General features: G+C 33.4%; 93 protein-coding genes and 2 other RNA genes (1 of these 95 running past the window's edge). 53 read left to right on the top strand and 42 right to left on the bottom strand.

The window, feature by feature from the left end:
* Positions 1–809, top strand: partial view of a response regulator gene (locus IR010_RS11245; RefSeq protein ID WP_228515144.1) — the end only. Its footprint begins 1,369 nt before the window's first position; only the last 809 of its 2,178 coding nucleotides appear in the window; its start codon lies beyond the left edge, outside the window; the stop codon is at positions 807–809.
* Here IR010_RS11245 and IR010_RS11240 read toward each other — a convergent pair.
* Together IR010_RS11240 and IR010_RS11235 are read right to left on the bottom strand one after the other, a co-directional pair.
* On the bottom strand, positions 806–2,056 hold the full coding sequence (locus IR010_RS11240; RefSeq protein WP_194603835.1) for a DEAD/DEAH box helicase: 1,251 nt from the start codon (positions 2,054–2,056) through the stop codon (positions 806–808). The two genes, IR010_RS11245 and IR010_RS11240, sit on opposite strands and share 4 nt — an antisense overlap.
* Before the next feature lie 135 nt (positions 2,057–2,191).
* Complete coding sequence (locus IR010_RS11235; RefSeq protein WP_194569017.1) at positions 2,192–3,229, bottom strand: formimidoylglutamase; 1,038 nt, start codon at positions 3,227–3,229, stop codon at positions 2,192–2,194.
* Between the two features lie 96 nt (positions 3,230–3,325).
* Between IR010_RS11235 and IR010_RS11230 the strand changes: the two genes are divergently transcribed.
* Positions 3,326–4,204 (top strand): hypothetical protein, encoded by an 879-nt coding sequence (locus IR010_RS11230; protein WP_029273126.1) that lies wholly within the window; start codon positions 3,326–3,328, stop codon positions 4,202–4,204.
* Between the two features lie 87 nt (positions 4,205–4,291).
* On the opposite strand, the gene hutI is transcribed toward IR010_RS11230, so the two are convergent.
* Together hutI and IR010_RS11220 are read right to left on the bottom strand one after the other, a co-directional pair.
* A complete protein-coding gene (hutI, locus tag IR010_RS11225) occupies positions 4,292–5,530 on the bottom strand; it encodes an imidazolonepropionase (protein ID WP_194603832.1) in 1,239 nt (412 codons plus the stop codon).
* A gap of 89 nt (positions 5,531–5,619) precedes the next feature.
* Positions 5,620–6,672, bottom strand: coding sequence for a glutaminyl-peptide cyclotransferase (locus IR010_RS11220; protein WP_029273128.1), 1,053 nt, complete (start codon positions 6,670–6,672; stop codon positions 5,620–5,622).
* A gap of 88 nt (positions 6,673–6,760) precedes the next feature.
* Here IR010_RS11220 and ffs point away from each other — a divergent pair.
* The 3 genes from ffs (at position 6,761) to IR010_RS11205 (ending at position 8,924) form a co-directional block, all read left to right on the top strand.
* Positions 6,761–6,858: signal recognition particle sRNA small type (gene ffs / locus IR010_RS11215), an RNA gene on the top strand.
* A 177-nt stretch (positions 6,859–7,035) separates the two neighbouring features.
* A complete protein-coding gene (locus IR010_RS11210) occupies positions 7,036–7,839 on the top strand; it encodes an SDR family oxidoreductase (RefSeq protein ID WP_194603829.1) in 804 nt (267 codons plus the stop codon).
* A gap of 8 nt (positions 7,840–7,847) precedes the next feature.
* Complete coding sequence (locus IR010_RS11205) at positions 7,848–8,924, top strand: hypothetical protein (protein WP_194603826.1); 1,077 nt, start codon at positions 7,848–7,850, stop codon at positions 8,922–8,924.
* A gap of 34 nt (positions 8,925–8,958) precedes the next feature.
* Here IR010_RS11205 and IR010_RS20250 read toward each other — a convergent pair whose 3' ends face one another.
* Complete coding sequence (locus tag IR010_RS20250; RefSeq protein WP_194603824.1) at positions 8,959–10,275, bottom strand: ATP-binding protein; 1,317 nt, start codon at positions 10,273–10,275, stop codon at positions 8,959–8,961.
* Between the two features lie 272 nt (positions 10,276–10,547).
* Here IR010_RS20250 and fsa point away from each other — a divergent pair, with 272 nt between their 5' ends.
* Positions 10,548–11,204 (top strand): fructose-6-phosphate aldolase, encoded by a 657-nt coding sequence (gene fsa / locus IR010_RS11195; protein ID WP_029273133.1) that lies wholly within the window; start codon positions 10,548–10,550, stop codon positions 11,202–11,204.
* A gap of 89 nt (positions 11,205–11,293) precedes the next feature.
* The gene (locus tag IR010_RS11190; RefSeq protein ID WP_194603821.1) at positions 11,294–11,788 is read left to right on the top strand and encodes a hypothetical protein; all 495 of its coding nucleotides are present in this window, start codon (positions 11,294–11,296) and stop codon (positions 11,786–11,788) included.
* 81 nt (positions 11,789–11,869) lie between these two features.
* On the opposite strand, the gene IR010_RS11185 is transcribed toward IR010_RS11190, so the two are convergent.
* The 3 genes from IR010_RS11185 to IR010_RS11175 form a co-directional block, all read right to left on the bottom strand.
* Positions 11,870–13,306, bottom strand: a complete 1,437-nt coding sequence (locus IR010_RS11185) for an MFS transporter (RefSeq protein WP_029273135.1) — start codon at positions 13,304–13,306, stop codon at positions 11,870–11,872.
* A 178-nt stretch (positions 13,307–13,484) separates the two neighbouring features.
* Positions 13,485–14,186, bottom strand: coding sequence for a LytR/AlgR family response regulator transcription factor (locus IR010_RS11180; RefSeq protein WP_029273136.1), 702 nt, complete (start codon positions 14,184–14,186; stop codon positions 13,485–13,487).
* On the bottom strand, positions 14,176–15,228 hold the full coding sequence (locus IR010_RS11175; protein WP_029273137.1) for a sensor histidine kinase: 1,053 nt from the start codon (positions 15,226–15,228) through the stop codon (positions 14,176–14,178). The genes IR010_RS11180 and IR010_RS11175 overlap by 11 nt, the downstream gene beginning before the upstream one ends.
* Positions 15,229–15,496: 268 nt before the next feature.
* Between IR010_RS11175 and IR010_RS11170 the strand changes: the two genes are divergently transcribed.
* The 5 genes from IR010_RS11170 to IR010_RS11150 all read left to right on the top strand — a co-directional run bounded on the left by IR010_RS11170 (position 15,497) and on the right by IR010_RS11150 (position 30,638).
* Positions 15,497–18,526, top strand: a complete 3,030-nt coding sequence (locus tag IR010_RS11170) for a SusC/RagA family TonB-linked outer membrane protein (RefSeq protein ID WP_194603818.1) — start codon at positions 15,497–15,499, stop codon at positions 18,524–18,526.
* Between the two features lie 10 nt (positions 18,527–18,536).
* Complete coding sequence (locus tag IR010_RS11165) at positions 18,537–20,120, top strand: RagB/SusD family nutrient uptake outer membrane protein (RefSeq protein ID WP_029273139.1); 1,584 nt, start codon at positions 18,537–18,539, stop codon at positions 20,118–20,120.
* A gap of 106 nt (positions 20,121–20,226) precedes the next feature.
* Complete coding sequence (gene nagB / locus IR010_RS11160; RefSeq protein WP_194603816.1) at positions 20,227–22,164, top strand: glucosamine-6-phosphate deaminase; 1,938 nt, start codon at positions 20,227–20,229, stop codon at positions 22,162–22,164.
* 155 nt (positions 22,165–22,319) lie between these two features.
* Positions 22,320–24,386, top strand: a complete 2,067-nt coding sequence (locus IR010_RS11155) for a beta-N-acetylhexosaminidase (RefSeq protein ID WP_194569002.1) — start codon at positions 22,320–22,322, stop codon at positions 24,384–24,386.
* Positions 24,387–24,875: 489 nt separating this feature from the next.
* A complete protein-coding gene (locus tag IR010_RS11150) occupies positions 24,876–30,638 on the top strand; it encodes a glycosyl hydrolase family 18 protein (RefSeq protein WP_194603814.1) in 5,763 nt (1,920 codons plus the stop codon).
* 181 nt (positions 30,639–30,819) lie between these two features.
* Here the strand turns inward: IR010_RS11150 and IR010_RS11145 are convergent, their stop codons facing one another.
* The 4 genes from IR010_RS11145 to IR010_RS11130 are packed head-to-tail and all read right to left on the bottom strand — an operon-like array spanning position 30,820 to position 33,408.
* Positions 30,820–31,017 (bottom strand): hypothetical protein, encoded by a 198-nt coding sequence (locus IR010_RS11145; RefSeq protein ID WP_194603812.1) that lies wholly within the window; start codon positions 31,015–31,017, stop codon positions 30,820–30,822.
* A 36-nt stretch (positions 31,018–31,053) separates the two neighbouring features.
* Positions 31,054–31,227: a hypothetical protein gene (locus IR010_RS11140; RefSeq protein WP_157848506.1), complete on the bottom strand. Its 174-nt coding sequence runs from the start codon at positions 31,225–31,227 to the stop codon at positions 31,054–31,056.
* A 20-nt stretch (positions 31,228–31,247) separates the two neighbouring features.
* A complete protein-coding gene (locus IR010_RS11135) occupies positions 31,248–32,636 on the bottom strand; it encodes a radical SAM protein (RefSeq protein ID WP_194603810.1) in 1,389 nt (462 codons plus the stop codon).
* Positions 32,637–32,667: 31 nt separating this feature from the next.
* Entirely contained in the window at positions 32,668–33,408 is a 741-nt protein-coding gene (locus IR010_RS11130; RefSeq protein WP_194568992.1) for a prolipoprotein diacylglyceryl transferase family protein, read from the bottom strand.
* Positions 33,409–33,627: 219 nt separating this feature from the next.
* Here IR010_RS11130 and IR010_RS11125 point away from each other — a divergent pair, with 219 nt between their 5' ends.
* Together IR010_RS11125 and IR010_RS11120 are read left to right on the top strand one after the other, a co-directional pair.
* On the top strand, positions 33,628–34,401 hold the full coding sequence (locus IR010_RS11125; RefSeq protein WP_194603808.1) for a TlpA family protein disulfide reductase: 774 nt from the start codon (positions 33,628–33,630) through the stop codon (positions 34,399–34,401).
* Between the two features lie 128 nt (positions 34,402–34,529).
* The gene (locus IR010_RS11120; RefSeq protein WP_029273662.1) at positions 34,530–36,149 is read left to right on the top strand and encodes an ABC-F family ATP-binding cassette domain-containing protein; all 1,620 of its coding nucleotides are present in this window, start codon (positions 34,530–34,532) and stop codon (positions 36,147–36,149) included.
* Positions 36,150–36,207: 58 nt separating this feature from the next.
* Here the strand turns inward: IR010_RS11120 and IR010_RS11115 are convergent, their stop codons facing one another.
* The 6 genes from IR010_RS11115 to IR010_RS11090 all read right to left on the bottom strand — a co-directional run bounded on the left by IR010_RS11115 (position 36,208) and on the right by IR010_RS11090 (position 39,557).
* Entirely contained in the window at positions 36,208–36,378 is a 171-nt protein-coding gene (locus IR010_RS11115) for a hypothetical protein (RefSeq protein ID WP_194568988.1), read from the bottom strand.
* A gap of 206 nt (positions 36,379–36,584) precedes the next feature.
* A complete protein-coding gene (locus IR010_RS11110) occupies positions 36,585–37,178 on the bottom strand; it encodes a dihydrofolate reductase family protein (protein WP_194603806.1) in 594 nt (197 codons plus the stop codon).
* 42 nt (positions 37,179–37,220) lie between these two features.
* Complete coding sequence (locus IR010_RS11105; RefSeq protein ID WP_194603804.1) at positions 37,221–37,616, bottom strand: VOC family protein; 396 nt, start codon at positions 37,614–37,616, stop codon at positions 37,221–37,223.
* A 12-nt stretch (positions 37,617–37,628) separates the two neighbouring features.
* Positions 37,629–38,054 carry a helix-turn-helix domain-containing protein gene (locus IR010_RS11100; protein ID WP_194603802.1) on the bottom strand — a complete coding sequence of 142 codons (426 nt, stop codon included), beginning with the start codon at positions 38,052–38,054 and terminating at the stop codon, positions 37,629–37,631.
* 136 nt (positions 38,055–38,190) lie between these two features.
* Positions 38,191–38,823, bottom strand: coding sequence for a class I SAM-dependent methyltransferase (locus tag IR010_RS11095; RefSeq protein ID WP_194603800.1), 633 nt, complete (start codon positions 38,821–38,823; stop codon positions 38,191–38,193).
* 140 nt (positions 38,824–38,963) lie between these two features.
* Positions 38,964–39,557 (bottom strand): hypothetical protein, encoded by a 594-nt coding sequence (locus tag IR010_RS11090; RefSeq protein WP_194568978.1) that lies wholly within the window; start codon positions 39,555–39,557, stop codon positions 38,964–38,966.
* A gap of 184 nt (positions 39,558–39,741) precedes the next feature.
* Here IR010_RS11090 and pyrR point away from each other — a divergent pair, with 184 nt between their 5' ends.
* The 6 genes from pyrR (at position 39,742) to IR010_RS11060 (ending at position 44,451) form a co-directional block, all read left to right on the top strand.
* Positions 39,742–40,281, top strand: a complete 540-nt coding sequence (gene pyrR, locus IR010_RS11085) for a bifunctional pyr operon transcriptional regulator/uracil phosphoribosyltransferase PyrR (protein WP_029273655.1) — start codon at positions 39,742–39,744, stop codon at positions 40,279–40,281.
* Positions 40,282–40,375: 94 nt separating this feature from the next.
* Positions 40,376–41,302 (top strand): aspartate carbamoyltransferase catalytic subunit, encoded by a 927-nt coding sequence (locus tag IR010_RS11080; protein WP_029273654.1) that lies wholly within the window; start codon positions 40,376–40,378, stop codon positions 41,300–41,302.
* Between the two features lie 102 nt (positions 41,303–41,404).
* Positions 41,405–41,737: a hypothetical protein gene (locus tag IR010_RS11075; RefSeq protein ID WP_029273653.1), complete on the top strand. Its 333-nt coding sequence runs from the start codon at positions 41,405–41,407 to the stop codon at positions 41,735–41,737.
* A 94-nt stretch (positions 41,738–41,831) separates the two neighbouring features.
* Positions 41,832–42,737, top strand: coding sequence for a ribonuclease Z (locus IR010_RS11070; protein ID WP_194568976.1), 906 nt, complete (start codon positions 41,832–41,834; stop codon positions 42,735–42,737).
* 393 nt (positions 42,738–43,130) lie between these two features.
* Positions 43,131–43,775: a pyridoxamine 5'-phosphate oxidase gene (gene pdxH / locus IR010_RS11065; protein WP_194568974.1), complete on the top strand. Its 645-nt coding sequence runs from the start codon at positions 43,131–43,133 to the stop codon at positions 43,773–43,775.
* Positions 43,776–43,947: 172 nt separating this feature from the next.
* Positions 43,948–44,451 (top strand): CAP domain-containing protein, encoded by a 504-nt coding sequence (locus tag IR010_RS11060; protein WP_029273650.1) that lies wholly within the window; start codon positions 43,948–43,950, stop codon positions 44,449–44,451.
* Between the two features lie 122 nt (positions 44,452–44,573).
* On the opposite strand, the gene IR010_RS11055 is transcribed toward IR010_RS11060, so the two are convergent.
* The 4 genes from IR010_RS11055 to IR010_RS11040 all read right to left on the bottom strand — a co-directional run bounded on the left by IR010_RS11055 (position 44,574) and on the right by IR010_RS11040 (position 54,367).
* Entirely contained in the window at positions 44,574–46,511 is a 1,938-nt protein-coding gene (locus IR010_RS11055; RefSeq protein WP_194568972.1) for an OmpA family protein, read from the bottom strand.
* 11 nt (positions 46,512–46,522) lie between these two features.
* Positions 46,523–47,440: a type IX secretion system membrane protein PorP/SprF gene (locus tag IR010_RS11050; protein WP_029273648.1), complete on the bottom strand. Its 918-nt coding sequence runs from the start codon at positions 47,438–47,440 to the stop codon at positions 46,523–46,525.
* Between the two features lie 154 nt (positions 47,441–47,594).
* Positions 47,595–53,780 (bottom strand): gliding motility-associated C-terminal domain-containing protein, encoded by a 6,186-nt coding sequence (locus tag IR010_RS11045; protein WP_194603798.1) that lies wholly within the window; start codon positions 53,778–53,780, stop codon positions 47,595–47,597.
* Positions 53,781–53,818: 38 nt separating this feature from the next.
* On the bottom strand, positions 53,819–54,367 hold the full coding sequence (locus IR010_RS11040) for a hypothetical protein (protein ID WP_194603796.1): 549 nt from the start codon (positions 54,365–54,367) through the stop codon (positions 53,819–53,821).
* Positions 54,368–54,864: 497 nt separating this feature from the next.
* Between IR010_RS11040 and IR010_RS11035 the strand changes: the two genes are divergently transcribed.
* The 4 genes from IR010_RS11035 to IR010_RS11020 are packed head-to-tail and all read left to right on the top strand — an operon-like array spanning position 54,865 to position 58,961.
* A complete protein-coding gene (locus IR010_RS11035; protein WP_029273645.1) occupies positions 54,865–55,350 on the top strand; it encodes a SixA phosphatase family protein in 486 nt (161 codons plus the stop codon).
* A gap of 5 nt (positions 55,351–55,355) precedes the next feature.
* Entirely contained in the window at positions 55,356–57,440 is a 2,085-nt protein-coding gene (ppk1, locus tag IR010_RS11030) for a polyphosphate kinase 1 (RefSeq protein ID WP_029273644.1), read from the top strand.
* 26 nt (positions 57,441–57,466) lie between these two features.
* Entirely contained in the window at positions 57,467–58,357 is an 891-nt protein-coding gene (locus IR010_RS11025) for a Ppx/GppA phosphatase family protein (protein WP_029273643.1), read from the top strand.
* A 25-nt stretch (positions 58,358–58,382) separates the two neighbouring features.
* Positions 58,383–58,961, top strand: a complete 579-nt coding sequence (locus IR010_RS11020) for a TMEM175 family protein (RefSeq protein ID WP_029273642.1) — start codon at positions 58,383–58,385, stop codon at positions 58,959–58,961.
* Positions 58,962–59,038: 77 nt separating this feature from the next.
* Here IR010_RS11020 and IR010_RS11015 read toward each other — a convergent pair whose 3' ends face one another.
* Positions 59,039–59,455 (bottom strand): hypothetical protein, encoded by a 417-nt coding sequence (locus IR010_RS11015; protein WP_029273641.1) that lies wholly within the window; start codon positions 59,453–59,455, stop codon positions 59,039–59,041.
* 260 nt (positions 59,456–59,715) lie between these two features.
* The gene (gene dnaX / locus IR010_RS11010) at positions 59,716–60,801 is read right to left on the bottom strand and encodes a DNA polymerase III subunit gamma/tau (RefSeq protein WP_029273640.1); all 1,086 of its coding nucleotides are present in this window, start codon (positions 60,799–60,801) and stop codon (positions 59,716–59,718) included.
* 312 nt (positions 60,802–61,113) lie between these two features.
* Here dnaX and IR010_RS11005 point away from each other — a divergent pair, with 312 nt between their 5' ends.
* The 4 genes from IR010_RS11005 to IR010_RS10990 all read left to right on the top strand — a co-directional run bounded on the left by IR010_RS11005 (position 61,114) and on the right by IR010_RS10990 (position 63,207).
* Positions 61,114–61,512 carry an NIPSNAP family protein gene (locus IR010_RS11005; protein ID WP_194603794.1) on the top strand — a complete coding sequence of 133 codons (399 nt, stop codon included), beginning with the start codon at positions 61,114–61,116 and terminating at the stop codon, positions 61,510–61,512.
* A 215-nt stretch (positions 61,513–61,727) separates the two neighbouring features.
* Positions 61,728–62,213: a cupin domain-containing protein gene (locus IR010_RS11000; RefSeq protein ID WP_194603792.1), complete on the top strand. Its 486-nt coding sequence runs from the start codon at positions 61,728–61,730 to the stop codon at positions 62,211–62,213.
* Positions 62,214–62,348: 135 nt separating this feature from the next.
* The gene (locus IR010_RS10995; protein WP_194603789.1) at positions 62,349–62,828 is read left to right on the top strand and encodes a BON domain-containing protein; all 480 of its coding nucleotides are present in this window, start codon (positions 62,349–62,351) and stop codon (positions 62,826–62,828) included.
* A gap of 7 nt (positions 62,829–62,835) precedes the next feature.
* Positions 62,836–63,207: a LysM peptidoglycan-binding domain-containing protein gene (locus IR010_RS10990; RefSeq protein WP_194603786.1), complete on the top strand. Its 372-nt coding sequence runs from the start codon at positions 62,836–62,838 to the stop codon at positions 63,205–63,207.
* Between the two features lie 130 nt (positions 63,208–63,337).
* Here the strand turns inward: IR010_RS10990 and IR010_RS10985 are convergent, their stop codons facing one another.
* The gene (locus tag IR010_RS10985; RefSeq protein WP_029273635.1) at positions 63,338–63,631 is read right to left on the bottom strand and encodes a hypothetical protein; all 294 of its coding nucleotides are present in this window, start codon (positions 63,629–63,631) and stop codon (positions 63,338–63,340) included.
* A 123-nt stretch (positions 63,632–63,754) separates the two neighbouring features.
* Here IR010_RS10985 and rnpB point away from each other — a divergent pair.
* The 3 genes from rnpB (at position 63,755) to IR010_RS10970 (ending at position 66,356) form a co-directional block, all read left to right on the top strand.
* Positions 63,755–64,072: RNase P RNA component class A (rnpB, locus tag IR010_RS10980), an RNA gene on the top strand.
* A 30-nt stretch (positions 64,073–64,102) separates the two neighbouring features.
* On the top strand, positions 64,103–65,353 hold the full coding sequence (locus IR010_RS10975) for a cation:dicarboxylate symporter family transporter (protein ID WP_194603783.1): 1,251 nt from the start codon (positions 64,103–64,105) through the stop codon (positions 65,351–65,353).
* Between the two features lie 88 nt (positions 65,354–65,441).
* Positions 65,442–66,356: a ketopantoate reductase family protein gene (locus IR010_RS10970; RefSeq protein ID WP_194603780.1), complete on the top strand. Its 915-nt coding sequence runs from the start codon at positions 65,442–65,444 to the stop codon at positions 66,354–66,356.
* A 4-nt stretch (positions 66,357–66,360) separates the two neighbouring features.
* Here the strand turns inward: IR010_RS10970 and IR010_RS10965 are convergent, their stop codons facing one another.
* A complete protein-coding gene (locus IR010_RS10965) occupies positions 66,361–66,555 on the bottom strand; it encodes a hypothetical protein (RefSeq protein WP_029273632.1) in 195 nt (64 codons plus the stop codon).
* Between the two features lie 222 nt (positions 66,556–66,777).
* On the opposite strand from IR010_RS10965, the gene IR010_RS20225 reads away from it, so the two are divergent.
* Both IR010_RS20225 and IR010_RS20120 read left to right on the top strand, forming a co-directional pair.
* A complete protein-coding gene (locus IR010_RS20225; protein WP_255526340.1) occupies positions 66,778–66,912 on the top strand; it encodes a hypothetical protein in 135 nt (44 codons plus the stop codon).
* Between the two features lie 252 nt (positions 66,913–67,164).
* The gene (locus tag IR010_RS20120; RefSeq protein ID WP_228515143.1) at positions 67,165–67,326 is read left to right on the top strand and encodes a hypothetical protein; all 162 of its coding nucleotides are present in this window, start codon (positions 67,165–67,167) and stop codon (positions 67,324–67,326) included.
* Between the two features lie 31 nt (positions 67,327–67,357).
* Here IR010_RS20120 and IR010_RS10955 read toward each other — a convergent pair whose 3' ends face one another.
* Together IR010_RS10955 and IR010_RS10950 are read right to left on the bottom strand one after the other, a co-directional pair.
* Complete coding sequence (locus tag IR010_RS10955; protein WP_194568954.1) at positions 67,358–68,047, bottom strand: response regulator transcription factor; 690 nt, start codon at positions 68,045–68,047, stop codon at positions 67,358–67,360.
* A 10-nt stretch (positions 68,048–68,057) separates the two neighbouring features.
* Positions 68,058–69,416: a sensor histidine kinase gene (locus IR010_RS10950; protein WP_194603777.1), complete on the bottom strand. Its 1,359-nt coding sequence runs from the start codon at positions 69,414–69,416 to the stop codon at positions 68,058–68,060.
* A gap of 294 nt (positions 69,417–69,710) precedes the next feature.
* Between IR010_RS10950 and IR010_RS10945 the strand changes: the two genes are divergently transcribed.
* Entirely contained in the window at positions 69,711–71,828 is a 2,118-nt protein-coding gene (locus tag IR010_RS10945) for an outer membrane beta-barrel family protein (RefSeq protein ID WP_194603774.1), read from the top strand.
* A 53-nt stretch (positions 71,829–71,881) separates the two neighbouring features.
* On the opposite strand, the gene IR010_RS10940 is transcribed toward IR010_RS10945, so the two are convergent.
* Positions 71,882–72,484: an RsmD family RNA methyltransferase gene (locus tag IR010_RS10940; RefSeq protein WP_029273627.1), complete on the bottom strand. Its 603-nt coding sequence runs from the start codon at positions 72,482–72,484 to the stop codon at positions 71,882–71,884.
* Positions 72,481–73,302, bottom strand: a complete 822-nt coding sequence (locus IR010_RS10935) for a DUF3822 family protein (protein ID WP_029273626.1) — start codon at positions 73,300–73,302, stop codon at positions 72,481–72,483. Before IR010_RS10935 ends, IR010_RS10940 begins: the two co-directional genes overlap by 4 nt.
* 283 nt (positions 73,303–73,585) lie before the next feature.
* Here IR010_RS10935 and IR010_RS10930 point away from each other — a divergent pair, with 283 nt between their 5' ends.
* The 3 genes from IR010_RS10930 to kdsB all read left to right on the top strand — a co-directional run bounded on the left by IR010_RS10930 (position 73,586) and on the right by kdsB (position 76,783).
* Positions 73,586–75,010, top strand: a complete 1,425-nt coding sequence (locus IR010_RS10930; protein WP_029273625.1) for an ATP-dependent RecD-like DNA helicase — start codon at positions 73,586–73,588, stop codon at positions 75,008–75,010.
* Positions 75,011–75,099: 89 nt separating this feature from the next.
* Positions 75,100–75,930, top strand: coding sequence for a 4,5-DOPA dioxygenase extradiol (ygiD, locus tag IR010_RS10925; protein ID WP_194603771.1), 831 nt, complete (start codon positions 75,100–75,102; stop codon positions 75,928–75,930).
* Between the two features lie 118 nt (positions 75,931–76,048).
* Positions 76,049–76,783 carry a 3-deoxy-manno-octulosonate cytidylyltransferase gene (gene kdsB / locus IR010_RS10920; protein WP_194603768.1) on the top strand — a complete coding sequence of 245 codons (735 nt, stop codon included), beginning with the start codon at positions 76,049–76,051 and terminating at the stop codon, positions 76,781–76,783.
* Positions 76,784–76,986: 203 nt separating this feature from the next.
* On the opposite strand, the gene IR010_RS10915 is transcribed toward kdsB, so the two are convergent.
* From IR010_RS10915 to IR010_RS10880, 8 genes are all read right to left on the bottom strand, one after another.
* A complete protein-coding gene (locus tag IR010_RS10915) occupies positions 76,987–79,398 on the bottom strand; it encodes a thiamine pyrophosphate-dependent enzyme (RefSeq protein WP_194603765.1) in 2,412 nt (803 codons plus the stop codon).
* A gap of 188 nt (positions 79,399–79,586) precedes the next feature.
* Complete coding sequence (locus tag IR010_RS10910; RefSeq protein WP_194604216.1) at positions 79,587–82,337, bottom strand: aminopeptidase; 2,751 nt, start codon at positions 82,335–82,337, stop codon at positions 79,587–79,589.
* A 279-nt stretch (positions 82,338–82,616) separates the two neighbouring features.
* Entirely contained in the window at positions 82,617–83,345 is a 729-nt protein-coding gene (locus IR010_RS10905; protein WP_029273620.1) for a TIGR00730 family Rossman fold protein, read from the bottom strand.
* A 198-nt stretch (positions 83,346–83,543) separates the two neighbouring features.
* Positions 83,544–83,903: a cupin domain-containing protein gene (locus IR010_RS10900; RefSeq protein ID WP_194603763.1), complete on the bottom strand. Its 360-nt coding sequence runs from the start codon at positions 83,901–83,903 to the stop codon at positions 83,544–83,546.
* Positions 83,904–84,151: 248 nt separating this feature from the next.
* Positions 84,152–86,983: an excinuclease ABC subunit UvrA gene (uvrA, locus tag IR010_RS10895; protein ID WP_194603760.1), complete on the bottom strand. Its 2,832-nt coding sequence runs from the start codon at positions 86,981–86,983 to the stop codon at positions 84,152–84,154.
* A 115-nt stretch (positions 86,984–87,098) separates the two neighbouring features.
* A complete protein-coding gene (locus tag IR010_RS10890; protein ID WP_029273617.1) occupies positions 87,099–88,883 on the bottom strand; it encodes a chloride channel protein in 1,785 nt (594 codons plus the stop codon).
* A gap of 84 nt (positions 88,884–88,967) precedes the next feature.
* On the bottom strand, positions 88,968–90,650 hold the full coding sequence (gene ggt, locus IR010_RS10885) for a gamma-glutamyltransferase (RefSeq protein ID WP_194603757.1): 1,683 nt from the start codon (positions 90,648–90,650) through the stop codon (positions 88,968–88,970).
* A 35-nt stretch (positions 90,651–90,685) separates the two neighbouring features.
* Positions 90,686–91,270: an ACP phosphodiesterase gene (locus IR010_RS10880; RefSeq protein ID WP_029273615.1), complete on the bottom strand. Its 585-nt coding sequence runs from the start codon at positions 91,268–91,270 to the stop codon at positions 90,686–90,688.
* Between the two features lie 263 nt (positions 91,271–91,533).
* Between IR010_RS10880 and glmM the strand changes: the two genes are divergently transcribed.
* Positions 91,534–92,922: a phosphoglucosamine mutase gene (gene glmM / locus IR010_RS10875; RefSeq protein WP_194603754.1), complete on the top strand. Its 1,389-nt coding sequence runs from the start codon at positions 91,534–91,536 to the stop codon at positions 92,920–92,922.
* A 78-nt stretch (positions 92,923–93,000) separates the two neighbouring features.
* Here the strand turns inward: glmM and IR010_RS10870 are convergent, their stop codons facing one another.
* Together IR010_RS10870 and IR010_RS10865 are read right to left on the bottom strand one after the other, a co-directional pair.
* Positions 93,001–94,485 carry a glycosyl hydrolase gene (locus tag IR010_RS10870; RefSeq protein WP_194603751.1) on the bottom strand — a complete coding sequence of 495 codons (1,485 nt, stop codon included), beginning with the start codon at positions 94,483–94,485 and terminating at the stop codon, positions 93,001–93,003.
* Between the two features lie 212 nt (positions 94,486–94,697).
* On the bottom strand, positions 94,698–95,570 hold the full coding sequence (locus IR010_RS10865) for a lysophospholipid acyltransferase family protein (RefSeq protein WP_029273612.1): 873 nt from the start codon (positions 95,568–95,570) through the stop codon (positions 94,698–94,700).
* 112 nt (positions 95,571–95,682) lie between these two features.
* On the opposite strand from IR010_RS10865, the gene IR010_RS10860 reads away from it, so the two are divergent.
* The 3 genes from IR010_RS10860 (at position 95,683) to msrA (ending at position 97,835) form a co-directional block, all read left to right on the top strand.
* The gene (locus IR010_RS10860; RefSeq protein ID WP_194603747.1) at positions 95,683–96,330 is read left to right on the top strand and encodes a rhomboid family intramembrane serine protease; all 648 of its coding nucleotides are present in this window, start codon (positions 95,683–95,685) and stop codon (positions 96,328–96,330) included.
* A 53-nt stretch (positions 96,331–96,383) separates the two neighbouring features.
* The gene (locus IR010_RS10855) at positions 96,384–97,073 is read left to right on the top strand and encodes an SIMPL domain-containing protein (protein WP_194568926.1); all 690 of its coding nucleotides are present in this window, start codon (positions 96,384–96,386) and stop codon (positions 97,071–97,073) included.
* A gap of 267 nt (positions 97,074–97,340) precedes the next feature.
* Complete coding sequence (gene msrA / locus IR010_RS10850; RefSeq protein WP_029273609.1) at positions 97,341–97,835, top strand: peptide-methionine (S)-S-oxide reductase MsrA; 495 nt, start codon at positions 97,341–97,343, stop codon at positions 97,833–97,835.
* Between the two features lie 263 nt (positions 97,836–98,098).
* On the opposite strand, the gene IR010_RS10845 is transcribed toward msrA, so the two are convergent.
* Entirely contained in the window at positions 98,099–99,073 is a 975-nt protein-coding gene (locus IR010_RS10845) for an NAD(P)H-quinone oxidoreductase (protein WP_194603744.1), read from the bottom strand.
* Positions 99,074–99,084: 11 nt separating this feature from the next.
* Entirely contained in the window at positions 99,085–99,642 is a 558-nt protein-coding gene (locus IR010_RS10840) for a hypothetical protein (protein ID WP_194603741.1), read from the bottom strand.
* 128 nt (positions 99,643–99,770) lie between these two features.
* Between IR010_RS10840 and IR010_RS10835 the strand changes: the two genes are divergently transcribed.
* From IR010_RS10835 to IR010_RS10780, 12 genes are all read left to right on the top strand, one after another.
* Positions 99,771–100,661, top strand: coding sequence for a LysR family transcriptional regulator (locus IR010_RS10835; RefSeq protein WP_194568920.1), 891 nt, complete (start codon positions 99,771–99,773; stop codon positions 100,659–100,661).
* A gap of 293 nt (positions 100,662–100,954) precedes the next feature.
* Positions 100,955–102,493 carry a sensor histidine kinase gene (locus tag IR010_RS10830; RefSeq protein ID WP_194603738.1) on the top strand — a complete coding sequence of 513 codons (1,539 nt, stop codon included), beginning with the start codon at positions 100,955–100,957 and terminating at the stop codon, positions 102,491–102,493.
* A gap of 14 nt (positions 102,494–102,507) precedes the next feature.
* Positions 102,508–104,457: a sigma 54-interacting response regulator gene (locus tag IR010_RS10825; RefSeq protein ID WP_194603735.1), complete on the top strand. Its 1,950-nt coding sequence runs from the start codon at positions 102,508–102,510 to the stop codon at positions 104,455–104,457.
* A gap of 395 nt (positions 104,458–104,852) precedes the next feature.
* On the top strand, positions 104,853–105,641 hold the full coding sequence (locus IR010_RS10820; RefSeq protein WP_194603732.1) for an alpha/beta hydrolase: 789 nt from the start codon (positions 104,853–104,855) through the stop codon (positions 105,639–105,641).
* 46 nt (positions 105,642–105,687) lie between these two features.
* Positions 105,688–106,707, top strand: a complete 1,020-nt coding sequence (locus IR010_RS10815; protein WP_194603729.1) for an alpha/beta fold hydrolase — start codon at positions 105,688–105,690, stop codon at positions 106,705–106,707.
* A gap of 33 nt (positions 106,708–106,740) precedes the next feature.
* Complete coding sequence (locus IR010_RS10810) at positions 106,741–108,510, top strand: amidohydrolase (protein WP_194603726.1); 1,770 nt, start codon at positions 106,741–106,743, stop codon at positions 108,508–108,510.
* Positions 108,511–108,698: 188 nt separating this feature from the next.
* Complete coding sequence (locus IR010_RS10805; RefSeq protein ID WP_194568908.1) at positions 108,699–109,718, top strand: MBL fold metallo-hydrolase; 1,020 nt, start codon at positions 108,699–108,701, stop codon at positions 109,716–109,718.
* 14 nt (positions 109,719–109,732) lie between these two features.
* Positions 109,733–111,106, top strand: a complete 1,374-nt coding sequence (locus IR010_RS10800; protein ID WP_194603723.1) for an alginate export family protein — start codon at positions 109,733–109,735, stop codon at positions 111,104–111,106.
* A 44-nt stretch (positions 111,107–111,150) separates the two neighbouring features.
* Positions 111,151–111,651: a nuclear transport factor 2 family protein gene (locus IR010_RS10795; RefSeq protein ID WP_194603720.1), complete on the top strand. Its 501-nt coding sequence runs from the start codon at positions 111,151–111,153 to the stop codon at positions 111,649–111,651.
* A gap of 37 nt (positions 111,652–111,688) precedes the next feature.
* Positions 111,689–112,645: a polysaccharide deacetylase family protein gene (locus IR010_RS10790; RefSeq protein WP_194603717.1), complete on the top strand. Its 957-nt coding sequence runs from the start codon at positions 111,689–111,691 to the stop codon at positions 112,643–112,645.
* Between the two features lie 74 nt (positions 112,646–112,719).
* Positions 112,720–113,826, top strand: coding sequence for an alkene reductase (locus IR010_RS10785; RefSeq protein ID WP_194603714.1), 1,107 nt, complete (start codon positions 112,720–112,722; stop codon positions 113,824–113,826).
* 452 nt (positions 113,827–114,278) lie between these two features.
* A complete protein-coding gene (locus IR010_RS10780; RefSeq protein WP_194568879.1) occupies positions 114,279–114,704 on the top strand; it encodes a hypothetical protein in 426 nt (141 codons plus the stop codon).
* The last annotated feature ends 639 nt before the right edge of the window (positions 114,705–115,343 follow it).

Here is a 115,343-nt window from a genome sequence, read left to right as displayed (position 1 = left end):
ATCCGGATATTCCGGAGTATTTGATAGGAGATAAACTTAGACTTGCTCAAATCTTAATGAATTTAGTCAGCAATGCGTTAAAATTCACGAAAAATGGTGAAGTTGAAATTAAAGTTAATCTACAGAAAATCGAGGGAAAATTATATTTCTTGGATTTTCTCATAAAAGATAATGGAGTTGGAATTGCAACTGTTGATCAAGGCAAAATTTTTGAAAAATTCGTTCAGGTAGGAAGAAAAGATGAAGATTATCAAGGAACTGGTTTAGGATTAAGTATTGTAAAACGACTATTAGGACTTTTTGGAAGTACAATTAGTTTAGAAAGTGATATAGGCGAAGGAACTGCTTTTTCGTTTATGATTTCTTTTGAGCACGATCCTCAGAAAACAAAAAGAATTATTGATGAAATTGAAGTAGACTTAACATCAAATGATGTGTATAAAATTTTAATTGTAGAAGACAATCGCATCAATCAATTGGTGACTAAAAAGATTATCGAGAAAAATAATTACATATGCAAAGTAGTTGATGACGGTCTAACTGCTCTAGAAATACTTGAAAAAGAAGAGTTTGATTTAATTTTAATGGATATTAATATGCCTATGATGAATGGGTTTGAAACCAGTAAAAGAATTCGCTTAAAGGAGATAAAAACACCTATTGTAGCTTTAACTGCATTTGATAAGGATGAAATTACTGATGAAGCGATTTCTTCAGGAATAAATGATATTATTGTTAAGCCGTTCGAGCCGATAAAGCTTTTTAAAATTATGAACTACTTAATACTTGAAGCAAAAAACGCTGGTTAATACCAGCGTTTTTTGTTTTGCTTAGAAGCATTAGATTTTCTCGATTTGTGAGCGCCACCGCTTCGGTTTGAATTTTTAGGTTTTTCAGCCGTTGCTTCTGGACTTCCCTCCTGCCATTGATACGGATGATCTGTAATCGTTTTTACATCGACTTTTATCAATTTTTGAATATCTTTCCAATATGGATGTTCGTCTTTGCTGCAAAATGAAATTGCAATGCCGCCATTTCCTGCACGGCCCGTTCTGCCAATTCGGTGAACATAAGTTTCAGGAATATTTGGCAAATCAAAATTGATTACAAATGGCAATTGGTCAATATCAATTCCTCTCGCTGCAATATCTGTCGCGACAAGAACACCAACTTCTTTGTTTTTGAAAGCATCAAGAACACGTTGTCTCGCATTTTGTGACTTATCTCCGTGAATCGCTTCTGCCGGAATATCTTTTTTACGCAATGCTTTTACAACATTATCTGCGCCATGCTTAGTTCTTGAAAAAACCAACACGTTAGATAAATCTTCATTTTTTATTAAATGATATAATAAATTTCTTTTTTCTGTTTTCTCTACAAAATAAACGCGCTGTTCTACATTTTCTGCCGTTGATGAAACAGGAGAAACTTCTACTTTTGCAGGATCTTGCAGGAACATTTCTGCCAATTCACGTATCGCAATTGGCATTGTAGCTGAGAATAATAAAGTCTGACGATTTTTAGGAGTAAGTTTTACGATCTTTTTTACATCGTTTATAAAACCCATATCCAGCATCTGATCAGCTTCGTCTAAAACCAAAGTGTGCAAGTGATCTAAATCAAGAAAACCTTGTTTTTGTAAATCTAATAATCTTCCTGGAGTTGCTACCAAAATGTCGACACCGCTTTTTAAGGCGTCAACTTGTGGATTTTGCGAAACGCCTCCAAAAATGGTTAGTTGCGTTAAGTTGGTGTATTTAGCATAAGTGTCAAAACTTTGCCCAATTTGTACTGCTAATTCACGTGTTGGAGTAACAATAAGGGCACGAATTACTTTGGCTTTTTTTGATGAGCCTACAATTCGGTGTAATTGATGTATGATTGGGATAGCAAATGCTGCTGTTTTTCCTGTACCAGTTTGTGCACAGCCAATTAAATCTCTTCCGGCCAAAACGATCGGGATAGATTGTTCTTGAATTGGAGTGGGATTAAGGTAGCCTTCTTCAAATACGGCTTTTTGTATACTTTTTGAAAGTGATAAATCTTCGAATAACATATCTTAGGTATTAAGAATTTAGTTTTAATTACTAAAATTCTGTGCAAAGATAGGTTTATTCGTCCAATCCTTTATTTGAATCTGCGTTTATTTGGCAAACAGGCTAATTTTCAAGAGTTAATCTTTTTATTTTGATTAAATTTTTTCGTTATTGGCTTTGATAAAATCAGTCACTAAATAACCTATTAATTTTCCAATTAAATTATTGTTTGGAGATTCAGCTAAATCTGGTGCACCTTCGCAGATATGTAAGTAAGCAGCATTTCTGTGCTGACCGAAAAACGATATAAACTGACGCAGTTCCTCTACAGAAAAACCGCTGATAGTCATGGCACTGCTTGCTATATTCGGTATTGCATCCAAATCGATTTCGATTCCAAAAGATTCCGTTTTTATAAATTCTAATGCGGCAAACATTTCTTTATTAAAGTCTTTTTCTTTACGAATATTTACGCTGTCGTAGGTGTTATAACGCACTCGGTCTTCTAATTTTTTGATAATGTCCAGAACACTTTTTGAAGTATAATTTTCGTGAAGTCCAAAAATGAAATATTTTTTAAGAAAACCTTCTTCATAAGCGTATGAAAAGCCATTTCCGCTATGACGGCCTTCAAGAATTCTAAAATCAGAATGGGCATCAAAATTAATAGCGTTTATTGGTTTTCCTTTGGCTAAAGCTGAACCTTTTATGTTGCCGTAAGCATTATTATGACCACCGCCTATAATAATAGGTGTTTTTCCGGCTTTTATAATATTGAAAATAATGTGAGAAACTTCTTTGTCTATTTTTTCAACCAGTTGGCTCAATTTTGATCTGTCGTCGACGTCGTTGAAATCGAGATTTTCGACATCGCGCATTTCTTCAGAAACATTAATTTGTCCTAAAACGATAATTTGGCTTCCTTTACAAAAACGGTTGTGCTGAATATTTGCAATACTTTTTATCGCACTTTCCCATGCCGATGCTGTTCCTGGCCTTCCGTAATTAGCGCGCACGCCAATATCTTCCGGAATACCCAAAAGAACATATTTGGCTTCGCTTTCTTTTAGAAAATCAATTTTGTCTGCTCCTTTTGGAATAACAATCATCTTTTCTCCAAACTTTATCTCGCCGCTTCGATGATTTGTGACTTTTGCTAAATCATTTATAGTAAAAGGAATTAATTTCTCCATAAAAAAAAATATTGTCCAAAAATAATATAATTGTAACAACTTACGTTATTAGGATATATTAATTCTTAAATTTGTTTTTAAAGAAAATTATTAAATATGGAAAACCCAAAGAACAACAACTCAAGTCTAAAAGCGGTAATCGCAGTTTTAGCAGTCCTACTGATCGGTAGCTTAGTGTATATTTTTAAATTATCTTCTGATACAGAAGTAGTTAAAACTGAACTTACATCAACGATGACAGAAAAAGAATCTGTTATGAAAGATTTGCAAGAATTGAAAGCAACTTATGATGCGGCAATTGCTGAAAATACTTCAATGTCTGATGAATTAATTCAGGAAAGAGATAAAGTAGTCGCTCTAATGGATGATTTAAATAAATCAAAAGGAGATGTGTCTAAATACAGATCTCAAGTTCAGGCAATGCAAGGTAAAATGAAAACTTTAGTTGCTGAAAATGACGAATTGAAAAAACAAAATGGTGTTCTAACAGTTCAAAGAGACAGTACAATTGTAGTTTTAGGAGAATCTAAAAAATACAATGAAGTATTAGTTGGTCAAAATGAAGAATTGGCTAAAACAGTTGAAAAAGGTGCTAAATTATCAGTTTTAAATACTAAAACAATTGCTTACAAAGTAAAAGGTTCTGGTAAACAAGTAGAAACAGATAAAGCTAGCCGTGCAGATGTTTTGAAAGTAAGTTTTACAATTGCTGAAAACCAAATTGCTAAATCTGGAGACAAAACGTATTATGTACAAGTTATCGATGCTAAAAACAATGTTTTAGGAGACAAAAAAACTGAAACTTTTGGAGATAACACATTAACATATAGTTTTAAAACTACAGTTAAGTATGAAAATAAAACTGTAAATGTTTCTGAAGATTTACTTGGTAAAGATTTCGTAAAAGGAGCTTACTTTATAAATATTTTCGATAACGATGAATTAGTTTCTAAAACTAGTTTCAACTTAAGATAATACGTCGAAGAGGACAATAATACCACTAAGATATTAAAGGTCTGTGATTTTTTCGCAGACCTTTTTTATTTGGAATACTTTATGGATTTATTCGAGTATTTTTCCTTCAAGAAAAATGGTTTCAATCAAATTGCTTCCAAACGCATAGGGAATTTGATAGTATGATGAAATAGGCTTTGTTAAGATAAGATTTGCCTTTTTTCCTTTTGTAATACTTCCATGAGTTTCTGAAAGTCCCATTGCATACGCACCATTTATGGTAGCCGCATTTATGGCTTCTTCAGGTGTCATTTTCATCTTTATGCAGGCTGTTGCCACAACAAAATTCATATTTCCAGATGGAGTAGAGCCAGGGTTAAAATCTGTTGCCAATGCTAACGGAAGTCCTGCTTTTATCATTTCGCGTGCTGGAGTATACGGAATGCTTAAAAAATAAGAACAAGACGGCAATGCAACAGGCATCGTTTCTGTGCCTTTTAAAGCTTCAACGTCTTCTGGGTTCATGATTTCAAGATGATCTACAGAAAGGGCTTTAAATTTAATTCCTGCCTGAATTCCTCCAATAGAATTAAACTGGTTGACGTGAATTTTTGGCTTTAAACCGAATTGAATTCCAGCCTCCATAATTTTCTCCATTTTTTCAACAGAAAAATAACCGGTTTCACAGAAAACATCAATATAATCAGCTAAATTGTTTTTAGCGATTTCTGGCAACATTTTAGTTATAATTTCATCAATATAACCGGCTTTGTTTTCTTTGTAATGAAGAGGGAAAGCATGTGCTCCTAAAAATGTAGCTTTAATTGAAATTGGATAGTTTTCGGCTAGTTTTTTAATAACACGGAGCATTTTCAATTCGCCTTCAATTGTTAATCCGTAACCGGATTTTATTTCGACCGCTCCAGTTCCTAAATGCATGACTTCTTCCAAGCGAAGTTTTGACTGCTCATATATTTCTTCTTCAGAAGTTTCATTGAGTTTTTTAGCCGAATTTAAAATACCGCCACCGCGATTCGCAATCTCTTCGTAAGTAAATCCATTTATGCGGTCTACAAATTCCTGTTCACGATTTCCAGCATATACAATGTGTGTGTGGCTGTCGCACCAAGAAGGTAAAACAACGCGTCCGGTTGCGTCAATCACTTTATCTGATTTGATTTCTGGAAGATTTTCCATCGATCCAAAATCTTCAATTAAATCATCTTTTAAAATTAAAAAAGCGTTTTTAATAGTGGGAAGTACTGCCATTTCATCACCTGAAACTTTAGAAATTGAAGTTTCACGAACTTGAAGGAGTTCTTGTATGTTGGTAATTAATGTTGTCATTGCTGGTGTTGTATAAACACAAATTTCACAAATTATCACGCACTAATTCGTGAAATCTGTGAAATTCGTGTTATTAATTTTTATTTGAATTATTCTGAAACTGTAATTTCAAACATTTTACTCCAGTTTTTTCCGGTTACAAAAATGGTTTTATTTTTAGGATTATAAGCAATTCCGTTTAGAACATCATCTTTCGTAATGTCACTCATGAACTTGCGCAAACCTGACATATCTAGAATTCCTTCAACAGCACCAGAATTAGGATTTACAACTGCAATAGCATCTTTCAGCCAAACATTAGTATATATTTTTCCGTTAATCCACTCTAACTCATTAATGGCTTTAATTTTTGAAGCACCAGAATAAACGTTAATGTAATCTACCATTTTTTGAGTTGCAGGGTCCATTTTCCAGATTTTTTCTGTTTTATCTGTCTGATAAATGAATTTTCCGTCATTTGTCATTCCCCAGCCTTCAATATCTTTGTCGTAAGCAAAAGTTTTTTCTAGTTTTAAAGTATTTGCATTATAAATAAAACCTGTTTTTTCCTGCCAGGTTAATTGATATAATTTACCATTTATAAACGTAATTCCTTCTCCGAAATATTTTTTGTCAAGATCAATTTGTTTGAAAACTTTTCCGGTTTTATAATCGTATTTTCTTAGAAATGAAGTTCCGTTTTGTCCCGTACTTTCATATAAAGTGTCTTTGTAAAATTCTAACCCTTCAGTAAAAGATCCTTTATCATGAGGATAAGTATTTACCACCTTATATTTTAATAATTTAGGCTCAACGTCTGAAATTAATTCAATTCGTTTGGTTGCATCAGATGAATCAGATCCAAAATAAACGGTAGCTTTCAAGTATTGATAACCTAATTTTTGATCTTTTAATTCAAATTTAAATTTTTCAGCACCTTTTGTGCTTCCTGCTTTTTTATCATTAATAAAGTAAACAATACTGTCAACTTCTTTCGAATTGGGATTTAAAATACCAATTGAAACTGCTTCTTTTTGTGAAAAATGAGCCGGAAATGCCGAATCATCAATAGTAAATAAAGAATTTTCACCTTTTTTTGTATCTCCACATCCAATTAATGTGATTCCTAATAAAATGACAGTTAGGAAGTTATATTTTTTCATAGTTAAAAATTTGAATAAGCCAATATACGACGATATTTTTATAGCAACAAAGCTCTTGCAAAAATATAAAAAGATTGTATATTTGCACCGGCAAGTCCTACACGACCAGCTCCTGCAGACTCCCCCAGGATGGGAACATAGCAAGGGTACGTGGTTGAGCGGTGCGATGTAGGTCGCTTGCCATTTTTTTTATTTTTTAGATTTAATACAAAAGTAGTCTTCCTTCGGGAGGATTTTTTTATTTTTGGACCTTTCGTAAGCTACAATTTATATGTGACAGGTTAGAAGTTTTTACCTAAAACATCAAATTCTGCAGATACGGGATCACATTCAACCTATAACATTTAACATCTAAACTAACAAATGAGTAAAGTCGTTTTAATTACTGGAGGATCCTCAGGGATTGGAAAATCAATTGGAGAATTTTTACATAAAAGAGGTTTTGTGGTTTACGGAACCAGCAGAAATCCTGAAAAAGTATTGAATTCTCTTTTTCCGCTCGTGGCTTTAGATGTTCGCGATGCTGCGTCTATAAGATCGGCTGTTGCAAAAATTATTGAAATTTCAGGACGATTAGATGTTGTTATCAATAACGCAGGAGTTGGAATAACGGGACCATTAGAAGAAATTCCGATGGAAGAAATCAAAAATAATTTTGAAACCAATTTTTTTGGACCAATCGAAGTCATGAAAACGGTTTTGCCTCAAATGCGCGAACAAAAATCAGGTTTGATTATTAATATTACTTCAATTGCCGCTTATATGGGACTGCCGTATAGAAGCGTTTATTCTGCTTCTAAAGGAGCTTTAGAATTAATTACTGAAGCTTTAAGAATGGAAGTGAAATCATTTGGAATTGAAATTACAAATGTAGCACCTGGTGATTTTGCAACTAATATTGCATCAGGACGTTATCACGCTCCAGTTATTAAAGGTTCAGCTTACGAAAAAGTTTATGGTGATACGCTTGCAACGATGAACGAACATGTTGATGCAGGAAGTAATCCAAATGAAATGGCAGAAGCTATTTTTAAAATCATGCAAGAAAAAAAACCGAAAGTGCATTATAAAGTTGGTGTTTTCATGCAGAAATTCTCTATTGTACTAAAACGTGCGCTACCGGACAAAATGTATGAGAAAATGTTAATGAATCATTATAAATTATAACCCTAAATATGAAATACTTTTTACTTTTTATCTCTCTTGCATTTTTTTCCTGCTCTCCAAAAATTAAAACTTCTGTTTCAGAAAAACATGAAAAATTAGAAGATACTTATAAAGTTATTGTTTTTAATTCGGCATCTGAACTGCCTTCAAATTTTAAGAAAATTGGCACTACTAAAATTGGAGATACTGGTTTTACGACCAATTGTGATTTTTATACAGTACTTGAAAAGGCGAAAATTGAAGCACGTAATACTGGAGCAAATGCATTATTAATTACAGAACATTTGTATCCACATGACTTAGGAAGTACTTGTCATCGAATAAATGCAGATTTATTGAGAATTGAAGACAGTGAATATAATAAATCTATAATTGCTAAAGATTCTGTTCTGTCAGTAAACAAATTTAATACCGCTTCAAATGAAGTAGTAAGCAACAATTTTGGTAATACTGTTGCTTCAAAACCCTCAGGTTTTCTATTAGCTGCAAATATTGCGCAAAGTTTTAGAGTTGCTTCATCACCAGATGGGTTAAATTCTGAACAAAAAGAATATTTAAAAAAATTAAAATCGGGAGTGAGTTATGATATAAGTGCTTATTATCTTAAAGAAGGAAAAACTGGATTTGGTTTGAAATATAATGTTTATAAGTCATCTGGAACTATTGACAATCAAATCATTACTGAGGATGATGGCACCGAATATAATGGAAGTTTTACTGATGATATAACTATTTCATTTATTGGACCTTCATTTATTATGACAGAAGATGAACGTGCTAGAGTTGGTGAAGCTAATTTAGAGTTAGCACTTGGATATCTTTCGTATCAAAACAAATCTACCGTCTTTGGCAGTCCAGTAAAAATAACAGGTTCTAATTTGGGTGTGATTGGTGGAATGGGATATCATTTTAGAATAACTCCTCATTTTTTAGTAGGGCCACAGGTTAATTTTGTTGGAGGAGTTTTGAAAAAATTAAAGTATAAATATGAAGATGGCAGCACAGAAACGATTAAACTTGGTGATGATGATTTTGAAAATTTATGGAGAATTGATTTAGCTATTAGTGCAAAATTTAGATTCTAAGTTGTAATTAATTGATTTGGACCAAAATTTGAAATTATTCTACTGGAATAAAAATTTCAAATTTTGCTCCTTCATTTAAAACTCCTTCTGCTTTAATAAATCCGTGGTGATTTTCTACAATTCTTTTTACAATTGTAAGTCCAATTCCAGTACTTTTTAAAGGTTTTGTATGCAATGCCTGAAAAAGACCAAATATTTTATCGCTGTATTCTGGATCAAAACCAATACCGTTGTCAGAAACGGTTAAGTGAAAATATTTTACATCTGGAGAAAGTCTGTCGTATACTGATTGGGCATTTTCTATAATTTCAGATGTAACGGTAATGGTTAATTTTCTTTCTGGATGAGCGAATTTCAATGAATTTCCGATCAAATTATATAATAATTGCCTGAATTGAAATTCAATAACGGAAAGCTTTCCTAATTCATTAATTTTAAATATTACATTTTTGTTTTGTGACTCTTCTTTAAGGTCTTCAATAACATCATTAGTGATTATGTTTAAATCTTTCAATTCAAACTTTCTTTCGTCAAATTTTGTTTTAGAATAAGATAGAAGATCATTTATCAAATGCTGCATTCGAAATGCTGAAGTCTTTATTTTCTGAAATGCCATTTTGCTTTTTTCAGATAAGTTTTGAGTTTCGTCACGTTCGATAACATCAGTAAAAAGCTGAATTTTTCGTAAAGGTTCCTGAAGATCATGACTTGAAATATAGTTGAATGCTTCGAGTTCGCTATTCATTTTTTCAAGAGAAATGTTTTTTTCAATAAGCTTTTTTTCCGCGTCTGATTTTAATTTTTCTACTTCTTTCTTTTCACCTTGTGTTTTTTCAAGAAGACTAGTTTTTTCGTTTAAAACGATTTCATTTTCAGCTTCTTTTTCAATTGCTGTTAAATGAAAAGAAATAAGCTCAGCAAAAAGATTGAACATTTCACCTACTTTAAATTCTTTTAGCTGGTTTGGTTTTGGGTCAATAGCACATAATGTTCCAAAAAAACTTCCGTCTCTGCGTATTATCGGTACCGAAATATAACTCTGAAATTTGTATATTTCAGGTGTATGATGATCGTGGTACTGTGCATCTTCACTTACGTTGTCGATTATTATAGATTTTGGATTTTTTCTAATATCATCGCAAAGGGTTGTTTTTAACTCCAGTTCATCTCCTGTTTTTAAGCCAAATTGTAAATTATCAAGAACTGTACAAGTTATCCATCGCTCGTCTGTAACCCTTGCTACTGCAGCGAATCCCATTCCTGTAGTTTGGCAAATTACATTAAGTAAAGTAGGAACAATTGAAATGTTCTCAATATTTATAATATCTTTTTTGAAATTTTCTTCTAGCACTTTATTGGGGTAATAATATTTTTTAAAATTACGTTTTTTTTACCCATTTCAGGCAAACTATTTTTAGAGATTATTATAGCGCGTTAGAATTATTTGTGAGATTTTAATATTTGGAAAATTATTAATTGTAATTTTGCTGCGAAATTTGCGTGAGGGATAGAGGAGTTATCCTTTTATGAAGTGAAACGGATTAGAAAATATAGCTGATTCAAAACTCAGGACGACTCTTGTGGTCACGCCCTAAATATCAACACAATTAAATAGATATAATTATGAAATTTTTTATTGACACAGCTAATTTAGCTCAGATTAAAGAAGCACAAGCTTTAGGCGTTTTAGATGGTGTAACAACAAATCCATCTTTGATGGCAAAAGAAGGAATCACAGGAAAAAACAACATCTTAAAGCATTATGTTGACATTTGCAATCTTGTTGAAGGCGATGTAAGTGCAGAAGTAAATGCGTTGGATTATGATGGAATGATCAAAGAAGGTGAAGAATTAGCTGAATTGCATGACCAAATCGTAGTAAAATTGCCTATGACAAAAGAAGGTGTAATGGCTGCAAAATATTTTTCTGATAAGGGAATTAAAACGAATGTAACTCTTGTGTTTTCTGCTGGGCAAGCTTTATTGGCTGCAAAAGCTGGAGCTACTTATGTTTCTCCTTTCATCGGACGTTTGGATGATATTTCGACAGATGGTTTAAATTTAATTGAAGAAATCAGATTGATTTACGATAACTACGGTTACGAAACTCAAATTTTAGCGGCTTCTGTACGTCACACAATGCACATTGTAAACTGTGCTAAAATTGGAGCTGATGTTATGACTGGACCACTTTCTGCAATTGCGGGATTATTAAAACACCCTTTAACTGATATTGGATTGGCACAATTTGTAGCTGATTTTGAAAAAGGTAACAAATAAATAAGAATTAAACATATTTTAAAGCGCTGCCTTTTCTTGTAAAAGCTGGCGCTTTTTTTATTATTTTTATTCATCAAATAAAGCTGCGTATGAAAAAAGTAATAGCAATGTTCGTGTTCTTAATGATTGGCTTGCAGGTACATGCGCAAGCTAGAGTTTTAAAAGAAGTAAATGAAGCTGGAGATGTCGCCACTTTTGAATTGGATTGTACGGTTAAGTTTCAAACCCTCGCAAAAGGTTTGAGATATAATATTACAAGGCATGAGTTTAAAGGTCCAGAGATGAAAAATTCATACCGACTTTTACTGGTTATGGACGGTTTTTATTCGAAAACATTAAATGACAGTATGACAATCTCAGCAGTTTTAAGTGATGGAAATATAATTGAAGCCAGAAAAATAATTGAAGATGATGGTTTTTTTGATGGAGCTTGTACGTTGAAAATTAAAGACCCAAAAGCACTTCTAGCAGCGAATATTGTTAAGGTTATTGTTCATGCTGATAAAGATGTTGTTTATACGTTGTCAGAACAAAACAAGGCTATTTTTAAGAAAAACTTGAATGCTATTTTGACTGCAAAATAAAATCAAAAGTAAGAAATAAAAAAATCCAAATTCCAATTGTTAAAATTGGAATTTGGATTTTTTATTTTTTCTAAGATTTTTTTAGTGACCTCCTGAAAGTTTTTTGTCGAAATTAATTCCTTGTTTTCTTAGAATACCGCTTACGCTCCAAGCATAAAATGCAAGGTAAGCAAAACATAAAATTCCAACAACATAACTGGCTTGGATACCAATGAATTCAGATACAAATCCTTGTAACCAGCTGATAACTCCGCCACCCATAATCATCATGATAAGGAAGCTGCTGCCTTGACTGGTATTTTTTCCTAATCCGCTTACAGCTAATGTAAAGATACATGGCCAAAGTGTACTGCAGAATAAACCAACACTAGTGAAAGCGTAAACACTCACAATACCGCTTGTTGAAATTCCGATAGCTAAGGCAACGATTCCTAATGCAGAAAATATAAGCAACATTCTTGCAGGGTTTCCTTTACTTGCAATATCAGCTGCAATTAAGACTAAAATGATTAATCCGTAAATGTAGAAAGGTGTTAAATCGTGTTTTGCAATTGCATTTACCGCTAAGAAAACTCCAAAAGCTAAGTAAGGTGCAACGAAACGTAATATTTGCTGTAAGCTTGCTTTATCAGTAAAAGCTTCGATAGCTCCTGTCCAACGGCCAATCATTAAACTCGCCCAATATAATGAGATGTATGGCGCAACGTCTTTTGTTAAAAAGCCTAATTTGCTTTCCATATATGCAGGTAAATTACTTGCTGTAGAAACTTCAACACCAACATAAAGGAAAATAGCAATCATTCCCATTACTAATTGCGGGTATTGTAGTGCAGATTTTTTTGCAGTTGATCCGTCGTGAGCAATTTCTTCTTCTATTAATGCTGGTCTGTCTGGCAAAGAAGAGAATTTCAATAAAATTGCAACTAATAAAAATGCTAGTCCTAATATTAAATAAGGAATTTTTACACTTTCGATGCTTAAAGTTGAAGATCCTGTACTAGATCCAAAAATAGCAAAACTCACAATAAGCGGTCCAATAGTAGTTCCTAAATTGTTGATTCCTCCAGCTAAAGTTAAACGCTGAGATCCTGTTGTAATAGGCCCAAGTGCAATTGCCAAAGGATTAGCAACTGTTTGCTGTAATGAGAAGCCTAAGGCCACAATAAATAAACCTGACAACATTAAAGGAAACGATCCTGTATTTGCTGCAGGGTAAAATAATAAAGTTCCTAATGCAGAGATAAGCAAACCTAATGAAAGACCATTTTTATATCCTATTTTGTTAACTAAATCTTCTTTGATTACAGCAGAAATTCCCATATAAATTAAGGATCCTACCGTATAAGCGATATAAAAAGCTAATGAAACTAATTGACTTTCTCCCTGTGATAAATTAAAAGCTGTTTTAAAAACAGGAATTAAGATGTCATTACTTGCAGCAACAAAGCCCCAAAAGAAGAATACGATAACTAGGGGAATAAACTGTCCCCATTTGGTTTGTACATTTTCTGAACTCATAATTGTAATAAGGTTAATTTTTTAATTTTATTGTTTTTTGAAGACCGTAAATATATTTGTTAAGACTATCAAAAAAAAATAAAAAGGCACAAATAATGTTAAAATTAAACCAACAGCATCATTTTTTCAACAATGTGTTAATTTTTACCGAGTTAGAAAACGAAATATGGAATTGAATTTATTCTAGAATTTTGTTTTTTACTTCTTTGCTGTAGTTTCTCCCAATCGGAATAGTATAAGATTGTATTTGAATTCGGTTTCCTTCAATAGATTTGACCTTGTTTAAGGCAATCACGTATGATTTGTGAATACGCAGAAAACGATCCGCGGGCAATTCTTCAGATAGAGATGTCAGTGATTTGTGGGTAATATAGGTTTTGTCTGGAGTTACTACCTTAATATATTCTTTCATTCCTTCGACAAATAAAATTTCTTCAATATTAATTTTCATCATCTTTTTATCTACTTTAATAAAAATATGAGAATCGCCTTTTGTAGTTTCGACTTTAATATTGTTTTTTAAATTGTATTCGGTTGTGATTTTGTTAATGCATTTTATAAATCTTGGAAGCGGAATTGGTTTTACTAAATAATCTAAAACATCAAGATCGTAGCTTTCGGCAGCAAATTCTCTAAAAGCAGTTGTAATAATAACTTTGGTTTTGGTTTCGATCAAACTAATCAATTCAAATCCTGTCATCATTGGCATATTGATGTCTAAAAAGACAGCGTCAACAGGCGTGCTGTTTATAAAATCAAGCGCTTCTAAAGAGTTATTGAATGTAGCAATAACTTCAAAATCTGTAAAATTGGCAAAGTAATTTTGCAGCACTTTGATAGCTAATGGTTCATCATCAATCAATACGCATTTAATCTTCATTATTGATAGGTATTTGCAAACGGATTATGTAGTAGTTTAGTTTAGTCTTATTTTTTAGACTGAAATTATTCTTGTAAATTAATTTCAATCTCTTTTTGGTATTGGCTAATCCAATTCCTCCTTTTGGATTTAGATTTTGTGAAATTACAAAATTATTTAGGATTTCAAAATCTAACAATTTATTGTCGATAACTTTACAGTTGATTTTAATTTTTAAGTTTCTATTATTTAATCCGCCGTGTTTAAAAGCGTTTTCGACTAATGAAATAAAAATTAACGGAGGTACAACAATGTCTTCAATTTCAGATTCTAGGTTTATTGTAACTTCAACATTTTCAAAGCGAAGTTTCTCAATTTCAACATAATTTTGAATATAATCTATTTCTTTTATTAACGGAACAAACTTGGTTCCTTTTACATCATATAAAACATATTCCATCAATTTTGATAACTTAATAATCACGTCCGGAACCTTGTCTGAAGATTCTAGTGATAAAGCGTATAAATTATTTAAGGTATTGAAGAAAAAATGCGGCTGAATTTGATTCTCCAAATATTTCAATTTTATTTTGAATTGATTTTCTCTCAAAGATCTGTTTCTTTCGCGTTCTCTCAGCCATGTTAATGTCAGATAAACTGAAGATGCCATTGCTAAAACATACAATTCTCCAATACAAACAGCTACAATATGATTGATTTCAAAAGGATGGTATTCTCGATTGGCTTCGGGCCAGATATTTTCAGATATAATATAATAGGTGAGTGCAGTTTTGATTAGATAAATAGCAAACAGACTTAACAGAAGTGAAAAAGTATAGGTTATATATTTCTGTTTCAGTACATAACGAGGGACTAAAACAAATAGATTAAAATAAACTAGAGGAATGTGCAATGAAAACTCAACTAGATTTGATTTGAATGAATAAGGATAATCATTAAAGTAGGCTCCCCATCTCAAAAAGTTAAGAGTAAAATAACCGCCCCAAAACCAAATATGATTTTGAAGTTTTATGTCAAATTTAAGTTTTTGAATTTCGTTCAACTTAATTAATAGGGGTTTAGTGAAATTTAGCTAAAGACTAAATTATTCTGCAACTTTAAACAATTAGTTGGTAAAACGCAATTCTTTTGAATAAAAAATCAAGAAAAACTTAAAAAGGAATAATATTTTCATGTGAAAACGTTTTCGAAAAACGTATTATTGATTGTTTTATGTCGTTCGTTTAAACTTTTCGGCAGTTTGTATAAATTATTTTTTTTAACAATACGTTAAGAATAAATTTACACCATAACTAACAAAATAAATAAACATGAAAAAAATTTTCTTAATCTTTATGATTGTTTTTACGGCGCAAGTTTCTCTTGCTCAAGTAAAAAATGTCAAGGGTGTGATTACAGATTCTGATGGGATGCCATTACCAGGGGCATCTGTTGCTGTACAAGGAGGTCAAAAAGGTTCTACTACCGATTTTGACGGTTTGTACTCAATTGAGGTACAAAAAGGACAAACTTTAGTTTTTAGCTATGTTGGTCTAGAAACACAAAGTATAGTTGTAGGTGATGCTGCTACAATTAACGTTAAAATGGTTACTGCATCTTCTAACGCATTAAGTGAAGTTGTTGTAACTTCATTAGGTATTAAGAAAACAAGAAAATCTTTAACATATGCTGCTCAAGAGCTTAAAGGAGAAGAGCTGACTCGTGTAAAAGATGCTAACGTTATTAATACTATCGCTGGTAAAATTGCCGGTGTAGCTGTAACAAAAAGTTCTGGAGGTACTGGAGGTTCTACAAAAGTTGTAATTCGTGGAAATTCATCAGTTTCTAATAGCCAACCTTTATATGTTATTGATGGTATTCCGATGTTGAACTCAGGTTCAGGACAGCCAAATGATACCTTTGGTAGCTTAGCTGGTGGTAACCGTGATGGTGGTGATGTTATCTCTTTAGTTAATCCTGATGATTATGAAGGAATGACAGTTCTTAAAGGTGCTGCCGCTTCTGTATTATATGGTTCTCAAGGTGCTAATGGTGTAATTTTGCTTTCATCTAAAAAAGCAAAAAGCGGTAAAGCAAATATTACAGCTTCTTCTGTAACAACTTTTGAAACGGCTGCTTACTTGCCAGATTTTCAAACAGATTATATCGCGGCTCCTGGAGCAGATGAATCTTGGGGTGCAGCTGGAAAATCTAAAGATCACGTAAAAGATTTCTTTAATACAGGAACTACTCAAATTACTTCATTAGGTTATTCAATGGCTTCTGACAATTCTACAACTGCGTTTTCATATGCTAATACTTCTGGTACAGGAATTACTCCAGGAAATAGTATTAAGAAAAATAACTTTGGAATCAGACAAACGGCTAAATTCTTTGGAGATAAGTTAACTTTTTCTGCAAATGCAAATTATACAAGTCAAAATATTGTTAATAAGCCAGTTAATGGGTTTTATTTCAATCCTTTAACAGGAGTTTATTTAATGCCAAGAGGTAATGACTTTGATTATTACAAAGATAATTATGAGGTTTTTGATCCTACTAGAAATTTAATGGCACAAAACTGGATGACTAATAGAGATATTATGCAAAATCCATACTGGGCAATTAACAGAAATAGATCTGAAGATAAAAATGATTTCTTTAATGGCGCTTTAGCATTATCTTACAAAGCAAATAATTGGTTAACTATAGCTTCTAGATACAGCTATAATAGAGTAACAAGTTCTTTTGATAAAAAAATCTACGCTACAACTCAAGGAACTCTTTCTAATGTAAACGGTAGATACTACAACGAAAATGCTTTAAGCACGCAACGTTATGCTGATTTAATTGCAACAATCAATACAAAAATTGGTGATGATTTTAGTTTTACTGCAAACGTTGGAACAAGTATCACTAATACTTTAACGAATCAAAAAACAATTTTAGATTCAGGAATCAGTGCAGGATTACAATATGCTAACTGGTTTACTTTGCATAATTTTAATAATAACTCAGGAAATTATCAAACTGTTGATTCTCAAAGAGAAGTTCAGTCTGTATTTGCTGCTACAACATTTGGTTATAAAGATATGTTGTTCTTAGATCTTACAGGAAGAAATGACTGGTCATCTACATTAGTAAATACTGGTACACCAAGTTATTTTTATCCTTCAGTTGGTTTAACTGCATTGATCAGCGAAATGACAACATTACCGGAATGGATTAATTTTGGAAAAGTTCGTGCTACCTATGCACAAGTTGGTAACGATATTTATCCTTTTATTACATCTCCAACTTATTACTATAATCCAGGTATCTCTGATCCAAAACCATCTGCTGGTCCTAAAGAAGGTACAACTTTAAAACCTGAATTAAAATCAGAATATGAGCTTGGTACAGAATGGAGAATGTTTAATAACAGATTACGATTTGAAGTTTCTTATTACAATTCTGAAACTAAAAACCAATATTTACAAATCTTAGCACCAGTTGGTAATAAAGAAGGTGTAACTTATTATGGTATTAACGCAGGTAGTATCGAAAATAAAGGTATTGAAGTTGTGTTAGGTGCTGATATCGTTAGAGGAGATAAATTCTCTTGGGACACATCTATCAATTTCTCGCAAAACAAAAATAAAGTTAAAGAAATACCTACTGAATTAGGAGGAAGAGTAAACTTGACTGATGCAGGTGTAAACAGTTACAGATATGCATTAATTGAAGGACAGCCTTACGGTGTAATCGAAGGAATCAACTTTAAAAAAGATACTCAGGGAAGAATTTTATTGAATGATGATGGAACTTTCCAAAAAACTGGTTTCGAAACAGTTGGTAACTCAAATCCTGATTTTATGTTAGGTTTTTCTAACTCTTTCAAATTTGGATCTTTCTTCGCAAATGTATTGCTTGACGGTCGTTTTGGCGGGGATGTTATGAGTTTGACTCAAGCTCAAAATGATTCATTTGGAGTTTCTAAAGTAACAGGAGATGCTAGAAATGCAGGTGGAGTTACAATCAATGCAGTTAAACCTGATGGAACAGCAGTAACAAAAATGGATGCACAATCTTATTACACTCAAGTTGGAGGTAGAGCAGGAATTACTGGTGAATATGTTTATTCTGCAACAAATGTAAGTGTTAGAGAGGTTTCTATCGGATATAGTTTCAATGCCAAAGCATTGCCTTTTATTCAAACAGCTAGTGTTTCGTTAATTGCTAGAAACTTATTCTTTATTTACAAAGATGCTCCTTTTGATCCAAATATTGCATTAAGTACTGGTCAAGGCTTACAAGGGGTAGATATTTATGGTTTGCCATCTACTAGAAGTATCGGTCTTAATTTAAATGTAACTTTCTAATACTAAAAACATGAAACTAAATACAAAAATAACAAAAGTAGCTATCTGCATGTCATTACTGGCTGCGGTAGGCTGTACAGATAATTTTGAGGAAATCAATACCAACCAAAATGGTATTACGCCTCAATTATTAGAGCAAGATTTTAATCATATCAAAGGTGGATTTGCACCTATGTTTAATAATATTCAGGTTTTAACTCCAGAATGGGTTTATCAATTACAGCAAGGATTAAGTTGTGATATCTGGTCTGGCTATATGGCAACTCCTACAGGTTTTGCAGGAGGAATAAACAATACAACCTATTCATTAGTTGATGGCTGGAACGGATTTATTTGGGATTATGCGTATCAAAATGTAATGTTTAATGCATATGATATTGCTAACAAATCTAAAGGTAAATATGATCAGTTTTATGCTTTATCATTGATTTTGAAAGTAGAAGGAATGCATAGAGTTACAGATACTTTTGGACCAATTATTTATTCTCAATTTGGTACATCAGGTGCAACTATTGCTTATGATTCTCAAGAAGAAGTTTATAACCAAATGTTTGCAGAGTTAGATACTGCTGTTGCTGAATTAACAAAAAGAGTTGATGCAGCGGAGCCTTCGACTTTTACCTCAACTGACTTGTCAGGTTACGGAGGAGATTATAAAGCTTGGGTTAAATTTGCTAACACGCTGCGTTTAAGATTGGCAATGCGAATTGTAAAAGTTAATCCAACTTTAGCTAAAACACAAGCTGAAAAAGCAATTGCACAAAAATTTGGAGTTATGACTACAAATGCTGATGCGTTTAAAATTGTATCTCCAGTTTATACAAACCCTATTGCAACAATTAGTAATTCTTGGTTAGATATTCGTATGTCTGCTGATATGGAGTCTATCTTAAAAGGATATAATGACCCTAGAATTGCTACCTTCTTTGATACTTCGACTCAATTTCCAGGGCAGTATAAAGGAGTTCGTACAGGTATTGCAATTGCAGCAAAATCAGATCACCAAGATTTTTCAGGAATTGGAGCTGTTGTAAGATCAAAAGAAATTTACTTATTTACAACTGCTGAAGCTTATTTCTTAAGAGCAGAAGGTGCTTTAAGAGGCTGGAATATGGGCGGAGATGCTAAATCATTATATGAGTTAGGTATTTCAAGTTCATTCGAGCAAAGAGGAGCTTCAGGAGCAGCTGCCTATATTGCGGATAATACAAAAACTGCTGTTGCATATGTAGATCCAAATTTCCCTGAAAATAATTCACCAGCATTAAACAATGTTACTATTGCTTGGGATGATGCGGCAACTAACGAAGTGAAGCTGCAAAAAATCATTACTCAAAAATGGATTGCTGGTTTCCCAGAAGGACAAGAAGCATGGTCTGATTACAGAAGAACAGGATATCCTAAACTTTTCCCTGTACTTAAAAACTATAGTGGTGGAACAATCACTACTGAGTTTGGTGTAAGAAGAGTCAATTTTGTTAACTCTGAGAAAGCTGGAAATGCTGGTGGTGTTGCGACCGGAGTTTCTAAACTTGGCGGAGCAGACAATGGAGGCACAAGAGTTTGGTGGGATGTTAACAAAGCAAATTTCTAAGAATAAAAGAATAAAGAATTTAAGTTTGGTTAGCAAATGGTATAAGCAGTGCAAATTGCTTATACCATTTCAAAAACCAAAATTGTACATACAAAAAAAGAAAAAAATGAAAAGTGCTTTAGAAATAAAACCTGATATCAGCTATAAAAGCGCAGGAAAATTTGAAGAAACAAGATTCGAAAAAATTCACAACGAAATCTTCAAAAGTTCTGCTGAAGCGTCAATAATTGTAGCGCAGGAAATCGCTCAGTTAATTAGATCTAAACAAGAAAAAAACAAATCTTGCGTATTAGGTTTGGCAACAGGTTCTTCTCCTATAAAAGTATATGAGGAATTAGTTAGAATGCACAGAGAAGAAGGCTTAAGTTTTAGCAATGTAATCACTTTTAATCTGGATGAATATTATCCGATGACAAAAGAAAACAATCAGAGCTATCACTATTTTATGCATCAGCACCTTTTTAATCATATTGATATTAATCCACAAAATGTTAATATTCCAGATGGTACAGTTTCTATTGATGAATTAAATCAATATTGCATCGATTACGAAATGAATATTAAAAATGCAGGAGGTCTTGATTTTCAACTATTAGGTATCGGGCGTACAGGTCACGTAGGTTTTAATGAACCGGGATCTCACATCAACTCTGGTACTCGTATTATTACACTGGATCACATTACAAGAGTCGATGCTTCATCTGACTTTAATGGTATTGATAATGTTCCAAAAAGAGCGATCACAATGGGAGTTTCTACCATCATGAGATCAAAAAGAATTGTATTAATGGCTTGGGGACAAAACAAAGCCGATATCATCAAAAGGACTATTCAGGGTGATATCAGTTCAGAAGTTCCTGCTACATTTTTGCAAAATCATTCTAATGCAACATTTGTATTGGATCAGTCTGCAGCTTCAGAATTAACACGTTTTAAAACACCTTGGCTGGTTGGAGAATGCATCTGGACGCATGAATTAAAAAGCAAAGCGATTGTTTGGTTATGCCAAAAAACAAAACAGTCTATTTTAAAATTAACAGACCGTGATTACAACAATAACGGAATGTCTGATCTTTTGGCACAGGAAGGTTCTGCTTATGATTTAAATATTAATATGTTTAATGTATTGCAGCATACCATTACAGGATGGCCAGGCGGAAAGCCAAATACTGACGATTCACATCGTCCGGAAAGAGCAAATCCTGCAAAAAAACGAGTGATTCTTTTCAGTCCGCATCCAGATGATGATGTGATTTCTATGGGAGGAACTTTTTCAAAATTGATAAAACAAGGCCACGATGTACATGTTGTATATCAAACCTCTGGAAATATAGCTGTTACAGATGATGAAGCATTGAAATTTGCTGAAGTTGCGAAAGATTTTGTTGGTAAAAATGCAAGTGCAATAAACTTCAAATCTGTAATTGAATTTTTAAATAATAAATCTGAAAACCAAATTGATTCTCTTGAAGTTCGAAAATTGAAAGGACTTATCAGAAGAAGGGAGTCTTATGCAGCAACAAGATACATCGGATTAAAAGATGAAAATACACATTTCTTAGATCTTCCTTTTTATGAAACAGGGCAGGTTAAGAAAAATCCGTTAGGGCCAGAAGATATTGCTATTGTAAAAGATATTATTGCCAAAATCAAACCGCATCAGGTATTTGCTGCAGGAGATCTTGCTGATCCGCATGGAACACATGAGGTTTGTTTGAACGCTATCTTTGCAGCAATGAAACAATTAAAGCCAGAAAAATATATGGATGACTGCTGGTTATGGCTTTACAGAGGAGCTTGGCACGAATGGGATATTCATGAAATTGACATGGCTGTTCCGCTTTCTCCATCAGAAGTACTGCTGAAACGCCACGCCATTTTGTATCACCAGTCTCAAAAAGACAGAGTGATGTTCCAAGGAAATGATTCAAGAGAATTCTGGGTTAGGGCAGAAGACCGTAATAAAAATACCGCCATTCTTTATGATGAATTAGGTTTGGCAGAATACGAAGCAATCGAAGCTTTCAAACGTTTTGATTACTAAAATAATTTTTTAAGGTTCGGTTAGAGCGAATCAAATTCAAAATTCAGATTGATTTATAATGATGAGTGAGGTTCACTAAAAGTCATTCTGAGTTTTGTTTCTTTTAGCCATTTATTAATGTTATCTGTGGGTAACATCTTTTCAAACATTATAAAATGAAATATTTATTAGTCCTACTGCTAGCGGGTATAACATCTAGTGCTCAAATTCAAAAAGAGCAATTAAATCTTATGCCATGGCCTCAAAGTGTTGTGTTAAACGATGGGATTTTTGCTTTAACTAAAAGTTTTAAAGTAAATATTACCGGAAACCCAAATCAAAGAATTTTTGGCGGGGTTACTCGTTTTTTGCGACGCTTAGATGGTAGAACTGGTATTTTTTTCGAGCAGGGTTTTATTGGTAAATTAAATGAAGTTCCAACAGCAGAACTTCAAATCAATTGTACCAAAAGCGGCAAGATTGGTTTATATGAAGATGAAAGTTATCATCTAGACATCAAGCAAAACAAAATTACGCTTAATGCTTCGAGCGATTTAGGAGCATTGCACGGTTTAGAAACGTTACTGCAATTGCTGCAAAACAATAGTAATTCATTTTATTTTCCGAATTCGCAGATTTCAGATTTTCCAAGATTTACTTGGAGAGGTTTAATGATTGATGCCTCAAGACATTTTCAGCCGGTTGATGTTATCAAAAGAAATATTGATGGATTGGCAGCAATGAAAATGAATGTTTTTCATTGGCATCTAGTAGATGATCAAGGCTGGAGAATAGAAATGAAAAAACATCCAAAATTAATTGAATTAGCTTCGGATGGTTTGTATTACACACAAGAGGAAATTAAAAATATCGTAAAGTATGCTGATGAACGCGGTATTTTGATTGTTCCAGAAATAGATGTTCCGGGTCACGGATCGGCTATATTAACAGCTTATCCAGAAATTGGAAGCAAAGTGATTACGCTGACAGGCGGAACTTCTGAAAAAAATATTCAAGGTACAGCAATTGCTACCTATGGAATTGAAAGAAATGCTGGAATTTTTTCTCCAACATTAGATCCTTCAAATCCTAAAACATATCAAATATTAAGTGAACTTTTTGATGAGGTGTGTCCATTATTTCCAGGAGATTATTTTCATATTGGGGGAGATGAAAACGAAGGGAAAGATTGGGATGCCAATCCGAAAATTCAAGAGTTTAAAAAGAAAAACAAGCTGGCTACAAATCATGAATTGCAGACTTATTTTACTATGCAGTTAGTGCCAATGCTTAAAAAACATGGAAAACAATTAATGGGATGGGAAGAAATTTTGACTAAAAACATGTCAAAAGAAGCTATCATCCATTCTTGGAGAGGTCCAAATGAAGGCGTTGTTGCCGGACAATCTTTAGTTGATGCAGTTAAAAAAGGATATAAAACAGTTTTATCAAACGGCTATTATATTGATTTAATGTATCCGGTTGAAAGTCATTATCTGAATGATCCAATGCCAAAAGGAGCTGATTTATCAGCAGAAGAAAAAGCCAGAATACTGGGCGGTGAAGCTACAATGTGGACAGAACTTGTATCGCCAACAACTATCGATTCTAGACTTTGGCCGAGAACTGCTGCAATTGCGGAAAGACTTTGGTCTGCTGAAGATATTACAGATTTAGCTAGTATGAGAAGACGTCTTGACGTGGTTTCTTTCAGATTAGAAGATTTAGGATTGACACATATTCGTAATAAAGCAGTGATTTTAAGAAATATCGCAAACAATCAAAATATAAAATCAATAAACGAATTCTCGAATGTATGCGAACCTCTAAAAGGATATACAAGAAATAAAGGAGGAATTGAATATCAAATGTATTCTCCTCTGACACTTTTTGCAGATGCATGTACGCCAGATGCAAAAGATGCAGTAGCTTTTGATGAAACTGTTACACAATACTTAGCAAATAAATCGCCCGAGAATAAAGCAAAATTAGCAGCGTTTTTCTCCAAATGGATCGCTGTAAACAAAGGATTAATTGAATTAAGTGCCAATGCACCGCTAATACAGCCAGTTTTGCCTTTGTCTAAAAAATTAAATGATGCATCGCAGGAACTATTGCTTGTTTTAGATAATAAATCAACTCTAAAAGGAGAAGATCTGAAAAATTTAATAGAACAATGCAACTCGAAAGACCATGCAGATGTTGAGCTTGGAGTTTACAAAAGTTTGAAAAAATTATTATAAAAGAGTTTGGTTTGAATTAGTGTTTAGTATGTTTTGTTACCATGAGCTTTTTTATCTCTACCAGCAATTTCTGGTAGAGATAAAATATGGTAAACTGCTGAAATTTTAAACCTTATTGATAAAAATTAATACCAAAAAAATAACCAAATAGTAACAACTTTAAAACCAAATAAAAAGAATAGAAACAAAAACATGACAAACAAAAGTATTTAAGATTGATGAGTTGTCCCCAAATTTATCTGCCTGTATTTAATACTAATTTTTTTTAAAAATTAAATAAATATCAATCACTGCTATTCGCTACTGAATTATGGATGAAATCGGTAATAGTAATATTTATTTTTAGAAGTAATGAATTAATTTCCAATTGACTGCAATTTTCCAACCTGCAGTCGACTGAAACCCCAGTTGTTGTTTTAAGTGCTGCATTTTCGCATTTAGTATATCGTACTGGAATATTTATTTTCTATTAACCAATATTAATTAATTATGAAACATTATTACAGATTGCTTTTTTTGTTACTGTTTCCCTTACTCGCGTTAGCCCAACCAGCTCACGGTAAAAAAGTAGTAGGGTATTATGCGCAATGGTCTATTTATGCCAGGGATTTTAATATCCCGAAGATAGATGGAAGTAAATTGACGCATTTGAATTATTCTTTTTATGGGACAACTTATGATCCAGCCCATCCGGAGAATACAAAGTTATTATGTTTAGATTCATATGCTGATTTTGAGCATATGGAAGGTGGAATTCCGTGGGATGCCCCAGTAAAAGGAAACTTCTATGACTTGATGAAGCTCAAGCAAAAGTATCCGCATTTAAAAATTTTAATTTCTGTTGGAGGATGGACAAAAGGTCAGGATCTTTCTCCAATTGCAGCAAGCCCAGTTGCAAGGGCCGCTTTGGCCGCAGACATGGCAAACTTTATTGTGACTTATCCTTTTATTGATGGATTTGACATTGACTGGGAGTATCCTCTTTCTGGAGGAACAGACGGTACTGAAGTAATTAACGGAGCTCCAATTCCTCCACAAAAGTACAGCCCGGACGACAACAAAAATTTAGTGTATTTGTTAAAAGCAATGCGTCAGGCAATGCCAAATAAGTTAATTTCTATTGCTGCCGGAAACAACGTTAGAAATGTTGCCAAACAATATTTAGGACCAGGAAATAGAGCACAATACGGAATGACAGAAGACATTTCTACTTATTGTGATTATATCACTTATTTTGGATATGATTTTGGAGGTAACTGGTATGACAAAACATGCTACAATGCACCTTTATACGCGAGTGGCAATACCAATGATCCGCTATATGGAGCAACTCAATCTGAATCTCTTGATGAATTAACCAATCAATATTTGAATGTTGTCGGTTTTCCTGCAAATAAATTAATCATGGGATTGCCTTTCTACGGAAAGAAATTTGATCATGTTGCCAATAATGGAACAAATCCAAATTTACCTGGATTATTCGTTTCAGCACCAAGAGATATCGTTTCAGGATGTACAAATCCGCAAAATCCAATCGGAACTTGGGACGGACCTGCCGCATGCGAACGTTCAGGAAGTATCGAAATCTGTGATTTGGTTGGAAATCCAGTTACAAACTCACATGCTTATCTAGATCCTACTACAATGTTAGTAACGCCAACTGCCGCTTCGGCCGGATGGATCCGCTATTTTGATAATACAACTAAAGTTCCTTATTTATACAATGCTGCTTTAAAACAGTTTATCTCTTATGAAGATAAACAATCAATGGATTTAAAAGTACAATACATTAAATCTAGAAATTTAGCAGGAGGTATGGTTTGGGAATTATCTCAAGACACCAGAGGTTCTATTCCTAATGCTTTGCTAACGCAAGTGGATACTTCTTTTGGAAGTATTGTTGCAGGAACAGTAAGTATTTCGGGTTCTGTTAAAAACGGAACAGCTTTAGTTCCAGACGTTACAGTTGAATTACGCAACGCAAGTAATGCAGTATTGCAGACTGTAGTTTCTACAGCAGGTAATTTTACATTTAACAATTTAACTTCAGGACAAAATTATACACTAACAGCTTTAAAAGCTACTTATACTTTTACTCCTGTAACATTGACAAATGTAACAGTTAATCAAACGGCAGTTGTTATTAATGGAACGCAGCCAACATATACAGTTAGCGGAACAGTTTTAGACGGAACAACTCCAGTTTCTGGAGCTACAGTTTCTGCAACTTCTGGAGCTACAGTTTTAACAGCAGTTTCTAATGCAAGCGGTGTTTACAGCGTTGCAGGTTTGACTGCTGGACTTAATTTTACAGTTACAGCTGCAAAAACCGGATTTTCATATACGCCAGCTTCAACAGTTTATACTGCAATCGATGCAAATAAAACGTTGAATTTTACTCAAAGTGCCCCGATTGTTTATTATACCGTAAGCGGTACTATTTTAAACAATACAACTCCGGTTTCAGGTGTAACCGTTACAGCAACTTCTACAGGAGGAACTTTTACTGCTGTTTCTAATGCAAGCGGTGTTTATTCACTTAGTTTGCCTTCTTCTGGAAATTATACAGTAACAGCTGCCTTGACAGGACAAACTTATACACCTGCTTCAACAGTTTATACTAATTTAATTGCCAACAAAACATTGAATTTTACGCAAGATGTCATTGTAGTTGGAGCCAGCAAAATTAGCGGAACAGTTAAAAATGGTACAGTTCCAGTTTCTGGTGCAAAAGTAGAATTGATCTTGCCTTGGACAGATAGTACTCATCAATATTTAAGTAAGCTTGCAGTTACAGATGCACAAGGAAAATACAGTTTTGATAATGCTATTCTAGCAGGTTATACTACTATTTCAAGCCTAAAATTAAATACTTGGGAGAATGGAGATATAACTTATCTGCCTTCTAATTTGGCAAATTTCCCTATTCCAGCTACAGCAACAGTTTACGATTTTAATACTGGTGCAGTTACAACAACTTATACAGTTAGCGGAACAGTTCTTAACGGAGCGACTCCAGTTTCAGGAGCAACGATTTCGGCAGTTTCAGGAGCAACAACTTTGACAGCAACTTCTGATGCTTCAGGAAATTATAGTATTGCTAATTTGGTTTCAGGATCAAATTATACTGTAACAATTGCAAAAATAGGTTTGACATTCACACCGGCTTCAACGGTTTACAGTGCGATAAGTTCAAATAAAACGTTGAATTTTACTCAGGTTGTAACTCCGGTTTATTACACAGTAAGCGGAACAGTTTTAAATGGAGCAACTCCGGTTTCTGGCGCAACAATTTCAGCAGTTACAGGAACTACAACTTTAACAGCAACTTCTGATGCTTCAGGAAATTATAGTATAGCTAATTTAGCAGCAGGTTCAGATTACACTGTAACTATTGCAAAAACTGGATTAACATTTACTCCGGCATCGACAGTTTACAGCGCTATAAGTTCAAACAAAACGTTGAATTTTACTCAGGTTGTAACTCCCGTTTATTATACAGTTAGCGGTACAGTTTTAAACGGAGCAACTCCGGTTTCTGGCGCAACGATTTCAGTAGTTACAGGAACAACTACTATAACAGCGACTTCAGATGCTTCAGGAAATTATAGTCTTGCTAATTTGGTTTCAGGATCAAATTATACTGTAACAATTGCAAAAACTGGATTAACATTTACGCCGGCTTCAACGGTTTACAATGCAATAAGTTCAAACAAAACATTGAATTTTACTCAGGTTGTAACACCAATTTATTATACAGTAAGCGGAACGACAAAAAATGGAACAACTGCCGTTTCTGGCGTTACAGTTTCTGCTACTTCTGGAACAACTACTTTAACAGCAACTTCAGATGCTTCTGGAAATTATACTGTTGCTAATTTAGTGGCAGGCTCAGATTATATTGTAACCGCTGCAAAAACCGGTTTAAGTTTTAGTCCGGCTTCCACAGTTTATAGTGCAATTAATGCAAATAAAACATTGAATTTTACTCAAAATGTTGCGAGTGGAAACTTAATAAGCGGAACAGTTAAAAATGGTTCGGCTCCAGTTTCTGGTGCAAAAGTAGAACTAATTTTACCTTGGACGGATAATACACACGGTTATGTAAGTATTATTGCAACTACAGATGCTTCAGGAAATTTTAGCTACAACAATTCAGCTTTAGCAGGATATTCAACTATATCAAGTTTAAAATTGAATTCATGGGAAAATGGTGAAGTGACTTATTATCCAAATAACTTAGCCAACTTTGCAGTTCCAACAACTCCAACGGTTTATAATTTTAATAGACAAACGGCGGTTGTAACGACCCCAGTAGTTGCCATTACAGCACCAACAGCTTCGGCGATTGCTATAAATTTAGGATCGGCAATTAATTTTGTTGCAAGTGTTGGATTAAGTGCTGTTGATGCCACTACAATCTCATCTGTAGTATTTAGTTTAGACGGACAAAGCTTGAGTGCGACTAACTCCGCAGGAACTTATACATCGACTTGGACACCAGCAGCAAATCAGTTTTCGCTTAATCACACTTTAACCGTAACGGCTACTGCATCAAACGGAACAACAGATTCAAAAACATATAGTTTTACATTAAATTGTTCAGGTGCAAACTGCCCAAATGCAGCGCCTGTAATTACATGGAATTCACCATCGAATACTACTGTAAACCAAAGTTCTTTTCAAGTTGTGCCAATTTCGGTGACAGCTGTTGATAATGATGGATCAGTTTCTGGTGTTACTATCACAATAAATGGTGGTACATTTAATATGACAGCAGGTACAAATAATACTTATACATATAATTTCACACCATCTGCTTATCAGGATTATCCAGTTGTAATCAAAGCAACAGATGATAAAGCTGCTGTGACTACATTAAACAATACAATTAAAATTGCCCCGGTAAGCACTAATAGATTTATTGCGCTTCCGTCTAAAGTTATTTTAGGATATGCACATTCTTGGGAAAATGCTTCAGCTCCATTTTTATATTTTTCTCAAATGGTGGGAAGTAAGTTTAACGTAGTTGATTATTCTTTCGTAGAAACCGTTAATCGTGATGGTTATACACCTGTATTAACCACAAATGATACTAGATATTTGACCAATGGTGTTTTCAATAAGCAATTGTTGAAAAATGATATAAAATCATTAAGAGATAGCGGCGTTCCTGTTATTGTCTCTATCGGTGGTCAAAATGGTCATGTTGTTTTGGACAATGTAACTCAAAAAAATATTTTTGTTAATGGTCTAAAAGCCATTATTGATGAGTATCAATTTGATGGAGTTGATTTGGATTTTGAAGGCGGATCGATGAATTTTAATGCAGGAGGTTTAAGAGATATTTCTTATACAGGTATTTCTGCTTATCCAAGATTAAAAAACATAGTAGATGCCTGCAAAGAATTAAAAGCTTACTATGGCCCTGGATTTTTATTAACTGCAGCTCCAGAAACACAATACGTACAAGGAGGCTATTCTACCTATACGGATACTTTTGGGTCCTTCCTGCCAATCATTCAAAACTTGCGTAATGAATTGGATTTGTTAGCTGTACAATTGTATAATACAGGAGGAGAAAACGGATTAGATGGCCAATATTATGGTTCAGCTAAGAGAGCAAATATGGTAACAGCCCTAACTGATATGGTGATAAAAGGGTATAATATTGGTACAACAGGAATGCATTTTGATGGTTTACCAGCCTCAAAAGTTCTTATTGCATTACCAGCTTGTCCAAGTGCCGCAGGAAGCGGTTATATAACTCCGGCAGAGGGGATTAGTGCTATGGATTATTTAAGAAACGGAACCACTTTTTCAGGAAGAACATACACTATGCAGCCAGGCGGACCATATCCTTCTTTAAGAGGTTTAATGACTTGGTCTGTAAACTGGGATGCATCTTCTTGTGGTAATTCATCTGAATTATCTAAAGCGTATGCCGCTTATTTCGCATCGCAGTTGGCAGCAAAAACATTAGCTCTAGGTGATATTTCTTCAAAAAGCAATGCAACGATAGCCTATTTTAAAAATGATGCCTTATCAGTTACAAATGACTCAGAAGATATTGCCCAAGTTGATGTATTCAACACAATCGGTCAATCATTAGTAAGTTATAAAAACGTTCAAAACAGTAGAGAAGTACTGCTGCATAACCAAAGTTTCACTACTAAACAATTGTTTATAGTTGTGGTAACAGACAAAGCAGGAAATAAAAAATCATTCAAAGTAATAAACTTTTTAAACTAAGTTATAATGAATGAAAAATTTAGAAATACAAAATTGGGGAGGTTAAAATTGAGTTTGGTTATTTATTTTTTAATCTGATTTTATATTTCGAATAAATGTATCGAGTTTGGGTGATTTGTTATTTGGTTTTCACCTAGACGAGAGCATTATGAACCTGGCAATTTTATTGCCAGGTTTTTTTTTAGTGCATTCCTCCCAATGAGAAATTTGCAGCACATGTACCAAAGCCAATTACAAAACCAACCACAGAATACAAGATGATTTTTAATGATGTATTTTTGTCATCTGATATAAATATCAAACGCAATAATCCGATAAAAAAAGCAAGTACACTTGCTAAGGCAGCTAGACCTCCTGCTAAAGCTAAAAAATCTCCCATATTTAGATCTTTTTCTAGGTGAGTTAAATTATAAAGTTACAGACCGCTTATTATTAATGCACATGTTCCAAATCCAATTACGGTAATGACAATAGGAATTAACATTAGGGTTAGATAAAATTTTTTGTCTTCTTTTCTAAAAATTAAACCAATTAGACCAATCAAGAACATTGCTGTAAAAATAACGCCAATAAGTATTAATGCTTCCATATTTCAGACTAATTTAATAACTAGACATTTAATTCTTGTCGGATTTTTTCAATTTTATTATCCCTGTAAAATAAATTCATGGTTTCGAAAGGAATAATTTTCATTTTATCGCTTACAATGTGAACACATGATTTTTTTACAGCTCTTACATCAAAATCATGGGCATCCATAAAATTCATAATTAAAATTCGAAATAAATTATTATAATTCAAGGTATCTGACTGAACTCTTGGCAGACAGCACATCAATTCATTAAATTCTCCTTCTGCACAATCCACAGAAATACCAGTACTAAATAAGTTAAGCATATGTGTTTTTAGTTTTTCATCATGCTCAAAAACAATTGTATTTTTTGAGTTGTTTAACAAATCTTCTGGGTTTATTAAATGAGTCATTGGAAAAACTTCGCCATCTATTTTAAGAGCATATGCCATACACAAAGCGTCTGGATTACAAGGAACAGGAATGAGATCCTGAGGTGTAAAAAGAGGATATTGCTCGTAAATTTTTCTTCGTACTTCTGTCAAGGTTATTCTTCCCGAAAAATCATCATAGTTGTCATTTCTGCCTGCAACCTGTGTAGGTTGAAAAGTGACACCACGAACACATTTCTGTTGTAATGCATACTCAATTATTTTTCCAATCTCATCGTCATTTTCTCCTTTTTGCAGTGTGATTACTAGTGTGGTTGAGATATTAAACTGATTTAAATTTTCTATTGCTTTTTTGCGTACTTCTGTTAGGTCTTCGCCTCGTAATTTTTCTAATACTTCTGGTTTAAAACTGTCAAACTGCAAATAAATTTCAAAGTCAGGCATATACGTAGCCAATGTTTCTACAAATTTGATGTCTTTTGCAATTCGAATACCATTTGTATTAAGCATTAAATGCTTGATTGGTTTGCTTTTGGCTATATCTAAAATTTTAAAAAATTCTGGATGTACTGTTGGTTCTCCTCCAGAAATCTGAACAACATCGGGTTCTCCTTCATTAGCCACAACAGCATCAAACATTTTTTCTATTTCTTCTAAAGTCCGGTGTCTTCCATAGTTTGGAGCTGAGTTTGCATAGCAAGTAGGACATGCTAAATTACATCGGTCTGTAACTTCTACAATCGTCAGACAAGAATGCTGTTCATGATCTGTACATAATCCGCAGTCGTAAGGACATCCATAATGCACTTTTGTATTGAATTTTAAGGGCATTTCAGACTTCTTGTTGTAATTACGTAATTGTTTATAATAATTTACATCATCCGCAATCATCGACTTTGATTCACCATGTGTTTTACAATGTTTGAGCATCCAAACTTTATCGTCCTGAAATACAATTTTTGTATCTACAAGTGCCAGACATTGATGACATAGACTCTTGGTGTAATCGTAAAATATATAGTCGCGAGTTTTCATTAAAATATTTTTATGTTATAAAGTACGTTTTTTATTTATAGCTAAAGGAAAATTCCTTGTAAAGAAATTTCCAATAGTAAACAAAAATTAAAATAGAGCTCCATTGTATACTGCTCAAATTAAGCAGCAAAGGCTCGTATGGTTTTAAAAATTCAATTAAAAAACGAAACAGAAAATATAAAATCATAAAGATTTTAAAACGGTCACCATTCAGCAGCGCTTTATTTTTTATACTTTGAAAAAAGATAAAAAGCAGAATCATGAAAAACATTTCATATAATGCAATAGGATGTCTTTTTAAACCGTCACCTAAATTAATTCCTGTAAAAAAGTTAGTTTCTATACCGTAAGTAGGTTCTGCCATTCCCATCGAAAAACATCCGATACGTCCAATAAACAGAGCTGTTATTATTGGAATTACGTATAAATCTCCCGACGAAGATTTTTCTCCAATCGCTTTTTTTATAAGCTCGACACCAAATAATCCTCCTAGAAAGCCGCCTGCAACCGTTTTATTTTGATATAAGGTTAAAAAAGTTTGATGGGTTATTTGAGATGGATTTTCTAATAAAGCAATAAATCGCGATCCGATCAACGCTCCAACCATTGCTCCGATCATAATAACTAAACGATTGGTGTCTGATATTGAATCTTGAGTTCTCTTTCTTAGAAAATAATAAATTCTTATTCCAACAAAAAAAGCTAACGTTTCAAATATAAAATGCCAGTAAAAAGTTTTTTCAAAAATTTCAAATTGAAAAGGAAACGTCATTTTTAGTCAGAATTTTTTGCGAATATAATGAAATCACATCAACATTTAAATAAACTTTCAAAAAAGAATGACAATCTGTCTAATTATATTTTTTACACAGTGAAATTATCAAAATTAGCCAAGCTGTCATTGTAGTTGTAAAAAAGTAAAAGTTTTGTTCTAAAAAAACTCCATAGATTTTTAAGTACTTTTGAATCTCATTATATCTGATTAAAATTCATGCATAAATTCATTTACATAAATACTTTTCTTTTAATTCTTAATTTCTGTTCGGCCCAAAACAAATTCGGAAATCCTGAAGTTGATCCCATTCAAATTCAGAAAAATTATACGGAATGGTCGGTTTATCAGAATAAAAAAATAATGCTTTCGCGAGATTTTACAGCTCTTGATTCTTCTTCTAAAGAAATTTCGAAAGAGGCTTTTTTGGATCAATTAGCAAATGGAAATTTTATTCCAATTCGGTTAAAAACAGATAACTCTACATACTATTATAAGTTGTTCAAAATTCTGCCAAAGACAGATACAAGCATCAAAGCAACAATTAACCAAATTGGTTTTGACGCTTACAAAAACTACAAAATGGAAGGAACAGCTTTTCCAAAATTCTCTTTTAAGGATTTAGAAGGCAATTTGGTGACCAACGAATCCATGAAAGGAAAAATCATAGTGATAAAATGCTGGTACATTCATTGTACGCCTTGTATAAGAGAATTTCCGCAAGTCAATAAATTAGTTGAAGAGTATAAAGATCGAAAAGATATTCTTTTTATAAGTTTAGCCGAGGATTCTGCAGAGCAATTAAAACTTTTTTTAGCCAGAAAACCATTATCATATGCGGTAATTCCTGACATGAAAGTGTATATGAATGAAGCCTTGCAGCTGAATTCATTTCCAACACATTTTATTTTAAATAAAGAAGGTTTGATTGCTAAAGTCCTTCCGAATTTTGAAAGTCTGGAAGTTGCGCTGTCGAAGGAAAGTAAATTGTAAAAGCTTAGAAGTTAGAAGTTTTTAGGGTAATCATTTCATATTTTACAATTTACATTTCACATCATGACACCTTTGCAACTCTGAACCTTTTTCACTACTTTTGCACGAAATTAATTAAAAAGACATTCATGTTAACAGTCAATAATTTATCAGTTCAATTTGGCAAACGAATTTTGTTTGACGAAGTAAATACCACATTCACTCACGGAAATATTTACGGCGTTATTGGAGCCAATGGTGCTGGAAAATCAACATTTCTAAAAATCATTTCAGGCGATATCGACCCAACTTCTGGACATATTCATTTAGAACCGGGAAAACGTATGTCGGTTTTGAATCAAAATCACAACATGTTTGATGAGCATACTGTCTTGGAAACGGTTTTGATGGGAAATAAAGTTTTGTATGCTGTTAAAAAAGAAATGGATGAGCTTTATTTAGACTACAACGATAAAAACGCAGACAGAATTGGAGAACTTCAAGTTCAGTTTGAAGAAATGAACGGTTGGAATGCAGATTCTGATGCCGCTGCAATGTTGTCTAACTTAGGAATCAATGAAGAACATCATTATACTTTAATGGGTGATTTGGAGGGAAAAATCAAAGTTCGTGTACTTTTGGCGCAGGCACTTTTTGGAAACCCAGATCTGCTTATTATGGATGAGCCTACCAACGATTTGGATTTTGAGACAATCGCTTGGTTAGAGAATTTCTTGGCAAATTATGAAAATACTGTAATAGTAGTATCTCACGACCGTCACTTTTTAGATGCGGTTTGTACACATATTTCGGATATCGATTTTGGAAAAATTAATCACTATTCAGGAAATTATACTTTCTGGTACGAGTCTAGCCAATTAGCGGCAAAACAACGTGCACAGCAAAACAAAAAAGCAGAAGAAAAGAAACAGGAACTTGAAGAATTTATTCGTCGTTTTAGTGCGAACGTTGCAAAATCTAAACAAGCAACTTCTCGTAAAAAAATGATTTCTAAATTGAATATTTCTGAAATCAAACCATCGAGCCGTCGTTATCCTGCGATTATTTTTGATCAAGATCGTGAAGCTGGAGATCAGATTTTAAACGTTGAAAATTTATCGGCTTCTATTGATGGTGATCTTTTGTTTAAAGATGTTGATTTAAATATGGCAAAAGGCGATAAAATCGTTCTTTTTTCTAAAGATTCACGTGCTACAACAGCTTTCTACGAAATTTTAAATAACAACCAAAAAGCAGATTCTGGAACTTTTGATTGGGGAATTACAACAAATCAAGCGTATTTGCCAGCTGAAAACCATTCGTTTTTTGAAAATGATTTAACACTAGTAGATTGGTTGCGCCAATATGCTAAAACAGAAGAAGAGCGTGATGAGGTTTTTATTAGAGGTTTCTTAGGGAAAATGATTTTCTCAGGAGAAGAAGCTTTAAAAACAAGCAGAGTGTTATCTGGAGGAGAAAAAGTACGTTGTATGCTTTCTAGAATGATGATGGAACGCGCTAACATCTTAATGCTTGACGAACCAACAAATCACTTAGATTTAGAGTCGATTACAGCTTTTAACAACTCTTTGAAAAACTTTAAAGGTTCTGTGATTTTTACCACGCATGACCACGAATTTGCTCAGACTGTTGGTAATAGAGTAGTGGAGTTAACGCCAAATGGAGTTATCGATCGCTATATGACGTTTGATGAGTACTTGGATGATGAAAAAATTCAGGAATTGAGAAAGAAGATGTACAATTTATAATATTGTAAGAGCGTATAAAAAAAATCCCGATCGTTTTGCGATCGGGATTTTTTTATGTTTATTTTTTGAAAAGTCTGGCGAAGATCCAGATAATGATCGCAACAATAAAGATTACGATAAATATCCCGAATCCCATTCCGGCTTTAAAAATGTCTCCAATAACTTCGCAACTTGTAAATGAAAATAGTATTACGAATACCATTAACAAACGTGTAATGTTCTTTTGCATGATTTTGCTGTTTTAATTGTTTTAAAAAGAATTTAGTATTCTAATTATCGTACAATAAAATTACTTTAATCAGCAAAAAAATGTCTTATATAATTTTTAGTAAAAGTTCTATGATTTGCCTTATACAATAAAAAGCCTTCTATCGAATTATATTAGAGTGCTGGATTTTAATTCAGTTTGAAATCATTAACACATAAATCTAGATTTTATTCTCCAATAATTCCAGTTTTAACTTCTCCATCCCGTTTATAACTTACAGCAATTACACCGCTTGGCGTTATAGTACTTTCTGTTAGTTTAAATCCGGATGGAAAAGCGCCATCGTCAAATAATTTTTTCCCTTTACCCAAAATTATAGGATGAATCTTTAGTCCAAGTTCGTCGACTAAATCATTTTTGAGTAACAGCTGCACAAGTGTTGCGCTTCCCCAAACTTTTATATCACCGCCTTCAGAATTTTTAAGTTTTTTGATGTCTTCTACAGTAGAAAGAAATTCGGAGTTTTCCCAATCAGAGTTTTTTCTGGTTGAGGACAAAACGTATTTTGTTACTTCATTAATTCCCGGCCAGCCTTCTGCGTGTTTTGGCCAATATTCTTCAAAAATATCGAATGTTTTTCTGCCTAAAAGAATATCTGCCGGTTCCATTTGTTTTTGCATAACCTTGCCATATTCTTCATCTCCAAAAGGCGCCACCCAGCCACCATATTCAAAACCGCCTGAGGTATCTTCTTCAGGTGCGCCCGGTGCTTGCATTACTCCGTCGATTGTAATCATCGATAAGACAATTATTTTTCTCATAGTCGTAGGTTTTTTGTTTCTCAAATATACTGAAATAAAATACTATAACATTTCAATAAGCTGAATATGGTTGCCGCAAGTATCGTTTAATACAGCAATTTTTACAGTTCCCATTTCAGTTGGCTTCATGCTGAATTCGACACCAAGATTGATCAATCGATCGTATTCTGCCTGAACATTATCTACGTTAAATTGTGTGTACGGAATTCCGGCTTCAAAAAGTGCTTTTTGATATACTTTTGCAGGTTCAAAATGGTTGGGTGATGGTTCTAATAACACTTCAGTTCCCTCTTGTTCGTCTTTTGCAACAACGGTCAGCCATCTGCTGGTTTCACTTAAAGGCACATCGTATTTTTTTACAAATCCCAATTTTTCGGTATAAAATTGCAATGCTTTTTCCTGGTCTTCAACGGGAATTCCCATAACTTTTACTCTCATCTTTTTTCTCTTTTAAAATTGACTAGTGCAAGTTTGTAAATCTAATTTTAAATTACTTTGCGAAAATTGCTTTTTTTGAAATTCAATAGGAGCGACTCCAATTTTACTTTTAAATAAAGTACTAAACGAACTCGGACTTTCAAATCCAACAGCAAAACAAGTTTCGGTTACGGTCATTCCGTTTTTTAGGTATTGCTTCGATTTTTCAATTCTTTTATCTATCAAATATTGTTTGGGTGTTACTCCATAATATTTTTTAAACAATCGTAATAAATGAAATTTTGAAGTAAATTGAGTATGAGAAAGCAAGTTCAAATCCAATTCTTTATCAAAATTGTGTTCAATAAACTTTCGCGTACGAATCACGGTTTTAATTTGTGCTTCGTTCGAATAACAAATGCTTTTAATGCGATTAAGTTCTTGCTGATAAAAGTTCATTTAATAATTCTTTTAATTTGAGATACTTTGCTGGCTCAGAAATATTTCTGATTTATCGTTGTGTAGATCTAGCGATTGGATTTTTCTTGTTCTATCAAATTTATGAAAAAGATTTTCAAATAAATTCAATACTATACTATTCGATTTTCTTTGCCATTATTATAGTGTGAATTTCAACATCATCAGCTTTTGGATATTGAACTTCGAATGACTTGATAATTTCAAAATGATTTTTAAAAAGTTGATTTTTTATATCTTCTAAAGTGTGATAATAAAAATAGGTGCGATCGCCAGTACTTCCGGAAATAAAACCTGATTGAGAAGGTTTTCCTTCAATAAAACTGATATACAAAATGCCTTTTGTAGTAAGTAATGTATTAGCGTCGTATATTAATTTTGAAGCATCTTCTTCTGAAAGATAAGGTAAACAAAAGCCACACATAACGGCATCAAATTTTTCATTGATTTCGTCTAATTTTCGTGTGTCCATAATTTCAAAACTAGCAGACGGATTATTTAATTTAGCCAATTCGAGCATTTTTGGTGCAATATCGATGCCTTTAATTTTTAAATCAGGATTTTTTGACAACAAATATTTGGTAATATTTCCTGGGCCACAGCCAATTTCAAAAATATTGAGTTGATCCCCTTTTAGAGTGTTAAGAAAAAAGTCATAAGTTTCATTATACAAACTTAAATTCATAAACTTATCTTCATAAAGACTTGCAATTTTATTCCAAGTCTCAAAAGTTTCTTTGTAAGGATCCATAAAATTTATTTGTTTTTTTGCTCGGACTTTGAATTATGTATTAATTATAATCTTATTTTTTTGGACTAATAACCGTTCTTTTTATTATAAAATATGGCGCAGCTATAGAGGAATTAGGTTTTAGCTTCTTTGGTCATTTTTTATTTTATATACTTTCCATTTACATATTTACACTCTGTTTTTACTCCTTCATCATTTATTGAAAATAAGATTCCATTTTTTTTATTATTCAAATATTCGCACCTATAAACTATTACGCCATCTTTAAAATCTTCTTCTAAAGTTTTTTCTTTTTTTGTGTTGTAATAGGTTATCCATTTAAAATCAATTGAATATTCATATCTAATTCTTTTTTCTTTAAAACCATTATCATCATAAAAGAATTCTTCAGCTACTTTTCTTGTTTTCCCATTAAAATATATTGTATATTTTTTTAATTGTCCATCGATGAAATTCTCTTCATAAACTAGATGTTTTTTATGCTTATAACTTTGTACTTTTCCGCTATAAAGTTGACCTGTTTCAACTTTATAACATAATCCCTTATCAAAATATACTTGTTTATATCTTAAGCTGTCTTGAGAATATATATTAAGAGAAAATAATAAAATTAAAAGTAATAGTTTTTTCATTTTAAATGTTTTAAAGTTCAATTTGAAGTTTGCCTTTTCAATGATTAATGCATCGGCTATTTTGGGGCTAACTTGCTCAGTTTTTTTTCTTGGTGTGGCCATTTATTATTTTTCAGTTTAAATATTAAATGCGAACTTTTAAAAGTAAGATTTTATTTTCTAAAATAACAAAATTCCAAATTCCAAATTTCCCACCCAAAACCAAAAAAAAATATTTCCCCACCCAACACCCCAACAAATAAATTCTGATTTCGTATATTTGCCCAACCAAACATTACACTTAATTATGAGCCAAAAAGTATTACTTAATTCAAAAGAAGTTACTATCATACTCCATCGTTTGGCTTGTCAGTTAATCGAAAAACATCTTGATTTCTCGGATACTATTTTAGTCGGAATCCAGCCAAGAGGCGTTTTTTTAGCTGAACGTTTAAAACAAATTTTAGAAAACGAATATAAGGTTCCCGAAATTTCTTTGGGATATCTAGACATCACTTTTTTTAGAGATGACTTTCGTCGTACAGATAAACCACTTGAAGCCAACAAAACACAAATCAATTTTATAGTCGAAGACAAAAAGGTCATTTTTATCGATGACGTTTTGTTTACTGGACGAAGCATTCGTTCTGCCTTAACCGCAATTCAGTCTTTTGGGCGACCATCAGAAATCGAATTGCTAGTGTTAATTGACAGGCGTTTTAGCCGAAACCTGCCAATTCAGCCCGATTACCGCGGCCGTCAGGTTGATGCTATTAATAATGAAAAAGTAAAAGTAAGCTGGAAAGAAAATGAAGGCGAAGATGTAGTTTACTTAGTGACAAATTAAGTTTAATCGGTTAACCGGTTAATTGTTTAATCGGGAGAAACGATTAAACGGTTTAACAAAAACGATTAGACAAATAAAATAATTAAACATAAAGATGAAAGAATTAAGCGTAAATCATTTATTAGGAATTAAATACATCAACGAGAATGATATTAACCTAATTTTTGAAACGGCAGATCATTTTAAAGAAGTCATTAACCGACCTATTAAAAAAGTTCCTTCATTACGAGATATTACTATTGCTAACATTTTCTTTGAAAACAGTACCAGAACAAAACTTTCGTTTGAGTTAGCCCAAAAAAGATTATCTGCAGATGTTATCAGTTTTTCTGCAGCACAGTCTTCGGTTAAAAAAGGAGAAACACTTATTGATACTGTAAACAATATCCTTTCTATGAAAGTGGATATGGTTGTAATGCGCCACTCTAATCCCGGAGCGGCTTATTTTTTGTCTAAAAATGTCAAAGCAAGTATCGTAAACGCTGGCGACGGGGCACACGAACATCCAACACAGGCTTTGTTAGACAGTTATTCTATCAGAGAAAAACTGGGCGATGTTGCCGGAAAAAAAGTAGTTATTGTAGGCGATATTCTGCATTCGAGAGTTGCCTTGTCTAATATATATGCTTTGCAGATGCAAGGTGCAGAAGTAAAAGTGTGCGGACCAAAAACCTTGATTCCGAGATACATCGAATCGCTAGGCGTTACGGTCGAGCCAAATTTGAGAAAAGCATTAGAATGGTGCGATGTTGCCAATATGCTTCGCGTACAAAACGAGCGTATGGATGTGAATTTTTTTCCTTCAACACGCGAATACGCACAACAATATGGAGTTGATAAACCGCTTTTAGATTCTCTTGGAAAAGAAATTGTTATTATGCACCCAGGACCAATCAATAGAGGAGTAGAGATAACTTCTGAAGTGGCAGATTCTGATCATTCAGTAATTTTGAATCAGGTGGAGAATGGTGTAGCAATCAGAATGGCGGTTATTTATCTTTTGGCGTCTAAAATACAATAAATTTAGTTTTTTTGTTTCAAGTTTCACGTTGTTTGACGTTCAGCTTGGTAAACTTGAAACTTGAAACTTGAAACAAAAATAAAAACTTTGTACCTTAGTAAAATGAAAGTAGATCAAAAAGGACATACCGTTACTATTAAAGACACTCAAGGAGATATTAATTCTTTTTTGGATAAAGTGACGCAACAGTTTAAAACCTTTGAAAAACATAATATTATAATCGATTTATCATCTGATCAAGCATTGTCAGAAAGTGATTTGAAACTTTTTTTACCGCTTTCGAAACAACAGAAAAAATCAAAAAAATCATTTGTAATTGTAGTTGCTGATCTTGATTTTAACGCAATTTCTGATAAATTAATTGTAGTTCCTTCTCTTTTAGAAGCACACGATATTATCGAAATGGAAGAAATCGAGAGAGACCTCGGGTTTTAATTGTAGATTTTAGATTTTAGAGTTCAGATTTTTAGATTTTGAATGTTGAAGTCTAAATCATCTTCAATCTAAAATCTAAAATCAATAATCTAAAATGAAATTAACTATACTTGGCTGTTACGCCGCAACTCCTAGAACACTCACAAACCCAACTTCGCAGGTTTTAGAAATTAAAAACAGAATGTTTTTAATTGACTGTGGAGAAGGAACTCAAGTTCAATTACGAAAAAATAAGATTAAATTCTCAAAAATTAATCACATTTTTATTTCGCATTTGCATGGAGATCACTTTTTTGGATTAATAGGAACCATATCAACTTTTGCACTTTTAGGACGAACAACTGATCTGCACATTTACGGTCCAAAAGGAGTGAAGGAAATTATTACGTTGCAATTAAAATTATCAAATTCTTGGACAACTTATGATTTGTTTTTTCATGAATTAGAATCAAAAGAAAGCGAAATTATTTTTGAAGATCAAAAAGTTGTGGTAAAAACGATTCCGCTGAAACACCGCGTTTACACGAACGGATTTTTGTTTCAAGAAAAGCCAGGCGAAAGAAAACTAAATGTTGATGCCGTACAGCAATATGAAATTCATACTGCTTATTATCAGAAAATAAAAAATGGAGGTGATGTTACCCTTGACAATGGAACTGTTATTAAAAACGAACAGTTATCTTTTGATCCAATTTTGCCTTTGAGTTATGCTTTTTGCTCAGACACTGCTTATAAGGAAGATATAATTCCGATAATTAAAAATGTAGATGTTCTGTATCATGAATCTACCTTTTTAGAATCAGAAGCTCCTTTGGCACAAAAAACCTTGCATTCTACAGCTAAAGAAGCAGCGAATATTGCACTTAAAGCAAATGCAAAACATTTAGTTTTAGGACATTATTCAACAAGATATGACGGCATAGAACGTTTTAAAGAAGAAGCAGAAACCATTTTTCCGAATGTGCTTTTAGGAGATGACGGGAGAAGTTTTGAATGGTAGAAATTAGAAATTAGTTATGGGTTTCTAATTAGGAACATTTAATATAAAATCTAACATCTAAGAAGTCCAACATCTAAGAAGTATAATATCTAAGAAGTATAATATCTAAGAAGTCCAACATCCAAGAAGTCTAACATCCAAGAAGTCTAACATCTAAGAAGTCTAACATCTAAGAAGCCAACATCTAAGAAGCCAACATCCAAGAAGTCCAACATCCAAGAAGTCTAATATCTAAGAAGTCCAACATCCAAGAAGTCTAATATCTAAGAAGTCTAACATCTAAGAAGTCTAATATAAGAAGTCTAATATAAGAAGTCTAATATAAGAAGTCTAACATCTAAGAAGTCTAATATCCAAAAATCTAAGAATCCAAAAATCTAATAATCTAAAAAAATGAATGATTTAAGCAATTATAGAAAGTCTTACGAGAAAAGCGAATTATTAGAAACTAATATTCCAGAAGATCCAATTAATTTATTTAATAGATGGTTTCATGAAGTTGAAGATTTCGGTGCAGGCGGAGAAGTCAATGCAATGACAGTTTCTACAATTGGTTTGGATGGATTTCCTAAATCTCGTGTTGTTTTATTGAAGAAATTTTCTGAAGAAGGTTTTATTTTTTATACCAACTATAATTCTGAAAAAGGAAAAGCAATAGCTGCGAATCCGCATGTTTGCTTGTCTTTTTTTTGGCAGGAAATGGAACGTCAGGTAATTATTAAAGGAATTGCGCAGCGAACTTCTGAAAATATATCAGATGGCTATTTTGATTCTCGCCCGGACGGAAGCAAGTTAGGCGCGATTGTATCAAATCAAAGTGAAGTGATTCCGTCACGCGCTTTTTTAGAGGAAAATTTAAAAAAACTGGAAGCTGCTTTTGAAGGAAAATCAATTCCGAGACCAGAAAATTGGGGAGGCTTTTTAGTGACTCCATTAGAAGTAGAATTTTGGCAAGGAAGACCAAATAGACTTCATGACAGAATTCGCTATTCAAGCCAATCTGATTTTTCATGGAAGATTGAAAGATTGTCTTCTTAGTTGTAAGAAAATTATTTTATATTTATTATTTTAAGTGTAGTTCATCGATTAATTTTGTAGTTTACCGATAATTTAAATATGTTTGGTCCAGAAAAAGAAAGTATTACCCAAATATAAAGATTTAAAGGATTTGCCCCAACATTTACTTTAATGCATTAACTACTGTTTGATTATGAAGAAGATTATGCGCGTCATGTTGTTCATTGCAATGCTAATTGCAATGAACTCATGCTCTGCTGATACAGCAGATGGAAATGATAATAGTACTCCAACAGAAGAGACTCTGATAACAAACTACACTTACAACGATTCAGAGTTAGAAACAATGCAATTAATAAACGAATATCGATTAAGTATTGGTTTGAATGCATTGCAAATAATTAATCACATTTCTGCTAAATGCCAAGAACACAATACTTATATGATCGCGAATAATGTGATGAATCATAACGATTTTGTCTTGCGATCTGATAATCTTGTAAAAGTGCTTGGAGCAAAAAAAGTAGGAGAGAATGTTGCCTACAATTACAAAACTTCAGAAGCAGTTGTAAAAGCTTGGTTAGAAAGCCCAGGACACAAAGAAAATATCGAAGGAGATTATACTCATTTTGGTCTGGCAGTAACTACTGATAAAACTGGAAAAAAATATTACACTAACATATTTGTTAAGATTTAAGATTAATTGAAAACTGGTTGGTTTTTTAGTGATCGTTGTAACTCCTAGAGTTGCAACGGTTTCTTTTTTTATAAAAAAAGCTGTCTTTGCAGACAGCTTAAGAAGTATGATAATCTAATTAACTAAAGTGCGGTAATAATAAATTCGCTTCGTCTGTTTTCCTGATGCTCAGCCTCGCTACATGCAACTCCATCTGCACATTTATTTACAAGCTGCGTTTCTCCATATCCTTTTCCAATCAATCTGTTGGCCGCTACACCATTTTTAATAAGCCATTGTATAGTAGATTTTGCTCTTCTGTCAGACAATGCTTCATTGTATTTGAATGTTGCACGGCTGTCTGTATGTGAGCGGATGTCAAGTTTCATTGTCGGATGGTCATTTAATACAGCTAATATTTTTTCTAAATCAAGAGCTGCTTCTGGTCTGATATTCGATTTATCCAAATCAAAGTAAATCATTTTAATGCCAAAACATTTTCCTAAATCATCACCAACCGTTACTTTGCATTTGCCATTTACCAACCCAATTGGCAGACTTGTTTTTCCGGTTACTTTTCCGATGGTTATATTTACTTCCTTGGTTTCATAGTCTTGTTTTTCAGCTCTTACGTTGTATGTTTTGCCACATTCAACAGGAAAACTGTAAAGACCAGCTGCGTCTGCAATAACTGTATTTTTGATTGCCATATTTTCATATAAAGTGACTTTTGATCCTGGCAAAATTGCATTTGTTTCGATGTCGGTAATAGTTCCGTTTAATTCTTGAATGCATTTTAGTTTTCGAGTTTCTAAAAATTTATAAATGTCGTCAGAACCTTGACCGCCATCTTTGTTAGAACTGAAATAACCTTGTCGTGTTACCGGATCTATTATATAAGCAAAATCATCTTTTGGAGAATTGACATCGGCTCCTACATTCTGAATACTGCTTATCGTTCCGTTACTTTCAATTTCTCCCACAAAAACATCTAAGCCTCCAAGTCCGGGATGCCCGTCTGATGAAAAGTAAATTTCATCTTCGCTGGTTACGTATGGGAATGTTTCTTTTCCTTCAGTATTAATGCTATTTCCTAAATTTTCTGGAGTACCATAGCTTCCGTCGTTATTTATCGTTACTTTATAAATATCAGACTGGCCAAGCGTTCCCGGCATGTCAGATGCAAAATACAGAGTTTTCTCATCAGGACTTAATGCAGGATGCGCCGTACTGTAGTTGTCACTGGTAAAAGGCAGTGCTGTTATATTTGTCCATTTATCATTATCAAGCGTAGCTTTGTATAATTTTACTAACGTAATTTTATTGTCGTCTTTTCCCTTCTTGCCATTAATAAAATTGTTTCTTGTAAAATAAACTGTTTTTCCATCTTTCGAAAAAACAGGTGTTGCTTCGTGAAACTTACTGTTTAATGATGTTTTGAATTTGTTTACTTTAGTTGTTGTGTTTGTTGACGGATCGATATCTGCATCATAAAGATTGGTGAAATATTCTCCAGTCCATTTGTGTTTTCTTTGAGAAAAATTACCCGTATCTCTGGCAGAAGCGAAATACAATTTGTTTTTATAAACGAATGATCCATAATCTGAATATTTGCTGTTAACTCCAGCATCTTCTATTTTGTAACGTCCAGAATTTGCTTTAATTTGCTCTAGATAATTGACATCTTCTTTATACAGTTTTGCTCTATTGTCTGTTTTGTTTTTGGAGTTAAATTCGTCGAAGATTTTGTTTGCTTTTTCTGTTTGTCCAATTGATTTTAATGATTGTCCGTATCTGTAATAATATTCAGGTTCTACTGCAGTATTCATGGCAAATAATTCTCCGTACCATTTTGCAGCGCCTTCAAAATCCGAATTAAAGTAATAGGAATTTCCAAGTTTTTTGAACATATCTTCAGACTTATATCCTTTTTCAGCTACTCTTTCGTAGGCCTTTATTGCATCAACATAAGCGTAGCTATCGTATTTTTTATCGGCTGCATTTATCTTTGATTGCTGCGAGTAACTGTCGAATGAAAAAATACAGACAAATGTTAAGCAAAGTAAAATAGAATTTTTCATAATTATTATTTTTAGAAGAAACGAGGAGTTGTCATTTTACTATTGTTTTTGAAGAATTCATAGCGCAGAAAAATTTCGTGCGATCCTGAATTGTAATTGTTTAAGTTAGTAGTTTCACGATCATAGCCATAACCTAAATAAAGACCGTCTGTGATTTGAAAACCAACCATTGCGCTTAATGAAGCACTCCATCTGTATGCTATACCAACTACGAATTTTTCGACAAACATAAAGTTAGCAGAAATGTCTACCTGCAGTGGTGCACCTTCTACCATTTTAGCCAGCGCTGCTGGTTTGAATTTTACATATTGATATTTATCCAAATCAAATACATAACCCGCCATCAAATAATAATTGATTTTATCTTTGTAAATGGCGACATCGTTGTCATCGTATCGATTGGTTTCAATGAAATTTGGTACAGACAGACCAACATAGGCTTTATCAGAATGCCAATAAACTCCAGCTCCTACATTTGGAGAAAATTTATTGTTTAAATCCTGAAATTGAGGATCGCCTTGGTCTTCTGGATTTAGCTTATTTACATCTAAATTGAATAAATTAGCCGTTCCCTTAATACCAAATGAAAGTTTAAAATTGGCGGATGTTTGAACAGTGTATGACAAATCTACAGAGAAATCATTTTGGTTTGTTGGACCAATTTTGTCATTTACTAATGAAAGACCAACTCCTAAATTACTGTTGTTAATTGGCGTGTTCACAGAAAAACTGCTTGTTTCTGGTGCTCCATCCAATCCGACCCATTGCGTTCGGTATAACCCAAATACACTTAAAGCTCCACGAGAACCTGCATAGGCAGGATTTATGTTTATTGTGTTGTACATATATTGCGTATATTGTGCATCTTGTTGCGCATTACTTGCAATGGTGACAAACAGAATGACGAAGTAAAATAGTTTTGTTCTCATAGTAGATATTTATTATGTCAATTATTACTATTGATTTATCAATTAAATCCTATTAAAAAATCCAAAATAATTTTAAGAACAAATTTAAGGAATTTTTTTATAAAATAATATAAATTAATGATATATAGCTTTAGTTATCAGGGTGTTATGATTTTTATTTAGAAAGATACAGGTAGCCGTCTTTCTTATTGTTTTGAATTGCATTATTTCCGTCTAAGGATTTATAAGTAACGATATAGAAATAAGTTCCGGTTGGCAAGCCATCTGATTCTTTCACTGTAGTTCTGCCTCTTGAAGTTCCGTCAAATACATTTGTGGTGTTGTTATAGTTAGATGTTTCAAATACTAATATTCCCCAGCGATTATAAATCTCGACTGTATTTTCAGGATAACATGCAATATCATCAATACTGTCAATTTTGAAAATATCATTTATTCCGTCCCCATTAGGTGAGAAAGCATTGTGTATAACAACATTGCCACAGGCTAATACTTGGCAGTCATCGTTTATTTCCATATTAACGACAATACTTCTTGGACAGCTTTGATCCGTTATTTTATATTCAAATACATAATTTCCAAGAGCGAGACCAAAGGGATTGAGGGTATTTCCGTTTAATGCATTAGTGTTGCTTGTGTCAATCCATGTTCCAGTTGCAGGAGTATTTGCAGGAAGCAAGGCACGCAGATCGACAAGCGTTGAATCATCGGCGCAAGCCTGACTAGAAATAGTAGTCACGCCAATTGGAAGAACAGTTACAGTAACAAGTCCACTATCGCAGTTCGATGGATTTAGCTTTTCACATATTTGATAGGTGTAAGTATAAGTTCCTGCTGGAGTCAAACTTCCGACATTAATATTGCCAGAAGTATCAATCGTAATGTTGGGATCTGTTTTTACTGCTGTATTGTTTGCAGTTGCCAAAGTAAAATTCACTACTTGCAATGTTGCAGGAGCTTGATATAACAGGTCATTGGTTAAAACATTTCCAACCAGTCCAAAGGTGTTGCAGCCAATATTGTTATAAGAATCGTCATTAGCAATAATTGCACCTGATGAAACTATTATAGTTACTGTTGCGGTGTCGCAGTTTCCAAAATTGGCATTTTCACAAATTTGGTAAGTTAAAATATAAGTTCCTGCCGGTGTATTTGGAGCAACATTTACTGACCCATCAGGATTTAAAGCCAAAGTTCCAGTAGGATCTGGTGTCACGGTTGTCAGCGTCACGTCGTTAGGATTTATTGGCAAATTGTTTAACGTATCATTAGTGTAAACATTTACCACATTGGTTCCTCCAGAAACTCCATTTATAGGCCCAGCTGTATCATCATTCGCTACTATTGCAAATGTTGGTCTGGCAATACAGTACGGATCTGCCGGCGGATAATTTACAATTATAGTTTCACTTGGATTGACAGATATCGTCAATTTCGCTGTTGCACGCAATGTTTCAAATCCGTCTGCGCCTTGAATCCATTTGTTGTTTTGAAACAGCCATCCTGGCCAATCGATTCCATTACCTGCCTGATCTACTACTGCCCCTGGCCATAATATTCTTCCGCTAAGCGGCAAATTAGTCATAGTGGTAATTATGTTATTGTTGTTGTCAGCCCAGACAATGGTTACACCATTTATCGGAATGAAATTTCCGGGAATTATGGCATAGTCAACATAGGGAACATCATTCACACAAATTGGAGTTGCAGTAACAGTCATTACAGGAGCTTCTATGGTAATACTTACCGTTGCAGTATCACAATTAGAAGTTTGATCAGCTTCGCAAATCTGATAAACTAAAGTTAAATTTCCAACGGGAGCATTTGGCAAAACATCTACAGAACCATCAGGATTTAATTGTAAAAACGCATTTGGTGTTACTGTAGTTATAATAACATCCGAAGCTTTTACAACAACGCCTTCAAGCGTATCATTTGGCAATACATTCAGCACATTTGTGGTGATGTGATTAACACCAGCTATTGGGCCAGCAGTATCATCATTGGCAACAATATCTAAGTATTCTCTACAATTCACACCAAAATCAGCATCTAAATGAACTAAATCTTCTGGTGTTACAGTTACAATTAATTCGGCATTAGTGGTAGTCTGACAAACAGTATGCAATTGCGATTTATTAGTTTTAGATGTTATTTTCTTTGCTGTATTTGATGGCAGTACTTTTACTAAACCTGTAGCTCCCAAAGCTGCGGCAACAGCATTTAAATTTCCATCTCTAACTAATTTTATATTATAGTCGCCAAACGGATTTGCACTTTCTGGTCTGTTTCTCCAAAAACCCTGAATCCCAATAATTACTTCATCGTGATATCCATTAGGTCCATCAATAATAATATTTGAGCTGTTTGCATTTCCAAAACCTCCTGCATTTAATTCGCCTGCATTTAACGGACCTGCAAAACTTCCGTCTCCATTCAAATCAAGCCATTCCCATTTGCTGTAGTCAATCGCGCCTTCGCTGTCCGGAATATTTTTAGTTACAATGCCGTCATTATTCGCATCATACCATTCATCTTGAAGCCCGTTTCCATTTGTATCATACCAAACGTAATCTCCTAAAACAGGAAGATCTGATTTTCCATATTTGAAATCATGTTCCTGAATTACACAATCCTCAAGAGCAGTAAAAAACAAACTTGAATCTACAGGATACAATTGGTAAGCACTATTTAAATTAGCATCCTGAACTTGAAGTAAGTAATTTCCTTTTGACATTCCAGAAAAACTGTAAAGACCATCTATATTGGTTATGCGTATTTGCGTAGAACCAGGAGTCGTGCCTTGCGGAATCAATGTCACTGGTACATTGGCAAGAGGCATATTTTTATCTCCATTTATTACATGTCCAAATATTTTGACAGTGTAAGTCGGCTGTTTTATAGTAACTGAAGCAGTTGCAGTACATGTTTGGTTACTATTTACTGCTGCTGCAGTAAGTGTGTAAGTTCCTGCGGGCAAATTAGAATTGCCAACAACCTCGTTATTTTCATTTGTAATAACTACAGTTGAACCCAAACTGTTCGTAACTAAAATAGAGCCGTCTTTTCCGCCAAAACAAGTAGTGTTTACAGCAACTCCAGATACAGCAACCTTATTTTCTACTGTGAAAGTTTGTACCAAATCCGTTTTATTGCCCGCACAATCTGTCAAAGTGTATGTTCTGGTTAAGATATAGGCATTTCCTTCACAACCGCTGGCTCCGTTGTCTGAATCACTAACAGTAATTTTTACATCTCCACTGCAATTGTCTCTAGCATTTGTTATTTCTTGTGGATTTGCCGCTGGAATGTCAGTGATGTTTTGTAAACCTGCAATATCTGCAGGAGCTGTTCCTGTTGGTGCAATACTGTCTTTTACAGTTATAATTTGAGTATATGTTGCCTGGTTTCCTGCACAATCACTCGTAGACCATTTTCGTGTTAAAGTATAGTTTGTAGCACAAGTGTTTTGAATATTGTTTTTAGTTTCTGAGAATACAATTGGTAAGCTTCCATTACAATTATCAGAAGCTTCAACATCCGCAGCTTTTGGAACAGCATCACAGGAAACTGTAATATCTGTTGGAAGATCGCCTGCAAATATTGGAGCCGTTGTGTCTTGAATTGTAATTACCTGCGTAAAAGTTTCAGAAGTATTCCCGCAATCGTCTTTTACAGTCCAAGTATTGGTATAAGTTCCAGCGTTGGAACATCCAGCAGACGGTACAAATGAACCGCTCATTTTTACAATATTGCTGACATCATTATCACATAAATCAGAAGCGACAGGAAATAACGCTTGCGCGGATGCCAAAGCAGTCTGGTCACTGCATTCGATTGTTTTGTTTAAAGAAGCAGTTTGAGTAATCCAAGTCGGAGCCATTGTGTCCTGAATTGTTATTACCTGTGTAAAAGTTTGAGAAGTATTCCCGCAATCGTCTTTTACAGTCCAAGTATTGGTATAAGTTCCAGCGTTGGAACATCCGGCAGACGGTACAAATGAACCGGTGATTTTTACAATATTGCTGACATCATTATCACATAAATCAGAAGCGACAGGAAATAACGCTTGCGCGGATGCCAAAGCAGTCTGGTCACTGCATTCGATTGTTTTGTTTAAAGAAGCATTTTGAGTAATCCAAGTCGGAGCCATTGTGTCCTGAATTGTAATTACCTGCGTAAAAGTTTTAGAAGTATTGCCGCAATCGTCTTTTACAGTCCAAGTATTGGTATAAGTTCCAGCGTTGGAACATCCAGCAGACGGTACAAATGAACCGGTGATTTTTACAATATTGCTGACATCATTATCACATAAATCAGAAGCCACAGGAAATAACGCTTGCGCGGATGCCAAAGCACTCTGGTCACTGCATTCGATTGTTTTGTTTAAAGAAGCAGTTTGAGTAATCCAAGTCGGTGCTGTTGTGTCCTGAATTGTAATTACCTGTGTAAAAGTTTCAGAAGTATTATTACAAATATCTTTTGCTATCCATGTATTGGTGTAAGTTCCTGCATTGGAACAAGATACAGAAGCTGTAAACGCTCCGCTTGTTTTGTTATAAGTGACTGTTCCTGTGCAGTTATCTGTTGCCAAAGGAGCTTTCGCTTGTTCAATTATCAGACCAGCCAAATCGCCGCACTGCAAATTCACATTCAAAGCTGTTGCAGCTGTTGTCCATGCTGGCGCCGTTGTGTCCTGAATTGTGATAGTTTGAGATTTTGTTATAGTACCGCAACTGGTAACAACTTTAAAAGTTCTAGTAACTATTGTCGGGCAAGTTCCAGTTGAGACATCACTGTAGGTCAAAGTATAATTTCCGATATTCGCACTATTCAAAATAGACCCTCCTGCATTTGTCAACTGAGCAAGCGTAATGGCAGTATCGATAGTTTTATATGGCAAACTTGTAATTGCACTAGTATCACATCCGGAAACAGTTTCATTTCCAGGAGCTATAAGCGCGGCGGCTGGACTAATTGTAAGTGTCGAAGCTGCTGAGGTTAATTCACAATTGGTTGAGCCATTTTTAACTTTTACTTTATAAACTCCACTAGAAGTCACAGCCAATGTTGATTTTGTTTCGCCATTAAGCACAATATTATCCTTGTACCAAACATATGTTGGTGAAGATGCATTTGTATTTGCGGTTAATGTAGTCGAACCGCATGCAGTCAGAACTCCCGTAATTGTTGGAATACATGGAACAAAATAAGTTGGAGTTGTTATTGTTTTTGAATCGTTCGCACAAGATGAATTTTTATAATTAAAAGTTGAACTGCTCACATTTTGAGTTCCACAAACACTGCCTGTTGGAGTCAATTGATAATTTAATGTAATTGTTTCAGAATTCAAAAAGTCTGTATTCCATGTAATTACCTGTCCAGATGCTGAAGCGGTTCCTTTTGTAGTCGTAATATCACTAATTGTAAAGCCTGCAATAACAGTTTCTTGTTGTACTAGAGTCTGAGCAACCCAAGATAGTTGTGAAGCAATCTGGTTGTAAATGGATGTTAAATTGGCACCGCTGTTTGTAATATATGCTGCACTTCCCTGTATTTGATCTAGCGTATATTTAGCCACATTTCGGTCACTTCCTTCGGTATTTATATTTCCGCTGATACCTCCAAAAAGACCAACAGCAAAAACTTGATTATTGTATACAACACTTGATTTTGTTGTGGTTTTTGCATTTGTAGAAGCGTTTATGGCATCGGTAACGCATTGAGACGTTTTGCTGACATTACAATCAGTAGATCCATTTACGCCTGTTTTATTTGTTACTCCATCTGTCAATAAAATGATACTTCTTGCCGTACTGCAGTCAAATCTGCCATTGGTTTCTAATTCAGTTTCAGATTTTAAAATACCCGCATTAATATTGGTAGAATTAGTTGCCTGTAAACTGTTAATTTGGTTTTTTACAGCAGTCACACCAGCCGCATTTAAGTACGTCAGCCCAATTTTTAAACTCGCAGTTGTACTGTATGCCACAATTGCAATTCTATTTTGAGGATTTATTTTAGCTTGATCAATAAATGCTATTGCTGCGCTTTTTGCATAATCCATAGATGTTTTTAAATCTCCGCTGATAGTATTTCCCATACTGCCAGAAATATCTATTGCCAATATTACATCAGAATTTCTCGTCGTAGGATCTGAACCTGTAATGTCTATTTTTACATTGACAATACCGCAATTTTCTGGATTCGCACTCACGGTTTTATTTGTTGTTACGTTTTGAGCGAAACCAAATGAAGATGACAGAATAAATAATACTGGAAAGTATATTTTTTTTATATCTAGTAAATTAGTTCTGAAAGAGAGTAATAGTTTTTCCATTTTAAATGATTTTAAGGGAATACCTGATATAGCGTTTTTTAATCATTAACTGGATTAATGACAAGAGTGTGCAAAACTGTAGACGCAACAACAGAACAGTTTTTAGATTTTGCAGAAACCTGATCACAGGACCATTTGTTTATTGCAGTTCCAGCAGGAACAGTTACATGAATGTAAAAATTTGAAGATTCTCCAGGACTTAGCGTAATCTCTGTAATGGTACTTTTTGCAGAGTCAATAAAAGAGCTGGTAATTGAAATGTTCGAAGCTGTTGAGCTTCCGTCTGTATTAGAACAAGTCGAGTTTATATTTAAAATCTCTAAAACATAAGTATCTGTTGAGGTTCCCGTATTGGTAAGAATCATTGAATAATAAGTTCCATCTAATGGCGTGCTTCTTGTATTTCCATTATTTTCAACAATCAAGTTTACATTACAAGAACCAGATTGTGCAAATGAAATAGTAGAGATTAAACAAAACAGTATAGAGAAAATGTTTTTTTGAAAAATGTTTTTTCTAAAGGAAAAAATAAACTTACAATTGTTAACAAACTTTACTGCTTTTTCAAGAGTAGATGTAGTTTTCATAATTTAAGATTTAGTTTGTGTTATTTATTATATTTTAACAGAATCAAAATTATATGAGAGTTTTTGGTTTTGATTTTTTTTGTCTGCAACTAACCTAAAAACTCGTTCAACTACTTCTTTTTAGATAATTATTGTCTCAAAAAAATGCTTTTTTGATCAATTTCATCAAATTCAGAAACTCGGTTTTGTTCTTTTTTTGATGAAAAACCATGTATTTCATGGGTTATAAAGTATTAATAATCAATTATTTAGTTAATTTTTTGCAAATACTAAAATATCGACCAACTGCCCGCTTTAAGGGATGAAGTGCACTTTTTGCAAAAAATTGAAAAAATGAGTAATAGAAAATCACGTAAGTTTTTTAGATGTTATTCTTGTTAAAATTTTCATTTCAATGTTAACAGAAATAAAAAATAAGAGACTATTGAGAATTCTTTTGTAAATTAGAACTTAGAAAATAGTTTTCGTCTACGCATTTTTATTAATAATCTCTTTTTATGAAAAACTTAATCTTAATACGACACGCAAAATCAAGTTGGGAAGCACCTTTAAAAGATTTTGACAGACCTTTAATGAAAAGAGGGATTTTAGATGCCCACGAAGTTTCTTCAAATATTTCAAAATATCTTCCTAAAACATATATTATATGGAGCAGTACTGCGGCGCGTGCCTCAGAGACTGCTCTTATTTTTGCTCAAAACATTTCTTACCCCATAGAAAGCATCGTTTACAAAGACGAACTTTACACATTCGACAGCAAACAGCTCGAAAAAGTTATTAAATCGTGTGATAATAGTTTCGAAAGCGTTATTCTTTTTGGACATAACGAGGCTATTACAAATTTTGTTAATAAATTTGGGGATGTTTTTATTGAAAACGTTCCTACTTCAGGCTTTGTATCCCTGCAGTTTGATACAGAGAGCTGGGATGCTCTAAATAAAGGCAAAACCCATAAAACAATTTTCCCCAAAGATTTAAAATAAATACAGTGTACGAACAGAAATATATCGATAGAGAAAAAAGTTGGTTAGCGTTTAATGCAAGAGTGCTTCAAGAAGCAGCAGACAACACAGTTCCACTTTTAGACAGGCTGCGTTTTGTTGGAATTTTTTCAAACAATTTAGATGAATTTTTTAGGGTTCGTTATGCTGCAATTCGAAGATTGAGTCTTTCTGGTATTTCCGGCGAAAAATATCTTGGCGGCGTTTCAGCGCATCAATTGGTAAAAGATATTACTGAAATCGTGATTCAGCAGCAGTCTGAAAGTTTGCGTATCCTTGGCAATATTGAAACAGAATTAGAAGCAGAAAATATCTTTATTATAAACGAAGATCAGATTAATTGTGATCAGGAAAAATTTCTAAAAGACTTCTTTACCCAGAGATTAAGTCCAGAATTGGTAACAATTATTTTGAATGACCTGGCTGAATTTCCTGTTCTTAAAGATACTTTAGGATATTTAGCGGTTCGTTTGGAGATGAATACAAATGATGAAGTTCGATACGCTGTGATCGAAATTCCAAAAACAATAAACAGATTTGTAGTCTTGCCTTCACCGGATGACAAACATTATGTTATTTTAATTGATGATGTTATTCGTTACAATCTGAAAAACATTTTTAATATTTTCGATTATAAAAGTGTTTCGGCACACATGATCAAAATTACACGTGATGCACAGCTGGATATTGACAGTGATTTGAGCAAAAGTATGCTCGAAAAAATTGCAACTTCGGTTAAAGATCGAAGAATTGGCGAACCAGTGCGTTTTATTTATGATAGTTTAATCGAAGAAGATACTTTGCGTTTCTTTCTTGATAAAATGAAAATTGTAGAGACAGACAGTATAATTCCTGGCGGAAGATATCACAATCGCCGCGATTACATGAGTTTCCCAAATTTAGGAAGATTCGATCTGCTTTATAAACCAAATGAGCCTCTACCAATCCCAGGTTTGAGCTTAGGAGGGAGTATTCTGGAGAAAATCAGCAAAAAAGATTATTTATTGCATGCTCCATATCAGTCATTTTCATATCTAACCAAGTTTTTGCGTGAAGCGGCTTTAGATCCAAAAGTGACCAGTATTAAAATTACTTTATATCGTTTGGCTAAGAATTCGCAGATTATCAGTTCATTGATAAACGCTGCAAAAAATGGTAAAAAAGTAACCGTTCAGATTGAACTTCAGGCGCGTTTTGATGAAGCCACGAATATATCGTACGCAGAACAAATGCAGACAGAAGGAATTGACCTTATTTTTGGAATAAAAGGCCTTAAAGTGCACAGTAAAATTTGTGTAATCGAAAGAGCTGAAGAAGGAAAAACACGCCGTTACGGATTTATTTCGACAGGAAATTTCAACGAGTCAACGGCTAAAATTTATACTGATGTTACACTTTTTACGTGTCATCAAGGGATTTTAAAAGACATTTCTAAAATATTTGAATTCTTTGACATCAATTATAGAGTTCACAGATACAAACATTTAATTGTGTCTCCACATTATACGCGAACCAAATTTATTAAGTTGATCGACCGTGAAATTTTGCACGCTTTAGCGGGCAGAAAAACGCATATAAAATTAAAAATGAATAGTTTATCTGATTTTAAAATGATCGATAAATTATACGAAGCCAGTAATGCCGGAGTTAAGATTCAGCTTCAAGTTAGAGGCATTTGTTCCCTGATCCCAGGAATTCCAGGAATGAGCGAAAACATTGAAGCGATAAGTATTGTAGATAATTATTTAGAACATTCGAGAGTTTACATTTTTGGAAATGCCGGTTTAACTGAAGTATATATTTCGTCTGCCGATTTTATGACCCGAAATCTTGATGGAAGAGTAGAAGTAACGTGCCCGATTTACGACCTTGAAATTAAAAAGGAACTGATCGATAATTTTAATATAGCATGGAAAGGGAATGTTAAAGTGAGATATCATTCCTATAAATTAGATAATAAATATAAGCCTAGAAATCATCATGCCCCATTTAGAGCCCAGTTTGAAACATATAAGTACTATCAAAATAAAATTGAAGCACTTGAACAGGCTCCGCAGAAAATAAATCAATAAAAACCAATTTCAAATCATAAGTGAGCATGATTAATATAAAGAAATTTGCAGCAATAGATATCGGTTCAAATGCCATGAGGCTTCTGATATCGAATGTTGTAGAACAAGACGGAAAAGAACCGCAATTTAATAAAAGTTCGCTTGTGCGTGTGCCAATCCGTTTGGGACAAGATGCCTTTACCGTTGGAGAAATTTCAGCAGAAAATATAGATCGAATGGTTGATGCTATGAAAGCATTTAATCTTTTGATGAAAGTACATAAAGTAGAACGTTATATGGCATTTGCTACTTCGGCCATGCGTGAAGCGTATAATGCTAAAGAAGTAGTGGCTTTGATTAAAAAGAAAGCCGACATTAAAATCGAAATAATTGATGGAAAAAAAGAAGCAGCAATTATCGCTTCTACAGATCTCCATCATTTATTAAAAACTGATGAAACCTATCTTTTTGTAGATGTTGGCGGCGGAAGTACCGAATTTACTTTATTCTCTGACGGAAAAATGATCAACTCAAGATCTTTTAAAGCAGGGACGGTACGTTTGTTAAATGGTATGGTTCACGATGTTGTTTGGGATGAAATCGAAAAATGGATCAAAACTAATACTGCAGATTACGATGAGGTTACCTTAATTGGTTCTGGAGGAAATATCAATAAATTATTTAAAATGTCTGGAAAACAGCAGGAAAAACCGCTTTCATACATTTATATCAATTCGCAATATGCATTTTTAAATTCGTTGACTTACGAACAAAGAATCGCAGAACTGGGTTTGAACTCTGACCGTGCCGACGTTATTATTCATGCGACCAGAATTTATCTGAATGCGATGAAATGGAGCGGAGCGCGACAAATTTACGTTCCAAAAATTGGACTTTCTGACGGAATCGTAAAAGCAATGTATTACGGTAAAATTTAAATAGCAAAGCTCAAATAAATTTAAAATGAATAAAACCAGGCTCGAAGCTTTTAGTGATGGTGTTTTAGCAATCATTATCACTATTATGATTTTAGAAATTAAAGTGCCTCACGGACACGAGTTTGCAGATCTAAAACCGCTTATACCTAAATTTTTGAGCTATATTTTAAGTTTTATTTATGTTGGAATTTACTGGAACAATCATCATTATCTAATTCATAGCCTAACTAAAATAAACGGAAAAATCCTTTGGGCAAATTTGCATTTGCTTTTTTGGCTATCATTAATTCCTATTGCAACTGGCTGGATGGGAGAAAATAATTTTGCAAAAGCATCTATGACTTTGTATGGAGTGGTATTGTTTTTATCCTCAATTGCTTATTTTATTTTACAGCGAATTATAATTAGCACTGAAGGAAAAGATTCAGTATTGGCAAAAGCAATAGGAAACGATTTAAAAGGAAAAGCTTCGTCAGTTTTATGTGTTGCCGGTGTTATTTTTTCTTTTTATAACGAATGGATTTCTGGCGCTGCTTATCTTACTTTAGCATTATTATGGCTGATTCCTGATAAAAGAATTGAACGAATTACTTCAAAAAATTAGGTACTGCATTCGATTTCAACAATCAAGAATTATATTTTGCTGTCAAAAAATAATTAATAAAATTGGTGTTTGAAAAATTAAGAATGTAAATCCAATCCAAAAGTAGAACGCAAAAGTTCAATGTTTGGATTTATTTCCAATAAACGATTGTATCGATCTTGATCGTTAAAGCTTCGTTTGCTTTCAATTTTTTCGTTTACAACAACTTCAATTGTAATATCGTGATTGTGCAAATGTCCTTTTAAATGTCCTAAAAGACCGTGAATCTGACTTTCAAAATCTAGTTTAGATCCTTCATTTGGCAATTCAAGCGTAATTACTGTTCCGTTCAAGGTTGGATCGTTAATTAGCAATAACGATTCCATGATTTTCAAACCTTTATCTCCTAAACGCTGTGCGTATTTATTCCATTCCACTAGCATATCAGTTTCGTTAAACTCTTCTGTTGGCAATACTGAAGAAGGCTTTACGTAAGATTTACTGCTAGCTTCCAACTCTTTTTTCTTGCGAATGCTAGATAAGGAAAACGCCGAAATTTTTGGTTCGCTGCTTGTTTGTAAATTTTGAGTTATGGGTTTTGAATTTTGAGTTTCAGTTGGGGCTTCAGGGATTTTAACTGTTTTATTCTCAATATTAGAATTGTCATTGTCATTTTGATTGACATTGCTGTTTTCTTTTTCGTTTGGAATTTGGGATTTAGTATTTGGAACTTCTACAATAGAATAACCGCCATTTTTAAAATAGGTAGGCGGAATTATGAATTGCTCAACTTTTTTTTTTCTCCATCAAAGTTGATAGAGGCTAATTGCATCAAACATAATTCGACCAAAAGTCGCTGATTTTGGCTTAGTTTGTATTTTAAATCGCAGTCGTTTGCAATGTCAATCCCTTTAAGTAAAAAATCTTGAGAGCATTTTTGAGCTTGAACGCCATACATTTGCTGTGCTTGTTCTCCAACTTCAAGTAATGAGATTGTTGCAGGAGTTTTGCTCACCAATAAATCTCTAAAATGTGAAGCCAATCCAGCAATAAAATGATGTCCGTCAAAACCTTTAGACAAAATATCATTATATGCTAATAAAAGATCCGGAATTTTATTTTCTAAAAGTAAATCGGTAATGCTGATATAGGTTTCGTAATCTAAAACGTTTAGGTTTTCAGTTACGGCCTGACGTGTTAAGTTTGTACCGCAGTATGAAACTACACGGTCAAAAATAGATAAAGCGTCACGCATTGCACCATCAGCCTTTTGTGCAATAATGTGCAAAGCATCGTCTTCAAAATTGATTCCTTGACTTGTGGCAACTTCTGCTAAATGTTCTTTAGCATCTTTTACGGTAATTCTTTTAAAATCAAATATCTGACAACGTGATAAAATCGTTGGAATAATCTTGTGTTTTTCCGTTGTTGCTAAAATAAAAATAGCATGTTTTGGCGGTTCTTCTAATGTTTTCAAAAAAGCATTAAAAGCAGCCGAAGACAACATATGAACCTCGTCAATAATATATACTTTGTATTGTCCAGTCTGAGGCGGGATTCTAACTTGATCAATCAAGCTTCGAATATCATCAACCGAGTTGTTTGAAGCGGCGTCTAACTCAAAAACGTTAAAAGCAAAATCTTCATTAGGATCATCATATCCAGGCTGATTTATTTTACGAGCCAAAATACGCGCACAGGTAGTTTTTCCAACTCCACGTGGTCCTGTAAATAAAAGGGCAGAAGCAAGGTGATTGCTTTCGATAGCATTCAACAACGTATTGGTAATGGCTTTTTGCCCCACAACATCCTTAAAGGTCTGCGGGCGATATTTACGAGCCGATACTACAAATTGTTCCATGTTCTTTTTTATTCGATAGCAAATATAGGCTGAAAATTACCAAATCACAAATCTGAAATTGATAAATGTTTGAGTTGTTTTGAGTGTTTTGAATGTGAGTGTTTAAGGTTTTGTAATTATTATATTGTATGTAATGAAATTTGAAAAAATAAGTTTTGAATCTTGATTTTTGTGTGTAATTAGTTAAATTGATCTATGTAAATTTTGTGAGAATTATTATTTTAATTTATATTTTTGTTTGAGTCAAATATTTAATATCAAGAAATTTGATTGCCAATTCTTAACTGAATATAAGCTGCTAAAATTACAGACATGAAACTATTTTTATTGACTTTATTATTTGTCACTTCTTCAATTGTAAAATCGCAAACCACAACACAAACAAGTCCTGTTTACCAATTGCGTATTTATGAAATTTTTGAAAATAACAAGAAAGAATTTCATCAGCGATTTCGGGATCATGCAATGCAAATAATGAAAAAATATAACTTCAATATCAAGTCTATTTATGAATCAAAATCAGATAAGAAAACAGAATTTGTTTATTTTTTAGAATGGCCAAATGAAGCCACAATGAAAAAAGCCTGGGCAGATTTTAAAGCCGATAAAGAATGGATCGAAATTAAAAAACAATACACAGCAAAATATGGCGATGTAGTTGGAAACGTTGAAGATCGGGTTTTGACAAAGGTTGATTATTCTCCGAATTAAGGTTAAAAAAGAATCGCGCAATCCCAATAATTGTCTGAATAAAGGCATAAAAGAATAAGAAATATGCTTGATCTGCTAAATCTGCGGGAAACAAAAAAATAAAGCTATTCGAGAAATTTATTGTAGAAGTATTAAAGATGTTTTTCTTAATTTAATGATTTTGGTTGCAAGCGCTCCTTTTAATGAAAGCAATCTAAATCAAAAAAATCTTAAAAATGAAAACTCCCAACCCAATCCTAACCATAAACCAATCTGAAGGCCAAAAACTAAAAATAGCCGGAGGAAATTACAGAATCATCATTTCAGGAAAACAGACAGATGGAGAATATGCTGTAATCGAAATGTCGGTTCCTCCGGGCGCGGGACCCAATCCGCACTCGCATGCTGATTTTACAGAAACTTTTTATGTGCTCGAAGGCGAAGTTACTTTTAAATCGGAATTAGGAACTTATATTGCAAAGAAAAGTTCTTTTGTTAATATTCCGAAAGGCGGTATTGTTCACGGTTTTAAAAATTTGAGCAATGAAACGGCTAAATTATTATGTACCGTAACGCCAGCCGGATTAGATAATTTATTTGAGGAAATGGCCGCATATCTTGAAACAGCTTCTACAGATACAGAAAAGGAAACTCAGGAAAAAATTAATGCCCTTTTTGGAAAATACGGACAAAAAATCTTTCCTGAAAATTATTTGGATTAGATTGTCAAATTGTTTCCTGCCATTCTAAAAGCTTTATCAGCTGTTAAAAATATAAAATTGTAAGATTATTATGTAATAATTGATATTTTAATTCGTTTTAAATTTAGTGTTTTAATCAAATAAAAAAATATCATTATGAAAATTAAATCTATCTTATCAGGAATGGGACTTGCTTTGCTTCTTGTGGCTTGTGGTCCTAAAGATGTCGATATCCAAAAGGATATTGATGCAAAAATAAGTGGTCTGCCAGGAGTAGAAGTAACAGTAGTAAAAGGCGTCGCAACTATTTCAGGTACTTGTAAAGATGAGGCCTTGAAACAAAATGCAGAAAGTATTGTAAAGGGAGTAAAGGGAGTTAAAACTGTAGTAAACAATTGCGAAATCGCAGCTCCAGAACCTGAAGTTACTGCCGTTCCTGTTGAAATTAATTCGGATAGTGTATTAACGACTTCAGTAAATGAGGTTGTAAAAACGTATAACGGCGTTACTGCAACTGTTGCAAATGGTGTTGTAACACTTACAGGAAATATCAAAAGAGACCAATTGCCTAATTTGATAAAAAGTGTTCAGGAATTGAAACCTAAAAAGGTTGAAAATAAGTTAACTATTAAATAGATCCATCATGAGTTTACAAGATAAATACAAAGAGTTAACAGATTTGGCTTCTAATTTAGGAATTTCGAATTTGCAAGTAAGAGAACAAGACAATGTATTATATATTGACGGAGCAGCAAAATCTGCGGATGATAAAGAAAAACTGTGGAGTGCTTACGGAAAAATAGATCCAGATTTTAGATCCGCAGATGTGGTAATGAATATTACTGTCGATGAGGGAGTTACAACAGAATACACTGTTAAAAGCGGTGATTCTTTGTCAAAAATCGGAAAGGAATATGGTATTTCGTGGCAAACAATATACGAAGCCAATAAAGATGTTATCAAAAACCCAGACCTGATTCAGCCAGGCTGGAAATTAAAAATACCAACTGCGTAATTTTTGTGCGTTGTTCTAAAGCCCATCAATGATGGGCTTTTTTTATGAATAATGTTTAAACGCAAAGCTTAAACTTATTTTACATCTTGCGTTCCTTTGCGGTTAAGTTTCTCTTTATTTTTGAAGTTAATTACCTTCCCTTAATACTCAAATCAAATAAAAATTTTGCTGTTTCTTGATCCGAGTCGGCGGAGAAACCAGCTACGTAAACTCCTTTTTTGCCTGATGTTGATTTAATTCCGTATACAACTGCCTCATCGCCTGGGTCTGATTCCCCTTCGTATCGATACACATGTACAATTTCAAATTTTTCAGGATTTTTTTTAATCATGTCTGAGTTTAGATTAAAATCACAAGTAAATCCTTTTTCATGCAATTGATCTAAAGCTTTTGAAACAGTTGCGTAATGATACATTCTTGTCATGATAATGAATTTTAAAATTATGGATTTTAAAGATAACTAATTTAAAATTAAAACGTTGCGAATTTTATACGAAAATCTAAAATTTAAAAGCGGCATTCTTAGCTGATAAATCGCTACTTTTGCCGCGCAGACCGCCTTATCGTCGTTCCGATTCATCGGGAGGGAGGAAAGTCCGGACACCAAAGAGAAGCATAGCGGGTAACACCCGTCGGCGTTAGAAATAGCGCAAGGACAAGTGCAACAGAAAGTATGTACAGGTAATGCTGTAGTGAAACCAGGTAAACTCTATGCGGTGAAATACCAAGTATATCAGCATTTAAGGGCTTCTCGTCCGTTGTTGAAGGGTAGGTAGCTCGAGTCCCGCAGTAATGTGGGATCTAGATAAATGATAAGGCTCTGATTTATCAGAGACAGAATCCGGCTTATAGGTCTGCATTTTTTATATATTTGTGAAGTCTCTAATCTATCTTCATGAATATAACTACTCCAACCGCTGGTGAAAAATTTAAAAAAAGTACTTTTCGCGCAGTAATAACCAATCTTACTTTTTGGGTTTTAATAGCCATTATTGCTGGAGTTCTGCTCGGACATTTCTCACCAGAGAACGGTGTAAAGATGGAAATCATCGGAAAGACTTTCGTTGATATTATCAAACTTTTTATCGGCCCGATTATTTTCCTGACAATCGTTCTGGGAATATCTGGAATGGGAAACCTTAAAAAAGTGGGACGCATTGGTGTAAAAGCTTTAGCTTATTTTGAAGTTGTTTCTACAATAGCTTTGGGAATTGGAGTAGGAGTTGCGTATTTTTTTCAGCCTGGAAAAATAGACAGAACTGGATTAACACTTCAGGATCCAAGTAAATATACAAATACTGCTGCAGAGAATTTTTCATGGCTGCAGTTTTTCTTTTCTAATTTTACTTTGCAGGTTTTATTAGCGGCAATTGTTTGCGGAATTGCCTTAAATTTTTATAAAAAGAGAGAGCAGACCATTCTAGTTTTAGAACGTTTTTCGAAAGTGGTTTTTACTGGATTGAAATATGTAATGTATCTAGCGCCATTAGGAGCTTTTGGAGGAATGGCATACACCATTGGAAAATTTGGATTAGAAACTTTAATTCCGCTGGGAAAACTGATGCTTTGTGTTTATCTCACTATGGCATTGTTTGTATTTTTGATTTTAGGAAGTATTTTGAGATATTATAAAATCAGTATTTTATCGATTTTAAAATACATCAAAGAAGAGCTTTTATTGGTTTTGGGAACTTCATCTTCTGAAGCTGCTTTACCAAGTATCATGGTTAAATTAGAGCAAATGGGTTGTAGTAAATCGGTTGTAGGTTTAGTGATTCCAACGGGTTATTCTTTTAATCTCGACGGAACTTCGATTTACTTGTCAATGTCAGTTATTTTCCTCGCTCAATTGTATGATGTGCATTTGAGTTTTTTCGAAATTTTAAGTGTAATCGGAATTCTGATGGTTACTTCAAAAGGTGCAGCGGGAGTTACCGGAAGCGGATTTATTGTTTTAGCTTCGACTTTGACAGCTTTGCATAAAATTCCAGTAGAAGGTTTGGCTTTTTTATTAGGAGTTGATAAATTTATGAGCGAAGCACGAGCAATTACAAATTTGATTGGAAATACGGTTGCAACCATTATAATTTCGAAAAGTGAACGCGATTTTACAGAGCTTAATTTAGAGCCTATTTTAGAAGAATAATTGCTTCGCGTAATTGGACGCAGATTACACGTATTAAACTGATTGATACAGATTTTTATTAGAATTTAAAATTTTAAATTTGAAAGTTATGAGAAGAATTGGAATTTTAGGAATCGGCGGAGTAGGAGGATATTTTGGCGGACTTTTAGCGAAAGCATATTACAAATCAGACGATATTGAAATTATCTTTATTGCTCGTGGTGAAACGCAAAAAATTATTACAGAAGACGGATTGAAAATAGTTACTGATGAATCTGAGTTAATCGTTTATCCAAAATTAGTCTCGAATAATCCAGATGAAATTGGAGAATTAGATTATTTGATCTGTGCTACAAAAACGTATGATATTGAGGAAAGTTTGCTTTCCCTAAAAAAATGTATTGTTTCTAAAACGGTAATTTTGCCTTTGTATAATGGCGTTGATGCGCCAGAACGTATCAAAAAAATATTCCCTGAGAATGAAGTTTTGCAAGGTTGCGTATATATTGTTTCGATGATTTTATCGCCGGGAACTATTCGAAAAATTGGTTTTTATGAAAAATTGTTTTTTGGATCAAACACAGCACCTGATTCTAAATTAGAAGAATTGCAAAATATCTTAATAAAAGCTAAAATCGAAAGTTATATAGCTGAAAACATTGAAGAAACGGTTTGGGAAAAATTCATTTTTATTTCGGCTTTAGCTTCTGCAACGTCTTACTTGAATGAAAATATCGGCCAGATCTTAGAGAATAAAAAATCTAAAGCTTTATATAAAGAATTACTAAATGAAATTGAAGCTGTTGCCAAAGCAAAAGGATTGAAATTGCCAGAAGATATTGTGGTACAAACTATTGCAAAACTCAAAAAGTCGCCAAAAGATGCAACTTCATCAATGCATAGAGATTTGTTGGCTGGAAGAAAAATAGAAGCGACTTCGCTGACACAATTTGTAGTCAACGAAGGCTTAAAATATGGTGTGCAAATTCCGCTTTACCAAAAAATTGCAGCTGCCTTACTATAAAATTCTAAGATTCGTCTTTTGTAGTACGAACTAAGCTAATTCCAGATGTAAAAAATACGATTCCAAGAATACCGTAAATGATAAGAGATTTAACATCTCTTGTTTCTCCTGAAGTGCCAGCAAATATTACTGCTGTATAAATAAGACCTACAATTCCCAGAACGGTAAGTATTCCTCCAAATAATCTTTTAAGATTCATGATATTATGTTTTAAGGTTCATAACAAATGTATCTGATAAATTCTTTTTGGTTGTTATACAATTGCTTAGGAAACTTATATGATTTGCAGTAAGATAATTTTGGAAAATGGAGTAAAATTTTATTACGAATTTTGTCTTTAATGTGTAAGAAAATATTATGATTTTAATTTGATTGCTTAGTTTAAATACTATTTTTGCCCAAACCAATTTAAAAACCAAAAATGAAAAAAGATTACTTGTTATTAATTCTTTCCGTTTTTTTAATGAATACTGTTCAAGCACAAGAAGAAGCGCCAAGTGTAGAAAAAAATCAGTTTAAAATAAATGCTTTATTGTTACCTGGATTTGTTTACTAGCACGGGTTTTCAGCAAAAAACACTCTTTATTCAGAGGCAAGTTTTATAATTGGTTATCGTCAAAACGATTTTTATGGTGAATCTACATGGTACTTTACTCCAAGAATTACAGAACAATTTCGCCATTATTACAACTTAGAAAAAAGAGCTCAAAAAGGAAAAAAGACAGCATTTAACTCAGGAAATTTTGTTGCTTTACATGCCAATTACGATTTTGAATCTATATCAACAAACGAATGGTTTAATGAACATGTGTCTTCTTTTACTATAGGCCCAGTTTGGGGAATCCAGCGTACATATAAACGAAAATTAAATATAGATCTACATCTTGGAGCCGGAGTAATTATTGATCAGTTTGAAACTGAATTCACCCCTATTGCTAACTTTAGTTTAGGCTGGGTTATTGGAAAATAATTCTCAAATAAACATAGAAAACCTTGATTCGTCAAGGTTTTTCTATTTTAAATTCTAAGCCAATATTACGAACGCTTTCGATTTTGATTTTTGGATCTGAATTAAAATATTTTCGAAGCCTGCTGATAAAAACATCCATGCTTCGGCCTGAAAAATAATCATCTTTTTTCCAAACAGACATTAAAATTTGATCTCTCTTTAATAACTGATTGTGATTCAGATATAAATACTCAATAAGAGAAGCTTCTTTCTCTGTAAGTTGCTGAACGTGATCTTTATTGTTCAGCGTTAATCTTTCATTGTCAAAAATATAAGAACCAATTTCAATTATATTATTTCCTTCAAGACTTTTTTTTTGTTCGATTCTTTTTAAAATATTTTGCAAGCGGAGAACGAGTTCATCAACTTCAAAAGGTTTTACGATATAATCGTCTGCGCCTAATTTTAAACCAATGATTTTGTCTTCTTTTAACTTTCTTGCCGTCAGGAAAATAAATGGAATTTCAGGATTGATGGTAATTATTTTTTCAGCCAATGAAAATCCGTCCAATTTGGGCATCATGACATCAAAAACACAAATATCAAAAGTCTGGTTTTTAAAATAATCTAAAGCTATTTCGCCATTTTCTGCCCAGATTACTTCAAATTGATGCAGTTCTAAATATTGTTTTAAAATTGCTGCAAAATCAAAATCATCTTCAGCTAAAAGTAATTTTTTCAAAATAAGGTAATTAAACTTTTAATAAAATAATAAACTGAGTTCCTTTTCCTAACTCACTCACAACATTAACAGAGCCCTGATGTGCTTTTATAATTTGAGAAACATAGTACAAACCTAATCCTAAGCCTTTTGTATTATGAAGATTTCCTTGTTCTACACGATAGAATTTGTCAAAAAGAAGTGATTGTTTGTTTTTAGCAATTCCAATTCCGTCATCTTCAATGCTGATAGAAAATTGATTTTCGACTATTCTTGTTCTTATAGTGATCGTACTGGAACCATATTTTACAGCATTTTCCAGAACATTCAAAAAAGCAGTTGTCAAGTGGAATTTATCTAAAACTAAAATCGTTTTCTGTGTATGGAAATCGGTTTTAAGATTGATTTTTGGAAACGTAATCTTAAAATCATTGACAATCGAAAGCAGAAAATCTTCGGTTTCGATTTTTTCTTTCTGTAACTCAAGTTCATTTTCGGCTAGAGAATTCGCCATAACCTGATCAATCAAACTTTGAAGACGGTTGTTCTGGCGTGAAATTGTATTAACAATTGCATTAAAATTTTCATCGTTTTCACGGATGTTTTTCTGTTCTAGAATTTTTGTCGAAATCCCTAAAGTTGCCAAAGGCGTTTTGAGCTCGTGCGTAATATTATTAATAAAATCTGTTTTTACATCGCTCACTTTTTTTTGTTTAATTAATGCTTTTAGTGCAATTACAAAAAGTGTAATTAGTGTGAGAATCGATAATAAAGACAGCACTAAAATAAATGCCATTCTTCTTAAAATAATCATTTCCCAATCGATAACCGAGATGTACATCGAATCTTCTGTCAGTAATTTATATTCTTGATTATCAAAGTTTCTGTTTGTCGTTCCAACATAACTTCTCACCAAAAAGGCATTGTTTAAAGAAGTCAGATTACCGTATAATTTGTTTTGAATAAAAGGCTTTTCAGAGAAAATAGTATCAACTTTTCTTGCGTTTTTGTACAGAATAAATTTATTGAGAACAATAGCAAAATCTATTTTGAAATTAGGCAAATCTCTTTCGAATTTTCGTTGGATTTTTTGAGTTAGAGCATCTCGGAATTCATTTTCTAGAATGCCATTTTTAATAGCCAGTTTTGAATTTTTTCCTTTAAGATAATTCTCAGACAGACTCTTGTAAAGCGCTTCTTTTCTAGCAACCAATGCCGAATCAATATCGCTGTAATTATTACTTATTTGTGCAATTTCATTTTTAATCTGCGTATGAAACTGCGCCACTTTATATTCGTAAGCGGTTTTTACCAAATAGCATTGTACCGTCATTAAAACAATTAATGCAAGGACAGAAAATGCGATTAATAAATTGATTCTTTGCTTCATTACACCACGCTGATCAAATTGATTTATACTTAATTATTTTATTTTTTCTCCCAGATTAAACAGATTTTTGCAGATAAAGTTATCTCCAAGTATCATTAAATCTCCTGTATCTGCAAAATCTGTGAGAAACTTATGCATAGCGATCTATAAAATCTACGTGCCATTTCTCGATTCAAAAATAATGCTTTTGTAATACAATTGGCGCGTTAACGCCGCATTAACCTTCAATTAACTTTCGCAACTCTTTTTTAGAAGCATTTTTGCATTGACTAAATCAAAAAATCTACTCATAAAATGAACATTTATTTGCCTTTTAAACTTTTCCTGCTACTTTGGCTTTTTCTGTTTTCTCTATTTGCAAATGCACAGGCAGAAACTCAAAAAGACAGTATTTCAAACCAGTTAAATGAAGTTGTAATTTCTCAAAACAAAAAAACATTTAAGAATAACAACGGAAATATTAAAGTTGATGTATCTAATTCTATCTACAATTCCATTCCAAATACAGTCGATTTATTAGCAAAATTACCTACAGTTCAAATTAGCGCTGACAGAGAAAGTATTTCAGTTGTTGGTAAAGGAAATCCGTTGATTTATATTGACAATCAAAAAGCTGGCATAAATGACTTGAATGCTTTGTCTGTCACCGATATAAAAACAATAGAAATTATTCAGAATCCATCATCAAAATATGAAGCAGAAGGTCGCGTTGTGATTTTAATTACAAGAAAATTTAGTAAAAAAGATAGTTTTAAAACAGAGATTTCTGAAGTGGCATCTTTCAAGAAAAACTACAATAATTATCTCGGATTTAATTTTAGTTTTAAAAAGAACAAATTAGAGCTAAAAGCTAATTTCAACTACAATCGTCTGAATCCGTGGGAAAGTCATAGCATTGATTATCAAATTCCAACAGTTGATATTGCTTCTAAATACGATGTAACTGCTAATACAAAAAGAAAACAATATGTTTTTGGTGCAGGTTTGTTTTACAAAATAAATGAAGATGATTATTTTTCGTTTAGCGTAAATAGCAAGTTGCAAACGGATACTTTTCCAATCAATACAATAACGGATAATAAGAATAAAAATGAAGAAGATAACGTTGTGACTTACACTGACAATGACAGCAAAAAGAATTTTGTAAATACATTTTTAAATTATCAGAAGAAAATAAAATCTATCGATGCACAAGTTTTTACTGGTTTTCAGTATTCTAATTTTGATCAGGGATTGTTTACTGAAGTCAATAACAATTATAATGAAACTCAATTTGAATTGTCACAAATCAGAGATCAAAAATTTCAGATTAATTATTTTTCAGGAAGAATTGATGCAGAGAAAAAATTCAAAAACGAAATGAAATTAGAAGCTGGCGGATTGTATTCAGCAGCAGATTCTAAGTCTGATATTTCGATTTTTTATAATGAAACGAATCAAAATGAATTAAGTTATTATGATTTTAAAGAGGAAAATCTATCTGGATATACGCAATTGTCTGGAAAAATTAAAAAAGCCGATTTTTCTCTTGGTTTCAGAATTGAAAACTCAAAGGTAATTGGAAAATTTAGAACAGATGCATTGCCTTTATTAGATAAAAATTACACCAATTTTTTCCCGAAGGCACAATTTAGTTTTCCAATAGATAATAGCATTAAAAGTATTTCTGTAAACTATGCCAGAAGTATTTCACGGCCTAATTATTCCTCTTTAAGTCAGGGTTCAACTTACATTAATCCCTATTTTTTGTATGCAAGAAATATCAATTTGGGTCCCACAATTATAAATGAAATTTCGACTACTTTTCAGTACCATGATAAATCGGTTAAATTTAGTTTTACAAAAGCTAAAGATCCTGTTTACAGTAGTTTTACTTTTGATGATCAAAATAATATTATGACTTTTAAGGATATAAATTTTGATAAAAGTTCTGGATTTACTGTAGATTTTACATTGCCATTTTCCTATAAACTCTGGACAACAACGAATTCATTGCTTTTTATTTTAGAAAAGGTTGAAGATGATTCGGCAGTATTTCTTGCTTCTAAACCTTATTCGTATTATAGTTCAACCAATGAATTTAAACTTCCAAAAGAATATGCTCTGGTTTTAAATTTTTGGGGATTAACAAAACAATATACAGGTGTTTTTGAAACAGCGCCAAGATTTGTAGTAGATATGGCGGTTTCAAAAACCTTTTTCAAGAACTGGAATTGTACTTTAAGCTTCAATAATATTTTTAAAAATAATATTCAAACAGAACAATTTACAATAAATGGAATTAATTCTAAAGCAAGGTATGTTGTAGATAATCAGGAAATTTCTCTGGCAATAAAATATTCTTTTGGAAAAATAAAAGAAACAAAATTTATAGAAAAAAGTATTGATGAAAATCAAAACAGAATTAGATAAAATAAAAAAAATCCCTTAAATTTCAGGGATTTTTTTATAATTGAAAGCAGCTATTATCCTTCGTCTTCTTCAGTAACTTTTATTGAAGAACCAGGAAGTTCTTCATCGTCATCAGTTGAGTTCAATTCGAAGAAACTGAAAAAAGAACCTCCGTAACTTTTCTGAAAAGAAAAATTACTTAAATGTTCCATTTTGGTATATTTTGAATGTTCGATAACCATCATGCCGTCTTCATGAAGCAAATCTCTTTCGAAAACTGTTAAAACGATTTTTTCAAAAGTTGCCTGATCTAATCCGTAAGGAGGATCAGCAAAAATAATATCATAAGAAGTTTTGCAGTTTTCTAAAAATTTAAAAACATCGCTTTTTGTTGCAGCGATATCAAAATCGTATTCTGATGAAACTTGCTTGATAAATTTCACGCATCCAAAATCGCCATCTACAGATGTGATTGGAGCGCTTCCTCGTGAAGCGAACTCAAAACTGATATTGCCGGTTCCCGAAAATAAATCCAAAACCTTTAAGCTGTCAAAACTAAAATGATTGTTCAAAACATTAAATAATGCTTCTTTACTCATGTCAGTAGTTGGTCTTACAGGAAGGTTTTTTGGTGGAAAAATGCGACGTCCTTTGTATTTTCCTGATATGATTCTCATGATTGAAATAAAATATAATGTTTCTGATTTTCTGCAGTTGAAAAGCTGTTTTTTTGCTGTAAAGTGCTTACATCCAAGAAGGATATATTACGAATGTATTTGTATGCAATAGCATAAAAAGGATCGTTTTTGTCAATAATGCCTAATAATTCAAGTTGAAAAATCTCTGGATTTAAATTTAATTGTTCGGCAGTAAAAAGCAGGTAATAAATAAAATCTTCTGGAGTCTGATACTCAAAAGAATTGAATAACAGCAGTTTTTGATTTTGTACTACTATAATTTCAAAATGTACATTATTGAAATTGACAACCATTTTCTTTTCGTCATTATTACGAGAAGCATCTAAAATTTTCTCTACTAAAATACTGTTGGCATGTTTGTAATCGAAAGCACCAAACTGATCAATAAAAAAATTATTGATATTGACATACGGAATGTAAACCGCATTCATTTGATAATTAGAAACTTGGTCGTAAGCAAAAAAATCAGTTTCAAAAACCTTTGTATTGTATTGTAGATAGCTTCCCAGATAATTTTCATCAAACAAGGCCGTTGGTACAAAAGTCGAAAGATTGTTATTGTGGATAACTAAAATTTCGTCGTAAGTATCTTTTAATTCAGGATGATTGTTGAAAGCATCTCCAAACAATTCTTCAATTTTAGTTGCTTTATGAAAAGTATCGAAATTAATTTCTTTTAAAGTAGTAATCGTATTATTTAAAGTATCAAAACAACAAAACGACAATCCGGTCAAAGAAACCTGAATAGAAAGTTTTTTGTAATTTTTTGAAGTGATGTTAGTATTTTGCAATGACATATTGATTTACAATTCGTTACCTGTTTTACAAGAAAGAATTTAAGGCGATTACAAACTTACAAATTAAAAAGGAACTATTACAATTGCAATTTCAAAAAACAATTTCAATTGCATTTTAAAATAGGGTTAAGTTTTCTTTACTATATGAGCAATATAAGTTCATATTAAATTCCGGTTGATTCGATTTGAACTTAAATTAACTTGTATTTCTTATATGGTTTAAATTAAATTGACGTTGACAATGCCGTTTAAAAAACCGTACTTTGTATTTCAATTTAACCCTATGAATTCATCACTGTTTTACGGCGTTTTACAAAAAAGATTTCCCTTTGCACCAACATACAAACAGGATATTTTTTTTCAAAAAATAGCTATTTTCCTTACCGATACGCATAACGATACCATTTTTGTACTGAAAGGATATGCAGGAACAGGAAAAACTACTGTGATTTCGACTATTGTAAATAATCTGGGAGATATTAATAAAAAGTTTGTTTTGCTGGCACCAACCGGACGAGCGGCAAAAGTAATTGCAAATTACTCGAATACGCCCGCATTTACGATTCATAAAAAAATATACTTCCCTAAAAAATCAGCTGGTGGAGGCGTGGCTTTTACAAAGCAATTAAACAAACATAAAAACACCATTTTTATCGTCGATGAAGCCTCGATGATTTCAGATAGCAATTCAGATTCTAAATTGTACGATAACGGATCGCTTTTAGATGATTTGATTCAGTATGTTTATTCTGGAACCAATTGCAAAATGATTCTTTTGGGAGATACAGCACAGTTGCCTCCTGTTAATTTAGATATTAGCCCGGCTTTAGATGTTCAAACATTAGGTATTCATTACAATAAAGAAATTGAACATATAGAATTAGATGAAGTAATGCGCCAGGAAGAAAATTCTGGAATTTTATTCAACGCAACAGAACTTCGTGAATTATTGAAAGAAAGCTTTATTACAGAGTTTAAATTCAATGTGAAAAAGTTTAAAGATATTGTTCGCCTGACAGACGGTTACGATATTCAGGATGCGATAAATACAGCTTACAGTAATTATAGTATTGAAGATACGGCTTTTATTGTGCGTTCGAACAAACGTGCAAATCAGTATAATGAACAAATCAGAACAAGGATTTTGTTTAAAGAAAGCGAACTTTCTGTTGGCGATTTTTTGATGGTAGTGAAAAATAATTATTTCTGGCTAAAAGAAACTGACGTCGCCGGTTTTATTGCCAATGGAGATATTATAGAAGTTTTAGAACTCTTTGGAATTAAGGAATTATATGGATTTAATTTCGCAAAAGTAAAAATTAGAATGGTCGATTATCCCGATCAGAAACCTTTTGAGACGGTTTTACTATTAGACACCATTAAAAGCGAATCTCCGTCTTTAACTTACGAAGAATCAAATCGTTTGTATGAAGAAGTGATGAAAGATTATGAAGACGAAACAACAAAATATAAGAAGTTTCAAAAAGTAAAAGAAAACGAATATTTTAACGGATTGCAGGTGAAATTCTCCTACGCCATTACATGTCATAAATCGCAAGGTGGACAATGGAATACCGTTTTTGTAGAACAGCCTTATTTGCCAAACGGAATCGATCGCGATTACATCAGATGGTTATACACAGCTATGACTCGTGCCAAAAATAAATTATATTTGATAGGATTTAAAGACGAAAGTTTTGAGGAGTAAAAACACTACTAAGTCCACTAATTAGCACGAATTATTTAAGTTCAAGATTTGTGTAAATCTGTAAAATTCGTGTTTTAAATAGTATAACAATGACAACACTAAACGACCTACATTCGATTTCATCAATGTTTTCGAATACTGATAAAATGCCGGTTTTGTTTTTAGGACACGGCAGTCCGATGAATGCAATTGAAGAAAATCAGTTTGTAGCTGGTTTTCGCAATTTGGCTAAAACATTGCCACAGCCAAATGCGATTTTGTGTATTTCGGCGCACTGGTTTACAAACGGAACAAAAGTTACTGCAATGGAAATGCCAAGAACAATTCATGATTTTGGAGGTTTTCCGCAGGCCCTTTTTGATGTTCAATATCCAGCAAAAGGGAGTCCAGAATTAGCGGTTGAAACACAGAAAATCCTAGATCCTGTAATGGTCGAATTAGATGAACATTGGGGTTTAGATCACGGCGCTTGGAGCGTCATTAAGCATTTGTATCCGAATGCAGATGTTCCTGTAATTCAATTAAGTATCGATTATACCAAATCGGGTCAGTATCATTTTGAATTGGCACAGAAACTGCAAGCATTACGTTATAAGGGCGTTTTAATTATTGGAAGCGGCAATATTGTGCATAATCTTAGAATGGTCGATTTCAGAAATTTTGATAAAGACAATTACGGTTACGATTGGGCAATTGAAGCTCGTGAAACTGTGAATAATTATTTGCTTGATGGAAATTTCCAACCTTTAATTGATTTTGAAAAATTGAATAAAGCCATTCAATTAGCAGTTCCAACACCTGAACATTATCTTCCGTTATTGTATACGTTAGGATTAAAAGATAAAGCTGATGATTTAAGTCTGTTTAATGATAAATTACTGGCAGGTTCATTAAGTATGACTTCAGTTAAATTGATGTAAAAAAACTTTGAGAATTTCTGTCAAAACTCTGTGCATCTCTGTGGTAAAGTTATAACGCAAAGTGACACAAAGTCTTTCACAAAGATTCGCAGAGAAAAATAAATTTAAAAATAGTAGAATGAAAATAATAGCGGTAATTCCGGCGCGATATGCATCAACACGTTTTCCTGCCAAATTAATGCAGGATTTGGGAGGTAAAACTGTAATTCTAAGAACTTATGAAGCCTCAGTTGCTACAAATTTATTTGATGATGTTTTTGTTGTAACGGATTCAGATTTAATCTTTAATGAAATTGTTTCGAATGGCGGAAAAGCGATTATGAGCATCAAAGAACACGAATCTGGAAGCGACCGAATTGCAGAAGCGGTAATGAGTCTTGATGTTGATATTGTAGTGAATGTTCAAGGCGATGAACCTTTTACAGAATCTGGACCATTAGAGCAGGTTTTATCTGTTTTTAGAAACGATGGAGATAAGAAGATTGATCTGGCCTCATTAATGCGAGAAATCAAAGATGAAGACGAAATCAATAATCCAAATAATGTAAAAGTTGTGGTAGATCAATCGCAGTTTGCCTTGTATTTTTCACGTTCTGTAATTCCATATCCAAGAGATAAAAATGTTGGAGTTCGTTATTTTCAGCACATCGGAATTTATGCTTTTAGAAAACAAGCTCTATTAGACTTTTACAGCCTTCCAATGAAATCTTTAGAAGCTTCTGAGAAGTTAGAGCAGTTACGTTATTTAGAATTCGGAAAACGAATTAAAATGGTCGAAACAACTCATGTAGGAATTGGGATTGATACTGCAGAGGATTTAGAAAGAGCAAGAGCAATGTTACGTGATATTTAGACATGGATAAAACGGATTCGCTTTCGCGAAGACGCTGATTTAAACGGATTTTATGTCATTGCGAGGAACGAAGCAATCTCGTTTGCTAAGTTCAAATTATAGTGAGGTTGCTTCGTTCCTCACAATGACTCTAACATTGTGTATTTAAAAACAAAAAGCTCCAAATATTTTGGAGCTTTTTTATATCTAAAACATTCTAAATCTTAGTATAAATCAGGGAATTTAGAAGGATTAACTTCGTTCATCATGCTGTAAACTTTCTCAAAAATATCTTCAGCAGAAGGTTTAGAGAAATAGTCACCATCAGTTCCGTATGCTGGTCTGTGAGCTTTTGCTGCTAAAGTCTGCGGTTTGCTGTCTAGATAATTATAAGCATCTTGTTCTTCTAAAATTTGCTGTAAAATATAGGCTGATGCACCTCCAGGAACATCTTCGTCGATGACTAAAAGACGATTTGTTTTGGCAATACTTTTTACAATGTCTTTATTAACATCAAACGGAAGCAGAGATTGAACGTCTATAATTTCGCAGTCTATTCCTAAATCTAATAATTCGGCTGCAGCTTGTTCAACTAATCTTAAAGTTGATCCGTACGAAACCAAAGTAATATCTGATCCTTCTCTTAATGTTTCTACAACACCAATTGGCGTTTTAAACTCACCAAAATTTAAAGGCGTTTTTTCTTTTAAACGATATCCATTCAAACATTCGATAACTAAAGCTGGTTCGTCACATTCTAAAAGCGAATTGTAAAATCCTGCCGCCTGAGTCATATTTCTCGGTACCAAAACATGAATACCTCTAATAGCATTTATAATCATTCCCATCGGAGAACCAGAATGCCAGATACCTTCTAAACGGTGCCCACGAGTTCTGATAATTAAGGGTGCTTTTTGTTTGCCAACAGTTCTATACTGCAATGTAGCCAAATCATCACTCATGATTTGAATCGCATATAATAAATAATCTAAATACTGAATTTCAGCAATTGGGCGCAAACCTCTCAAAGCCATTCCGATCCCCTGACCAATAATGGTAGCTTCACGAATTCCGACATCGGCAACACGAAGTTCTCCGTATTTTTCCTGCATGCCTTCTAGACCTTGGTTTACATCTCCAATATTTCCAACATCTTCACCAAAAATTAAAGTTTCTGGATATTTTGTGAAAATAGCGTCAAAATTATCGCGTAAAAGCATTCTTCCATCGATATCTGCTTTGGCATTTTCGGCATATTCCGGAAGTACTTTTTGCACAGAAAACACATTTTTATCAGACTCAGAATGTAAATTACTGCTAAATCTTGGCTGTGTAACTCCAATATAATCTGTAATCCATTTTGATAGAATTACTTTACTGTTTGGAACTTCAATAAAACGCAATATCTTTCTTGCTATCGCAAGCATTTCCTTTTTTAAAGGCGATTTTATAGCGCTTAATTCTTTTATATAAGTTCTGATTTTTTCTTTGTGATTGATGCTTGCTTCAGCAATCTGTTCCAATAACGACAAAAGGTTTTTTTGATCTTCAATTATCGGATTGATGAAAGAATTCCAAGCTTCTTTTTTAGCTTCAAGAACTTCTTTTTTTATTTCAAAATCAATTTCTGATAATTCTTCTGGCGATGCAATATTAATAGCAATCATCCATAAACGCATTTGGCGGATACAGTCAAAATCTCTTTCCCAAGCTAATCTTTCTGCGTTTTTATAACGTTCGTGAGAACCTGAAGTGGAGTGTCCTTGTGGCTGTGTTAATTCGTTTACGTGTATTAAAACCGGAATATGTTCCTCGCGGGCAATAGCGCCGGCTCTTTCGTAAGTTGAAACCAGCTCAGCATAATCCCAGCCTTTAACTCTAAAAATATCATAACCTTTTGAATCTTCATCACGTTGATAGCCTTTTAGAATTTCAGAGATGTTTTCTTTTGTAGTCTGATGTTTTGCGTGAACAGAAATTCCGTATTCGTCATCCCAAACACTCATAACCATCGGAACTTGTAAAACTCCGGCAGCATTTATGGTTTCAAAAAACAAACCTTCAGAAGTACTTGCATTTCCAATTGTTCCCCAGGCTACTTCATTTCCATTTACAGAAAATTTGTCTTTCGTAGTAATACCGTCAACATTTCTATAAATTTTAGAAGCCTGCGCTAATCCCAATAATCTTGGCATTTGTCCTGCTGTAGGAGATATATCTGAACTTGAATTTTTTTGTTTTGTTAAGTCTTTCCAAGATCCGTCTTCGTTTAGACTGTGCGTTACAAAGTGTCCGCCCATTTGTCTTCCTGCTGACATTGGATCAAATTCTAAATCGGTATGACCGTATAAACCTGCGAAAAATTGTTTTGGTGTTAATTCTCCAATCGCCATCATAAAAGTTTGATCGCGATAATATCCAGAACGAAAATCTCCATTTTTAAAGGCTTTTGCCATTGCAAGCTGCGGCACTTCTTTTCCGTCACCAAATATTCCAAATTTAGCTTTTCCCGTTAACACTTCTTTACGACCTAAAAGACTACATTCACGGCTAGTTACTGCAATTTTGTAGTCGTTCAATACCTCAATTTTGAAATCTTCAAATGTTAATGTAGTATTGCTTTTTTCTGTTATCATAATCTTGTAGGGTCATGTTTAGAATGCGAAATTACTTAAAAACAATCAATAATCATAATTCTTTAAAATAAATATAATTTAATTATTTGTATTTAAAATCAAAAAACCACCTACTTTTTTTGTGTTATGTATAGATAAAAGTTAAATTTAATGATAATTACGCATGTTTTTGTTTAAATTTTATTTAATTAGAACCATTTTCTAGTAAAAAGATTAACTAATGTTTTTGGGGCAAATGTTACTACAAATCTAATTTTTTCGTTGTATTTATTTTGAGAAATCTCCCATCCGTTATTCGAATAAACAGGAAAATAGAGTTCAAAATAGTCCTGAACCAAATTTAATCGGATACCGCTGTCATAAACAAAATCTCCATTTTGGTGTTTGCTTTTCATAAAACCAACATCGCCGTATACTTCAATCCAATTCCAAATCGAGTAGCTGGCATTAAACGCAGTAAGCCATTGATTAGCGTATCTTGGGGGTATCTTTGACTTAAATCCGCCTTCGGCCATCACGTATTGCTGACTAAAAATCCCGGTACTTTCAGATCTTCCAAAAAAGTTATAATCAAACATATAATCGGTTGGGCGATCTAATCCAAAACTAAAATAATCTGAGTTTGTTGTATTATAAATAAAACTTCCAGCGTATAATCTCAAATTCAGTTTATGGTTGTTTTCAAATAATCGTCTGTATTCGACTTCGCCAGAAAGTTTGCCAAAATCACCTGAGAATTGAACATCGGTCATAAAACTGAAATGATCAACTAATTCTGTTTTAGTATTCGAATAGCGGGCATTAAAAATCGAATAATTTGGTTTAGAATTATCAGTAATATACTCACTTGCTTCCCGATTTACGATAACTTCCCTGAACATAATCAACTGTTTTCTATTATCTCTAAAGTTTTTTTCACGAATTCGAAACTGCACCATCGGATTCAATCTTAAATAAGCAGCATCTGGCGCGTAATGAAAATAATTTTGACTAATCGAATAACGCACATTATAAAGCGTGCTGTTTCTGTAATATTCGCTCCATGAAAAAGCAGAAGATCCAGATAATGTACCAGCATTTATAGAATATGCAGGGTTAATGTCGAAGGTAAAAGGTTTGTCTAGAATTGTTTTGTTATGAAAACGAACTCCAGGCGTTAATCCGTCGTATAAATTGTAAGTAAGCGTAGGAATATATAAGATTTGGTTATAATATGGATCTTCTAAATCTTTGGCAAAATTAAATTTTATCGGTCGATTGGTAAGTACAAGGCTTTTAAGTGATTTCCAGTTGTTTCTTTGGTTGTATTCCGGAACTTCATTATCGTAATTAATTACAATTTTATCTGCATTTTTTCTGTCAAATTGATAAATCGAATCGGTGTTTTCAGGTTCAATCCATTTTTTAAAAACAATTTCATTTTTCTTCAGACCATAAACAGGAATCGGAGCAAACACATTTGTTTTGCTTTTTATTGAAAACTGAATACTGTCTTTGGTTCTTGAAACATTCGAAAATTTGTAATCAATTATATCACGTGAATCTATTATAGTTTTAAAAAACCAGTCGATATTTTTCGGACTGTTTTTAGTTAAGATTTTTTCAAAATCATAACGATTTGTCTGCTCGGTTTTATTCAAATTATAAAATTCCTGAACACTTTGCGGAACAATATTATGATCTAAATAGTCATCTAAATAACTCAAACTTAAACCTGCGCGATATTTACTGGCAATCTGCTCATTAAATTTAATTAAAGTATTTTTTGGATCTCCAAGTGGCTGATCCAAATTTTTTCGCGCCATCAGCATATAATAATAGCTGTATTGCTCGTTAAAAGTCAGATTAGTAATGTTGTAACTTTTAAAAAGTTTCATTCTTGAAAGCCTTCCCAGCATTTTTTCATCCAAATGATATTCTTCCATATATTTCATCATGGCGTATATCTGGATTCCATCGTAGACCCAATTGTCTTTTCTAGGATCAAGTCGAAGCGAGTTTTTTAAATAATTATTGAGATAGGTTTTAAAAAAAGTAATCTCAAACATAAATTCATCAGAAAACGGACTTATAAAAGAAGGAAGCTGATTTAATCCGTAAAATGGATTTCTTTCATAATCAGCCTGTGAAACTGTAATTTTTTCGTGGGGATATTTTCCAATAAATTCATTCGCAAAAGCAGCAACACGATTGATCACAATTGCTTTTTGAATTTCAGTTATTTTCTTGTTTTTTAAGTCAGACAAAACCTCAATAGTTCCGTTGTCATAGCTTCTAAAGTTATTTTGTTTTTCAATAAACAAATTAAAATCAGTTCTATTAGTTCCTGAAAACGAATAAGTGCTGAATGAAGGATTTGAAACATCTTTTGAAACCGAATTCAAATCAGTCGTAATCGAATAGCTGTTTGGAATTTTTATTTCAACTTCATAATCCGTTACAGCATTTGCAATATCATCTAAATTAAAATTGTTGTTTTGAGTAAAATGATGATTTTCAAATCTGGCAGGACTTAAAAACCAGTTTTTCAAGTTCATACCGCCATTCTGGTCAAAACCGTAACGTGTAAATTTATCACTCGGAATTTTAGAAATATAGATAAGATGCAAATCGATTTTTTCTCCAGGAAGCAGTTTATGGTTTAATTTAACTACTATAAAATCTGGATTTTTATCGGTTCTTTCCCATTCTAAAGCCATGTTCTCAGAATCGGTCAGGTTTAAAATTGTTGTATTTCCTCTCTCAACTGCTTTTGCTACATGAAAACCTCTATAAAATTCATCTGAAAAACGTTTTGCCAAAGGTGTGTTTTTATTTGCAAAGGCATTATTCCAGTCATTCAAAACGATAGAAGTGAGCGAATCATTTGATGTATTATAAAATGTAATATCCTGTCTTACATTCAGTGTTTTAAGTTCAAGATTAACCGCCACTTCCATCTTAGAATGATGTTGTGCATATTGTTTTATCGAACTGAATAAAACTAAAAGAAGGAATATGATTTTATAAAATGATTTCAAGGATGGTTTAAAAGTTAAGAGGATATACTTAAGTTACGAGCATAAAGTTCTTTTGGTTTTCTGTAAAAATAGCATAAAAAAAGCTGTTTATAAAAACAGCTTTGAAATTTAACCATATAAGTGATATAAGTAAATTTAAGTTCACAATTATTAGGTCAAAATATATAAACTTATATGACTTCTATGGTAGAAAAAATTTTAGAAATTTGGACTTAAATCGTATTTCTTGTAGAATTTATCTAATACGTCAACAACTTCATCTTCAGTGTCTACGATCTTAAATAAGTTTAAATCGTCAGGACTTACAGTCTGCATTTTTTCAACTAAAACCGTTTTTACCCATTCGATTAATCCTGACCAGAATTCAACGCCAACCAAGATAATTGGAAATTTCCCGATTTTCTTAGTCTGAATTAATGTAATCGCTTCAAACATTTCGTCAAGCGTTCCAAAACCTCCCGGCATAACCACAAAACCTTGCGAGTATTTAACGAACATTACTTTTCTCACAAAGAAATAATCGAAATTCAAGTTTTTATCGTGATCAATATATGGGTTAAAGTGCTGTTCAAAAGGCAATTCGATATTCAAACCAACCGAAGTTCCGCCTCCTAAATGTGCACCTTTATTTCCGGCTTCCATAATTCCCGGCCCTCCACCTGTAATTACACCATAACCGGCCTTACTGATTTTGTAAGCAATTTTTTCAGCCAATAAATAATATTTATCGTCAGGTTTTGTTCTCGCCGAACCAAAAATAGATACACACGGACCAATACGTCCCATGCTTTCGTAACCGTTTACAAATTCGGCCATGATTTTAAAAATCGCCCAGCTGTCGTTGGTTCTAATTTCATTCCACGTTTTTTGTTTTAAACGATCCTGAATTATTTTATCTTCATCATTATCAAAATCTTCTAATCTCATTTTAGGTATTTTAATTTATTATTTTTATTATGTTTTGGCTCTTGTTGTCATCCTGACTATGGTCTAAAGATAAGGAGCTGTTTCCTGCTGTCCGCTATATCTTTTCCTTGCTAAAGAAGCAAGAAAAAGGATGCCACTTCCATCAGGGCTAGGGCATCGTTTTCAATTGAACTTTGAGTTTAAAAGAAAAATTCTTTATTAATACGTTTGCTCTGCAATTGATTTGGTAATGTTGCTCTTAACCTTTCCGGTATGTTCCGTGGTTTTAGATTCGATAAGCATTATTGAACATTCTTCAACCGATGAAACCCTGTGATTTACGCCTTTTTTAACAACGAACAAATCACCTTTTTTCGTAGTGAAAGCGGGTTTATTTTCTATTTCCATTAAAAGCTCACCGTCGACAATGTAAAATAATTCATCTTCATTTTCGTGATTATGCCATGGAACTTCCTGACCTTTTATTTTAGCCACTTTAATATATTGATCGTTTACTTCGTCAATTATTTTAGGCGAAAAATATTGGTCAACGTTACTGAATTTTTCTTTTAGATTCATAGAGTATATCATAGGCTTTGTCAAAATTAAAACTCTGACAAAAATCGGGGGACTAAATTAACTCTTTTTTCGAGAATTGTTACAGAAATGCGTATTTATTAATTTAAATGTAACATTCTTGCTAATTTAAATTGTAGTCAATAATTCATTATCAGTATAGTAAGGTTATATACCTGAGATTTCAACGAATTTTAAGCAGTAAAAATTTTTGATGGACGCATTAGAAACCGTCCATCAAAAAAATATTTTTATTCCAATTCCTTTTTCAAAAACTTAGCTGTATAACTTTTTTTATTTTTCGCCACTTCTTCAGGAGTTCCTTTAGCGATTAATTGTCCGCCGCCTTTTCCGCCTTCAGGACCAATGTCTATAATATAATCAGCAAGTTTAATTACGTCCATGTTATGTTCGATAACCAGGATTGTATTTCCTTTATCAACCAATTTATTAATTACATCCATCAAAACACGAATGTCTTCAAAATGCAATCCAGTTGTAGGTTCATCCAGAATATAAAAAGTGTTTCCGGTATCTTTTTTAGATAATTCTCCTGCTAGTTTTATACGCTGTGCTTCACCACCAGAAAGTGTTGTGCTTTGCTGGCCAAGCGTTATATATCCTAAACCAACATCCTGAATTGTTTTTACTTTTCTGTAAATCTTCGGAATGTTTTCAAAAAATGGAACTGCTTCATCAACCGTCATATTCAATACATCTGAAATCGATTTTCCTTTGTATCGAATTTCTAGTGTTTCTCTGTTAAAACGTTTCCCTTGACAAGTTTCACATTCCACATAAACATCTGGCAAAAAGTTCATTTCGATAGTTCTAACACCAGAGCCTTCGCAGGTTTCACAGCGTCCGCCTTTTACGTTAAAACTAAAACGTCCGGCTTTATAACCGCGAATCATACTTTCAGAAGTCATCGTAAACAGGTTTCTGATTTCGGTGAAAACCTCTGTATAAGTTGCTGGATTTGAACGAGGCGTTCTTCCAATCGGACTTTGGTCAATGTCAATTACTTTGTCGATATGTTCTAAGCCTTCAATTTTTTTGTAAGGCTGTGGTTTTTTTACACCATTAAAATAATAAGCGTTCAAAATAGGGTAGAGCGTCTCATTAATCAAAGTCGATTTCCCGCTTCCTGAAACTCCTGTCACACAAATTAATTGTCCTAAAGGCAATTCGATTGAAACATTTTTAAGATTATTTCCAGTCGCTCCAGTTAATTTAAAAAACTTGCCATTTCCTTTTCTGCGTTCTTTCGGAATCTCTAATTTCATTTTACCGTTCAAATATTGAGCGGTAATCGTGTTCGATTTTAATGTTTCCGCTGGAGTTCCAATACTGATGATTTCGCCGCCGTATTTCCCTGCTTTCGGACCAATATCAATTACATAATCAGCACGTTCGATCATGTCTTTATCGTGCTCCACCACAATAACCGAATTTCCAATATCACGTAATTGTTCTAAAGAATGAATCAATTTTTCATTGTCTCTTTGGTGCAAACCAATACTTGGCTCATCCAAAATATATAAAACACCAACTAATTGTGAACCAATTTGGGTTGCTAAACGAATACGTTGTGCTTCACCACCAGAAAGTGATTTTGAACTTCGGCTTAAAGCCAAATAATTAAGACCAACATTCATTAAAAAGTTCAAACGGTCTTTGATTTCTTTTACTACTTCAGAAGCAATTAAAAGTTGTTTTTCAGACAAGTGATTATTCAAATCCTGAAACCAGATTGTCAAATCTGAAATGTCCATATCACATAATTCGGTGATATTTTTCCCATTCACTCTAAAAAACTGTGCTTCCTTTTTCAAACGAGAACCATCACAAACCGGACAATTAATTTCGTCCATAAAATCTTTTGCCCAACGTTTTATAGTTGTCGAAGAAGTTTCATCAAATTGATTTTTAATGAAGTTTGAAATTCCTTCAAAATCTATTTTATAATCGCGCGTAACGCCTAAATCTTTTGAATTTACGACAAACTTATCTTTGCCGCCATGCAAAATCATGGTCATCGCTTCTTCTGGAATTTTCTCAATCGGATCTGTTATTTTGAAACCAAATTTTTCTCCAATAACTTCTAATTGCTTAAAAATCCAAGATGATTTATATTCACCAAGTGGAGCAAAACCACCACTTTTAATCGATAATTTAGGATTCGGAATAATCTTTTTTACATTAATTTCATGTACAGTTCCCAATCCATTACAATGCGGACAAGCTCCTTTAGGAGAGTTGAACGAAAATAAATTTGGTTCTGGATTTTGGTATGAAATTCCGGTTGTCGGACACATTAAATTTCTACTGAAATAACGAACTTCATTCGTATCCTGATCTAAAATCATCAAAACATTTTCGCCATGGTGCATTGCAGTGTTTATACTTTCCGCCAATCGTTTTTGATTGTCTTCTGTATTTTCAATTAACATTCTGTCAACGACAATTTCGATATCATGGGTTTTGTAGCGGTCTAATTTCATTCCTGAAACCAAATCCTGAACTTCGCCATTTACGCGAACCTTTAAGAATCCCTGCTTTGTAATTTGTTGAAACAGTTCGGCGTAATGTCCTTTTCTAGCTCTAATAATTGGGGCTAAAATATTGATTCGTTTTCCGCTAAAATCCTGCATAATCAAATCTTTGATTTGGTCATCAGAATACGAAACCATTTTTTCGCCGGTGTTGTAACTGTAAGCATCTGCACCACGCGCATATAGAAGGCGGAGGAAATCATATATTTCAGTAATAGTTCCAACGGTTGAACGCGGACTTTTACTGGTTGTTTTTTGTTCAATAGCAATTACCGGAGAAAGTCCGTCGATTTTATCCACATCCGGACGTTCTAAACCACCAAGGAATTGTCTGGCATACGCCGAAAAAGTTTCGACATAACGACGCTGTCCTTCAGCATAAATGGTATCAAAAGCCAAAGAAGATTTTCCCGAACCAGAAAGACCTGTAATTACAACCAGTTTTTCTCTCGGAATAGAAATATCGATATTTTTTAGATTATGAACTCTTGCACCAAGAACTTCAATAGTATTGTCTTTATCTAGCATAAATTTGAGCAAAACGCAAAGTTACCACTTTGATTTGTTCTTTTAGTACTAGAGAATAGAAGTTTATGTTAAAAATTGTAACAAAATAACGCTACTGTAAAACGTTTATTGGGCATTATTCAATTGTCATAGAACGCAGTTTCATTCTATAAGCTTCCAGCGCTATAGATTTGGAAATGAAGCCATAGTATTTTTCGTTTCGTATAACAGGAAGAAATGCCGTTTTCGATTTTTCGAATTTACTCATTACAATTTCCATACTGTCAAAAGATGAAATTGTAGCCGGAGGTGTTTTCATAACATCTCTTATCAAGGTGTATTTTACACGATATGCATTAAAGATAATTTCGCGGATATCATTAAAATGAACTATTCCAACAAGTTCTTTTTCGTTATTGACAACGGCAAAAACAACTTGATTTGAGTGTGAAATAAGATCTACTAATTTATTTAAATGCTCATCTGGATGAACCGTTAAATAATCACATTGAATGATCGTATCAATATCTAAAGTTGATAGAATATTAGAATCTTTATTGCTGGTAAAAGCATGTCCTTTTTTAGCCAGATTTTTTACGTCAAGTGAATATTTTTCAAAACGCTTAGAAATAGCAAAACTAATTGAGGAAACAATCATAAGCGGAATCATTAATCCGTAACCTCCAGTTATTTCGGCAATTAAGAAGATTGCTGTAAGTGGCGCGTGAAATAATCCACTCAAAATACCAGCCATTCCAACCATTGTAAAATTACTGATCGGCAGTTTTGATAGACCAATAAGGCTAATGAATTTTGAAAAGAAATAACCTAAATAAGAACCTAAAAACAAAGACGGCGCAAAATTTCCTCCGTTTCCTCCGCTTCCAATTGTAAGTCCAGTAGCAAATACTTTTACCATCATAGTGCAGCCAACAAATAGAAGTAAAACCCACTGATTGTTTCTCAAATCTGCAAATAAAGTATTGTCTAATAATTGCCCTGGATCATTTTCAGATAGGGTTTTAATACTTTCATAACCCTCTCCAAAAAGAGTTGGAAAAATAAAAATAAGCAGTGCCAGTAACGAAGAACCGATTAAAGCTTTTTTATACGGGTTCCATTTTGATTTAGAAAAATAATGCTCGACTTTTTGAAAATTTCGTGCATAATAAACTGCTATAAATCCAGTCAATACTCCTAAAAGTACATAAAAAGGAATATTATGATAATTAAAAACTTCTTGTTTCTTGAAGGACAATAAAATACTTTCATCTAAAACAATTGCAGAAACCAAAGCACCTGTAGCTGCCGATATCATAATAGGAGTAAAGGCTGAAATACTTACATCAACCAATAGCACTTCAATTGCAAATAAAACACCGGCAATTGGAGCATTAAAAGCAGCTGAAATTCCCGCTGCAACGCCACAGCCAATAAGTAAAGTCCTGTCTTTATAAGGTAATTTATAATTTTGGGCAAAGTTTGAACCAAATGCCGCCCCTGTAATCACAATTGGACTTTCTAAACCGGCAGAACCTCCTAAACCAACAGTTAACGAACTAGTTACAATTTGCGCATACATTTGTTTTTTAGGAATAATACTTGCTTTCTTAGCAACAGCATACAAAATTTGCGAAGTACCTTTTTCAATACTTCCGTTTAAAACTCTTTTTACAACAAAAACAGTAAGCACAATTCCGATAATAGGAAGTATACTGTTAATGAAACTCAATTTTAAAATTCCGTTGATATAAGTCGCAAATGAGAAAACGCTGTGAGCAAAAGTTTTTAAAACAATTACAGCCAAAGAGCATGATATACCAATTAGAACACTTGATAAAAAAATAAACTGCTTTGGAGTCATTAAGGATTGTGCCAAAGCAATAATGCTTTCTAGTTTTCTAAAATATTTTTTTAGCATTCTGTTTGTAAAAAGTTAGGGATATTGCAAATTTAGCCTATAGCATTCAAAATTGTATAATTTTTAAGACAAATATTTTATAATTTAAAAACCAACTGCAGTATCATCACCTCGAAAATCAGCACCGCCTTCAAGATTTTTATTGGGCAGAACCAAAATACAATCTAATTTTCCAATTACTGGCGTTGTTTTTTCATTAATTAAATATCCTTTTGCTTTTAATTTGTCAATTGTATTATTTTCAAAAGCATTAGGTTCAAATGTTATTAAATCCGGAAGCCACTGATGATGAAAACGGGGTGCATTTACCGCATCCTGCATACTCAGATTGTATTCGTAAACATTTAAAATTGCTTGTAGTACAGTTGTAATAATCGTAGAACCGCCTGGCGAACCAACGACCATAAACAGCTTTCCGTTTTTCTCGACAATCGTAGGTGTCATCGAACTGAGCATTCTTTTTTGAGGCGCAATGCTGTTGGCTTCATTTCCTACTAAACCAAACATATTTGGAGATCCAGGCTTGGCGCTGAAATCGTCCATTTCGTTGTTTAAAAAGAAACCCAGCTCATCGCAATAGTATTTTGAACCGAAACCGTCATTTATGGTTGTCGTTGCTGCAACTGCATTTCCTTGAGCATCTACAATAGAATAATGTGTTGTTTCAAGACTTTCGTTGTACGTTACCTTTCCTTCTTTTATTTCTGAAGATAAACTTGCTTTTTCTACATTAAAATTAGACATTCTTTCTTTTAAATATGCATCATCCAGCAAAGTCTTAATTGGGATTTTTACAAAATCTGGATCACCTAAAAATTGGCTTCTGTCTGCGTAAGCTCTTCTTTCAGCTTCGACAATTACCTGAATAGATTCTTCCGAATTATGTCCCATTTTTGATAAGTCATAGGGAGCGATCATTTTTAGGATTTGAGCAAGACAGATTCCTCCACTGCTTGGCGGGGACATCGAAGTGATTTTTAAATCTTTATAATTAAACTGCAGAGGTTTTCTCCATTTAGCTTCATAACTGGCTAAATCTTTAAGCGTAATTATTCCGCCTTTTTTCTGGAGGTAATCAACTAAAATCTTGGCACTTTCACCCTTATAAAATTCGTCTTTTCCGTTCTTTAAAATTCTCTTTAGAGTTCGAGCAAGCGCCGGATATTTTATGGTATCATTTTCTTTGAATTTTCCAGCCATTAGCGTCGTTGGACCATTAACTTTTACAATAGCATCATGATAATTTTCAAGCTGTTTTTGTTGCTTTATAGTAACAATTACACCCCTTTCAGCCAGAGTAATTACAGGTTTTAAAATTTCTGACATTGGCAGAGAGCCTAATTTTTTATGAACGGCAAAAATACCGGCAATAGTTCCAGGAACGCCAATTGCTAGAGCTGTTTCAGTACTCTTTCCTTTAATAACATTTCCGTCTTTATCTAAAAACATATCTTTTGTGGCTGCTAAGGGTGCTTTTTCGCGGTAGTCTAGTGAGCCTATTTCGCCATTGGCTTTTCGGTATACCATAAAGCCGCCGCCTCCAAGATTTCCAGCAAACGGATACGCGACTGCAAGGGCTAATTCGGTGGCAACCATAGCATCAAAAGCATTACCTCCTTTTTTCATGATTTCGACACCAATTTTTGATGCTTCGGCTCGAGCAGAAACAACCATAGCTTTTGAAGCTACTAATCCGGTTGGTTTTACAGTTTGTTGTGCGAAACCAAAAAGAGAAATAAAATAAAGTAAGAATGTGGTTTTTTTCATAAAAAGAATATAGGTTTTATAAAATCAGCTAGATTTTACAATGAATGCAGTTTTTGTTTTGCCTGCTGTTGAATTTCTTCAAAAAACAAGGTGAATTCCTGCTCAAATTCGTCATAGAATTCTTTTAGTTCTTCGCTGGCAAATTGCATTTTAGATATATTTTTTGATCTTCGATCCATCTGAGTTAAAATTTGATGAATACCTTCGACTGTTCGATAGCTCAAAAGCCAGTTTCTTTCAATCATATAAGGCATTAAGCCTTGTGTTTTTTCAGTCAGGATAGAATAGTTTTCGTGTAATGAATTGTAAAATCTATTAATGAAATCTTCCAGTTTTTCGTCAGAATATTTGCTCCAGTTTTTAGCTAAAAAATGATCATAAACAATGTCTACAATCACGCCGGCATAATGATGATATTTTTCATGCAAACGCTTTGTGCTTTGCCTGAAAATATCGTGCGAATCAGTATAAGTATCAATAAATCGATGCAAAATAATTCCTTTTTGAACATCTTGAGGAAAATGCTCAAACTGTTTACCGCGAATTCCATCGGCCATAAAATTACCAATTTTGATCAAATCATTGTCTCCTGAAAGATATATATGGGCTAGGAAGTTCATTTTTTTTTAAAGTTGCTGATGCACTAAGTTTTTTTTTAGATACTATCCCGAAACTTGGGGACTAAGTTGCTAAGCTTATTTTAGTAAAAGTATGAAAACTTTTTGACATCGTTTTTAAGGATTGGTATTTAGCTTCTAAACTTAACTATTTAATATCTCAGCATCTTAGTCTCTTAGCAACTTTTTTAAAATCTTAGTCCCTTAGCAACTTAGTATCTTAGCAACTTTTCTATATTTGTATTTGGTAACCATAACTCACAAAAATGACTTTAATAAAATCGATCTCAGGTATACGAGGAACAATCGGGGGGAAAGTAGGAGATAACCTGACTCCTGTTGATGCAGTAAAATTTGCATCGGCATACGGAACTTTTCTTAAAAACAATACTTCAAAAGAAAAACTAACGGTTGTAATTGGTCGTGACGCCAGAATTTCTGGACCGATGATTCACAATCTTGTTGTAAATACTTTAATAGGTTTAGGAATTAATGTGATTGATCTTGGACTTTCGACAACACCAACTGTAGAAGTTGCTGTTCCGCTAGAAAAAGCAGATGGAGGTATTATTTTGACTGCATCTCACAATCCAAAACAATGGAATGCTCTGAAATTGCTAAATGAAAAAGGAGAATTTTTAAGCGGAGATGAAGGAGCAAAAATTCTAGAAATTGCTGAAGCTGAAGCTTTCGATTTCTCTGATGTTGATAATTTAGGCGAAATTACTGTGAATGATGCTTATATGGATATTCATATCGACGAGGTTTTAAATTTGCCATTGGTTGATGTTGAAGCGGTAAAAGCGGCAAAATTTAAAGTAGTTGTTGATGGAGTAAATTCTTCTGGTGGAATTATTATTCCGAAATTATTAGAATTAATGGGTGTTGAAGTTGTTAAATTGTACTGCGAACCAAACGGACATTTTCCTCATAATCCAGAACCTTTAAAAGAACATTTAACAGATATTTCTGAATTGGTTGTAAAAGAAAAAGCAGATCTAGGAGTTGTTGTAGATCCAGATGTTGACCGTTTGGCATTTATTAGCGAAGATGGAGAAATGTTTGGAGAAGAATATACTTTAGTGGCTTGCGCCGATTATGTTTTGAGCAAAACACCAGGAAATACAGTTTCGAATATGTCATCTTCTCGTGCGTTGCGCGATGTTACAAATTCGCATAATGGAAGTTACGAAGCCAGCGCAGTAGGCGAGGTGAACGTTGTAGAATTAATGAAAAAAAATAATGCTATTATTGGTGGAGAAGGAAACGGCGGTATTATTTATCCAGAATCTCATTACGGAAGAGACAGCTTAGTTGGAGTTGCCTTATTCTTGACGCATTTGGCAAATAAGAAAATGTCAGTTTCTGCTTTGCGTGCTTCATACCCAGAATATTATATGAGTAAAAATAAAATCGAATTGACTCCGCAAATTGATGTTGATGCGATTTTAGTTGCAATGACAGAAAAATACAAAAGCGAAGATATTACGACAATTGATGGTGTAAAAATTGATTTTGCTTCAGAATGGGTACATTTAAGAAAATCAAATACAGAGCCCATTATTCGCATTTATACAGAAGCTCCATCTCAAGAAAAAGCAGATGTATTAGCACTTCGAATTATTGATGAAATAAAAGCAATTGCTGGAATTTAATTTTCAATTTTAATCCAAATAAAAACACCTCTATCCAATTTATGAAAGAGGTGTTTTTTTATTCTCAAAGCTTAGATTTTAATTCTTAATAATCTTAATTGATTTTTTAACCAAACCATAAGAAGCATTTACAATATAAATTCCCGTGGCAAGTTTATCTCCAATTTTAATATCTTCATTGGTAAAATATTCATCTGAAGAATAACAAACAGCGCCTTTCATATCAACAATTTTTAAAGTTAATGGCTCTGTAATGGAAGATTTAATATGCAGGGTCGATTGGTTTTTAACAGGATTTGGATAAACGGTAAAAGAATCTTTTTCTGCAATGGGATCGTTTACGCCTAAATTTGTTGCTACAACATCAATATAATTAAAATTCATATCGTTTGATTTGAATTTAATTTTCAGGTAAACTTCGCCTTTAGGCAAATTAATTCCGTTTACTATTTTGTCTGCATACGTTTGATATCCTCCAGTAACGGGAAAAGTTTCATCTGTTTTGACAATAACATTGTTTACGCTGATATCAAATTTCCCCGGAATCGTTGGTGATGCCACTCTAAAAGTAAGATTATAAGTTCCTGCGTCAGCCACATTCAGCATAAACTCGTTCCAATCTCCATTTTCAATAAAACATACATTTTGACCTGTTCCAGAATCTGTTGTATTTTGCAGGCCAGTTCCTTTCCTTCTGTAATGTTTGTTTGCCGTAATACGGCCAGGAACGTTCATTTTTTTATTCGTATAAGTTGCGTTTACATATTCAGTTCCGATAGGTTTCAAAACGCCGCTTGTCGGACTTAATAATTGTCCTTCTAACATGTCTGTCCAATCTGCAGGAACTCTTCCAGTAAACCAAGAATATCTGTAAATATCTGGATCGTTTTCAAAACTGGTAACTATATCTTTCATGAAAGCAATCTTTTGAGCTTCTGTTTGAATTACTCTATTGGCAAATTCAGTAACCCAAACCGGACGGTTATATTTTTTTAAGTTTCCTGTTACTCCAATTACAGAACCGGCTGTGTTATCATACGTATGAAATGCAATATAATCTACTTTACAATTTGGACATAAAAGAAAAAATTGATCGTGCCACGCAACAGGATCGCTAAATCCTCCATAATTATTTGGTCCATTATAAGCAGGCGAGGCACTAACTATTTCAAGATTTTTTGCGGCAGCAATTTTCTCAACATTTGCCCACGCATTTACAGCTTCCTGTGGTGTCAATCTTGCGCCGTCATTAAAATTGGGTTCATTAAAAGCTAATAAATATTTAGCGCCAGGTTTTATTTTGCTGATAAAAGTCTGTACATCGGCATCACTTTGTTTTCCCCAAGCCATTGGTACATATTCAAGTCCAATAGATTCGTAGTTGGCATTTGTGTCATTTTCTGGTATAGTTCCCCAATTATACCACCAAGAAATTCCGGGTTTAAGCGCTAATAAATCCGCTGTAGAATTGTTTACGTACGCGATGCCTCGTTTAGGACTTTGAGCAAAAGCTGTTGTCGAAATGAATGCTATTAAAAATGCAAAAAATAATTTTTTAATCATGAGTTATAATTTTGATTTGGTTTTTTGGGATAGGATTTAGTCAACTTCAAATGTATGCTGTTTATTGAAATTATCATTTTTTCAAATTCAAAAAAAATCATTACAAAAACCCATCAAAATATCTTTTATAAGTTTTAGAACAGTTTTAAGAACTTTTGCAAAATAAAAAAGTCTGAAAAAGCGACATTGCTTTTCAGACTTTAATTTTGTTTTTACTGAACTCTATGTTTCCATCTTTTATGTGTCCATAAATAATATTCTGGAGCTTCAAGGATTTGTTTTTCTACTTCACGCAAATACATTTCCGTCACTTCAAAATTTTCATATTCTTTTGGATTATCTGCAATCGGAACAATTGTCGCTTCATAATATCCTCTTCCAACTTTTTTTACTTTGATAAAAATAACGCTCAAATCGTATTTTTTAGCCAGCATTTCTGCTCCAGTGTGCACGGGAACTTCAATTCCCATAAATTTCATCGAATGAAAAATTCGGTCTAATTTAGGAGATTGGTCGCTTGCTAAACCGTATAAACTTAATATTCCGTCGCGCTGATTTTGAGCCATCATCGGAATTGCCTTTTTGGTTTCGACTAATTGAGCATCATATTTCCCTCTAATTTTTCGAACTAATTTATCAAAATAAGGATTGGCAATTTTTTTGTAAACAGCAACACCGTTAAATAACATTCTTTTATTAAGAGTTAACAGCCACTCCCAGCTCGCATAGTGCGAAGCGACTAAAATTACGCTTTTGCCTTTTCTTTCATATTCATGAAAAAGATCCATATTGGTAATGGTAAATCTTTTTTCCATTTCCTCAGGCGTAATACTCATCGTCTTGATCATTTCTAAGAACATATCGCACATGTGCTGATAAAATTTCTTTTCAATTTCTCTTCTTTCTTCAACACTTAAATGTGGTAAAGTAAGGGCTAAGTTTTCGCGAACCACTTTTTTGCGATACCCCACGACTCTGTAAATAATAAAATATACAAAATCTGAAAACCAATAAAATATGCGAAAAGGAAGTATAGAGATAAGCCAAAGCAAAGGATAGGCTAAAATATAAACGAGAAATTGCATGTAATTTTTTTTTACAAATATAAAGCAAAAATGAATAACCACGGATATTTTGGTTTGCAGCCAACTTGTATAGGAGAATGACTATATTTACATTTCACATTAAACATTTTTTATGAATACCGTTAATACCATTTTAGTTGGGATTATAGTTGCCAATGCCTTGATTAGTTATAAAGGTTTTAATGATTATGCCTTTTTTAGGAAATACGAATTTCATGTCGGAAGCATTCGTTCTGGAGAACAGATCAGAATGATTTCATCTGGTTTTTTGCATGCCGATTATATGCATTTATTTTTTAATATGCTGACACTTTGGTTTTTTGCACCTGTTGTAATACAGTGGATGGGAAGTATTTCTTTCGTTTTAATTTATTTTGGAAGTTTAATTTTTGGAAGTCTGCTTACAATGCTCTTCCATAAAAACGATTACAGCTACCGCGCCGTTGGAGCTTCTGGTGCTGTAACAGGTGTTTTATATTCGGCAATTTTACTGCAGCCTGATATGATGCTGGGTATTTTTGGTATAATTCCGATTCCGGCATATCTTTTCGGAATTTTATATTTACTGTATTCAATTTACGGAATGAAAGCCAAGAATGATAATATTGGACACACTGCACATTTTGGAGGCGCCATAGGCGGTTATTTGATTACTTTAGTGAAAGAACCTTCGTTAATTGTGGATCACAGCTTAATGGTAATTTTATTGGCAATACCAATTTTAATCCTTTTTGTTATGGCTAAATTAGGGAAGTTGTAATGCTGGCACAACTTTTGAAATATCCTTTTTAACAATTTTAAAATATAACAAAAATGAAAAAACTAGTATTATTTTTAACAATCATGTTTATGACTATGTCTTACGGCCAAGAAACCAAACAAATTCCTCAGATCAATGTAAATGGAGAAGGAAAAGTAAAAATAGCTCCAGATCAGGTTTCTATTTCAGCTACAGTTGAAACAAAAGGAAATAATGCTAAAGACGTCAAAAAACAAAATGACGAAAAAATGGACGCTGTATTAAAGTTCATCAAAAAAATGAATATTCCAGCAGCAGATTTTAGAACAAAACAAGTTGCGTTAAATCCGCAATACGATTACGAAAAAAAGAAAACAAGCTACAATGCTACACAAACTGTAGAAATTCTTCTAAAAGATTTATCTAAATATGATGAATTAATGGAAGGGTTGGTTCAACAAGGAATTAACCGTTTAGATAACGTTTCTTTTGAATCATCTAAATTATTGCAATACCAATCAGAAGCTAGAAAATTAGCTATTAAAGATGCTAAAGCTAAAGCAGAAGATTACGTATCAGTTTTAGGACAAAAAGTAGGTAAAGCAATAACTATTTCAGACAACTCTCAAGTATATCACCCGCAGCCAATGTATGCTGCAATGAGAATGAAAGAATCTGCAGATGCTGCGCCAGCAAATGAAACTTTAGCTATTGGAGAAATCGAAATCACAGCAAATGTAAGCGTAAGCTTTATATTAGACTAAGGCTTTTAAATCTCAATATTTTTTAAATTCCAAATTCCAATTTAATATTGGGGTTTGGATTTTTTTATTGTAAATTCTTCAAAGCAACTTACCAAATAATTTAGGACGTTTTAGTTTTTGAAGAGAAATTATAACTTAAATTCTGCTTTCTTTTCTGGAGAATACGTATCTTAGTAAATATGTTATTAATCGAAATTTTCAATTTTAGGTGAATAACTAAAATGTTTACTGATTGAACAATATTGATTTAAAAATTAATTCTTATTTATGGAAAGTTTAAAAAAAGCTTATATAGCCGGTGGATGTTTTTGGGGAATGGAAGAACTGTTTCGTGTACGTCCAGGCGTAAAAGATACTCAGGTAGGTTACATTGGAGGGGATAATGAAAATCCAACTTATGAAAACCACCCGGGACATGCTGAAGGAATCGAAATTACGTATGATGCTAATCAAACTTCTTTTAAAGAACTGTTAGATTACTTTTTCAGAATGCATGATCCAACGACTGTTGACAGACAGGGAAATGACAGAGGCTCAAGTTACAGATCTGCAATATTCATTCAAAATGAAGAAGAAAAGCAAATTGCTGATGAAGTAATTAAAATCGTTGATCAATCGGGTAAATGGAACGGTAATGTAGTCACAACGCTGGAACCTTTTATTAAATTTTGGCCAGCTGAAGAATATCATCAAGATTATCTTATCAAACATCCAAATGGATATACTTGCCATTTTGAGCGATTTGGCACTTCTTTTTTATAAAATAAAGATGATAAATATCTAGGTTTAAACCTGGATTTCAGGATGGCACAAAAAACAATAAATTTATAGTGAACTAGGGGTAAATGCATAGCTAACCTTTATTTTATTGGATTACTTTCAAGTTTAAAGGGGGTAAGATCGTAAATGACTTTCTAATAAGCATAGCTTATCTTAAAGGAGCGCATTCAGAAAACTGTAAAATATACCAGCAAATTTTAAAAACTAATCCAATGTGGTAATACTTTCAAAACAAAAAAGAATTTTCATGATTTCCATTCGAGTATTATTTTTCCAATATGGTTGCCATTTTCCATACATTCGTGAGCGCTTACAGCATCGCGATACGAAAAAGTTTTGTAAATAACAGGTCTGAACTTCCTATTTTCAATTAATGGCCAGACATTTTTAAATACTTCTTTGGCTAATCGTTTTTTGTATTCGTAATTTCGTGCACGCAGTGTACTTCCTGAGATCGTAATTCTTTTTAGCATTAACTGCCAAATATCAAGCTCTACGTTTTTACCATTTTGGGCATTGATATGAATAAGCCTTCCTTCTTCGTTTAAAACAGTAATATTCTTTTGAAAATAGGTTCCCGCTATCATATCAAGAATAACATCTACACCTTTGGTTTTTAAAATTTCTTCGAAGTCTTCTTTTTTATAATTTATAGAAAGATCAGCACCTAATTCATAGCAATATTGTGCTTTTTCATCTGTGCCAACTGTTGTTATAACCTTTGAACCAAAAGCATGAGCAATCTGAATAGCTGTGATTCCGATACCGCTGCTGCCTCCGTGAACTAATAAAGTTTCGTCTGGTTTTAATTTTGCTCGTTCAAAAATATTAGACCAGACTGTAAATACTGTTTCAGGCAAACTGGCTGCCTCTATAAAATTTAAACCTTTAGGAATAGGTAAACATTGTCCTTCTTTTACAGTAACATATGATGCATAGCCTCCTCCGGGAAGTAAGGCGCAAACGTGATCACCTTTTTTAAATTGGGTAACTTCCGGACCACATTCGACTATAATTCCAGATACTTCCAGCCCTGGTATTTCATTAGAAATACTGCTGGGAGCAGCATATTTTCCCTGACGCTGCAAAATATCACTTCTGTTAATGCCGGAAGCTTTTACCTGAATTAACACTTCATTTTGCGATGGAATTAAATCAGGAACCTCGACCAATTGCAAAACTTCAGGCCCTCCAAATTTTGAGATTGTAATCGCTTTCATAATCTAATTTTTTAAAAAGGTAGATTATATTTTCCAAATAGCGCTTTGTTCTCAATACTTTTTGCAAACAGCGGTGTTTCTTCATGATTATGGGCGTCAGAAGCATCCTGTCTTGCTTTTGCAGCATCGGCTAGAGAAATTCCGTCTTGTTTGATGAAATCTAAAAATTCAGGAGTCGCGGTTGCATGAATGGTATTAGTAAATTTTGTTGTTGTATCATCTATTTTATCTGCTTTCAACTCCCAAAGAACCTGTACTTTAGATCTTCCGCCTGCAGTAATTGTATCAGAAATTGAAAGCATTCGGCAATAATCAGGACTATATTCATCAAAAATGTAATGCTGTACAACAAGTGCTGTTCCTACATATTCGACATTAATAGACATCGGTATACCTTCAAAATTAGAAGTTATTCCGGCAGCAATGTGGTTAACAGAGCAACGTTGATATTCTGCATCCGGTAGGTTAAGCAGCCAGTCGGCAATATTAATTTTTTCAATTGGAGCATTAATTATTGCTGAAACAATTGATGCTGATAATGCGTTTTCGGGTGTTTGTAAAATTTCCATCTTTTCTATTTTTTAATTAACTTATGTCAAAGGTCTGCAATATAAACCAATCGTGGAAATGAAATTTTTAGATGTAATCGATCGAAATTTTCGATTTAGAGTTGTACTTTTATAAAAAATTAAAGAAAATGGAACTTCGTCAATTGAAATACTTTGTCCGCGCGGCAGAACTTTTAAATTTCACTCAGGCTGCAGATGATTTATACATTACTCAAAGTACATTATCTCATCAAATAAAAGAATTAGAAAATTCATTAACGGTTCTTCTCTTTGACAGAGTAGGAAAGCGGGTTAAACTTACGGAAGCAGGTGAAATTATGCTGGATTACGCCCGAAAAACGATTCGTCAGGCAGAAGAAGGAAAGCAGGTTTTAATGGATTTGAATAATGTAAAAACCGGAAAAATAACGATCGGATCTACGTATGGACTGGTAAATTTACTGCTTCAAACGATCACGGAGTTTAATGAAGAATTTCCGGATATCCAGATTGAGGTTGTACTGGGGTCTACTTCAGATTTGATGCAGAAAATACGCTTGTATGAAATTGACTGTATGCTGTCTTTTATGCCTCCATCTGAAGATAAGCAGTTTGATATAATGCCATTATTCTCTGCCAATCTGTCTTTGATTCTTCATAAATCGCATCCGTGGAGTAAGCTTAAAAAAATAGGACTTGAAAAAATAACAGAATTACCTTTGGTATTGCCCTCTCCGAGTTTCAGTATCCGTAATTTTCTGGACGAAACGCTTCTAAAAAACAATATAAAATTGAAGGCAAAAATAGAAATCAATGATATCCATAGTTTATTGGAACTGGTTAGTACAAAAAAATGGTTTACTGTATTAATGAATTCATCCTTATTTGATTTTTCTGAACTTATTGCAGTTCCAATTGAAGGTAAAAATATGAGCCGTGAAGCCACTATAATATTTCCTGCGGGAATTTACAGAAAGGCGTCAATTTTACTTTTTCATAATTTAATAAAGAAAAAGGCTGAGATGACGAACTTAGCATAAGAGAATTGCAAATCTGCATTTTACTAAATTCTTTAAGTTTCTATTTTTTTAAATGACAATTGCATAATAAACAATTTCAACATTTATTTTTTGTGGAAAAAAGTTGGAAAGCCTGAACCAAAATGTTCCGCAATAATGATAAAACAAAAATCTCATCAAATTTTGCAGGTCTTTAAAGGAAAGCATAAATGAAAACAACGATATATCGTTGGTCCTAAAAAATATAATTTAAGAGTCTTAAAATCCAATTTATGAATAACTTTGGATGAGCATTTAACTCTTATTATAATTAGATGAAAACGTCTGCCTGCATAGAATACTTTATCGTTATCCTGCTGATAATAGGTAATTCGTTTGGTATAAATGCCCAGATCCCGCTGTATACGGAGATAGAGGTAAAAAAAGACGAAAGTTCCTTAAAAGAATTGCAGGGTATTGATAAGATAAAAACGTTATTAAAAGTAAGCGATTGGTATGAGGCTTCTTATAGTAACCCTATAACATTGCAAAAGGCATATCAATATGCTGAAGAAGCTCTTCAGATAAGTCAGGCACTTCATTCTAATATTTATTCCGGTAAATGTTATCTACAGCTTTCCATGGTGCAAGAGTTGAGAAATAACAATTCAATGATAGAAGTCAATGCCAGAAAAGCAATAGAAATGTTAAGTAAAACAAATCAAACAGATGATTTGGGAGAGGCATGGGTAATGGTATGGTCGGCCAAAATGCGTACTAATGCACCAATAGAAGAAAGATTGACGCCAATTTTTAAAGCCGCATCGTTATTTGAAAAGTCGGGAAACAATAAAAGAAGCGGTGACTGTTACAGAGAAATCAGCGAATTGTATTTTTCAATATCCGATTTTCACAACTCTCTAAATTCATTAAAAAAAGCGATATTTTTTTATAAAGCGGCCAATCTTAAAGAAAGCGATATTTATCCTATTTCCGTCAGGCTTAATATTATTTATGAGACCGAGAAGAAAAGCATGGATATTGTCAAACTTAAAAATAAAACCTTGTTGCAGCAAAGCAAGCTTAAGAATGAGGCATTTATAAGAAATTCTATGATAACATTTTTGTTGCTTTTGCTTATCATTCTCGGCTTATTATACAAAAGGTTTACCTTTAAAAAGAGAACAAACAGACTTTTAGAAGTACAGCAGGAGGAAATCAATCAAAAAAATGTGGAGCTCCAAAATATGCTGGTAGAGAAAGAATGGCTTTTGCGCGAAATTCATCACAGAGTAAAAAATAACCTGCACATGGTAGTAGGACTGCTTGCAAGTCAGGCTGAATTTTTGAAAAATGAAGAAGCGATCCAGGCGATAAACAACAGTCAAAACCGAATTTATTCAATGTCATTGATTCATCAGAAATTATATCAATCAGAAGATTTATCGATAATTAATATGCCGTCTTATATATTCGAATTAACCGAATATTTAAAAGATTCATTCGAAATCGGAAATGAAATACGATTTATGCTTGATATTGATAGTTTTAACCTGCCTTTATCACATTCAATTCCTATTGGGCTAATTTTTAATGAAGCTGTTACCAATGCTATTAAATACGCCTTTCCCAACAATGAAAACGGCATAATAAATATTTCGCTTAAAACAACTGATAATCATAATTATACTTTAATTATTCAGGATAACGGCATCGGACTTCCTGATGATTTTGACCCTTATAACAATCCTTCATTAGGAGTGAAATTAATGCATGGACTTTCTGCAGATATTGATGGGAAGTTTCTAATCACTAATGCGGACGGTACTAAAATAACGCTGGAATTTACTTTCGACGAAAATAATTCTCATTAATTTAATTCTGCAAAATGGCAAAACCATTAAAAATTCTCATTGTTGAAGATCAGTTTGTTGAGGCAAATCATTTGCGGTTAATGCTCAAAAAAGCCGGTCATTCTATTATTGGTATGGCACGTTCGGTTCCTGATGCTAAATATTACATTGCTCAGGAAAAACCCGAATTGGTGCTTCTGGATATTTTTCTTTCCGGAAAAGAAACCGGTATTGATCTGGCTGAAAAACTAAAAGAAGATAATATTCCGTTTATTTACCTCTCTGCTAATTCTAATGAAGAAGTGCTCAGCAAAGCGAAACTAACTCATCCTTACGGCTTTTTAGTAAAACCTTTTAGAGAAAAAGATTTATTGGTAACAATTGAGATTGCCGAATATCATCAACAGCATGGCATTGAATCTTCTATCAGAAAAGAACTTTTGTTTCAAAAACAATTAAAAACGATAGTAACAAAAAGCGGTAATTGGGACGATCGGGTTCTTAATATTATTACTTCCCTGCAATCTCTTATTTCTTTTGATCTTGTAATGGCTGTTTTTTATATGGACAATAAATTATCAAGCAGAGTTTTGGGATATGCGAGAACAGGTTTGCACGAATATCAGAGAATTGGCATTGAAGAATTGCAGAATATCACTGCGTTAAAAGAATCTGAAATAAATGAATTACGAGATAGAAGCAGAGTGGAAACCGAAGCCACATTTTATAATAATCAGGATTTTGTAAAAATATGCGATAAAACTCCGATCAAAAAGCTAATCGCAAATTCAATGAACATGAAATCGAATTTAATGCTGCCCGTTCCTTTATCTCTCAGTGAGAATGGCGGACTGTATTTGTCTTTTTTCAGCAGAAGGCCTGATAATTATAACAAAAATCATTTAACGCTTTGTGAAAGGCTTCAAGAACCTTTAATTTATGCCATTGAAAATTTAATCAGTCATGACAAAAAATTAGACAAAAAAAATACGTCATCTGTAAATCCGGGTACGGGAAAAAAATTAAAGATATCAGGTTTTGAATCGATTGTAGGTAAAAGTCCGGCGCTGTTAAAAATATTCGATCATATTTTGCAAGTTGCGCCAGCCGATACAACCGTTTTAATTACTGGAGAAAGCGGCACGGGAAAAGAAAGTATTGCCAACAGTATTAAAGAGCTTTCTAATAGAAACAATCAGCCTTTTGTGAAAATAAACTGTTCTGCTCTGCCTGCAAGCTTAATTGAATCGGAACTATTCGGACATGAAAAAGGATCTTTTACAGGAGCATCAGAACGACGAATAGGTAAATTTGAACAAGCCGACAATGGTACTTTATTTTTGGATGAAATTGGTGATATGCCTTTAGAAATGCAGGCAAAGCTGCTTAGGGCAATTCAGGAAAAAGAAATTGAACGTGTTGGAGGAAATGCTTCCATAAAAGTAAACGTCCGAATTATTGCGGCTACCAATTGCAATCTGGAAAAAGAAGTTGCCGACGGCCGTTTTAGGCTTGATTTGTATTACAGGCTTAATGTATTTCCTATTCAACTGCCGCCATTGCGAGAGCGTAAAGAAGACATCGGACTTCTTGCCCGTCATTTTATTGCTTTCTATAGTTCTAAAACGGGGAAAAATGTGACCGAAATATCAGAAATCGCTTTAAAGAGTCTTTTATCCTATCAATGGCCGGGAAATATTCGTGAATTGGAGAATCTTATTGAAAGAAGTATTCTTTTAGCAAAGACAGATACCATTGAGCACATTCCGCTTCCGGCTTTTGAAGAAACCAAAATAAATAATAATACAAATGAATGGTACTTTAAAACTATTCAGGAAAATGAAAGAGAGCATATTATCAATGTACTTGAAAAATGCAACGGAAGAATCAGAGGAGCAGGTGGGGCATCAGAGATATTAGGACTTCCGCCGACTACGCTTGCTTCCAGAATGCAAAAATTGGGCATAAAGAGAAGTCATTTTTAAGTTAGGAGTTATAAGTTGTGAATTGTGAATTGTGAAATGTGAGTTGTGAGTTGTGAAATGTGAAATGCAATATGTGAAATGTGAAATGTGAAATGTGAATTATGAGTTAGGAGTTATAAATTGTGGAATCTAAATTTAGTCGAAATATATTTCGTTATATTTTACCTCCAAATTTTACATATTGCATTTCACATTTCACATTTCACATTTCACAATTCACAAATCAACTCACATTTCACAACTCAAAAAACGATATTAAGTTGCTTTAGTTTCGTTTTACGACGAAATACAGTCGTTTAAAATTACCTTTTAAATACTAAAGTAATGATAATCAAATAGTTAATAAAAAGGTTCGGTTTTCGTTTATACTTTGGCATAACATTAAAATATGTATTATGCTGACTGAAAACCCTACTACAATACTTTTTATTACAGGTGCATTTGTAAGCAATAAATGCTGGAATGAATGGCAAACCTTTTTTGAGAGTAAAGGTTTTAAAACCCTTGCACCGGCATGGCCTTATAAAGATGCTCCAGTTGATGTTTTGCGCTCTCGTCATCCAGATCCGCAGATTGCAGGTTTGCGATTAACGCAGTTAATAGATCATTTTGAAAAAATAGCAAAAGACCTTCCTCAAAAGCCAATTATAATCGGCCATTCTATTGGCGGACTTACAGCTCAAATACTTTTACAACGCAATCTGGCTTCGGCTGCAATTGCTATACATTCGGTTCCGCCTCAGGGAATTATGACTTTTAAATTTTCCTTTTTAAAAGCAGGTTGGGGTCCTCTCGGTTTTTTTACTTCTGCAAAAAAAACTTTCTTAATGAGTTTTAGCCAGTGGCAGTATGCTTTTACTAATGGTATGCCCGAAGAATGGCAGGAAAAAGCATATTGTGACTATGTTATTCCTGAATCTAAGTTAATCGTCCGCGATACAATAACTTCAGCAGCAAGAGTAGATTTTCATACAGCCCACAATCCATTATTACTAATTGCAGGATCAACAGATCACACTATTCCGGAATCGCTCAATTATTCCAATTACAAAAAATATACGCATAAAAATTCTATAACAGATTACAAGGTTTTTCCCGAAAGAAATCACTTTGTTTTAAATCAGCCCGGCTGGCAGGAAATCGCAGTCTTTATACAAGAATGGATTTCAAAATTGCCAGTATAAAAAATTATAATAACCCATTATTTAGTAACCAATTAAAATTAAAATTATGAAAACGAATTTATTAAACATTACTTTTTTAAACTTTAAAAGTAAAACAGCCCAGCTTATAACGTTTAGCTTTTTATTATTGACCTTAATTTCCTGTAATAAAAAAACAGAAGAAAATCCTGCAACAGAAACAACACCTGTTGCATCGTCTGAAGCACCTCAAACTGAACCTGCAAATCCGCCAGCAAATTTTAAACATGCTTACGCAGATGTAAACGGAGTTAAAATTCACTATGTAATTGGAGGGAAAGGTGATCCTCTTGTATTGGTTCATGGTTTTGGACAAAATTGGTACATGTGGAATCGTCTGCTGCCAGAACTTTCAAAACATTTTACGGTTATCGCTCCAGACTTGAGAGGTGTGGGAGAATCTGATAAGCCAGAAGGAGGATATGATAAAAAAAACATGGCAAAAGATATTCATGAACTAGTTAAAAAATTAGGATATAATAATATCAATTTAGCAGGACATGATATTGGACTTATGGTAGCTTATGCATACGCGGCGCAATACGGAAGTGAAGTTAAAAAAGTAGCTTTAATGGATGCGCTACTTCCTGGTATAGAACCTGTTTGGTCGCAAGTTTCGGCTTCGGCATGGTGGTTTGGATTTTTTGCGTGGCCGGCTTCAGGAGATATTGTGAGCGGGAAAGAGAAAGAATTTTTAACGAATTTCTGGCCGGTTGTAGGACATGCAAAAGACCCTTTTACAGCTGAAGAAACGGCAGAATTTATTAGAGCCTATTCTGTTAAAGATGGCGCAAAATCTACTTTTAAATGGTTTGGAGCATTTCCTCAGGACGGAAAAGACAATTTGGTTTTGGCCAAAACGAAACTTAAAATGCCTTTGCTTGCAATGGGTGGCGAATATTTTGCGGCTGCATTCCTGAAAGACCATTCTAAATTAGTTGCCGAAAATGTAACCGAATCGAAAATTGCTGGTTCTGGGCACTGGCTGGTTCAGGAAAATACGGCACAAGTTCAAAAAGATTTACTGGCATTTTTTCTTTCAAAATAAAACTCCAAAAACAGACCAATTAAATCTAAAAAAATGAAACAAATATTTTTAATACTATTATTTTTCTTTGGTCTGTTGGTACAGTCTCAGGAAAAAGCAGACCTAATTGTCTATAACGGGAAAATTGCAACAATGCAGAAATCCAATGAATTTGTTCAGGCACTGGCGATAAAAAACGGAATTATTCTGGCAACAGGAACTTCAAAAAACATTTTAGAAAATTATAAAACCACAGCAACAAAAATCATTGATGCAAAAGGCAAAACTGTAGTGCCAGGTTTAAACGACAGTCATATTCATGTGATTCGTGAAGGACTTAATTATAATTCAGAATTGCGTTGGGATGGTGTAAAAACACTGAAAAAAGCAATGGAAATGTTGAAAGAACAAGCAGCAAGAACACCGCCCGGAGTTTGGATTAAAGTTATTGGAGGCTGGAATGAATTTGGATTCGAAGAAAAAAGACAGCCCACTATTGAAGAAATAAACGCCGCAGTTCCAGACAAACCTGTTTTCATAACCTATTTATATGGTAAAGCATTTTTGAATAAAAAAGGAATCGAAGTTTTAGGCTATACTAAAGATACACATTATGAAGGAAGCGTTTTGGAACAAGATAAAAACGGAAATTTAACCGGATTAATGTTTGCAAAAGAAACGCCAAAAGCCATTTATACCACTTTAGGACTAACCACAAAGTTGACTCCCGAAGAAAGGATCAACAGTTCGCTTCAGTTTAACCGAGAACTCAATCGCTTTGGTTTAACATCGGCGATTGATGCAGCTGGTGGATCACAAAATTTCCCGTCAGATTATGCGACTTCGATGGAATTGGCCAAACAGGGAAAACTGAATCTTAGAATTTCGTATTATCTCTTTGCACAGCAAAAAGGCAAAGAACTTCAGGATTATGAAAAATGGGTTGCTGAAACGGTTATCAATAAAAATGATAATCTTTTGACAGCCAACGGTTATACCGAAGAAGGAGCGGGAGAAAATATTGTGGCCTCTGCAGCAGATTTCGAAAACTTTCTGGAACCAAGAATTGTACTTTCTGATGAAATGGAAAAAGATCTTGAACCCATTATTCGCTTGCTTGTTAAGAACAGATGGCCATTTCGATTGCATGCCACTTACGGCGAATCGATTGACAGAATGCTGCATGTTTTTGAGAAAGTCAATAAAGAAATTCCGTTTAACGGATTGCGCTGGTTTTTTGATCATGCCGAAACCATTACACCTCAGGAATTGGAAAGAGTAAAAGTATTAAACGGAGGAATCGCAGTTCAGTTTAGAATGTACTTTCAGGGAGAATTATACGAGAAAATGTATGGTGCTCCTAAAACACAACTGCCTCCTATTAAAAAAATGCTTGAAATGGGAATTCCTGTCGGAATGGGAACTGATGCAACGCGCATTTCAACATACAACCCGTGGATGGCACTGCATTGGCTCATTACCGGAAAAACTTTAGGAGGCATGCAGTTTTGGCCAAAAGATCAGGTGTTGGATAAGTTCACCGCACTTCAATTGTACACTTCAGGAAGCGCCTGGTTTTCTGGCGAAGAAAAAGAAAAAGGAAAACTGATAAAAGGAATGTATGCTGATTTTTCGATTTTATCAGAGGATTATTTTACAATTTCAGCAGACAAAGTTCGAAATATCGAATCGGATTTGACAATTGTAAATGGAAAAATAGTATACGCTACCAGAGATTTTAAAACATTTGATCCTGAAATTGCTCCGGTAATTCCAGATTGGTCGCCAGTAAAATACTTTGGTGGCTATCAAAAGAAGCAGTAAAAAGTAAAAATGTGAAAAAATGTAAGATGTGAAATGTGAAATGTGAAATGTGAAATGTGAAATGTGAAAATAAAAATGAGCAGTTTATATATCACATTTCAAACCTCAAACCTCACATTTCACATTTTACATCTTACATTTCACAAATCACAACTCACCACTCACAACTCACCATTAAAATTTAGATCATGAAAATTCAAAAAATAATTTTGCGATTGGCAATTATCCTACTTTGTGTTTCAGCCAATACAGAGGCATATGCACAATTTCCAATGCCCGATCATGTACCCATTTGGGACGCCAACAAAGTAACTTTAAAATTGCATAAAATTGCAGAGAATGTATATGCAGTTTCTCCAAGTACAACTGAAACAGAAACCACAAAAGGAATTGCCCAGGCTACTTCGGCAGGATTTATTGTTGGTGATAAAGGGGTTTTGCTAATCGAAACAATGCTAAGTAAAGGATTGTACGATCAACTTTATAAACTAATCCGATCTGTTACGCCAAAACCTATTATTTATGCCATAAATACCAGCGATCACGGTGATCATTGTTTTGGGAATTATTTGCTTCCAAAAGAAACTATTGTAATTCAGAACGAATTCTGCAAAGAAAATCTGGCTAAAAATTACGATAATATCAAACAGTTTATGATTATGCTTTTTGGTAAAGGAAGAGGAATTGAAGAAAGTGTGTACCGTCCAGCGGATATTACAATAGCAATCAATCAGACGATGAAAATTGATATGGGAAAAGGCAATATTGTGGAGGTAATTAATGTGGGAACGGCACAATCTCCGGCAGATCTTTTTGTGTATTTAAAATCAGCTTCAGGAAATGTTTTGTGGGCAGGAAACCCTTTTATTGCAGAAAGCCCGACAATTCCGTGGTTGTTTGATGGCTACTTTTTAGAACCGGTACAAAACCTGAACAAAATTTACAATATGATTTCGGATAAAGATATTGTAGTTCCCGGACACGGACGCATTACGAATAAAGCCGGAATCAAATATACCATCGATTATGTAACGGCTTTGCAATCGAATGTGGAGCAGGCAGTGAAGAAAGGCTTGACATTAGAAGAAACCAAAGCTGCTGTAACCATGAAAGAATTTAATAAAGGTTACGAACTTTTTAACTGGCTTCATTTTAATTTCAATGTGCCTAATGCGTACAAGGATATTAAGCAAAATGGGGTTAAGTAATTAAAAATTGAATTATGAAAAACAAGATCCTATTAGTGATTTTAATGCTTTCATTTTCTGGTTTTGCACAGCGGTATCCTGATTTTAAGTCACTTCGGTTTGATGAAAATTATGGGTTTTTGAAAAACGATACCGTAAGCAATGGCTGGTATAAAACAGTGAAATTCCTGCCAGTTTCTGCTTCTAAAGAAACCTATATCAGTTTTGGGGGCGATATACGTTTTCAGTACTTCTATGCTAAAAATGAAAATTGGGGCGATGGTCCGCAGGATAACGATGGTTATGTTTTAGGAAGATATTTATTTCATGCCGATTTTCATGCCGGAAAATTTTTTAGAACTTTTGTCCAGACACAAAGCAGTATGGCAGATGGTAGAATTGATCCGAATCCTGTGGAACAAAACCCGCTTGAAGTACATCAGGCTTTTGCTGATTTTAATATTATAAATGAGGACAGTAAAAAACTTATTTTAAGAGTAGGAAGGCAGGAACTCACTTACGGATCACAGCGTTTGGTGGCCGTTAGGGAAGGACCTAACAACAGACAATCGTTTGACGGAATAAAAGCTATAGTGTCCAGACAAAATTTCACAACAGACTTTTTTTATACACATTACGTCGTAGCACACGATGGTATTTTTGATGATGCATCGAATAAGGACAGGCAATTATGGGGAAGTTATTTTGTCTTTAATAAAATACCAGCAATCAAAAATATTGATGTGTATTATTTAGGTTATGAGAGAGCTAATGCTGCTTTTAATGATGCATCGGGTAAAGAAAACCGACAGTCTGTAGGTACAAGAATTTGGGGGAAAACAGAAAACTGGCGTTACGACGGAGAAGCTGTTTACCAATTTGGTACTGTAGGAGCTAAAAACATTAGTGCATGGACAGCTTCGATTAATGCAGGTTATCGTTTTAATGCTGTGAAGTTTCGTCCCGAAATTGGTTTTAAAACTGAAGTAATCAGCGGAGATAAAACGGCAGGCGATACAAGTTTGCAAACCTTTAATCCGCTATTTCCCAGAGGTGCTTATTTTGGTCTTGCTTCGCTAATCGGACCTTCCAATTTAATTGATTTTCATCCTTCATTGAGTTTCGAAGTAGCTAAAAATGTAGATTGGGTTATTGATTATGATATGTTTTGGAGATACAGCAGCAACGACGGTATTTATGCGCCCAATACAACTTTGATTTATCCGGGAGATACAACAACCGAAAAGAAAATAGGAAATCAGCTCGAAAGTGAAATCATCTGGGAACCCAATCAATATTTGTATTTCAGACTCGAAGCAACTTGGTTTCAGGCCAGAGAGTACATTCAGGCATCTGGAACAGGTAAAAATATATTCTTTACGGGAATTACGATGCAGCTTCATTTTTAAGCGTAGAATGCAGTTAGGTCAAAATAATTAAAAAAAACAATCTTATGAAAAAAGGGGTCTTTAAAACAAAAATGAAAATTATAAAATGGATAGTGTTGATGCTATTGATTAATTTTTCGGCACAAGCGCAAGTTTATACTGACGAAGAAATCAAAACAAAAGAAACTGCAGAAAAGTTCTTTAAATATATAGGAGAAAAAGATCCCGAAAAGATTGCCTCTATGGTTGCTGAAAAAGTGGACTGGTATATTTTCGAATCGAAATATATGCCTTGGACGGGACATCGCTCCAAACGCGAAGAAATTTCAGAATTGTTTAAAACGCTCTTTAGTTATTTTGTTGATGGAAGCGAAAAACTTGAAGCACAGTCTTTTTTATTGAGGGGAAAGGAAGTTGCTGTTTTTGGTTTTGTCGAAAGAACTGTGAAAAAAAATGGCAAACATTTTAAAATGCCACTTGCGATTCATATTACAGTGGAAAATAATTTGATAAGCAAGTTTTCACTCTATGAAGAAACATTGATTATTGAAAAAGTGCTTAAATAAAAAGCAATAAATACTATCAAACCTAACATTATAAAATATGAAAGACAGACGAACATTTCTAAAACAAGCAAGCCTTGTTGGAATTGCAGGATTGTTGCCAACAAACACTTTACTTGCAGGTGATTTACAACCAAAATCACAAACTAATGAAGAAGTTTCTCCAACTAAGTGGGCTGACGGATCACGTTTGATCGTATCCGTTTCTATGCAGTTTGAAGCGGGGGGGCAACCTGTAAATTCAGAGAGTCCGTTTCCGCAAAATATGCAGAAAGGATTTGTAGATCTTCCAGGTGAGAGTTGGTATCAATACGGATATAAAGAAGGAATACCGAGAATGCTGGACAACTGGGATAAATTCGGAATCAAAGTTACCTCACATATGGTAGGGTCAGCGGTATTGAAAAATCCGGAACTAGCAAAGGAAATAGTACAAAGAGGACATGAAGCCGCCGCTCACGGAATGGATTGGGCTACGCAATATTCTATGCCTTATGAAACAGAGAAAAAGTTCATCAAAGACGGAGCAGATGCCATAAAAAAAGTAACCGGTTTTGAACCTGTCGGCTATAATGCAAACTGGTTAAGACGCGGAACAAATACACTCGAAATTTTGCAGGAACTGGGTTTTAAATATCATATTGATGATTTAAGCCGCGATGAGCCCTTTTTATTAAAGGTAAAAGGAAATGATTTTGCAGTGGTTCCGTATACGATACGCTGTAACGATATTGTATTAGTAGAAGGGAAAAATTTTAGCGCAGATCAATTTGCACGACAGGTGATAATGGAATTTGATCAGCTGTATAAGGAATCCGAAAAAAAGCGGAGACAGCTCTCAATAAGTTTTCACGATCGAATAGGAGGCACGCCACAGATGGTTAGCGCGACTACAGAAATCATCAGCTACATGCAAAAACATAAAGGAGTAAGTTTTAAAAGAAAAGATGAAATTGCTCAAATGGCTTATCAGGATAAGAGCATTATACGCGAATGATGATGCAAGAGCAATTAAGTGTTTGATTTTAAAATAAAAAAATAAACGTTTTATGTATAAAAACAATAAATAATATGAAGTATAAGAAATTATTTCAGCAGTACAATTTAAGTGGCAATCATTTAGAAAACCGCTTTTTAATGGCTCCAATGACGCGTTCTAGAGCTTCACAGCCGGGCGATATTCCCAATGCATTGATGGCAGAATATTACGCGCAACGAAGCACAGCCGGTATCATAATTACAGAAGCAGTTCAGGTTTCTTTACAAGGAAAGGGCTACGCTAAAACTCCTGGAATTTACAGTAAAGAACAAAAGGAAGGCTGGAAATTAGTAACAGAGGCAGTACATAAAAACGGAAGTAAAATATTTTTGCAGTTATGGCATGTTGGGAGAGTAAGCAGTTCAAAAGTTAATGGATTACAGCCTATAGCTCCTTCAGCATTATTAGCTCAAAATACAAATGTTTATATATTTGATGGTGCTGTTAATGGAGATGCAACTTTTGTTCCGGTAGAACAACCTCGAGAAATGGACAAAACGGATATAAATACTGTAATTGACGAATTTGTAAAGGGTGCAAAAAACGCTATTGAAGCCGGTTTTGACGGAGTTGAAATTCACGGTGCAAACGGTTATTTGATTGATCAATTTTTGCGAAGTAATAGCAATACAAGAACTGATGAATATGGAGGAACAAAGCAGAAAAGAATTCGTTTACTAATTGAAATTTCGCAAGCAGTAGCCAATGCTGTCGGAAAAGAAAAAACAGGAGTAAGACTTTCTCCTTTTATCAGTTTTAAAGATATGAACGATTCGGAAATATTACATACTATAATGCTTGCAGTCAAAGAACTAAATAAACTTGATATAGCTTATATTCATCTTTGTGAGGCAGATTGGGATGATGCTCCTCAAATTCCAGTAGATTTTAGAATAGATCTTAGATCTAATTTCAAAAATACAATTATTGCTACTGGTAATAAAACTCCTGAAGAGGGTGAGATGTTACTTCAAGAAAATTTAGTCGATTTAATTGGGTTTGGAAGAAATTTTTTAACTAATCCAGATTATCCTGCAAGAGTAGAAAGAAATCTAAGCTTAAATCAAATTATAGACAATCATACCTTATTTGGAGGTGGTACAGAGCGAGGTTATACAGATTATCCCTTTATGAAGTAAAAACGAACCAGGTTAAAACATCAATTTTTTAATATTTTTCAATTGGTTTTACGCTTAATTTGTTGATATTTAATATTCTAGTTTAATTAAAAAAAAAATAGTTCACTCCTTCTTTTAATGTAAAATTTCTAATAAACAGCCTTACGTTTTTGTGGCAGAAAAGGTATCCACTTCCAAGACAGATGGCATTATATATAAAAATGCTATTAAGAGCTAAAGAGCAATAAAGACATAACTACAAGTTTTTTCCTACTGATTAGAATAATTCTAAATGTTAGATTAATTGTTTTTTATACTCCAATTCATACTAAATTAGCCATTATTTAAAAAGTACTGTTTTTAAAATCAAAACACCAATTTTTTGATTTAGCAGCCTTTAGCAATATTATATATCCAATTGTGAAGAATTGTATATAAACTGTCTTGTAATAATTTAATTAGAAATATTATCCATGTATACTATAAATACGCAACTTGCCTATTTTAAATACAATTTAGATTCTAAAAAATTAATTGTAAATATTAAATGGTTTAAACTTGATAAGTTTAGCAATTTAAATTTACAGGCACTTTCTTTTAACAAATCAGATCTTGAGCTATTTAAAAGATTTATAGATGAGAATCAACATAACTTTCCTAGTTCTTACTTTGTTGAAGAAACCAGAAAAGAAGGATTTGACCTGCTGGTCAGTAATGATTTATCTGAAAGTTTATTGCCTTGGTATCTTATTTTGTCAAAAAATACGAGTTTAAATAATCAAATTTATAGAGCGATGAACATTGTCTTAATGGATAAAAATTATGAATTCAACATTGACTACACTTTGGATTTTGACGTAATAGGGAAAATTGAAGTTTATAAGCTAATTAAAGAATAGAAAATAATTCAATTTACCATTTAAATTAACCAAATTATAATTGCGTATTGAATTCAGATTCGAATAATTCAATCTTTAAGTAAATTATTTAAAAACAAAACGACTCAAATAACTATTAAGGATAGTAATTGAATTAATTTCATATTACATCATATATAGTATGTGGATAGTGTAAGGCATTTGATTTTGTAACTTTATACATTGAATTCAAATTAAGAAGATTTTGTCTATAGCGAGTTTTTCAATTTACTAAAGCTGCATGTACCACAATTCTCCCATAAATGCATGTAAAATTTAAGTATTTGTTTACTACTTAAAAAACTGGTTTTATAATTTTTCAAATTTTAATATCAAATTGATCTTATATAAGGGTTCATAAAGTTGTTATAGAACAGCAATAAAAATTATCAGTTTGATAAAAACGTACTTTTTCCAAAGGGCGATGTTATGAAAAACTTTAAAAAGAAAGAAAATTCTTTATTAATTAAAAAATAAATTATATTCTAAATTTAGCATTATCAGATTGTTAAGAAAAAGTTTTAAAAAAAAATAAAAAAAAGCGGAAAAAAAACTTGTAAATGCTGATAAACTGACTACTTTTGCACCCGCTTTGAAACACAAGCGGAATTAAAAAGAAAC

The sequence above is a fragment of the Flavobacterium sp. MR2016-29 genome, from assembly GCF_015350695.1.
Taxonomy (GTDB): Bacteria; Bacteroidota; Bacteroidia; order Flavobacteriales; family Flavobacteriaceae; genus Flavobacterium.
Note: the sequence above shows the minus strand (reverse complement) of the source record. Positions and strands in the feature narration are given on the sequence as shown.

Excerpts from the sequence above, each read along its gene's own strand:
- IR010_RS11240 (WP_194603835.1), bottom strand. The coding sequence starts at position 2,056 with ATGTTATTCGAAGATTTATCACTTTCAAAAAGTATACAAAAAGCCGTA.
- IR010_RS11235 (WP_194569017.1), bottom strand. The coding sequence starts at position 3,229 with ATGGAGAAATTAATTCCTTTTACTATAAATGATTTAGCAAAAGTCACA.
- IR010_RS11230 (WP_029273126.1), top strand. The coding sequence starts at position 3,326 with ATGGAAAACCCAAAGAACAACAACTCAAGTCTAAAAGCGGTAATCGCA.
- hutI (WP_194603832.1), bottom strand. The coding sequence starts at position 5,530 with ATGACAACATTAATTACCAACATACAAGAACTCCTTCAAGTTCGTGAA.
- IR010_RS11220 (WP_029273128.1), bottom strand. The coding sequence starts at position 6,672 with ATGAAAAAATATAACTTCCTAACTGTCATTTTATTAGGAATCACATTA.
- IR010_RS11210 (WP_194603829.1), top strand. The coding sequence starts at position 7,036 with ATGAGTAAAGTCGTTTTAATTACTGGAGGATCCTCAGGGATTGGAAAA.
- IR010_RS11205 (WP_194603826.1), top strand. The coding sequence starts at position 7,848 with ATGAAATACTTTTTACTTTTTATCTCTCTTGCATTTTTTTCCTGCTCT.
- fsa (WP_029273133.1), top strand. The coding sequence starts at position 10,548 with ATGAAATTTTTTATTGACACAGCTAATTTAGCTCAGATTAAAGAAGCA.
- IR010_RS11190 (WP_194603821.1), top strand. The coding sequence starts at position 11,294 with ATGAAAAAAGTAATAGCAATGTTCGTGTTCTTAATGATTGGCTTGCAG.
- IR010_RS11185 (WP_029273135.1), bottom strand. The coding sequence starts at position 13,306 with ATGAGTTCAGAAAATGTACAAACCAAATGGGGACAGTTTATTCCCCTA.
- IR010_RS11180 (WP_029273136.1), bottom strand. The coding sequence starts at position 14,186 with ATGAAGATTAAATGCGTATTGATTGATGATGAACCATTAGCTATCAAA.
- IR010_RS11170 (WP_194603818.1), top strand. The coding sequence starts at position 15,497 with ATGAAAAAAATTTTCTTAATCTTTATGATTGTTTTTACGGCGCAAGTT.
- IR010_RS11165 (WP_029273139.1), top strand. The coding sequence starts at position 18,537 with ATGAAACTAAATACAAAAATAACAAAAGTAGCTATCTGCATGTCATTA.
- nagB (WP_194603816.1), top strand. The coding sequence starts at position 20,227 with ATGAAAAGTGCTTTAGAAATAAAACCTGATATCAGCTATAAAAGCGCA.
- IR010_RS11155 (WP_194569002.1), top strand. The coding sequence starts at position 22,320 with ATGAAATATTTATTAGTCCTACTGCTAGCGGGTATAACATCTAGTGCT.
- IR010_RS11150 (WP_194603814.1), top strand. The coding sequence starts at position 24,876 with ATGAAACATTATTACAGATTGCTTTTTTTGTTACTGTTTCCCTTACTC.
- IR010_RS11145 (WP_194603812.1), bottom strand. The coding sequence starts at position 31,017 with ATGGGAGATTTTTTAGCTTTAGCAGGAGGTCTAGCTGCCTTAGCAAGT.
- IR010_RS11140 (WP_157848506.1), bottom strand. The coding sequence starts at position 31,227 with ATGGAAGCATTAATACTTATTGGCGTTATTTTTACAGCAATGTTCTTG.
- IR010_RS11135 (WP_194603810.1), bottom strand. The coding sequence starts at position 32,636 with ATGAAAACTCGCGACTATATATTTTACGATTACACCAAGAGTCTATGT.
- IR010_RS11130 (WP_194568992.1), bottom strand. The coding sequence starts at position 33,408 with ATGACGTTTCCTTTTCAATTTGAAATTTTTGAAAAAACTTTTTACTGG.
- IR010_RS11125 (WP_194603808.1), top strand. The coding sequence starts at position 33,628 with ATGCATAAATTCATTTACATAAATACTTTTCTTTTAATTCTTAATTTC.
- IR010_RS11120 (WP_029273662.1), top strand. The coding sequence starts at position 34,530 with ATGTTAACAGTCAATAATTTATCAGTTCAATTTGGCAAACGAATTTTG.
- IR010_RS11115 (WP_194568988.1), bottom strand. The coding sequence starts at position 36,378 with ATGCAAAAGAACATTACACGTTTGTTAATGGTATTCGTAATACTATTT.
- IR010_RS11110 (WP_194603806.1), bottom strand. The coding sequence starts at position 37,178 with ATGAGAAAAATAATTGTCTTATCGATGATTACAATCGACGGAGTAATG.
- IR010_RS11105 (WP_194603804.1), bottom strand. The coding sequence starts at position 37,616 with ATGAGAGTAAAAGTTATGGGAATTCCCGTTGAAGACCAGGAAAAAGCA.
- IR010_RS11100 (WP_194603802.1), bottom strand. The coding sequence starts at position 38,054 with ATGAACTTTTATCAGCAAGAACTTAATCGCATTAAAAGCATTTGTTAT.
- IR010_RS11095 (WP_194603800.1), bottom strand. The coding sequence starts at position 38,823 with ATGGATCCTTACAAAGAAACTTTTGAGACTTGGAATAAAATTGCAAGT.
- IR010_RS11090 (WP_194568978.1), bottom strand. The coding sequence starts at position 39,557 with ATGGCCACACCAAGAAAAAAAACTGAGCAAGTTAGCCCCAAAATAGCC.
- pyrR (WP_029273655.1), top strand. The coding sequence starts at position 39,742 with ATGAGCCAAAAAGTATTACTTAATTCAAAAGAAGTTACTATCATACTC.
- IR010_RS11080 (WP_029273654.1), top strand. The coding sequence starts at position 40,376 with ATGAAAGAATTAAGCGTAAATCATTTATTAGGAATTAAATACATCAAC.
- IR010_RS11075 (WP_029273653.1), top strand. The coding sequence starts at position 41,405 with ATGAAAGTAGATCAAAAAGGACATACCGTTACTATTAAAGACACTCAA.
- IR010_RS11070 (WP_194568976.1), top strand. The coding sequence starts at position 41,832 with ATGAAATTAACTATACTTGGCTGTTACGCCGCAACTCCTAGAACACTC.
- pdxH (WP_194568974.1), top strand. The coding sequence starts at position 43,131 with ATGAATGATTTAAGCAATTATAGAAAGTCTTACGAGAAAAGCGAATTA.
- IR010_RS11060 (WP_029273650.1), top strand. The coding sequence starts at position 43,948 with ATGAAGAAGATTATGCGCGTCATGTTGTTCATTGCAATGCTAATTGCA.
- IR010_RS11055 (WP_194568972.1), bottom strand. The coding sequence starts at position 46,511 with ATGAAAAATTCTATTTTACTTTGCTTAACATTTGTCTGTATTTTTTCA.
- IR010_RS11050 (WP_029273648.1), bottom strand. The coding sequence starts at position 47,440 with ATGAGAACAAAACTATTTTACTTCGTCATTCTGTTTGTCACCATTGCA.
- IR010_RS11045 (WP_194603798.1), bottom strand. The coding sequence starts at position 53,780 with ATGGAAAAACTATTACTCTCTTTCAGAACTAATTTACTAGATATAAAA.
- IR010_RS11040 (WP_194603796.1), bottom strand. The coding sequence starts at position 54,367 with ATGAAAACTACATCTACTCTTGAAAAAGCAGTAAAGTTTGTTAACAAT.
- IR010_RS11035 (WP_029273645.1), top strand. The coding sequence starts at position 54,865 with ATGAAAAACTTAATCTTAATACGACACGCAAAATCAAGTTGGGAAGCA.
- IR010_RS11025 (WP_029273643.1), top strand. The coding sequence starts at position 57,467 with ATGATTAATATAAAGAAATTTGCAGCAATAGATATCGGTTCAAATGCC.
- IR010_RS11020 (WP_029273642.1), top strand. The coding sequence starts at position 58,383 with ATGAATAAAACCAGGCTCGAAGCTTTTAGTGATGGTGTTTTAGCAATC.
- dnaX (WP_029273640.1), bottom strand. The coding sequence starts at position 60,801 with ATGGAACAATTTGTAGTATCGGCTCGTAAATATCGCCCGCAGACCTTT.
- IR010_RS11005 (WP_194603794.1), top strand. The coding sequence starts at position 61,114 with ATGAAACTATTTTTATTGACTTTATTATTTGTCACTTCTTCAATTGTA.
- IR010_RS11000 (WP_194603792.1), top strand. The coding sequence starts at position 61,728 with ATGAAAACTCCCAACCCAATCCTAACCATAAACCAATCTGAAGGCCAA.
- IR010_RS10995 (WP_194603789.1), top strand. The coding sequence starts at position 62,349 with ATGAAAATTAAATCTATCTTATCAGGAATGGGACTTGCTTTGCTTCTT.
- IR010_RS10990 (WP_194603786.1), top strand. The coding sequence starts at position 62,836 with ATGAGTTTACAAGATAAATACAAAGAGTTAACAGATTTGGCTTCTAAT.
- IR010_RS10985 (WP_029273635.1), bottom strand. The coding sequence starts at position 63,631 with ATGACAAGAATGTATCATTACGCAACTGTTTCAAAAGCTTTAGATCAA.
- IR010_RS10975 (WP_194603783.1), top strand. The coding sequence starts at position 64,103 with ATGAATATAACTACTCCAACCGCTGGTGAAAAATTTAAAAAAAGTACT.
- IR010_RS10970 (WP_194603780.1), top strand. The coding sequence starts at position 65,442 with ATGAGAAGAATTGGAATTTTAGGAATCGGCGGAGTAGGAGGATATTTT.
- IR010_RS10965 (WP_029273632.1), bottom strand. The coding sequence starts at position 66,555 with ATGAATCTTAAAAGATTATTTGGAGGAATACTTACCGTTCTGGGAATT.
- IR010_RS20225 (WP_255526340.1), top strand. The coding sequence starts at position 66,778 with ATGAAAAAAGATTACTTGTTATTAATTCTTTCCGTTTTTTTAATGAAT.
- IR010_RS10950 (WP_194603777.1), bottom strand. The coding sequence starts at position 69,416 with ATGAAGCAAAGAATCAATTTATTAATCGCATTTTCTGTCCTTGCATTA.
- IR010_RS10945 (WP_194603774.1), top strand. The coding sequence starts at position 69,711 with ATGAACATTTATTTGCCTTTTAAACTTTTCCTGCTACTTTGGCTTTTT.
- IR010_RS10940 (WP_029273627.1), bottom strand. The coding sequence starts at position 72,484 with ATGAGAATCATATCAGGAAAATACAAAGGACGTCGCATTTTTCCACCA.
- IR010_RS10935 (WP_029273626.1), bottom strand. The coding sequence starts at position 73,302 with ATGTCATTGCAAAATACTAACATCACTTCAAAAAATTACAAAAAACTT.
- IR010_RS10930 (WP_029273625.1), top strand. The coding sequence starts at position 73,586 with ATGAATTCATCACTGTTTTACGGCGTTTTACAAAAAAGATTTCCCTTT.
- ygiD (WP_194603771.1), top strand. The coding sequence starts at position 75,100 with ATGACAACACTAAACGACCTACATTCGATTTCATCAATGTTTTCGAAT.
- kdsB (WP_194603768.1), top strand. The coding sequence starts at position 76,049 with ATGAAAATAATAGCGGTAATTCCGGCGCGATATGCATCAACACGTTTT.
- IR010_RS10915 (WP_194603765.1), bottom strand. The coding sequence starts at position 79,398 with ATGATAACAGAAAAAAGCAATACTACATTAACATTTGAAGATTTCAAA.
- IR010_RS10910 (WP_194604216.1), bottom strand. The coding sequence starts at position 82,337 with ATGGAAGTGGCGGTTAATCTTGAACTTAAAACACTGAATGTAAGACAG.
- IR010_RS10905 (WP_029273620.1), bottom strand. The coding sequence starts at position 83,345 with ATGAGATTAGAAGATTTTGATAATGATGAAGATAAAATAATTCAGGAT.
- IR010_RS10900 (WP_194603763.1), bottom strand. The coding sequence starts at position 83,903 with ATGAATCTAAAAGAAAAATTCAGTAACGTTGACCAATATTTTTCGCCT.
- uvrA (WP_194603760.1), bottom strand. The coding sequence starts at position 86,983 with ATGCTAGATAAAGACAATACTATTGAAGTTCTTGGTGCAAGAGTTCAT.
- IR010_RS10890 (WP_029273617.1), bottom strand. The coding sequence starts at position 88,883 with ATGCTAAAAAAATATTTTAGAAAACTAGAAAGCATTATTGCTTTGGCA.
- ggt (WP_194603757.1), bottom strand. The coding sequence starts at position 90,650 with ATGAAAAAAACCACATTCTTACTTTATTTTATTTCTCTTTTTGGTTTC.
- IR010_RS10880 (WP_029273615.1), bottom strand. The coding sequence starts at position 91,270 with ATGAACTTCCTAGCCCATATATATCTTTCAGGAGACAATGATTTGATC.
- glmM (WP_194603754.1), top strand. The coding sequence starts at position 91,534 with ATGACTTTAATAAAATCGATCTCAGGTATACGAGGAACAATCGGGGGG.
- IR010_RS10870 (WP_194603751.1), bottom strand. The coding sequence starts at position 94,485 with ATGATTAAAAAATTATTTTTTGCATTTTTAATAGCATTCATTTCGACA.
- IR010_RS10865 (WP_029273612.1), bottom strand. The coding sequence starts at position 95,570 with ATGCAATTTCTCGTTTATATTTTAGCCTATCCTTTGCTTTGGCTTATC.
- IR010_RS10860 (WP_194603747.1), top strand. The coding sequence starts at position 95,683 with ATGAATACCGTTAATACCATTTTAGTTGGGATTATAGTTGCCAATGCC.
- IR010_RS10855 (WP_194568926.1), top strand. The coding sequence starts at position 96,384 with ATGAAAAAACTAGTATTATTTTTAACAATCATGTTTATGACTATGTCT.
- msrA (WP_029273609.1), top strand. The coding sequence starts at position 97,341 with ATGGAAAGTTTAAAAAAAGCTTATATAGCCGGTGGATGTTTTTGGGGA.
- IR010_RS10845 (WP_194603744.1), bottom strand. The coding sequence starts at position 99,073 with ATGAAAGCGATTACAATCTCAAAATTTGGAGGGCCTGAAGTTTTGCAA.
- IR010_RS10840 (WP_194603741.1), bottom strand. The coding sequence starts at position 99,642 with ATGGAAATTTTACAAACACCCGAAAACGCATTATCAGCATCAATTGTT.
- IR010_RS10835 (WP_194568920.1), top strand. The coding sequence starts at position 99,771 with ATGGAACTTCGTCAATTGAAATACTTTGTCCGCGCGGCAGAACTTTTA.
- IR010_RS10830 (WP_194603738.1), top strand. The coding sequence starts at position 100,955 with ATGAAAACGTCTGCCTGCATAGAATACTTTATCGTTATCCTGCTGATA.
- IR010_RS10825 (WP_194603735.1), top strand. The coding sequence starts at position 102,508 with ATGGCAAAACCATTAAAAATTCTCATTGTTGAAGATCAGTTTGTTGAG.
- IR010_RS10820 (WP_194603732.1), top strand. The coding sequence starts at position 104,853 with ATGCTGACTGAAAACCCTACTACAATACTTTTTATTACAGGTGCATTT.
- IR010_RS10815 (WP_194603729.1), top strand. The coding sequence starts at position 105,688 with ATGAAAACGAATTTATTAAACATTACTTTTTTAAACTTTAAAAGTAAA.
- IR010_RS10810 (WP_194603726.1), top strand. The coding sequence starts at position 106,741 with ATGAAACAAATATTTTTAATACTATTATTTTTCTTTGGTCTGTTGGTA.
- IR010_RS10805 (WP_194568908.1), top strand. The coding sequence starts at position 108,699 with ATGAAAATTCAAAAAATAATTTTGCGATTGGCAATTATCCTACTTTGT.
- IR010_RS10800 (WP_194603723.1), top strand. The coding sequence starts at position 109,733 with ATGAAAAACAAGATCCTATTAGTGATTTTAATGCTTTCATTTTCTGGT.
- IR010_RS10795 (WP_194603720.1), top strand. The coding sequence starts at position 111,151 with ATGAAAAAAGGGGTCTTTAAAACAAAAATGAAAATTATAAAATGGATA.
- IR010_RS10790 (WP_194603717.1), top strand. The coding sequence starts at position 111,689 with ATGAAAGACAGACGAACATTTCTAAAACAAGCAAGCCTTGTTGGAATT.
- IR010_RS10785 (WP_194603714.1), top strand. The coding sequence starts at position 112,720 with ATGAAGTATAAGAAATTATTTCAGCAGTACAATTTAAGTGGCAATCAT.
- IR010_RS10780 (WP_194568879.1), top strand. The coding sequence starts at position 114,279 with ATGTATACTATAAATACGCAACTTGCCTATTTTAAATACAATTTAGAT.